Origin of the sequence: Nonomuraea sp. NPDC049421, assembly GCF_040677005.1 — a bacterium.
Classification (GTDB): domain Bacteria; phylum Actinomycetota; class Actinomycetes; order Streptosporangiales; family Streptosporangiaceae; genus Nonomuraea; species Nonomuraea salmonea.
Genome location: NZ_JBFAQA010000011.1, coordinates 57,672 through 172,068 on the forward strand (window position 1 = coordinate 57,672; position 114,397 = coordinate 172,068).

General features: G+C 69.9%; 98 protein-coding genes and 1 pseudogene (2 of these 99 only partly in view). 51 read left to right on the forward strand and 48 right to left on the reverse strand.

The window, feature by feature from the left end:
* Window positions 1-738, reverse strand: the 5' portion of a protein-coding gene (locus AB0K18_RS20095) for a hypothetical protein (protein ID WP_364916033.1). It extends 1,803 nt beyond the left edge of the window; the window shows 738 of its 2,541 coding nt (coding positions 1-738); the start codon lies at window positions 736-738; its stop codon lies off the left edge, out of view.
* A gap of 1,534 nt (window positions 739-2,272) precedes the next feature.
* On the opposite strand from AB0K18_RS20095, the gene AB0K18_RS20100 reads away from it, so the two are divergent.
* From AB0K18_RS20100 to AB0K18_RS20110, 3 genes are all read left to right on the forward strand, one after another.
* On the forward strand, window positions 2,273-2,770 hold the full coding sequence (locus AB0K18_RS20100; RefSeq protein ID WP_364916036.1) for a SigE family RNA polymerase sigma factor: 498 nt from the start codon (window positions 2,273-2,275) through the stop codon (window positions 2,768-2,770).
* Window positions 2,767-3,885 carry a hypothetical protein gene (locus tag AB0K18_RS20105; RefSeq protein WP_364916038.1) on the forward strand — a complete coding sequence of 373 codons (1,119 nt, stop codon included), beginning with the start codon at window positions 2,767-2,769 and terminating at the stop codon, window positions 3,883-3,885. The genes AB0K18_RS20100 and AB0K18_RS20105 overlap by 4 nt, the downstream gene beginning before the upstream one ends.
* A 166-nt stretch (window positions 3,886-4,051) precedes the next feature.
* On the forward strand, window positions 4,052-4,657 hold the full coding sequence (locus AB0K18_RS20110) for a DUF6461 domain-containing protein (RefSeq protein ID WP_364916040.1): 606 nt from the start codon (window positions 4,052-4,054) through the stop codon (window positions 4,655-4,657).
* Here the strand turns inward: AB0K18_RS20110 and AB0K18_RS20115 are convergent.
* Together AB0K18_RS20115 and AB0K18_RS20120 are read right to left on the reverse strand one after the other, a co-directional pair.
* Window positions 4,629-5,261, reverse strand: coding sequence for a hypothetical protein (locus AB0K18_RS20115; protein ID WP_364916043.1), 633 nt, complete (start codon window positions 5,259-5,261; stop codon window positions 4,629-4,631). The genes AB0K18_RS20110 and AB0K18_RS20115 overlap by 29 nt on opposite strands.
* 101 nt (window positions 5,262-5,362) lie before the next feature.
* Window positions 5,363-6,280, reverse strand: a complete 918-nt coding sequence (locus AB0K18_RS20120; protein ID WP_364916045.1) for a LysR family transcriptional regulator — start codon at window positions 6,278-6,280, stop codon at window positions 5,363-5,365.
* Window positions 6,281-6,427: 147 nt separating this feature from the next.
* On the opposite strand from AB0K18_RS20120, the gene AB0K18_RS20125 reads away from it, so the two are divergent.
* The gene (locus AB0K18_RS20125; protein ID WP_364916047.1) at window positions 6,428-7,171 is read left to right on the forward strand and encodes a glucose 1-dehydrogenase; all 744 of its coding nucleotides are present in this window, start codon (window positions 6,428-6,430) and stop codon (window positions 7,169-7,171) included.
* A 212-nt stretch (window positions 7,172-7,383) separates the two neighbouring features.
* Here the strand turns inward: AB0K18_RS20125 and AB0K18_RS20130 are convergent, their stop codons facing one another.
* Both AB0K18_RS20130 and AB0K18_RS20135 read right to left on the reverse strand, forming a co-directional pair.
* Window positions 7,384-8,193, reverse strand: coding sequence for a class I SAM-dependent methyltransferase (locus AB0K18_RS20130; protein ID WP_364916049.1), 810 nt, complete (start codon window positions 8,191-8,193; stop codon window positions 7,384-7,386).
* Window positions 8,194-8,244: 51 nt separating this feature from the next.
* Entirely contained in the window at window positions 8,245-9,354 is a 1,110-nt protein-coding gene (locus AB0K18_RS20135) for a hypothetical protein (RefSeq protein ID WP_364916050.1), read from the reverse strand.
* A 212-nt stretch (window positions 9,355-9,566) separates the two neighbouring features.
* Here AB0K18_RS20135 and AB0K18_RS20140 point away from each other — a divergent pair, with 212 nt between their 5' ends.
* On the forward strand, window positions 9,567-10,547 hold the full coding sequence (locus AB0K18_RS20140; RefSeq protein WP_364916052.1) for a GlxA family transcriptional regulator: 981 nt from the start codon (window positions 9,567-9,569) through the stop codon (window positions 10,545-10,547).
* Here the strand turns inward: AB0K18_RS20140 and AB0K18_RS20145 are convergent.
* Complete coding sequence (locus AB0K18_RS20145) at window positions 10,540-11,097, reverse strand: hypothetical protein (RefSeq protein ID WP_364916054.1); 558 nt, start codon at window positions 11,095-11,097, stop codon at window positions 10,540-10,542. The genes AB0K18_RS20140 and AB0K18_RS20145 overlap by 8 nt on opposite strands.
* A 213-nt stretch (window positions 11,098-11,310) precedes the next feature.
* Here AB0K18_RS20145 and AB0K18_RS20150 point away from each other — a divergent pair, with 213 nt between their 5' ends.
* The 5 genes from AB0K18_RS20150 to AB0K18_RS20170 are packed head-to-tail and all read left to right on the forward strand — an operon-like array spanning window position 11,311 to window position 21,016.
* Window positions 11,311-14,742 (forward strand): WGR and DUF4132 domain-containing protein, encoded by a 3,432-nt coding sequence (locus AB0K18_RS20150; protein ID WP_364916057.1) that lies wholly within the window; start codon window positions 11,311-11,313, stop codon window positions 14,740-14,742.
* Complete coding sequence (locus tag AB0K18_RS20155; protein ID WP_364916060.1) at window positions 14,739-15,809, forward strand: AAA family ATPase; 1,071 nt, start codon at window positions 14,739-14,741, stop codon at window positions 15,807-15,809. The genes AB0K18_RS20150 and AB0K18_RS20155 overlap by 4 nt, the downstream gene beginning before the upstream one ends.
* 4 nt (window positions 15,810-15,813) lie before the next feature.
* Entirely contained in the window at window positions 15,814-18,009 is a 2,196-nt protein-coding gene (locus AB0K18_RS20160; RefSeq protein WP_364916062.1) for a DUF5682 family protein, read from the forward strand.
* On the forward strand, window positions 18,006-19,115 hold the full coding sequence (locus tag AB0K18_RS20165; protein WP_364916065.1) for a VWA domain-containing protein: 1,110 nt from the start codon (window positions 18,006-18,008) through the stop codon (window positions 19,113-19,115). Before AB0K18_RS20160 ends, AB0K18_RS20165 begins: the two co-directional genes overlap by 4 nt.
* A complete protein-coding gene (locus AB0K18_RS20170) occupies window positions 19,112-21,016 on the forward strand; it encodes an SWIM zinc finger family protein (protein ID WP_364916068.1) in 1,905 nt (634 codons plus the stop codon). The genes AB0K18_RS20165 and AB0K18_RS20170 overlap by 4 nt, the downstream gene beginning before the upstream one ends.
* Here the strand turns inward: AB0K18_RS20170 and AB0K18_RS20175 are convergent.
* Complete coding sequence (locus AB0K18_RS20175) at window positions 20,956-21,423, reverse strand: Rrf2 family transcriptional regulator (protein ID WP_364916070.1); 468 nt, start codon at window positions 21,421-21,423, stop codon at window positions 20,956-20,958. The genes AB0K18_RS20170 and AB0K18_RS20175 overlap by 61 nt on opposite strands.
* A 130-nt stretch (window positions 21,424-21,553) precedes the next feature.
* Between AB0K18_RS20175 and AB0K18_RS20180 the strand changes: the two genes are divergently transcribed.
* The 3 genes from AB0K18_RS20180 (at window position 21,554) to AB0K18_RS20190 (ending at window position 23,897) form a co-directional block, all read left to right on the forward strand.
* Complete coding sequence (locus AB0K18_RS20180; protein ID WP_364916073.1) at window positions 21,554-22,303, forward strand: SDR family oxidoreductase; 750 nt, start codon at window positions 21,554-21,556, stop codon at window positions 22,301-22,303.
* Window positions 22,304-22,338: 35 nt separating this feature from the next.
* On the forward strand, window positions 22,339-22,860 hold the full coding sequence (locus tag AB0K18_RS20185; RefSeq protein WP_364916076.1) for an NUDIX domain-containing protein: 522 nt from the start codon (window positions 22,339-22,341) through the stop codon (window positions 22,858-22,860).
* A gap of 98 nt (window positions 22,861-22,958) precedes the next feature.
* On the forward strand, window positions 22,959-23,897 hold the full coding sequence (locus AB0K18_RS20190) for a fructosamine kinase family protein (RefSeq protein ID WP_364916078.1): 939 nt from the start codon (window positions 22,959-22,961) through the stop codon (window positions 23,895-23,897).
* 19 nt (window positions 23,898-23,916) lie between these two features.
* On the opposite strand, the gene AB0K18_RS20195 is transcribed toward AB0K18_RS20190, so the two are convergent.
* Window positions 23,917-24,195 (reverse strand): hypothetical protein, encoded by a 279-nt coding sequence (locus AB0K18_RS20195; RefSeq protein WP_364916080.1) that lies wholly within the window; start codon window positions 24,193-24,195, stop codon window positions 23,917-23,919.
* Window positions 24,196-24,290: 95 nt separating this feature from the next.
* On the opposite strand from AB0K18_RS20195, the gene AB0K18_RS20200 reads away from it, so the two are divergent.
* Complete coding sequence (locus tag AB0K18_RS20200; protein WP_364916083.1) at window positions 24,291-24,746, forward strand: hypothetical protein; 456 nt, start codon at window positions 24,291-24,293, stop codon at window positions 24,744-24,746.
* Here the strand turns inward: AB0K18_RS20200 and AB0K18_RS20205 are convergent.
* Window positions 24,709-26,766 carry a DUF6571 family protein gene (locus AB0K18_RS20205; protein WP_364916086.1) on the reverse strand — a complete coding sequence of 686 codons (2,058 nt, stop codon included), beginning with the start codon at window positions 26,764-26,766 and terminating at the stop codon, window positions 24,709-24,711. The genes AB0K18_RS20200 and AB0K18_RS20205 overlap by 38 nt on opposite strands.
* A gap of 497 nt (window positions 26,767-27,263) precedes the next feature.
* Window positions 27,264-27,686, reverse strand: a pseudogene (locus AB0K18_RS20210) (HNH endonuclease); the annotation flags it as partial.
* A gap of 639 nt (window positions 27,687-28,325) precedes the next feature.
* On the opposite strand from AB0K18_RS20210, the gene AB0K18_RS20215 reads away from it, so the two are divergent.
* The 4 genes from AB0K18_RS20215 to AB0K18_RS20230 all read left to right on the forward strand — a co-directional run bounded on the left by AB0K18_RS20215 (window position 28,326) and on the right by AB0K18_RS20230 (window position 31,999).
* Window positions 28,326-28,919, forward strand: a complete 594-nt coding sequence (locus AB0K18_RS20215) for an ankyrin repeat domain-containing protein (RefSeq protein WP_364916088.1) — start codon at window positions 28,326-28,328, stop codon at window positions 28,917-28,919.
* Between the two features lie 113 nt (window positions 28,920-29,032).
* Window positions 29,033-29,425 carry a hypothetical protein gene (locus tag AB0K18_RS20220; RefSeq protein WP_364916091.1) on the forward strand — a complete coding sequence of 131 codons (393 nt, stop codon included), beginning with the start codon at window positions 29,033-29,035 and terminating at the stop codon, window positions 29,423-29,425.
* An 87-nt stretch (window positions 29,426-29,512) separates the two neighbouring features.
* Complete coding sequence (locus AB0K18_RS20225) at window positions 29,513-31,582, forward strand: DUF4132 domain-containing protein (protein ID WP_364916093.1); 2,070 nt, start codon at window positions 29,513-29,515, stop codon at window positions 31,580-31,582.
* 9 nt (window positions 31,583-31,591) lie between these two features.
* Complete coding sequence (locus tag AB0K18_RS20230) at window positions 31,592-31,999, forward strand: S26 family signal peptidase (protein WP_364916095.1); 408 nt, start codon at window positions 31,592-31,594, stop codon at window positions 31,997-31,999.
* Here AB0K18_RS20230 and AB0K18_RS20235 read toward each other — a convergent pair.
* From AB0K18_RS20235 to AB0K18_RS20260, 6 genes are all read right to left on the reverse strand, one after another.
* Window positions 31,966-32,316, reverse strand: a complete 351-nt coding sequence (locus AB0K18_RS20235; RefSeq protein WP_364916097.1) for a hypothetical protein — start codon at window positions 32,314-32,316, stop codon at window positions 31,966-31,968. The genes AB0K18_RS20230 and AB0K18_RS20235 overlap by 34 nt on opposite strands.
* A gap of 148 nt (window positions 32,317-32,464) precedes the next feature.
* Window positions 32,465-33,238 carry an AfsR/SARP family transcriptional regulator gene (locus AB0K18_RS20240; RefSeq protein WP_364916100.1) on the reverse strand — a complete coding sequence of 258 codons (774 nt, stop codon included), beginning with the start codon at window positions 33,236-33,238 and terminating at the stop codon, window positions 32,465-32,467.
* 107 nt (window positions 33,239-33,345) lie between these two features.
* A complete protein-coding gene (locus AB0K18_RS20245; RefSeq protein WP_364916103.1) occupies window positions 33,346-34,017 on the reverse strand; it encodes a response regulator transcription factor in 672 nt (223 codons plus the stop codon).
* On the reverse strand, window positions 33,996-34,652 hold the full coding sequence (locus AB0K18_RS20250) for a hypothetical protein (protein ID WP_364916105.1): 657 nt from the start codon (window positions 34,650-34,652) through the stop codon (window positions 33,996-33,998). Before AB0K18_RS20250 ends, AB0K18_RS20245 begins: the two co-directional genes overlap by 22 nt.
* Window positions 34,642-35,346 (reverse strand): ATP-binding protein, encoded by a 705-nt coding sequence (locus AB0K18_RS20255; RefSeq protein WP_364916107.1) that lies wholly within the window; start codon window positions 35,344-35,346, stop codon window positions 34,642-34,644. Before AB0K18_RS20255 ends, AB0K18_RS20250 begins: the two co-directional genes overlap by 11 nt.
* 82 nt (window positions 35,347-35,428) lie before the next feature.
* Window positions 35,429-36,478, reverse strand: coding sequence for an aldo/keto reductase (locus AB0K18_RS20260; RefSeq protein WP_364916109.1), 1,050 nt, complete (start codon window positions 36,476-36,478; stop codon window positions 35,429-35,431).
* A 48-nt stretch (window positions 36,479-36,526) separates the two neighbouring features.
* Here AB0K18_RS20260 and AB0K18_RS20265 point away from each other — a divergent pair, with 48 nt between their 5' ends.
* A complete protein-coding gene (locus AB0K18_RS20265; protein WP_364916110.1) occupies window positions 36,527-36,922 on the forward strand; it encodes a MerR family transcriptional regulator in 396 nt (131 codons plus the stop codon).
* 100 nt (window positions 36,923-37,022) lie between these two features.
* On the opposite strand, the gene AB0K18_RS20270 is transcribed toward AB0K18_RS20265, so the two are convergent.
* Both AB0K18_RS20270 and AB0K18_RS20275 read right to left on the reverse strand, forming a co-directional pair.
* Entirely contained in the window at window positions 37,023-41,099 is a 4,077-nt protein-coding gene (locus tag AB0K18_RS20270) for a hypothetical protein (RefSeq protein ID WP_364916112.1), read from the reverse strand.
* A 66-nt stretch (window positions 41,100-41,165) separates the two neighbouring features.
* Complete coding sequence (locus AB0K18_RS20275) at window positions 41,166-43,475, reverse strand: S1 family peptidase (RefSeq protein WP_364916114.1); 2,310 nt, start codon at window positions 43,473-43,475, stop codon at window positions 41,166-41,168.
* A gap of 198 nt (window positions 43,476-43,673) precedes the next feature.
* Between AB0K18_RS20275 and AB0K18_RS20280 the strand changes: the two genes are divergently transcribed.
* Window positions 43,674-44,441: an oxidoreductase gene (locus AB0K18_RS20280; protein ID WP_364916116.1), complete on the forward strand. Its 768-nt coding sequence runs from the start codon at window positions 43,674-43,676 to the stop codon at window positions 44,439-44,441.
* A 15-nt stretch (window positions 44,442-44,456) separates the two neighbouring features.
* A complete protein-coding gene (locus AB0K18_RS20285; RefSeq protein WP_364916119.1) occupies window positions 44,457-45,188 on the forward strand; it encodes an SDR family oxidoreductase in 732 nt (243 codons plus the stop codon).
* Between the two features lie 36 nt (window positions 45,189-45,224).
* On the opposite strand, the gene AB0K18_RS20290 is transcribed toward AB0K18_RS20285, so the two are convergent.
* Window positions 45,225-46,118, reverse strand: coding sequence for a LysR family transcriptional regulator (locus AB0K18_RS20290; RefSeq protein ID WP_364916122.1), 894 nt, complete (start codon window positions 46,116-46,118; stop codon window positions 45,225-45,227).
* Between the two features lie 69 nt (window positions 46,119-46,187).
* Window positions 46,188-48,764 carry an FxSxx-COOH system tetratricopeptide repeat protein gene (fxsT, locus tag AB0K18_RS20295; RefSeq protein ID WP_364916126.1) on the reverse strand — a complete coding sequence of 859 codons (2,577 nt, stop codon included), beginning with the start codon at window positions 48,762-48,764 and terminating at the stop codon, window positions 46,188-46,190.
* Window positions 48,765-48,866: 102 nt separating this feature from the next.
* Here fxsT and fxsA point away from each other — a divergent pair, with 102 nt between their 5' ends.
* The 7 genes from fxsA (at window position 48,867) to AB0K18_RS20330 (ending at window position 55,822) form a co-directional block, all read left to right on the forward strand.
* Window positions 48,867-49,028, forward strand: coding sequence for an FxSxx-COOH cyclophane-containing RiPP peptide (fxsA, locus tag AB0K18_RS20300; protein WP_364916129.1), 162 nt, complete (start codon window positions 48,867-48,869; stop codon window positions 49,026-49,028).
* A gap of 65 nt (window positions 49,029-49,093) precedes the next feature.
* Window positions 49,094-49,981, forward strand: coding sequence for an SIR2 family protein (locus tag AB0K18_RS20305; protein WP_364916132.1), 888 nt, complete (start codon window positions 49,094-49,096; stop codon window positions 49,979-49,981).
* A gap of 10 nt (window positions 49,982-49,991) precedes the next feature.
* A complete protein-coding gene (locus AB0K18_RS20310) occupies window positions 49,992-51,623 on the forward strand; it encodes a tetratricopeptide repeat protein (RefSeq protein ID WP_364916135.1) in 1,632 nt (543 codons plus the stop codon).
* A 6-nt stretch (window positions 51,624-51,629) separates the two neighbouring features.
* Window positions 51,630-52,868 carry an FxsB family cyclophane-forming radical SAM/SPASM peptide maturase gene (locus tag AB0K18_RS20315; protein ID WP_364916138.1) on the forward strand — a complete coding sequence of 413 codons (1,239 nt, stop codon included), beginning with the start codon at window positions 51,630-51,632 and terminating at the stop codon, window positions 52,866-52,868.
* Window positions 52,865-54,148, forward strand: coding sequence for an HEXXH motif domain-containing protein (locus tag AB0K18_RS20320; protein WP_364916141.1), 1,284 nt, complete (start codon window positions 52,865-52,867; stop codon window positions 54,146-54,148). The genes AB0K18_RS20315 and AB0K18_RS20320 overlap by 4 nt, the downstream gene beginning before the upstream one ends.
* Before the next feature lie 64 nt (window positions 54,149-54,212).
* A complete protein-coding gene (locus AB0K18_RS20325) occupies window positions 54,213-55,013 on the forward strand; it encodes a hypothetical protein (RefSeq protein ID WP_364916144.1) in 801 nt (266 codons plus the stop codon).
* A gap of 119 nt (window positions 55,014-55,132) precedes the next feature.
* Window positions 55,133-55,822 carry a hypothetical protein gene (locus AB0K18_RS20330; protein WP_364916146.1) on the forward strand — a complete coding sequence of 230 codons (690 nt, stop codon included), beginning with the start codon at window positions 55,133-55,135 and terminating at the stop codon, window positions 55,820-55,822.
* 113 nt (window positions 55,823-55,935) lie between these two features.
* On the opposite strand, the gene AB0K18_RS20335 is transcribed toward AB0K18_RS20330, so the two are convergent.
* Window positions 55,936-57,357, reverse strand: coding sequence for a fatty acid--CoA ligase family protein (locus tag AB0K18_RS20335; RefSeq protein ID WP_364916149.1), 1,422 nt, complete (start codon window positions 57,355-57,357; stop codon window positions 55,936-55,938).
* Window positions 57,347-58,897 carry an NAD(P)-binding domain-containing protein gene (locus tag AB0K18_RS20340; RefSeq protein WP_364916151.1) on the reverse strand — a complete coding sequence of 517 codons (1,551 nt, stop codon included), beginning with the start codon at window positions 58,895-58,897 and terminating at the stop codon, window positions 57,347-57,349. Before AB0K18_RS20340 ends, AB0K18_RS20335 begins: the two co-directional genes overlap by 11 nt.
* Window positions 58,898-58,959: 62 nt before the next feature.
* On the opposite strand from AB0K18_RS20340, the gene AB0K18_RS20345 reads away from it, so the two are divergent.
* Together AB0K18_RS20345 and AB0K18_RS20350 are read left to right on the forward strand one after the other, a co-directional pair.
* Window positions 58,960-60,447 carry an aromatic amino acid ammonia-lyase gene (locus AB0K18_RS20345; protein ID WP_364916154.1) on the forward strand — a complete coding sequence of 496 codons (1,488 nt, stop codon included), beginning with the start codon at window positions 58,960-58,962 and terminating at the stop codon, window positions 60,445-60,447.
* 4 nt (window positions 60,448-60,451) lie between these two features.
* Window positions 60,452-60,835 carry an RNA-binding S4 domain-containing protein gene (locus AB0K18_RS20350; RefSeq protein WP_345390874.1) on the forward strand — a complete coding sequence of 128 codons (384 nt, stop codon included), beginning with the start codon at window positions 60,452-60,454 and terminating at the stop codon, window positions 60,833-60,835.
* Between the two features lie 38 nt (window positions 60,836-60,873).
* Here the strand turns inward: AB0K18_RS20350 and AB0K18_RS20355 are convergent, their stop codons facing one another.
* From AB0K18_RS20355 to AB0K18_RS20375, 5 genes are read right to left on the reverse strand one after another with little or no spacing between them, the layout of a single operon-like run.
* Window positions 60,874-61,944, reverse strand: coding sequence for a VWA domain-containing protein (locus tag AB0K18_RS20355; RefSeq protein ID WP_364916158.1), 1,071 nt, complete (start codon window positions 61,942-61,944; stop codon window positions 60,874-60,876).
* A gap of 36 nt (window positions 61,945-61,980) precedes the next feature.
* Window positions 61,981-62,931, reverse strand: a complete 951-nt coding sequence (locus AB0K18_RS20360; RefSeq protein WP_364916161.1) for a VWA domain-containing protein — start codon at window positions 62,929-62,931, stop codon at window positions 61,981-61,983.
* A gap of 31 nt (window positions 62,932-62,962) precedes the next feature.
* Entirely contained in the window at window positions 62,963-63,919 is a 957-nt protein-coding gene (locus AB0K18_RS20365) for a DUF58 domain-containing protein (RefSeq protein WP_364916164.1), read from the reverse strand.
* Window positions 63,920-63,925: 6 nt separating this feature from the next.
* Window positions 63,926-64,930, reverse strand: coding sequence for a MoxR family ATPase (locus AB0K18_RS20370; protein WP_364916167.1), 1,005 nt, complete (start codon window positions 64,928-64,930; stop codon window positions 63,926-63,928).
* Window positions 64,927-65,760 (reverse strand): trypsin-like peptidase domain-containing protein, encoded by an 834-nt coding sequence (locus AB0K18_RS20375; RefSeq protein WP_364916169.1) that lies wholly within the window; start codon window positions 65,758-65,760, stop codon window positions 64,927-64,929. Before AB0K18_RS20375 ends, AB0K18_RS20370 begins: the two co-directional genes overlap by 4 nt.
* Window positions 65,761-65,897: 137 nt before the next feature.
* Between AB0K18_RS20375 and AB0K18_RS20380 the strand changes: the two genes are divergently transcribed.
* A complete protein-coding gene (locus AB0K18_RS20380; protein WP_364916171.1) occupies window positions 65,898-66,788 on the forward strand; it encodes a YegS/Rv2252/BmrU family lipid kinase in 891 nt (296 codons plus the stop codon).
* A gap of 17 nt (window positions 66,789-66,805) precedes the next feature.
* On the forward strand, window positions 66,806-67,801 hold the full coding sequence (locus tag AB0K18_RS20385; protein WP_364916173.1) for a MerR family transcriptional regulator: 996 nt from the start codon (window positions 66,806-66,808) through the stop codon (window positions 67,799-67,801).
* Here AB0K18_RS20385 and AB0K18_RS20390 read toward each other — a convergent pair.
* Complete coding sequence (locus tag AB0K18_RS20390; protein WP_364916176.1) at window positions 67,798-69,132, reverse strand: ATP-binding protein; 1,335 nt, start codon at window positions 69,130-69,132, stop codon at window positions 67,798-67,800. The genes AB0K18_RS20385 and AB0K18_RS20390 overlap by 4 nt on opposite strands.
* 80 nt (window positions 69,133-69,212) lie before the next feature.
* On the opposite strand from AB0K18_RS20390, the gene AB0K18_RS20395 reads away from it, so the two are divergent.
* The 3 genes from AB0K18_RS20395 (at window position 69,213) to AB0K18_RS20405 (ending at window position 73,280) form a co-directional block, all read left to right on the forward strand.
* On the forward strand, window positions 69,213-69,647 hold the full coding sequence (locus AB0K18_RS20395) for a DNA-binding protein (protein ID WP_364916179.1): 435 nt from the start codon (window positions 69,213-69,215) through the stop codon (window positions 69,645-69,647).
* 69 nt (window positions 69,648-69,716) lie between these two features.
* Window positions 69,717-72,143 carry a protein kinase gene (locus AB0K18_RS20400; RefSeq protein WP_364916182.1) on the forward strand — a complete coding sequence of 809 codons (2,427 nt, stop codon included), beginning with the start codon at window positions 69,717-69,719 and terminating at the stop codon, window positions 72,141-72,143.
* Between the two features lie 75 nt (window positions 72,144-72,218).
* On the forward strand, window positions 72,219-73,280 hold the full coding sequence (locus tag AB0K18_RS20405) for a glycoside hydrolase family 19 protein (protein ID WP_364916184.1): 1,062 nt from the start codon (window positions 72,219-72,221) through the stop codon (window positions 73,278-73,280).
* Between the two features lie 43 nt (window positions 73,281-73,323).
* Here the strand turns inward: AB0K18_RS20405 and AB0K18_RS20410 are convergent, their stop codons facing one another.
* The 3 genes from AB0K18_RS20410 to AB0K18_RS20420 all read right to left on the reverse strand — a co-directional run bounded on the left by AB0K18_RS20410 (window position 73,324) and on the right by AB0K18_RS20420 (window position 76,188).
* Entirely contained in the window at window positions 73,324-75,168 is a 1,845-nt protein-coding gene (locus tag AB0K18_RS20410; RefSeq protein WP_364916187.1) for a protein kinase, read from the reverse strand.
* A gap of 64 nt (window positions 75,169-75,232) precedes the next feature.
* Complete coding sequence (locus AB0K18_RS20415; protein WP_364916190.1) at window positions 75,233-75,712, reverse strand: phospholipase; 480 nt, start codon at window positions 75,710-75,712, stop codon at window positions 75,233-75,235.
* 95 nt (window positions 75,713-75,807) lie between these two features.
* The gene (locus AB0K18_RS20420) at window positions 75,808-76,188 is read right to left on the reverse strand and encodes a hypothetical protein (RefSeq protein WP_364916192.1); all 381 of its coding nucleotides are present in this window, start codon (window positions 76,186-76,188) and stop codon (window positions 75,808-75,810) included.
* 186 nt (window positions 76,189-76,374) lie between these two features.
* Here AB0K18_RS20420 and AB0K18_RS20425 point away from each other — a divergent pair, with 186 nt between their 5' ends.
* Window positions 76,375-76,803: an anthrone oxygenase family protein gene (locus AB0K18_RS20425; RefSeq protein WP_364916195.1), complete on the forward strand. Its 429-nt coding sequence runs from the start codon at window positions 76,375-76,377 to the stop codon at window positions 76,801-76,803.
* A gap of 68 nt (window positions 76,804-76,871) precedes the next feature.
* Window positions 76,872-77,342, forward strand: a complete 471-nt coding sequence (locus AB0K18_RS20430) for a PPOX class F420-dependent oxidoreductase (protein ID WP_364916198.1) — start codon at window positions 76,872-76,874, stop codon at window positions 77,340-77,342.
* A 16-nt stretch (window positions 77,343-77,358) separates the two neighbouring features.
* Here the strand turns inward: AB0K18_RS20430 and AB0K18_RS20435 are convergent, their stop codons facing one another.
* Window positions 77,359-78,480 carry a serine hydrolase domain-containing protein gene (locus AB0K18_RS20435; protein WP_364916200.1) on the reverse strand — a complete coding sequence of 374 codons (1,122 nt, stop codon included), beginning with the start codon at window positions 78,478-78,480 and terminating at the stop codon, window positions 77,359-77,361.
* Window positions 78,481-78,722: 242 nt separating this feature from the next.
* The gene (locus tag AB0K18_RS20440; RefSeq protein WP_364916204.1) at window positions 78,723-79,445 is read right to left on the reverse strand and encodes a Clp protease N-terminal domain-containing protein; all 723 of its coding nucleotides are present in this window, start codon (window positions 79,443-79,445) and stop codon (window positions 78,723-78,725) included.
* Between the two features lie 63 nt (window positions 79,446-79,508).
* On the opposite strand from AB0K18_RS20440, the gene AB0K18_RS20445 reads away from it, so the two are divergent.
* The gene (locus tag AB0K18_RS20445; RefSeq protein ID WP_364916207.1) at window positions 79,509-80,966 is read left to right on the forward strand and encodes a serine hydrolase domain-containing protein; all 1,458 of its coding nucleotides are present in this window, start codon (window positions 79,509-79,511) and stop codon (window positions 80,964-80,966) included.
* A 121-nt stretch (window positions 80,967-81,087) separates the two neighbouring features.
* Here the strand turns inward: AB0K18_RS20445 and AB0K18_RS20450 are convergent, their stop codons facing one another.
* The 4 genes from AB0K18_RS20450 to AB0K18_RS20465 form a co-directional block, all read right to left on the reverse strand.
* Window positions 81,088-82,929, reverse strand: a complete 1,842-nt coding sequence (locus AB0K18_RS20450) for an ABC transporter ATP-binding protein (RefSeq protein ID WP_364916211.1) — start codon at window positions 82,927-82,929, stop codon at window positions 81,088-81,090.
* Entirely contained in the window at window positions 82,929-84,830 is a 1,902-nt protein-coding gene (locus tag AB0K18_RS20455; protein ID WP_364916214.1) for an ABC transporter ATP-binding protein, read from the reverse strand. Before AB0K18_RS20455 ends, AB0K18_RS20450 begins: the two co-directional genes overlap by 1 nt.
* Window positions 84,831-84,955: 125 nt before the next feature.
* A complete protein-coding gene (locus tag AB0K18_RS20460) occupies window positions 84,956-85,813 on the reverse strand; it encodes a fumarylacetoacetate hydrolase family protein (RefSeq protein WP_364916217.1) in 858 nt (285 codons plus the stop codon).
* Window positions 85,810-86,655, reverse strand: a complete 846-nt coding sequence (locus AB0K18_RS20465) for a dioxygenase (RefSeq protein WP_364916219.1) — start codon at window positions 86,653-86,655, stop codon at window positions 85,810-85,812. The genes AB0K18_RS20460 and AB0K18_RS20465 overlap by 4 nt, the downstream gene beginning before the upstream one ends.
* 110 nt (window positions 86,656-86,765) lie before the next feature.
* Here AB0K18_RS20465 and AB0K18_RS20470 point away from each other — a divergent pair, with 110 nt between their 5' ends.
* Window positions 86,766-87,398, forward strand: a complete 633-nt coding sequence (locus tag AB0K18_RS20470; protein ID WP_364916221.1) for an FCD domain-containing protein — start codon at window positions 86,766-86,768, stop codon at window positions 87,396-87,398.
* Window positions 87,399-87,536: 138 nt separating this feature from the next.
* Here AB0K18_RS20470 and AB0K18_RS20475 read toward each other — a convergent pair whose 3' ends face one another.
* Window positions 87,537-88,265 carry a hypothetical protein gene (locus AB0K18_RS20475; protein WP_364916223.1) on the reverse strand — a complete coding sequence of 243 codons (729 nt, stop codon included), beginning with the start codon at window positions 88,263-88,265 and terminating at the stop codon, window positions 87,537-87,539.
* A gap of 119 nt (window positions 88,266-88,384) precedes the next feature.
* On the opposite strand from AB0K18_RS20475, the gene AB0K18_RS20480 reads away from it, so the two are divergent.
* The 4 genes from AB0K18_RS20480 to AB0K18_RS20495 all read left to right on the forward strand — a co-directional run bounded on the left by AB0K18_RS20480 (window position 88,385) and on the right by AB0K18_RS20495 (window position 93,790).
* Entirely contained in the window at window positions 88,385-89,794 is a 1,410-nt protein-coding gene (locus AB0K18_RS20480; protein ID WP_364916225.1) for a transcriptional regulator, read from the forward strand.
* The gene (locus AB0K18_RS20485) at window positions 89,794-91,626 is read left to right on the forward strand and encodes a DEAD/DEAH box helicase (RefSeq protein ID WP_364916228.1); all 1,833 of its coding nucleotides are present in this window, start codon (window positions 89,794-89,796) and stop codon (window positions 91,624-91,626) included. Before AB0K18_RS20480 ends, AB0K18_RS20485 begins: the two co-directional genes overlap by 1 nt.
* Window positions 91,610-92,458: a DUF3883 domain-containing protein gene (locus AB0K18_RS20490; RefSeq protein WP_364916231.1), complete on the forward strand. Its 849-nt coding sequence runs from the start codon at window positions 91,610-91,612 to the stop codon at window positions 92,456-92,458. Before AB0K18_RS20485 ends, AB0K18_RS20490 begins: the two co-directional genes overlap by 17 nt.
* A gap of 777 nt (window positions 92,459-93,235) precedes the next feature.
* A complete protein-coding gene (locus AB0K18_RS20495) occupies window positions 93,236-93,790 on the forward strand; it encodes a hypothetical protein (protein ID WP_364916235.1) in 555 nt (184 codons plus the stop codon).
* A 528-nt stretch (window positions 93,791-94,318) separates the two neighbouring features.
* Here the strand turns inward: AB0K18_RS20495 and AB0K18_RS20500 are convergent.
* On the reverse strand, window positions 94,319-94,891 hold the full coding sequence (locus AB0K18_RS20500; protein WP_364916238.1) for a very short patch repair endonuclease: 573 nt from the start codon (window positions 94,889-94,891) through the stop codon (window positions 94,319-94,321).
* A gap of 22 nt (window positions 94,892-94,913) precedes the next feature.
* Between AB0K18_RS20500 and dcm the strand changes: the two genes are divergently transcribed.
* On the forward strand, window positions 94,914-96,188 hold the full coding sequence (gene dcm / locus AB0K18_RS20505; protein ID WP_364916239.1) for a DNA (cytosine-5-)-methyltransferase: 1,275 nt from the start codon (window positions 94,914-94,916) through the stop codon (window positions 96,186-96,188).
* A gap of 149 nt (window positions 96,189-96,337) precedes the next feature.
* Here dcm and AB0K18_RS20510 read toward each other — a convergent pair whose 3' ends face one another.
* Complete coding sequence (locus AB0K18_RS20510) at window positions 96,338-96,589, reverse strand: GntR family transcriptional regulator (protein ID WP_364916241.1); 252 nt, start codon at window positions 96,587-96,589, stop codon at window positions 96,338-96,340.
* A gap of 518 nt (window positions 96,590-97,107) precedes the next feature.
* Between AB0K18_RS20510 and AB0K18_RS20515 the strand changes: the two genes are divergently transcribed.
* The 3 genes from AB0K18_RS20515 (at window position 97,108) to AB0K18_RS20525 (ending at window position 98,649) form a co-directional block, all read left to right on the forward strand.
* Window positions 97,108-97,254, forward strand: a complete 147-nt coding sequence (locus AB0K18_RS20515) for a hypothetical protein (RefSeq protein WP_364916244.1) — start codon at window positions 97,108-97,110, stop codon at window positions 97,252-97,254.
* Between the two features lie 229 nt (window positions 97,255-97,483).
* Window positions 97,484-98,350, forward strand: a complete 867-nt coding sequence (locus tag AB0K18_RS20520; RefSeq protein WP_364916247.1) for a hypothetical protein — start codon at window positions 97,484-97,486, stop codon at window positions 98,348-98,350.
* On the forward strand, window positions 98,347-98,649 hold the full coding sequence (locus AB0K18_RS20525) for a hypothetical protein (protein ID WP_364916250.1): 303 nt from the start codon (window positions 98,347-98,349) through the stop codon (window positions 98,647-98,649). The genes AB0K18_RS20520 and AB0K18_RS20525 overlap by 4 nt, the downstream gene beginning before the upstream one ends.
* Before the next feature lie 4 nt (window positions 98,650-98,653).
* Here AB0K18_RS20525 and AB0K18_RS20530 read toward each other — a convergent pair whose 3' ends face one another.
* Window positions 98,654-99,406 carry a DUF429 domain-containing protein gene (locus tag AB0K18_RS20530; protein ID WP_364916253.1) on the reverse strand — a complete coding sequence of 251 codons (753 nt, stop codon included), beginning with the start codon at window positions 99,404-99,406 and terminating at the stop codon, window positions 98,654-98,656.
* 15 nt (window positions 99,407-99,421) lie between these two features.
* Between AB0K18_RS20530 and AB0K18_RS20535 the strand changes: the two genes are divergently transcribed.
* A complete protein-coding gene (locus tag AB0K18_RS20535) occupies window positions 99,422-100,033 on the forward strand; it encodes a disulfide bond formation protein DsbA (RefSeq protein ID WP_364916256.1) in 612 nt (203 codons plus the stop codon).
* Between the two features lie 198 nt (window positions 100,034-100,231).
* The gene (locus AB0K18_RS20540) at window positions 100,232-100,765 is read left to right on the forward strand and encodes a hypothetical protein (RefSeq protein ID WP_364916259.1); all 534 of its coding nucleotides are present in this window, start codon (window positions 100,232-100,234) and stop codon (window positions 100,763-100,765) included.
* A gap of 114 nt (window positions 100,766-100,879) precedes the next feature.
* Here the strand turns inward: AB0K18_RS20540 and AB0K18_RS20545 are convergent, their stop codons facing one another.
* Genes AB0K18_RS20545 through AB0K18_RS20560 form a run of 4 tightly spaced genes read right to left on the reverse strand, consistent with a single transcriptional unit; the run spans window position 100,880 to window position 105,103 of the window.
* Window positions 100,880-101,338 carry a nuclear transport factor 2 family protein gene (locus tag AB0K18_RS20545; RefSeq protein ID WP_364916261.1) on the reverse strand — a complete coding sequence of 153 codons (459 nt, stop codon included), beginning with the start codon at window positions 101,336-101,338 and terminating at the stop codon, window positions 100,880-100,882.
* Between the two features lie 56 nt (window positions 101,339-101,394).
* Window positions 101,395-103,641: a xanthine dehydrogenase family protein molybdopterin-binding subunit gene (locus AB0K18_RS20550; protein WP_364916263.1), complete on the reverse strand. Its 2,247-nt coding sequence runs from the start codon at window positions 103,639-103,641 to the stop codon at window positions 101,395-101,397.
* Window positions 103,638-104,627, reverse strand: coding sequence for a xanthine dehydrogenase family protein subunit M (locus tag AB0K18_RS20555; RefSeq protein ID WP_364916266.1), 990 nt, complete (start codon window positions 104,625-104,627; stop codon window positions 103,638-103,640). Before AB0K18_RS20555 ends, AB0K18_RS20550 begins: the two co-directional genes overlap by 4 nt.
* The gene (locus AB0K18_RS20560) at window positions 104,624-105,103 is read right to left on the reverse strand and encodes a 2Fe-2S iron-sulfur cluster-binding protein (protein WP_364916583.1); all 480 of its coding nucleotides are present in this window, start codon (window positions 105,101-105,103) and stop codon (window positions 104,624-104,626) included. The genes AB0K18_RS20555 and AB0K18_RS20560 overlap by 4 nt, the downstream gene beginning before the upstream one ends.
* A 120-nt stretch (window positions 105,104-105,223) precedes the next feature.
* Between AB0K18_RS20560 and AB0K18_RS20565 the strand changes: the two genes are divergently transcribed.
* Complete coding sequence (locus AB0K18_RS20565) at window positions 105,224-105,934, forward strand: TetR family transcriptional regulator (protein WP_364916268.1); 711 nt, start codon at window positions 105,224-105,226, stop codon at window positions 105,932-105,934.
* Between the two features lie 93 nt (window positions 105,935-106,027).
* Window positions 106,028-107,641: a cellulase family glycosylhydrolase gene (locus AB0K18_RS20570; RefSeq protein WP_364916271.1), complete on the forward strand. Its 1,614-nt coding sequence runs from the start codon at window positions 106,028-106,030 to the stop codon at window positions 107,639-107,641.
* Between the two features lie 59 nt (window positions 107,642-107,700).
* Here the strand turns inward: AB0K18_RS20570 and AB0K18_RS20575 are convergent, their stop codons facing one another.
* The 3 genes from AB0K18_RS20575 to AB0K18_RS20585 all read right to left on the reverse strand — a co-directional run.
* A complete protein-coding gene (locus AB0K18_RS20575) occupies window positions 107,701-109,788 on the reverse strand; it encodes a sensor histidine kinase (RefSeq protein ID WP_364916273.1) in 2,088 nt (695 codons plus the stop codon).
* Window positions 109,789-109,916: 128 nt separating this feature from the next.
* Complete coding sequence (locus AB0K18_RS20580) at window positions 109,917-113,903, reverse strand: Ig-like domain-containing protein (RefSeq protein ID WP_364916276.1); 3,987 nt, start codon at window positions 113,901-113,903, stop codon at window positions 109,917-109,919.
* Window positions 113,896-114,397, reverse strand: partial view of a beta-L-arabinofuranosidase domain-containing protein gene (locus AB0K18_RS20585; RefSeq protein WP_364916279.1) — the 3' end only. Its footprint extends 1,346 nt past the window's final position; only the last 502 of its 1,848 coding nucleotides appear in the window; its start codon lies beyond the right edge, outside the window; it ends in the stop codon at window positions 113,896-113,898. Before AB0K18_RS20585 ends, AB0K18_RS20580 begins: the two co-directional genes overlap by 8 nt.

Here is a 114,397-nt window from a genome sequence, read left to right on the forward strand (position 1 = left end):
GAACACCGTCTGCATCCACAGGCCGCCGTCCTCGACACCGTCGCGGTAGATGAGATCGCGTAGCGGAGTCCACCCATGCTGTTTTTCCCGGTAAGCCTTCACCTTTTGGTGGGCGTCACGCAGAGTTTGCTGGAGACCTTCAGCGGTGCTGTAGGTGTGCAGCAGTGTAACGAGCGAGCTGCCATGGGAGGCTGCCATACCAGTGGCCATCGAGACCGGCCGTTGGAGGGTGGGGACCTTTGGTAGGTTCCGACCGATCCCGATACGGTAATTGAGGACTTGTTGGAGAAGCACCGCGACCGGGACCATCAAATCCAAGTAGTACAGGGTGTAACCACTCATCGACTTGCGGCCGGCGCGGTGATGCCAGCGACCGTTACTGCGTCGGATCGGCAGGGTCTTTTCGACCTCGTCCCAGTTCAGGACATAGCGCAGCCACTCCAAGAACATTGGATGCAGGCTCATGCCGCCATCTTCGATGATCCGCTGGACACGCCGACGTCGGCGCCTGAGGGCGTCGGCGTCGGCCACCGACCAGGTGTGCGCCCTTTGGATGTGCGGGTCACCACGTTCTTCGTGGTCCTCAGTGGGTTCGAGGCCTGTACTTTCGTGCTGCTCGCCGGTGGCATCGGCCGACGGTGCCAGGTTCACGAGAGCAGGAGGCACGTCGACAATGGCAGACGGGAGCTTCTCCCCGAGATCCGAGGTATGAGCGTCGACAGGGTGTGCAGTAGCCACGGTATGGCTCCTTTCGGAGGATCGGACGGCGCGGCCGTTGGGTACGTCCGTATCCGACTCCCGCGGGGTGTCGTGGTCTCAGTACGCGTCCCGGGTGAGGCGCTTGGCCGTTGCGCAGTCCTGCCACGCTGGCCGCCCTCCGCCTGTCTCGACTCGGTCACATGCCTTCCACCGGTTGATGGAGCCCACATGCTGGTGCCGAACTGGCGCCAGAACGGGTGTGCGACCCGTCCGCTGAAGCATTACCACGCTACGACAGGACACCGACAATTTGTGGTGATGTTAACAGTCAGGTGCCAACCTAGCCTTTCGGCCACTCTAGAATTGCTATGCCTGACTCACCATTAGGTCCGTAAATGATGCCGAGCATGACTATCACCTATTTTTCGGAACTTCCTGAGCATTTGTATCAAACACTCCAAATGCGACCGAACGGCTCTCAAGTGGTTAGAGATGCATTTTTGGGACAGCCGGCGAGCACCCTGCCTGGGCGGGAGCGCCCCGGCCAGGAAGACGAACCGCCAAGGCCCACCCCCGGCCGCCCAGCAGAGATCTCTTCGCCGTCCCCAGATATGGCCGACATGCGCGACCGCGACTACGTCGGCAGCGACGTGGTGGATCCGGATCTGCGACACCAGACGTTCGTCCTACCGATCAAGGAAGCGCTCGGGCCAGGTCGCAATGATGCGACCGATCAGGCTCGGCTCGGTGACGACGATGTTGGACCAGGCTGGCGAGGCTGCCGACCAGTAGCACGGTCCATGCCAGCCAACCCTCGCGGGAGCCGTCCCGGACACTGGTTCTGAGCCAAGATGCCTTGTTTACATTGGGCGAGGGCGGCCGAACATGGCGGCAGTCTTCAACGGGTGCGGGGACATGTGCGGGATGATCTCTCGGGTGGTGCGGGCTGCGAGACGCATCTGCCCAGGCCACGGTACGGAATTCAGCCATACAGCCACCACTCTCCTAAAGCGGGTGCCGCACGTTCGAACTCTGCCGGGGCCACTCACCTAGATCGCCGCATTTGGCCCCTGACCTGCGGTTTCACAACCACAGGGCTTTTGCTTGCCGGGCCTCGGTAGGCAGCCAGCGGTCGCTGCATGCGGCCGTACGACCATGTTCATGGAACTTCTATCAGGCAATACCCCAGGTCAGGCCCTAATTCCGGGTTATCCGCGCAGCCGACAACCCGTCACCGAACGCTTCGGTGCGCGGGCGGCGCAGTCGTCGAACGTGCCGAATACGTGCGTACAGCCGGGAGCGTCCCTCGGGCATCGCCATTGAAGGCGGCGGCAGCCTGCGCTGTGTCCTGGCCGTGGACCGTCCCCGATCGGGCGGCCACCATCCCGGCTCCTTGTCTGCTGGAGGGTCGGGGCTCAGCTGGCCGGGTGATGTTGCCGACAGGGCGGGCGCCCACACCACTCCTGTGGGTGACGTCTGAAGGAGGCGGGCAACCGTTGGTGGGCTTCATCGGGTCATAACGGGGGCCGGGACGACGGGAAGGGCGCGGTTGATGCGAGATAAGTCGGATTTCGTGGCGTATGTCGAGGCGCGATCGCCACGACTGTTACGAACCGCGTACCTGCTCTGCCGTGATTGGGCGCAGGCGGAGGACCTGCTCCAGACCGCGCTGGTACGCGTGTGGCGGGCCTGGGGCCGCGTGGGTGAGCATCCGGACGCCTACGTTGCCCGGGTCCTGGTCAACACGCACCTGTCCTGGCGGCGTCGGTTCTGGCGGCGCGAGTTGCCCACGGAGGCGCCGCCCGAGACGGTCCTGGCGGACGACAAGACCAGCGTGACCGACGAGCGGGCGGTGCTCTGGGCGGCGCTGGGACGCCTGCCGCCGCGCCAGCGGGCGGTGCTGGTGCTGCGCTTCTTCGAGGACCTGCCGGAATCCGCCGTGGCCGAGATCCTTGGCTGCTCCATCGGCACCGTCAAGAGCCAAAGCAGCAAGGCGCTGGGCAAGCTGCGCATCGACCCCGAGATCGCGCCGCCGGCGGTGGCGTCCCGTATGGAAGGAGAGCTGGGATGACGCCTGCCCTGCATCAGCTGCGTGATCTGTTCGACGACATGAGCGCCGACGCGCCGGACAACCACGGGCGCATCGCCCAGCTCGAGCGGCGTATCCGCAGCGACGCCCGCCGCCGGGCAGCCGACGCCGCCCTGGCGGGGGTGACCGTGCTCGTCGCCGCCGGGGTCTTCATCCCCGCGTTCTTGTCTCCCGGACGGGCCGTGCCGCCGCGCGAGACCGCGGTGGCCGTGCAACCGCGCGAGACCACGACGGACGTGCAACCGCGCGAGACCGCGGCGGCCGGCCGGCCGGCGGCCGAGTTGCCGCCGCGTTTCACCTCGGGCGATGGCTCCGCCTATCGCCGGCTCGCCTCGGCCATGCTCAAGGCGGAGTCGAAGGGGGAGACGAAGGTTTCGGTCACGGTTCCGGTCTCGGGCAGGCCGCTGGAGGTGGCCGCGCTGTGCCCGCAGGACGACCCGATCAAGGTGGCGAGACTGAGGGTCATCGTGAACGGCGAACCCACTGCCGGCTGGTTCCAGCAGTGCATGACCCGGCCGGGGTCGGGGGTGGCCCTGGACCCGGTGAGCGTGCCCAAGGGCGTGGAGCAGGTGACCATCACCTTCGACGTCACCGATCGGGACTGCGTTCGCAAGAAGGGCGGGACGTGCCCCACCCGTACGTTCTCGCGGCACGCCGACTGGCCCTTGGCGGTCTATGAGTACACGCCGCCGGCCCGGCCCGTCGAGCCGGATGCGGTCGAGGCGTTCCCCTCCCGGCTGGGGACCTTGAAGCTGGCCGGTCGGGCCTCAGGGGTGTGGCCGCGCGAGGCGTCCTTCGAGCTGACGGTCACGAGCCCGGGCGGCTACTTCCGGATCGAGCAATTGTGTACGGGCGATCTGGCGGATCGGCTTTCCCTCTCGTACCGGATCGGCGACGAAGCCTCAAGAGGGGAATGGGTCTGTAGTCGTCACCGGGACCTGGACGAGACGAATGGGACGTTGTGGAGCGAGAAGATCGCCGAAGGTAAGAAGATCACTATCTCGGGGAAGGTGCGGGTGCGGGGTGGGCATCCCAAGCGCCAGGTGGGCTGGTCGGTGGGGGTGTACTCGAGCAAGATAGTCAAGCTCGCACGCTGAGTTTCCACAGCCAGCCATGAGCCGCCGTACGCGGCGGTCCCGGTCACCGGCTTGACCGCAGCGACAGCGAACGCGCGGCCCCAGTCCAGAGCCGGCATGGCCGGTGCGGTCCATGTCATCGAGTGGGCAGCGCCGGCAGCCACCCGCCCCAACAGATGGGATGTCGATGAATCTTTCCGAGGAAAGCTGGGACCTGCTGCGCGCCTACGGCATGGACGACAGTCTCGTCAGCGCGTGGTGCAAAGGGCTGAGCGTGGAGGAGGCGGCGACGCGGCTACGGGCCGACCTGGGTTCGGCGACGCCATGCACGTGGGAGCGTATCGAGGACGGCCTTGATCCGGCTTCGCCGTGGGAAGGGGTCGTGTGGATCGGCGCGCAGGCACCGGGCTGGGTGCTGATCATCGCCTTCGAGGGGGACCACCTGGCGCTTCCCGAGCCGCAGCGGGCACTGACCGCGAACGGCGGCGAGCTGATCTACCTCGGCTGGCCCTTGTATGAGATGGAAGGCCCGCAGGACCTTGAGTACGTGGTCGATGGCCGGCCGCAGACGAGCGTCTGCCTCGTCGCCCCCGACGTACGGGCGGGCCGCGAACCCGACGCTCTCAACGCCCACATGGAGGGACTCACGCTGGGAGCCGGCAACGACTCCGACACCGTCTCGGACGCCGCGTTCGCGCTCATCGGCAGAGTGACCGGCCGGCCGTTGAGCGCGGACTGGCTGCGGGCCGAGCACACGCGATACGTCATCCCCATGAGCGCGTGGAACGGGTGAGCTGGGTCAGTACTCGATCATGATCTGGTCGTGGCCGTGGGCGGCGACGTCGCGGTAGTAACGCGCGAGCCACCGTAGGTTGTTCATGGCGCGCGCGAATGTTTCGTCCTCGTCGTCGTCCGAACGCGTCTTGTACGCCAGGCGCCATCTCCACGCGAGAGAATTCGCGGCGGATGGCCGCTTCATCCAGTGCCTCGATCGTGTCGGCGGCCTCGATGAGGAACGCTCGGGCGGAGCAGCGCCACGGCATGCCCTGTCCGGAGACCGCGTGGTCGGCGAAGTGCCGGTCGCCGTGGGTGATCCGATACGACAATGAGCGCTCCCTCTCCTCGTAGTCGTCCAGCTGGCGGTAGGTCGCCGGGTCGAGCGCGTACTCGGCTTGCTCATCATCACGTGCACCCGAGCACCAGGGGCCCTCGAGCGTGTCGAGGGCGCTTGGACGGTCCGCCGGCATCGCCTGGTTGATCTCGGACAACGGCTCACCGACGTCGTCGGAGCCGGAGCCGGAGCCGGAGCCGGAGCCGGAGCCGGAGCCGGAGCCGGAGCCGGAGTGGAAGGGCGGCTGCCACGAAGCGGTCTCCCCCACCGCCGCATCGCGACGCATCGCCCGGACCGGCTCCGAGTCCAGCAGAACAGGAACGGCTCCGCAGGTCTATGCCCATCGTCGTACAGCACCTTGCCTTCTTCGACCTCGATACCGAGTGCTCAGGCGTCGCGCACGAGAAGGTTCTGAGCGCACTGCACGAAGTGGGACACCAGCGGGTTGCGGTCGCCGTTCCGGGTGACGACGACCACCTGGCAGGGCTCGATGCCCTCGACGGGGACGGTGGTGAGGTCGTCGCGCAGGGCGGGGCGCGGGTCGTCGGCGGGTACGAGGGCGATGGCTCTGCCGTCGGCGACGGTTTCGAGCTTGTCCTCGAACGTGTCCACGATCATGGGGCCGAGCGGGGCCTGGTCGCCGTTCGGACGGGGGTCGAGCCGCCAGAACCCGGTCCACAGCGCGGCCATGCCGGCGCAGGCCACGAGGGGCTCGTCGGCGAAGTCCGCGGCGGTGACCGACTCCTTGCCGGCCAGCGGGTGGGAGGCGGGCAGGAGGAGCGCACGGGGTTCGTCGTACAGGACGGTCACGCGCAGGCCGTCGGTCGGGATGGGCAGCGGCGTCCGGGCGACGAGCGCGTCGACCCGGCGCTCGGGCAGGGCGGTGGTCTCGTCCCAGTCCAGGTGGCGGGTGCGGACGTGGGCGCCGGGGTGGCGGCGGCGCAGGTCTCGTACGGCGGGCGAGATGACGAGGTCCTCGACGTAGCCGATCGTGATCGTACGCGGCGGGGCGGCGGAGCGGGCGGTGAGCGCCGCCTGCTGGGCCGCGTGCACGAGCGCCTGCGCCTTCGGAAGGAAGGCCGCGCCCGCCACGGTGAGGCGGCTGCCCTGAGGAGTGCGCTCCAGCAGCCGTACGCCGAGCACGTCCTCCAGCCGCTGGATCTGCCGGCTCAGCGACGGCTGGGCCAGGTGCAGTGCCTCGGCCGCGCGGGCGAAGTTGAGGTGCTCGGCCACGACCGTGAAGTAGCGCACCAGCCGCAGGTCGAGATCGATGGCGGGTTGCGATTCCACTCCTGTTTCGGACACGTCATCACCGTATCCGTTATGCGGATCCTGCATGACGAGGTGCGGAACAGGTCTTGGACGCCCAGGTGGGAGCGGCGGTTGACTGAGGAACGTCCCGCTCGTGGACGAGAACCGGTAATCCGAATACCTATGAAAGGGATATCCGATATGAACAAGTACGAGGGCAAGAATGTTGTGATCACCGGCGGTGGGAGCGGGTTCGGCCTGGCCACCGCGCGGCTGCTGGTGGCCGAGGGCGCGCGCGTCCTGATCACCGGGCGTACCCAGGCCACCTTGGACGCCGCCGCTGAGGAGCTCGGCGACCGCGCGATCGCCGTCCGCAGCGACGCCGCCTCCCTTTCCGACATCGACGCGCTGGCCGAACGGGTGAAGGCCGAGTTCGGCACGGTCGACGCCGTGTTCGCCAACGCCGGCGTCAACGGTTTCGCCCCCTTTGAGGCGACCGGCGAAGAGCTGTTCGACGAGTTGATGGCCATCAACGCCAAGGGGCCGTACTTCACGGTGCAGAAGCTCGCCCCGCTGATGGCCGAGGGCGGCGGCGTCGTGCTCACCACCTCGGTCGCCAACGTGCTCGGCCTGCCCATGCTCAGCGCGTACGCGGCCACCAAGGCCGCACTGCGCTCCATGACCCGCAGCCTGGCCCGCGAACTCCTGCCCAACGGCATCCGCGTCAACGCGGTCAGCCCCGGCCCCATCGACAGCGGCATCCTGGAGAAGTCGATGCCCAAGGAGGCCGCCGACCAGACCAAGGCGCAGATGGCCGCCGACACCCCCATGCTCCGGATGGGCACCCCGTCCGAAGTCGCCAAGGCGGTCGCGTTCCTCGCCTTCGAGGCCACCTTCACCACCGGCGCCGAACTCCCCGTGGACGGCGGCGGCTCCCAGCTCTGAGCACGGCCCGGCCGGGGCCGGTGTGGCTTCGGCCGGTCCGGCTAGCGCTCGCAGCCGAAGGGGCCGCGCAGCCGGATGGTGTCTGTCCAGAGGCGTTCGGCGACGGCCCTGTCGGGTGCGGCGGATGAGGGGTTGACCGGGGTGAGCCGGTTGTCGTAGGTGCCGGCGGTGATCGAGGTGTCCGAGGCGAGCCGTACGACGGCTCCTGACCGTCAGCGACCGCCGGAGGATGCCGGACCGTACTGCCAGACGAATTCCAGCCACGGCGGCGCCACCCCCGTGAAGTGCGCCCAGCTGCCCGGTTCCGCGCCCGGGTGGTCCCCTCGGACCTCGGACAGAAATGTCAGCATGAAGCCCTCCCTGATCAGGCTGTTGACGATCCTGCTCAGCGTCTGCCTGTACTCCAAGGGCTGGCGGATGTGCCGGCCGGCCGACGTACGGTCGTAGACCCACTCCTGGTCGGGATAGCTGGTCGCGGCTCCGTCCGTGTACGGGTGCTGCAGGGTGTAGCCCTCCCCGTTCCACGAATGGTGGGTGAGCCCGGAGAAGAACGGGTTGGCGCACATCAGGTAGTAGTGACCGCCATCGCCGACGACCCTCGCGACCTCGCGGAAGACGATCCGGGCGTCGGGGACGAAGGTCAGCGAGTACGGATGCCAGACCAGATCGAACGAGGAGCCGTCGAGGCCCGACAAATCCCGCATGTCCCCCTGGACCGTACGGATGCCGACGCCGTAGTGCTCGGCGGCCAGGCGGTCCCGCTCCAACTGCCCGGACGAGATGTCGAAAACCGTCACATCAGCTCCGAGCAGCGCGAAGGCCGCGGACTGCTGCCCGCCTCCTCCCGCCAGACAGAGCACCGTCCGGCCGGTCAGGTCGCCGGGGATGCCCAGCCGCTCCAGGCCCAGATATGTCCGAGCCTTCTCCACGTCCAGGTCGAGCATAGGACGGGTGAACAACGCCTCCGCCTCGGCAAGCGCTTCCCAGCGTTCCTCGTTGTAGCGGTACACCTCGTCCTGCATGGCGGCCACCCTAGCCACCGTCCGACGGCCGGGGCGAACGATATTCGGGCCTCAGGAGGCCTTCCAGGTGACGGGTTCGGCGCCCTCGGCGGTGGAGGAGAAGGTGACGGTGACGGGCTTGTCGCCCTTGTCGACGAGGTACACGCCGCACTGCTGCACGCTCTTGCCCGGCTGCACCATGCCGTACGGCTGGGAGGACGGGCAGCCCTTGGGGCCGTTGCTGCCGATTGCGATGAGGGTGAGCTTGCGCAGGGTCTGTCCGCTTTCGGTACGCAGGAAGACCGCCTCGTCCATGCCCGGGTACAGCTTGGACTTACCGTTGTTACGGTACGCGAGCGTGACGAAGTACACCGTGGCGGCCTTCTGCCTGGCGTTCAGCTTGTAGTCGGAGAGCGCGCCGGCGCCGGCCTTGCGCACGCTCTTCAGCGCGACGGTCAGCGGCACGTCCTTGTCGTCGGTGTCCTTCCACGTCACCTTGGCCGGCTTGCCCGCGGCCAGCACGCCGCCGCCGACGTCGCCGCCCTCCACCTTCCACGTCCTGGTGACGGACTCGTCGCTGTAGGAGACGGTGGCGGGCTTGGCGTCCTCGGGCAGCAGCACGACCCGGCACTCGGTCGCCTCCTGGCCGGCTGTCAACGTCTTCGGGGCCGTCGTGCCGATGCACGTCTCCAGCGGGCCGGTGCCGGGCGAGGCCAGCGGGTTGCCGCTGAAGAACGAGACGGCCTTGCCGGCGGTGCCGTCGGCGAGCGCCACCCGGAAGTTCCTGACGGCCATGGAGGGCTCGACCGCATCGGTACCGGCGTTGGTGATCGAGACGGTGAGGTAGTGCGGCACCATGCCGCGCATGTCGTCGTCGAGCCGCACGCCGTCGAGGTCGTTCACCGAGCCGCGCGTGAGCTGGGCCGGGTTGAGCGTCAGCTTGTGCACTTTGTCGTCGCGGTCGGTGTAGTTCACTTGCCGCGGTGCGGTGTCGAGCGTCAGCGGCGTACCAGGGGACGCGGGCTTCTCCGCCGCCTCCGTCTTCTCCGCCGCCTCCGTCTTCTCCGCCGTCTTCGCCTTCTCAACGCTCTCGCCGGCGCCGGCGCCTCCACAACCGGCCAGGAGCAGCGCGAGAACGCCCGCCCCGGCGATGGTGCTGATCCGTCGGCTGACGCGCTGCACTACGAACCCCCGTCGTTGCTGACTCTCCTTGTGAAGGACCACCTTAGAGGTGACACGCACCATTCCTCCCGTCGGTGCGGATATCACCTGTGGGGCATGCTGGGCGTTCGCCGGTGCCGGGCCGACCACGGCCGTGACTACGCTGGAGCGGTGTCCCCCGACGCAGCGCTGCTCCGTTCGCCGGGACTGCCTCGATGCCCCGGGAGATGGTGATGAGCGCGACCGGTGATGTCGTCTTCGCTGTGTCCGACGGTGTTCTGCTGCTCGATGTGGCCGGGCCTGTGCAGGTGTTCGACAGCGCGGGTGGGTATCGGGTGCGGCTGGCCTCCGTGGATGGGCGAGCCGTTCGCACCGATGTGGGTGTCTCGCTGGGCGTCGATCTCGCGCTGTCCGAGGTGGGCGGTGACGTGGACACCTTGGTGGTGCCGGGATATCCGCGGGATGAGTTCGCCGGGGTGGTGCCGGGGTTGGTGGACGGGGTGCGGCGGGTGGCGGCCGGCGCGCGGCGGGTGGTTTCGGTGTGTACGGGGGCGTTCGTCCTGGCCCAGGCGGGGTTGCTCGATGGGCGGCGGGCCACGACGCACTGGCAGGCCTGTGCGGCGTTGGCGGAGTTGTATCCCGGGGTGCGAGTGGAGCCTGATGCCATCTACGTGCGGGACGGTCCGGTCGTCACCTCAGCGGGGGTGACCGCCGGGATCGACGTCGCTCTCGCGCTCGTCGGGGAGGATCGGGGTGAGGATCGGGCTCGTGCGGTGGCGAAGTACCTGGTCGTGTTCCTGCAGCGTCCTGGTGGACAGTCGCAGTTCCGCGCCCGCGACGCCGTGGGCGGTCCGCGCTCTGCGACGCTGCGCCGGGCGCTGGACCTCGTGGCCGCCGACCCGTCCGGCGATCATCGCCTCGCCACGATGGCCGGCGCGCTCGCCGTCAGCGAGCGCCACCTGAGCCGCCTGTTCCGGCGGGAGCTGGCGATGACATGCGGTCAGTTCGTCGAACGCCTCCGGGTCGAAGCGGCGCAGGCTCTCCTGGAGTCCGGCGAAGAAGCGGTGCCGGCCGTCGCCCGTGCCTGCGGTTTCGGCTCGGCCGAGACGATGCGGCGGGCGTTCCTGCGGGTGCTCGGCGTCTCGCCGTCGGCCTACCGGCATCGCTTCCGGCTCGCCGACCAGAGGACCGCGCCATGGCGACCGGTCAGTTGACGTACGTGAGGATGATGAGGCCGAGGCCCAGCGGCACATCGAGGAAGATGCAGGCTTCGGCCAGCGACGGCGCCACGACCAGCTTGCGGCGGAGGTGGATCACGTCCCAGATCGCGTGGCTCGCGAGTGCGAGGCCGGCCACGATCACGCCTGCCTGAGGTGCGATGAACACCGCGATCACGGCGGCACCGCCGAATCCGGCCACCGCGAGGGCCTGGGCGAGGAGCGCGGGTCGCGACACGCGCAGGGCGAGGCCGACGACCACCAGGACGACGGCCGCGCCGCCGAGGCCGGCCCACCAAGGTGTTCCGATCAGCTCGCTGACGACGACGACCAGGCTGCCACCGAGGACGGCCGGCCACACGGTCCAGGGTCTGCCCAGCGCCGCCGCGGCGAGGTAGCACACGGCGGCGACGGCCAGGGTGATGGCCAGGGACTCCTCGTTGCTGCCGGTCACCAGGGAGAGGACGGCGACGGCCAGTCCCAGTGCGGTGGGCCAGCGATGCAGGACGAAGCGCCGGCGGCCGGCCGTCGGCGAAGGGGCACTCATGACGGGGAGAGTACGAGAGCGCGATGCGACCGTGAACAGAATGACCGGAGACGTGGAATTGATGGCCGTAAGCGTGGCATACGACTATTGGTGGTGCCGCATATGTGGGTGAACGACTCCCCTGACTGACCGGTCGCAGAGCTTTGTCGGTCGGTCGCGCCATACTCGCCGCTGTCGATCACGATGAGGCAGGGCGGTGGGAGCGGTATGGGCGTGGAGCGCAGGCTGACGTTCGTGGGTGGGGGTTCGGCCAAGTTCTGGGAGGTGCGGCAGGACGGGGCGGAGCTGCACATCCGGTACGGGCGGCTCGGCGCCACCGGGCAGACGCAGGTCAAGTCGTTCGACGGGGACGCCGCCGCCACAGCGGCCGTGGAGAAGCTGGTGGCGGAGAAGGTGCGTAAGGGCTACACGGAGGACGAAACGCCGCAGGCGGGCGGCGGTGGCGTCGCGGATGAGGATCGGCTGACGTGGCCGGTCGCCTGGTTACGCGCTGTTCACCCCCGTCGCGGCGGAACGAAGGTCGCCGTGCGGGGGCCGGATGCGAGCGCACTTCAGAGGCTGGCCGCCGCGCTGGGCGAGCACCGGAAGGCGCTCGCCGGCATGGTGGCGACGTGCCAGGACCCCGAGGTCGCGGCCGCGGGCGCGGCGTACCTGGCGGGAGATCCGGGCGGCACGCCGCTCGGTGCGGCGGTGGTCGCGACGGCGATGGCCGCGACCATCTCGTGGCGCGAGCGCGACGAGCTGTCCCTGTTCGCCGATGCCTGGCTGGCCGGACGCGGCCTGGCGTTCGCGGCGGTGGCCGTGACGGAGCTGGCCTCACTGGAGTACGCCTACCACGGGGGCGCCATGCGGATCCGGCAGGTGCCCAGCGGCGCGGCCCCCGACAGGTGGTACGGCGGACACTCCACGGGGCGGATCGACGCCCGGGTCCGCGCCGTCCTGGCCACCGTGCCCGACACCGAGTACGCCGAGGTCGTCGCGGCGCTGGCGGTGAGCAGGGAGAGCGGGCTGCACCACCGCGTGGCCGCCTCCTACCTGGCGCCCACCGAGACCGGCTGGGTCACGGCCGACTGCACCGAGGTGCGCCAGAACCTCCCGGTCCTCGCCCCACGCCTGCTCCCCGCCATCAGCACGCCGGAGCAGGCCGAGCTGATCAAAGGCCTCGTGCCGCCTTACTCCGTGGGGGACGACCTCGCCGTACCCGTCACGCTCATCGACGGCATGGGCGAGGCGGCCGTGCCGCTGCTGGCCTTCTGGACGGACGGCTTCCCCGGCACGGATGTCAGGAAGCGGCTGCTGGACGTGCTGGCGGAGTTGCCGTACGACACGGCGATGCGGGCGCTCCTCGGCCATGTCGAGCAGACGTACGTGCAGCCGGCCTTCCTGCGCGCCGCCGCCCGCTTCCCGCGCCGCGCGATGCGGCTGCTGCCCGAGTACGACGGCAAGATCGTGGACCTGCTGCTGCGCACCCACGTGGCGACCCACCCCGACCTGGCGGACGAGCGCCTCAAGAAGCTCGTGGACACCACCGCCGCCCCGCGGGAGGCCCTGCCCGACGTGCTGGTCAGCCCGCCGTGGACCCGGGAGCGCAAGGCCCACAGGACGGTCGTGGTCGACGGCCTCACGTGCACCGACGCACCGGCCCTCGTGTGGGCGCCGGGCGAGCGGGACAACTGGCGGGCCAGAACGAGCAACACCTCATGGGACCGGCTCCGGAACTGGAAGGACATAGCACGCGATATCGCCAAGGACGCGGACGGCTACTGGGCCGACGAGATCGCCCTGTTCGTCGCGGGGCCGGAAGAGATGGCCGCCCCGCTGATCGAGCAGTGGCGCCCCGGCGACCTGTGGGGCGCGGGCGACTGGATGCCGACGGTGGTGGCCAGGTTCGGGACGGCGGCGCTGCCCATGGTGCTCGACAGCGCCCGCCGCGCGCCCAGCTCGCTCGCCGCGTCGCTGCTGCCGTTCGCCGCGCCTGAGGTCGCCGAGCTGATGGCCGGTTGGCTGAGCCGGCTGAAGTCCGTACGCATGACCGCCCTGGCCTGGCTGCACCGCCACCCGGCGGCGGCCGCCAGAGCGTTGATCCCGCCGGCCCTCGGCAAGCCGGGCTCGGCCCGGCAGCGGGCCGAGCAGGCGCTGGTGGCGTTGGTCGCGACCGGCCACCGGGACGCCGTGGCCGAGGCCGCCACAGGCTATGGACCGGCCGCCGAAGCCGCGATCGCCGGCCTGCTCGTGACCGACCCGCTCGACGTGCTGCCGGCCACGATGCCGGCGCTGCCCGAGTGGACGGAGGTCGCGATCATGACCCCGATCCACCTGCGTAACGGCGCGGGCGCGCTGCCCGCCGAGGCGGTCCGCCACCTGATGACGATGCTGGCGATCTCCAAGCTCGGCGAGCCGTACGCCGGGCTCGCCGTGGTCAAGGAGAGCTGCGAGGGCCGCAGCCTCGCCGAGTTCGCCTGGGGGCTGTTCCAGCGCTGGCAGGGGGCCGGATATCCGTCCACGGAGAAGTGGGTGATGGACGCGCAGGCGCTGCTCGGCGACGACGAGACCGTACGCCGGCTGACCCCGCTGATCAGGGCCTGGCCCGGCGAGAACGGGCACGCGCGCGCGGTCACCGGCCTCGACCTGCTGGCCTCCATCGGCTCCGAGGTCGCGCTGATGCATTTGCACGGGCTCGCGGAGAAGGGCAAGTTCGCCGGGCTCAAGAACCGGGCCAAGCTGAAGATGGAGGAGGTCGCCGCCGAGCTCGGCCTGACGCCGCAGGAGCTGGCCGACCGGCTGGTGCCCGACTTCGGGCTGTCCGACGACGGCAGCCTGACCCTCGACTACGGGCGCAGGCGGTTCGTGGTGGGCTTCGACGAGCAGCTCAAACCGTACGTCACGGACGCCGCGGGCAAGCGGCTGAAGAACCTCCCCAAGCCGGGCGTCAACGACGACCAGGAGCTCGCGCCGGCCGCCTACCGCCGCTTCGCGGGGCTGAAGAAGGACGTGCGCTCGGTGGCCGGTGACGCCATCCACCGCCTGGAGCAGGCCATGGTGGACCGGCGTCGCTGGAGCGCCGCCGACTTCGCCAGGCTGCTCGTCGGCCACCCGCTGTTGTGGCACATCGTCCGGCGGCTCGTCTGGGGCCTGTACGACCTGTCTGGCCGGCTCACCGGCACCCTGCGGGTGGCCGAGGACCGCAGCTTCGCCGACGTGCACGACGACGCGCTGCCGCTCCCTCAGGACGCCCTCGTCGGCGTGGCGCACCCGATGGAGCTGGGCGACGACCTGGCCGCGTGGGCGGAGGTGTTCGCCGACTACGAGATCCTGCAGCCGTTCCCGCAGCTCGGCAGGGACACGTACGAGCCGGGCCCGGAGCTGATCGCCGAGATCGAGGCCGCGAAGGTCCCCACCGGCTCGGTGATCGGCCTGGAGCGGCGCGGCTGGCGGCGCGGCACGCCCCAGGACGCCGGTTGGCAGTATTGGATCGAGCGGGACGTACCGGGCGGCAGGATCCTCACGGTCGGCTTCGAGCCCGGCATCGTGATCGGCCACCCCGACTTCGCGGAAGAGCAGACCCTGATGATGCCGGGCTTCGAGGACCTCGACCCGATCACCGCCTCCGAGGTCCTGCGCGACCTGAAGGACATCACCCGATGAACGCCCAGCGCCCTCCCGCCGAGCTCCGCCACGCCGACGAGCTGGCCAGGCTGCGGGAGCACGACACCGACGACCGTCCCCCGGGCTGGGCGCTCAGCCTGCGGGCCGCCCGCCGGTTCGTCCTCGGGGACGAGACGCTGGGCGTCAGCCGCAAGTTCGTGGGCGATCCTTCGCTGATCGACCGGTCCCTGGTGGCGCTCGCGACCGACCGCGGGCTGATGCTGGTGGGCGAGCCCGGCACGGCGAAGTCGCTGCTGTCGGAGCTGCTCGCCGCGGCCGTGAGCGGCACCTCGACGCTCACCGTCCAGGGCGGCGCGGCCACCACCGAGGACCAGATCAAATACTCCTGGAACTACGCGCTGCTGGTCGCCGAGGGCCCCTCCACCCGGTCGCTGGTGCCCGCGCCGCTGCTGCGCGGCATGGCCGAGGGCAAGGTGGTGCGGTTCGAGGAGATCACCCGCTGCCCGCTGGAGGTGCAGGACTGCCTGCTGTCGCCGCTGTCCGACCGGGTGCTCGCCGTGCCGGAGCTGAGCGGCCCCGAGTCGATGGTGTACGCGCAGGAGGGGTTCACCGTCATCGCGACCGCCAACACCCGCGACCGGGGCGTCAACGAGATGAGCGCCGCTCTCAAGCGCCGCTTCACCTTCGAGACCGTCTTCCCGATCGCCGACTTCGCGACCGAGCTGGCGCTGGTGGAGGCGGAGGCGACGGCGCTGCTCAAGCGCTCGGGCGTCACCGCGCCGCCGCGCCGCGACGTACTGGAGGTGCTGGTCACCGCCTTCCGCGAGCTGCGCCAGGGGCAGACGGCGCGCGGCGACACCACCGACCGGCTGTCGGGGGTGATGAGCACGGCGGAGGCCGTCTCGGTCGCCCATGCGGTCGGGCTGCGCGGCTGGTTCCTGCGCGGCGAGCCGGGCACCGCCGCCGACCTGGTCTCCTGCCTCGCCGGTACGGCCGCCAAGGACAGCCCGGACGACCTGGCCAAGCTCCGCAGATACCTGGAGCGCAGGCGGCACGGCGACCAGTGGCAGGCCCTGTACGAGGCCCGCCACCTCCTGCCGGGCTGACGCGATGGGGGTCGTCTTCCTGGGCGTGCGGCACCACAGTCCCGCCTGCGCCCGGCTGGCCGCCGAGACCGTTCATGCCGTACGTCCCGCGTACGTGCTGGTCGAAGGCCCGGCCGAGATGAACGACCGGATGGACGAGCTGCTGCTCGGCCACGACCTGCCGATCGCCGTCCACACCGGCTACCGCGACCACGAGCGGCGCCACAGTTCGTGGACCCCGCTGTGCGACTACTCCCCCGAGTGGGCCGCGCTGACGGCGGGCCGGGAAACCGGCGCCGAGCTGCGTTTCATCGACCTGCCCGCCTGGCATCCCGCGCTGGCGGACCTCGCCAACCGGTACGCCGACGCCCGCTATGACGAGGCGGCGGAGAAGCTCTGCCGGGCGTTCGACGTGGACGACGTGGACGCCTTGTGGGACCACCTCTTCGAGGTCGCACCGGCCGACGGGCTGGCCGAACGGCTGGCCACGTACTTCGACCTCGTCCGCGGCGACGCCGAGGCCGGTCCTGACGACGCCGCCCGCGAGGCGTACATGGCGCGATGGGTCCGCGCGGCCGCGTGGGAGGCGGGCGAGCGGCCGGTGGTCGTGGTCACGGGCGGGTTTCATCGTCCCGCGCTGATCCGGCTGGCCGCGCGGGGCGAGCGGAGCTGGCCTGAGGTGCCACGGCCGCCCGAGGGTGCGGTGGCCGGCAGCCATCTCGTGCCGTACGCGTTCCGCCGGCTGGACGCCTTCGACGGCTACCAGGCTGGCATGCCGTCGCCCGGCTACTACCAGGACCTGTGGGAGCACGGCGTCGACGGCGCCGCCCGCCGGCTCGTCGAGGCGGTGACGGCCAGGCTGCGCTCAAGACGGCAGCCGGTGTCCACGGCCGACCTGATCGCCGCGCGTGCCACCGCCGACGCCCTCGCGCTGCTGCGCGGCCATCCGCATCCGGCCCGGGTGGACGTCCTCGACGGGCTGGCCGGCGCGCTGGTCGGCGAGGCGCTCGACGTCCCGCTGCCCTGGGCGTCCCGTGGACGTCTCCAGGCCGGTCATCATCCGGTCGTCGTGGAGATGATCGCGGCGCTCAGCGGCGACCGGACGGGCCGCCTGCATCCTTCGATGCCGCTGCCGCCGCTGGTCCACGCGGTGCTCGCCGAGCTGGGCGGCCCCGGCGACGAACGCCTCCACCTCGGCGATCCCGCCGACCGCGAGCGCAGCCGGTTCCTCCACAGGCTGCGCGTTCTGGGCATTCCCGGCGTGGTCCGCGGTACGTCGGGGCTCCGCGTCGAGCAGTGGAAGCTGACCGACACCGACGACCGCATGCCCGCGTTGATCGAGGCGGGCTCCTACGGCGTGGACCCGCAGGAGGCGGCGGCGTCCGTCCTCGCCGAGCGGGTCAGGGACGCCGACCTGGGCCGGCTGACCGACGTGCTGTTCGACGCCGCGCTGTGCGGCATCGGCGAGCTGGCCGGGCGGGTGCTGAACGACCTTGAGCGGGCGATCGGCGCGGCGGCCGACCTGGGTGCGCTGGGCCGTACCCTCGCCGTCGCCCTGGGGATGTGGCGGCACGACGACCTGTTCGCGATCACCTCGGGCACCGTCGTGCGGGCCGCCGCCCTGCGGGTGTTGTGGCTGGCCGAGGGGGTGCGCGGCGGGTCCGTACCGGCTGATCCACGGCGCATCGGCGCCATGGCCGCCGTACGCGACGCGCTCAGGCACGCCGGCCCTCAGCTCGGCCTGGACGTGGACGCGGCGCTGGGCGTCGCCGACCGCGTCGCCGCCTGCCAGGACGCGCCGCCCGACCTGCGCGGCGCCTCACTCGGGCTGGCCTGGTCACTGCGTGGCACCGCCGCTGATCCCGTACGTGCGGTACGCGGCGCGTTCGTCCCCCAGTCGGCCGGCGACTGGCTGGCCGGGCTGTTCGCGCTCGCCCGGGAGGAGGTCCTGCACACCGGCGGCATGCTGGAGCTGCTGGACGAGCTGGTCGGGGCGATGACCGACGAGGACTTCCTGGTGGCCCTGCCCGCGCTGCGCCAGGCGTTCGGCTACTTCCCGCCCCGCGAACGCCACCTCATCGCCACCCGCCTGGTCGAGCTGCACGCGGGCGCGTCCGCACGGGACCTGCTGCGGCTGGACGCTCCGCCGGAGCTGGTCGCCGCGGGCATGGCACTGGACGAACGCGTCGACGCGGCGCTGCGCGGGGAGGGGCTCCTATGACGCTCGAACGGTGGCGGCTGCTGCTCGGCGAAGCCGGCGGCGCCTGCCTCGGCGGCGGCCGGCTGGACGACGAGGCCGCCGGCCGCGACGCCGCCCTGGAATGGCTGTACGGCCGCGACGATGACCTGCGCGAACGCGGCGTCCGGCAGGCGGGGACCGGCCCCCCGAACCTGACCACCTTCGACTGGCTCGACGACATCACCCGCCTGTTCCCCAAGGAGACCGTCGAACGCCTGCAACGCGACGCCGTCGAACGCTACGACATCCACGACCTCGTCACCGACCCCGACGTGCTCGCCCGCATCGAGCCCAACCCCGCCCTGCTCAAGGCCGTCCTGCACACCAAACACCTGATGAACCCGCAGGTGCTCCGGCTGGCCAGGCGGCTCGTGGAGCAGGTCGTACGGGAGCTCATGGACAAGCTCGCCACCGAGGTGCGCACCGCCTTCTCCGGCGCCAAGCTGCGGCGGCCAGGCCGGCTGCGGGTGGCGCGCAACTTCGACATGACGCGGACGCTGCGCGCCAACCTCGGCCACTACCAGCCCGGCACCCGTAAGCTCGTGATCGAGAACCCGCTGTTCTTCACCCGCACCCGCCGCCACCTCGAACAGTGGCAGGTGATCCTGCTCGTGGACCAGTCCGGCTCGATGACCGACTCCGTGATCCACTCGGCGGTCACCGCCGCCTGCCTGTGGGGATTGCCCGGCGTACGCACCCATCTGGTCGCCTTCAGCACCGATGTGGTCGATCTGACCTCCGACGTGGACGATCCCGTTGAGCTGCTGATGAAAGTCCAGCTCGGGGGCGGCACGGACATCGCGCGGGCGGCGGCGTACGGCGCCCGGCTCGTGGACCGGCCGCGGCGGGCCATCGTCGTGGTGATCTCCGACTTCTACGAGGGCGGCGACGCCCACCAGCTCGTACGCATCGTTCGTGGCCTGGTCGAACAGGGCAGCAAGGTCCTCGGTCTGGCCGCGCTCGACTCGCAGGCCAATCCCGACTATGACCGGGAGCTCGCGCAGCGCCTGGCCGATGCCGGGGCGTCCGTGGGCGCGATGACTCCGGGTGAGCTGGCGGCCTTCGTCGCGGAGCACGTGGGCCGATGAGGACGGATCTGCTCGGGCTCACCACCGACGCCCTCGCCGCGCTCACCAACCGGGGGCTGGTCAAGCGGGCGGGCAAGGAGGCCGCGCCTGACCTGCGTACCGATGACGTCGGGACCGTGCACGGGGACTTCGCGGGCGGGCCCACCGCCAGCCTGCCGTCCGGTGGGCTCGATCTTGCCCGGTGCACGTGTGGTGCTCATGGGGTGTGCCGGCATGTCGTGGCGGTGGTGCTGGCGTACCAGCGCCGGCACGCCGATCGTCCTCCTGAGGCTGCCGCCTGGTCGCCTGGGCAGGTGACCGACGACGAGCTGACCCTGCGGATCGGCACCCGCCTGATGACCGCCGCCCGCCGTACCTTCACGGCCGGCTACACCGCCCGCGTCCGCCGCACCCCTGCCCCGCAGGTCGAGCTCCCCACCGCGACCGTACGCTTCCTCATCCCCGGCGACCTCGGCTTCGTCCACACCGACACCGTCGCGGGCAGCCACGACGACCTCATCGCCCTCGCCGTGTGGGCGTTCCGGGTGGCCGACGAGCTGCATCCAGGGGTGCACGAGGCACGGGTGGACGTCGGCGGCTCGCCAGGAGCCGGCACCGGGTCCGGGCTGGAACGAGCCCTGGAGCTGGCCGGCACGGTCCTGCGCGAAGGCGCGGCACACCTCGGGGAAGGGCTCGACGCGACCATCGCCGACGTACAGCACGATCTGGACGCCGCCGGATCCCGCTGGCCCCTGCTGGCCGTCGGCGACCTCGCAGAACAGCTGACCGCGTACCGCGACCGCAGCGCCCACTACCGTCCCGAGCTGCTCGCGAGCCACCTCGCCGAGCTCCACGCCAGGCACCGGGCCGTCACCCGCCCCGACGCCACCCTCCGCAGCAGCGTGCTCGGCACCGCCGAGGCCGCCGAGACCCCGCTGCGCCGGGCCCGCCTGGAGAGCCTGGGCTGCCGGATCCGCGGCTTCGCCGGGCGCCGCATCGCCGAGGTCTACCTGGCCCACAGCGCCGGCGCGATGGTCCTCGTACTGCGCCGCGAATGGGACGGCGACGACGACGGCCCCGCGCTGGCGGGCCGCCGCGTCGCCGGCACCACCCTCGCCGCCCTGGCCACCGGCAACCTCGTCACGGAGTCGGCCGTCCGCAGCGCCAGCCGTACCGTGCGGCTGTCCACCGGACGCATCTCCAGGACGACGGTGAGCGCCTCGCGCGGCGCCTGGGCCGACCTCTCACCGTCCCTCCTGGTCATCGACCTGGCCGCCCTCGGCCGCGAACTCGACGCCCTCACCCTCCGCCCGATCCGCCCGCGGGTGGAGGCCGAGCTGGTCCGCGTCATCGCCGTATCCCAGGTGCTTTCCCTGGCCTACGTCCCGGGCGACCAGCGCCTCGACGCTTTGATCACCGATCAGGCGGGCCACACCGCCACCATCACCGCCACCCACACCACCGCCGCTCCTGGCCGCCTCGACGCGCTGGCCGCCGTCCTGAAAGGCGGGTTACGGTACGTCAGCGGTGTCGTGGGCCGTAGCGCGGGCGGCATCGTCATCGACCCCGTCGGCCTGTCCACCGGCGAGCGGGTCGTCGTACCCGACCTGCGGCCCGCCGGAGCCAGCGCCCCCTTCGCGATCGCCGACCCCGACCAGTCCGGCCCGCTCACCGCCGTACTGACCGACGCCCGAGCCCTGCTCGCCGAAGCCGCCCACCACGGTCTCGCCCACCTCCCACCGGCCTACGACGACCGCCTCGCCACCGCCGCCCGCCGGCTGACCACGCTCGGCCTCCACCGCATCGCCGGGGCGGTCACGGCGTTCGCGACCGAGACGGTCGAACAGACCTGGATCGACGCCTACCTGCGCCTGGAGGTGGCCCTGGACCTGACGTCTTCAGGTGCTGCGAGGACGTCCTGAAGGACGTCCTGCAGGGTGACGCGGGCCAGCTCGCCCCGGAGGGTCTCCTCGATGCCGTCGTAGATGCGCCGCATCGCCGGCTGGATGCCGTGGCCCACGACGCAACCCTGGTCCGGAGTGGCGCGGTGGAGGGCGAAGAGGGGGCCGGTTTCCACCGCTTCGTACACGTCGAGCAGCGTCATCGACTCCAGGTCGCGCGCCAGCGTCCAGCCCGCGCCCAGCCCGCGCCGCGACTCCACGAGCCCCGCCCTGCGCAGGTCGCCGAGCAGTCGCCGGATCACCACGGGGTTGGTGTTCGCGCTGGACGCGATCTGTTCTGAGGTGGCGACCTCATGGCCCTGGCGCTGGTAGAGGCCGATCCAGGCCAGCGCGTGGGCGGCGATGGTCAACCTGCTGTTGGCGCTCATGGTGTCGTCCCTCCGGTCGCAACTCCCGATGTTACGACATGCTCGTCGTAACAGCTATGGTTGCAACATGTTCGTCGTAACTATTAGCGTTACGACAGTTCGAGATGGTCAACCAGTTGGGACGAGAACCATGAACAAGCCACTGACCGGCAAGGTCGCCCTGGTCACCGGAGGATCCCGCGGGCTGGGAGCCGCGACCGTACGGCTCCTCGCCGACCAGGGCGCCGACGTCGCCTTCACCTACGTCAGCTCCGACGAGCGAGCCCAGGCCGTCGTCGACGAGGTACGGGCCAAGGGGGCGAAAGTAGCCGCGTACAAGTCCGACCAGTCGGACACGAGCCAGGCACCCGCCCTGATCGACAACGTGATCTCCCACTTCGGCGCCCTGGACATCCTCGTCAACAACGCCGCGATCTCCATCAACGCCACGGTCGACGACCCGAACGCCGACACCGCCGCCCTGGACCGCATGCACGCCACCAACTACCTCGGCGTCATCGCCATCATCCGGGCCGCCTCCCAGGTGCTGCGCGAAGGCGGCCGCATCATCACGATCAGCTCCGGCTTGGGCACCCGAGCCGGCGTCCCTGGCGTGGCCGACTACGCGGCGACCAAGGCCGGCGTCGAGCGCTACACCATGGGCGCCGCCCGCGACCTCGGCCCCAGGAACATCACCGCCAACGTCGTCGAAGCCGGCATGATGACGGACGGCATGGAACACCCGGACCCGGAGATCATCAAGGCCCTGCTCAGCTCCCTGTCGTTGCAGCGCCTGGGCCACCCGGACGAAATGGCCGCCGCGATCGCCTTCCTGGCCGGTCCGGCGGCGTCGTACGTCACGGGCGCCAAACTGGACGCCCACGGCGGCTACAACGCCTGATCCTCTTTGTCAGTGGCCGGCCGTAGCCTGGCGCGATGATCCGCGATCCGTGGGAGCAGGGCTTGCTGGAGGCCGCCGCCTTCGATGCCGAGTCCGCGACGCTGGAGTTCGATCAGGCCCGTTCCTGGCTGCGCTCGGCGCCGGACAGACCGATGGAGCCGCTGGGCGCCGAGGTGTGGGTGCTGGATCCCGCCCTGGAGCAGATCCTGCTGGTCCAGCACCCGTGGCGCGGCCTGGTGCCGCCCGGCGGCAAGGTCGAACCGGGCGAGAGCCCGCGCCAGGGCGCGGCGCGCGAGCTGGCCGAGGAGTGCGGGCTGCACCCGCAACTGCTGGACCGGCCCGCCGCGGTGGCCGTCCGCTCGTTCCACCCGGACCTGCCGCCGGCGCTGTCGTTCTCCTACGCCGCGATCGCCGACCCGGCCGAGCCGCTGACCCCAGAACCCGGGCAACCGGCGCTGTGGCATCGGCTGGACACGGACTGGGCCGGCTTCTTCCCCCAGGACCCCGACCGCGTCCGGCAGTATGTGAAGGCCTTGAGGAGCGGCGCGGCGGGTTGAGCGGGGCTCGAAGCTGTCGTCGCACCTTGGCCGCCGGCGCCCTCCAAGGGATCACGACTTTCTAGTAGTTGCCGCTACAAACCAGGCAAGATGACCTCATGTCCACTGCGCCGGGGTCCTTCTTGCTCGAACGCCTGCACGCGGCCGGCCTGACCGACGTCACCACGGTCGAGCCGGCCACCGGGGGTCTCGCCGCGACCGCAGGCCTCGCCCGCCGCGGCGACGACACGTCGGTGTTCGTCAAGGCGTTCACCGAGCCGCCCGCGGACGACGTCTTCACCACAGAAGCCGAGGGCCTCATCGTGCTCCGCGAGGCAGGCGGCATCACCACCCCCGACATCATCCTCGCCGACCGCGGCCTGCTCGTACTGTCCACGCTGCGGCCCCGCCCGACGACCGAGGTCTTCTGGGAGCAGTTCGCGCACGCACTCGCCCACCTGCACACCACCACCCGCCACCCGCGCTTCGGCTGGCACCAGGACAACTGGCTGGGCCGTCGCCGGCAGATCAACACCTGGACCGACGACGGCTACGACTTCTTCGCCCAGCACCGCCTGCTGCGCTGGCTCACCGAACCCCGCGTCCAGGAGGCCCTCGACCCCGCGGACCGAGCAGCCCTCGAACACCTCTGCGACCGCCTCCCCGACCTGTTGCCCCCCGGCCCCGCCTGCCTGACCCACGGCGACCTGTGGGCTCAAAACGTCATGTCCACCCTTGACGGCCAACCCGCCCTGATAGACCCGGCAGTGTCGTACACCTGGGCCGAAGTGGACCTCGCCCACCTCTGGACGACAGCCCCACCCCCCGAAGCAAAGGCATTCTTCGACCTGTACGCCGACCTGACGAACCTCGACCCCGACTGGCGCAACCGCATGCCCATCTTCCAGCTACGCCAGCACCTGGCCGTCATCGCCCAATTCACCCCAGATTGGGGCGCCGCCGACATAGTCCGCACCACCCTCACCCCCTTCCGCCACCGCCCCAAAGCCCAGCCGGACAGTCACCACACGACACCGGCGCCCGAGCCGACCACGTAGCCACCCAGCAACGTGGCCGCTACGCATTCCGGGCCTGATCTGGTGTCACCTCGGTTGGTGTGCGGCGCATTTCCTCTTCGAGGGTCTCGAGAACCGCCTGGGCCACCGCTCGTACCCGAGTGCGATGCCCGGTCAGCTCCCTGGCGAAGCCTTGAGCAGTGCGACCGACCCAGATGGCCCGGCCCGTGAACTGCTCACAGGGAGGGTCGAGCGCCGTCTCCAGCCGGTCCACGTGCGCCCTGGCCTGGGCGATGAGCTGCTGCAACTCCGCGTGGCGCGGGTTGGGTACCGGAGCCATCGGCTTCCTAAGAGAATTGGTTGAATGGGTTGCAATGACCTAGCGACCATTATGAGACTTGTCCGGGGTACCGGCCTGCCTTCGGAGGCAAATCGATGATAATTCCGGCATGGCGCGTGGTTTTGGTGTCCTGGATTGCGTTTCTCGTGCTGGCCGGATGCGGTGGGTCGAACGATCCCAAAGTGCCAACGGCCGCCGAAGCTGGTGCGACACTCAAGGAGCACGTCAATCGAACCCTCGAGGGTGCTCAGGCCAAGGCCATCGAGGTCACCGATCCGGGCGGCAGGGACGTCCCGTGCGGTGCGGGCAAGGTCAAACGCACCTACGCTGCCACAGCAAGAAATGACATCGGATCAGGGGACCCGAACTCGATGCTCCTGGTCATGGTCGGCGCTCTCGATGCCGTCGCCGAATATGAATTGAATGCGCCCGGACAACCCACCGTGCAGGATCTCGTCAACAAGGATTCCAAGACACACATCGTGCTGTCGTCACCGGCCCAGCATGTCATGGTCATCCGCGGCGAGACGGATTGTCTTCCGCCCGGCTGAGCTCATCGAATCGCTTCCACTCGTCCTCCGCCGCGTCCTTGGCTCCGCGGAACATCACATCCAACTGCTTCGTCGCCTCGCCGATGCGGCTCTTGTCCGTCAGGCCGGATCCGTTGGCGATCAGCCAGTTGTTGAGGTTGCGAAGGGCTTCCTTGCTCTGGGCGATTTTCTCGAAGGGCAGCAGCTTTCCGTTCTCGTCGACGATCGGCGGCGTGTTGAACCGTTCGTCCGCCGCCGGCACCTGAGGTTTGAACCCGCCGGCCGTCAGCACATCGACCAGCCACCTGCCTCTCGCCAGAGCCGCCAGCCTGGTCTTGTCATCGAGGGCGTCCAGTCGCGTCTTGTCGACCTCGGTCAGGTCGCTCAGCATGGATCCCGCAATGGTGGTTGCCGCGATCCAGAGTGGCTGTCCCTGCAACGCCACGGGCACTCCCGCCACGTTGATGAAGAAGCCAAGCTTGGCGAGTCGCTGTTCGCGGAACTCCTTGTCCTGTTCATCGAGCAGGCCCTGCACGGCCCGTTCAGCGGCGAACTGCATGCCCGCCGTATAGCCGAGCGCCTTCATCGCCCGTTCCAGGTGCTCAACGCTCCGTCCGCCGTCCGCTTTCGCCGCCGCAGCCATGAGCCGATCGGTCAGCTTGCCCATGCCCTCCTCGAACGGCGCGATGATGGCCGGCGAATTGGCGAACAGCTTGACGAACGCGTACGTGTCCTCGGGTGACAACCGGAAAGCGGGGTTCAGCCCCGGCACGACCGTCTTCACCGGGCCGAAGGCACTGCCCTGCGTACGATTCGCGTCGCCAAGGTTCGCACCCTCGGTGATCTCCGTTGCGTACGCGCCGGCGATCTCCGCCAGGTGCTTCCTGGTCGCGTCGTCGAGGTCCAAGGCCCTGATGCCCTGTTGTCGCTCGGCCGCGCTGGAGTTGGCGAGGTCAGGCAGCGCCCTCATGAGGTCGAAGGCGAATCTCGCCGATCTGGACGAGTGCGCCCCATCCTTCTCGTCATAAGCTCCCGCAGCGGCCGCGAGCATCCGCCCAAAGGCATCCGCCGCCTCAGGACCAGACGACACCTCTCGACGGGTCCTCCACGCCAGGTCGCGCAGCAGCGCCGACAACGGCACACCTTCCTTGCGCACCGCGGCCATGGCCAGCCGCGCGGCGGCGGGATTGTTGCCCAGCGCGGCCAGATAGCCCTCCATCTCCTTGCCCTGGAGCCGACTGTCCGGCGTCAAGGCGTGCGCCTTCACCACTTTGGCCAGCCACTCGGGCGGAAAGTCCCCCGCCCGCAGCAGCCATCCCAACGAGCGGTCGCCGGGCAGGCCGGGCCCGCGCGCGAGCTCGTTCTTGAGCTTGGCGAATCCCGGCACGTCCGTACCGGTGAAAACAGCCGACCGCTCATTGTGTCCGCGTGAGACGACGTCCCCACCCCGCACCGCGGTACCGAAAGCACGGCTCACCACATCGATCGCCTTCTCCGGGTCACGCATGCCCTGCCGCAGTTTGCCGGCGATGGCGAGGGTGCCGTCGACACCCAGGCCGGCGAAGAAGGCCGCAGCGAAATCAGGGTCGTCCCGATGGGCATCCAACTCAGCGATGAGAGCGGCGAGTTCTTCATCGTGGGGCCGATTCATCAGCGGTCCGGCACCCGATCTCGCGTCCCTGAACCGCTCGGCCAGCTCCGCCCCCTTCTTCCTGGCCTCGCTCTGGGACATGAGCCGGCTCTCGTCGAACGGCAGCAGACCGGTCCGCCACGGGGTGATGGCGTTCGCCGCCCTGGCGGTCTGAGCGCGGCGGCGCAGCTCGGGCAGTTTGATATCCAGCCACATCAAGGTGGCGGCGAGCGGCTGCAGATCCGCCGTAGGCAGTCCCGCCTGCTCCAGAATGCGACGCAGCGCCCCGGCCTCCTCGCCGACCCGATCTCCACTGCTCTTGAACGTGGTGATGAACCTCTCCATGAGCTCGGGATCGAGCCCGCTGTAGTCAGGAGAGAGTGGACCGGTACCCGGCGACGTGATGCTCATGATCGCCTCCCGCCTGTTGGCAGCGCCCTCAGCGTAGGAGCAAAACCAGCCACACCAGCATCGATCGACCCTTTCGGCATATTTGCCGACTGATGGTCGTGCATTCGAGAGCGGCTTCGCAGGATATGACTCAGGCGCTCGGTCCCCATCGCTGTACCAGTCGTAATGATCAGATGATGCTCAAGGTGAGTAGTCGAGATCTGCCCCGCTGGCCGGGAAGGGAGGAGTAGTCGGACCATCGGCACGCCTAATCATCCCGCACTTCGTTGGCTGCCTCGCGGCCCATCATCGTGCCCAAGCCGGTGTCAGGGCCCCATGCTCGTCTGCCCGCGATCTCCTGGTCCTCGTAGATCCGAAAGGCGTCTGCGTTCGTACAGCACCCATACCGGATCGAGACCAGTAGCCGGGATCGTTGGGGAGAACCAGCACAGCACCGCTCCACCCCTCGAAGCGCCCGTCCCCCACCTCACCGAGGTCTGGCCTGGACAACAGCAGATTCAGGAGCCGATGCTGTCGGTCGGCGGTCCCATAAGACACAAGCTACGGCTCATGTTCGCGGGCAGGCGTACGAACACCTGATCGCCGTGCCAGCCGATGTGCTCCTGTCCCACGACGTCCAGTCCTGGCTGGGGCCGCCTGGCGGGCCGGCCGGCCAGAGCCACCACCATGTCCCGCGACGACGGCGAGCGACCCACGAACCTGGCCGACACGGCGATGGTCCGCTGCGCCGTCAGCCCGAGCACGCCCTTGTCGAACAACATGTGGTGAATCGCGCACAGGCACAGCCCGTTCGCCACGTCGTCGGGCCCGTCGAAGGCCCACCACCGCACGTGCGCCGCGTCCAGCCCCACCACCGCGCCGTCCAGCCAGCCGTCGTAGGAGCAGAACGCGCAGCAGTACTCGTACGCCATCAGGTCACGTCCCGTCGGGTGGTGTAGAACCGGCCCTCATCGGCGCGTCGCCTTCAACGAGGAGGGCCATCGCGTGAGTCTCTGTGTGAAACCGCCAAGTGACACGCAGAGGAGAAACAACGCGATGGCCCTGGACCGGTCTGCCCTGTTAGAAGTCCTTTCGGGACCGAAGAACTCCGAAGCGAGCGAACGCGTCCGGCAACGCCGCACAGGCTGCCACATTGCGTCACTCGTGGTGATCGAACTCGGTCGGAGAGTCATAGAAGGGTAAGTGCGTCGAACCGATCCGATTCGCAGTCCCCCTCCGATGGCCCGTGTGTCATGGCGCTTCAAGCGGTGCAGCGCTCTGGCTGGGTGCGGCATGATCTTCTCACTCGAGTCAGTGCGAGCCGAGGAGCGTCGTGGGCGGATTCGGGTTCGGGTTCGGTGGGTGGGTCGGTGTCGGTGGGGACGGGTGGGCTGATCTGGCTCTGGTGCGTGGTCGGCTTGACGCGGGAGCGGATGCGAATTCGGGGGTGTACGCCTTTGGCGGGTACGAGGGGCGGCCCTTGCACTTCGCGGCTGAGTGGGGCTGCCCGGAGACCGTGGCGGAGCTGGTCGGGCGGGTGGGCTCCTGGGCGGCTTGCGCTCGCCGGTGCTGAGCCGGACATGTTTCCGTTGCCGGCGGGGCAGGCGGGTTTGTCGCCGGCCGAGAGTGCGGCGGTGGTGGAGGCGCGGCGGCTGATCTCCGTGCTCGGGGAATGTCGGCAGGAGGGTGCGGCTTTTGCGTTTGTCGCCGACGTCACCGCGGTCGAGGCTGCTCGGCGGTTGCGAGCCCGGCCGGTCGATGAGGACGCCGTCGCGGCGATTCTGGAGGATCCCTGGGCCGACTTCGATGGGAGCTTGCGGGTCGTCGGGCTCAGCGACGTTCCTGGGGGATGCGTGGTGATCCAGCCTTGGGGGCATGTTCCGGCCGACCCGGAGGTAGCCGGGCCTCTATCCGCGGGGACCGTCTGTTACGGCGTTGCGGCCAACCCCAAGAGCGGTGATCAGGGCATCGTGGCCCGCGACGGTACGGTCGAAGATGCCGACACCAATCCCGGCGGGAGTGATGCCGGCGGGCATCTGACGTCCGAGGAGATTCTCGCCGAGTACCTCTACCAGGGGCATGCCGTGGCCTACTGTTGCGCCGCGGCCGGGCTTCGGCCGTCCGATGCGCGAGCCGTCGTCGGCCCGCCCGATATGTGGGTTCGGCTGCCGTAGAACCGTACGCCGCCCAGGTGGCGGTCGGTCACCGGCTGAGCCCGCCGGTTCTGTCGTTCGGCGCTGCTATAGATGGCGCCACCACCTGATCTCCGACGACAGAAGGATGGCCGATGGCATCGGTGACGTTTCGTGATGAGTCCGCGAGTGGGCGGGCTCTGGAGGAGTTCTCCCTGCCGGGCCTGCCTGACCGGGTCTCGGCCAGGGAGCTCGTACGGCTGCGTGTCCGCGAGGAGGTGGCACGCCACAACGCCGCCCCCAAGCGGCTTTTCAGGGGGCTGGTGAAGCCGGCCGATGCCGAGGCCGAGCTGAACGGCTACCGGTTACGCGCCGCGCGGAAGCTCGACTGGGAGAAGCAGGCCGACGCCGCCGAGGCCGCGTTCGCCCGCAACGGGTTCCTGCTGCTGGTCGGCGACCGGCAGATCCTGGACCTCGACGTGCAGATCGACCTCGACGCCGACCCTGTCGTGTCGTTCGTCAAACTCGTGCCGCTGGTGGGTGGCTGACGTGGACGTGATGTCTCCGCTCGTGCCGCTGGTGGAGGGCTGACGTGGACGTGATGTCTCCGCTCGTGTCGCTGGTGGGGGGCTGACGTGGAGGTGCTGTCTCCGCTCGCGCGGCGGCTCTGCGATCTGATCGACGGCCGCGCCGACGATCCCACCCGCTGGCCTGAGGTGCCTCGGTTGAGCGTCGGCCTCGTGGGGATGGGTAGCGGATCACCCATCGCCACCGGGCCGGCGCCTTATGCGCTCGACGAGCGGACCAAGGAGAAGCTGGTCGAGCCGGCTCGGGAGCTGGTCGGGTTCATGCTCTCGAAGACGTACGGCTGGCCGGACATTCTGGTGGCGGCCGGGCTGGCGGGCATGGACGCCGACGTGCGGGCCGCGCTCGCCGAGCGGCACGGGCCGATCGCGGTCGCCGAGATCGACCTGGTGCTCGGCTGGGAGGTGGAGCTGCGGGCGCTGTTCGCCGAGACCTCCATGCACGACGGCCAGCCGGTGCCCGTCCCGATCGAGTGGATCGGCGGGTTGCCGGGATATGTGGGTTTCGCCCGTACGGCGCTGGAGATGGCGCGCGACCGTGCCGTGGCGATCCACGCGGGTGAGATCCCCTACCGGGCGGAGAAGGCGTTCGACGACAGTGAGCGGCGCACGCTCGGCAGGGCCGTGCGGCTGGCGCTCCTGCGCGACGAGAGCTGGCTGCCCGAGCTGCTTGACGAGCTGGTCCGGGGCATCGCGGTGGCGCCCACCCAGGCCAAGACGCTGCCGTCGCAGAAGCTGCTGTTCGAGATCGCCCGCGCGGCGGAGGAACATCCGACGCCCGAGGTGATCTCCGCGCTGCGCACCGCCCGCCGCATCACCCGGCACGGCGGGGTGCCGATGCAGCTCGACCGCAAGTTCAAGCGCATGGAGCCGGCGCTGGCCGACCGGCTGGAGGTGGCGTTCAGGATCCCCTACGGGCGGGTGCGGCAGGAGTTCGGCGAGCACACGGCGGTGATCTCGACGGACGGCGGGGTCGAGCTGTCGTGGTGGCACGGGTCCAAGAAGCTGCGGTCGGTCCCGGCGGCGGTCAGGCGTGAGCATCCCGACGAGGTCAAGCGGCTGCGCGAGCTGGCCAAGCTCACCCAGCAGCAGCAGGCGACGCTCGCCAGGGCGCTGGAGGCCGGCTACGCGGGCGTGACGGCGCCGCCGTACCGGCAGCTCGAAGGGCATCCGGTCGCCGAGCGGCTGATCTGGGAGTTCGAGGTCGCGCCTGACGTGTGGCGGGCCGAGCTGGGGATGCACGTCCCCGACGTGCGGGTGCGGCTGTGGCATCCGGCCAGGGCGTCGGTGGCGGAGGTGCGCGGCTGGCGGGAGGTGGTCCAGGACAAGGAGCTGCGCCAGCCGTTCAAGCAGGCCTTCCGCGAGATCTACCTGCTGACGCCCGCCGAGGAGGCGTCCGGCGTTTTCTCCGGCCGGTTCGAGGGGCAGGTGGTGCACTATCGGCGGCTGCGGGCGCTGTTCAAGGATCGGGGCTGGACGTCCAAGTTCCAGGGGCACTGGGAGGAGGACTGCGACGCGCACCGGGTCATGGCGGGCGGTGAGTGGCGGGCGACGCTGGAGCACTATCTGGCCGACGACGTCCACGCCGACATCGGCCGGGCGAGCTTCCAGCGCAGGAGCGGCGGCGTTTGGCGTGACGTGCCGCTGAGGGAGGTGCCGCCGCTGGTGTTCAGCGAGGGCATGCGGGACATCGACCTGTTCGTGGGCGTCGCCTCGATCACCCTCGATCCGCAGTGGACCGGTCAGGGGCCCGACCGGCTGCGCGACCACTGGGAGACCGGGCCGTTCGCGCCGCTGACGCCCTCGGCGGAGGTACGCAAGGACGCGCTGGCCCGCCTCATCGGGCGCACGGCCATCGCCGACCGGTGCACGCTCACCGACCGCTATCTGGTGGTACGCGGTGATCTGCGGACGTACAAGATCCACCTCGGGTCGGCGAACATCCTCATGGAGCCCAACGACGCCTACCTCTGCATCGTCTCCGCGCGCGGTTTCCAGCCGGGACTGTTCCTGCCGTTCGAGGAGGACGGGCGGCTGGCGCTCATCCTCAGCAAGGCGTTCCTGCTGGCGAACGACACCGCGATCACCGACCCCTCCATCACCCGCCAGCTGTCGGGCTAGGGTGAGGGCGTGTGGTACGTGCTCGGCGCCGTCGCGGTGCTCGCCGTCCTTGCGGTCGTCGCGCGACGGGCTCTCGTCGTCGTGCGGGTGAGCGGCGTGAGCATGGCGCCGACGTTCCGTCCTGGTGACCAGGTGCTGGTACGCAGGACCGCGGCGGTGCGGCGGGGCCAGGTGGTGGTGTTCGAGTCGACGCGGCCCCCGGGGTGGGGCACAAGGCCTCCTGCCCCGCCGTGGGCGATCAAGCGGGTGACCGCGGTGCCGGGCGACCCGGTGCCCGGTGACGTGGCGGAGGCGGCCAAGGCGCGGCCCGGCGATCGCGTGCCGGAAGGGGCGCTCGTGGTCGTCGGCGACGGCACGTCCAGCGCGGACTCGCGGGTCTACGGCTACCTGCCGGCGAGATCGGGGTCAGCCGGCTGATCCGGCGCCGGCTCCTGGAGACGCACGCGCAGCAGCGGCGCATCTCGGCGGCGTGGGAGGCGGTGCACCTGCTGAGCGCGGGGCGGCGCGGGCGGAGCCGTACGGTGACGGTCGAGCAGATCGACGGCGCCGACCGGGTCGCCGAGCGCAGCCGCTCCCTGGCGCTCGACGCCCAGGAGGTGCTGGCCATGCATCTGTGCGTCGACCTGCGGGGGCTCGGCGAGACCACCCGCCGCCGCACGATCGTCTCCAGGAAGAGCGTGCTGGACCAGGCAGTCCTGGACCGCTGCCTCGCCCTGCACCGCTCGGGCGGCCACCACCGGCTGGTGGACGACGACGGTCAGCAGCTGGTGATCGTCGACCGCGCGGTGGTCTTCGTGCCCAGCGAGCCTGGCGGTGACAACGCTTTGCGGGCCTGGCGAGGGACGTGGGGCGGAGGATGGAGTGGCCCGCGGATCAGGCGGCCTAGCCCCCGACCAGCTGGCCGGGCCTCGGGGGGTCGAGGGCGGGGTCGCGGTGGAGGACGCTTTGGAGGAGGCGGCGCAGCTCCGGGCCTGGTTCGATGCCGAGTTCGTCGGCCAGGGTGCGGCGGGTCTCGCGGTAGACCTCGATCGCCTCCGAGGGCCGCGAGGCCCGGTACAGCGCCAGCATGAGCTGGGCGCGCGGGCGTTCGCGCAGCGGGTGGGCCTCGATGTGGGCCATCAGCGCGGGCACGACCTCGTGGTGCTCGCCCGCCGCCAGCCGTACGTCGACGTGCTCCTCCAGGACGGTCAGGCGTTCCGCCTCGAGGCGGGCGGACTCGGCCTGCGCCCAGGGATCGGTCATGCCGGACAGGGCGTCACCTCGCCACAAGGCGAGCGCCTCGCGGTACAGCCGGTCGGCGGCGGCGAGGTCGCCGTCGCGGCGGGCGGCGCGGGCCTCGGCGGTCAGGAGCGTGAAGCGGTGGGCGTCGACGGACTCGCGCGGCAGGTCGAGCCGGTAACCGCCGGGCACGGTCACGATGACCTGCGGGGGCAGCGCGTCCCGCAGTTTGGACACGACGATGTGGAGTTGCTTGCCCGCGGTCGCCGCGGCGCCGTCCGCCCAGACCTGTCCCCGCAGCCGTTCGGCCGGGACGGCCTGTCCCGCGTTCAGCGCCAGCTTCGTCAGGACGGCGACCCGTCGCTTGCCGATCAGCGTGGCGGGTTCGCCGTCGGCCGTGACCTCGCACGGCCCCAGAATGTTGATCTCCAGCCCCATAGAGTCCCCCCTGTGGATGTCGGGGATACCCGCTCCCCCATGCAGCGGGTATCCACACGATCACCACCATAGGGACGCATCGGGCGGGGCACTGTCCGGCGAACGCCCTACACCTTGTCGTTCAGCTCGGCGAGAGTGATGAGCCCGTCGTCGAGCGCCCGGCTGACCAGGTCACTCTTCGTACGGGCGGCGCGCCCCACGTTCGCGTACTTGACGCGGACCCGCGTGATGTAGGTGTCGACGGTCTTGACGCCGATGTTGAGCTTGGCCGCGACCAGCTCCTTCGAGGACGAGACGAACCACGCCCGCAGCACCTCCGCCTCCCGCTGCGACAGCCGCGGCCGCTCGGCGGAGGTGTCGGCGATGAACGCCCCGGACAGGGACGGCGTCGTGTACGCCTCGCCGCGCGCGGCCGCCTGGATGGCCGGCACCAGGTGTTCGGGCCCCTCCCGCTTGGTCAGGTACGCCAGCGCGCCCAGATCGACGCACTTGATGGCGATGCTGTCCTCGATGTGCTGGGAGTACACGACCACCCGCCGGCCGCTGTCCACCAGCCGGCGCAGCTCCCCGAAGTCGGGCATGCCGGGCACCAGCTCGAGATCGAAGATCACGACGTCGGCGCCGGCGCCCGGCCCCGTCCAGACCTCGGCGAGCCGGTCGCCCGCGTCGATGAGCCGGATCGGCGGTACGGCGGCGGCGCACCAGACGCCCACCCCCACGGCGATGGCCGCGTGGTCGTCCACGATGACGGCGGTGATCACGCGGTCGTCAGCTGCCATGTGGCCTCCATCCAGATCAGGTCACCGTGCTGCACGGCTTCGACGAGGACGTCGTCCGAGGCGGGCCGCGGCGCGGCCAATTCGTCTCCGTCGGCGACGACGCTGACCGAGACCTGGTCGTCGCCGCCGACCACGGTGACCCGGGCCCGCGACGAGGCCGTGGCGAGCACGGTCAGGACGGCCTCGGTGAGGTCGCGGCGTACGGCCACGGGCGGCACCGGCCACATGCCCCGCGCGTCCAGCTCGACCGCGACCCCCTTGCGGTCCGCCACGTCGGCGCAGTGCCGCAGCTCGTGCCAGAGGGGGTCGGCGACGGAGTCGGCCTCGGCGAACAGCCGGCGCATGCGGGCCGCCTCGATCGCGCAGCGCCGCCGCACGCCGGGGTCCTCGGGGTCGAGCGAGCCGCCGGCCAGCCCTTCGAGCAGCGGCACCGTGCTCGCCGACAGCTCGTCGTAGCGGGCCAGCCTGAGCCGGTGCGCCTGCGCGGTGGCCTCCTCGGCGACGCGGACCCGTTCGGTCTCCGCGTGCGCGTCCGCCGCGACCTGGCCGAGCCGACGGACGATCGCCGAGGCGGCGAGCAGCGTCGCGAGCCGCAGGCCGTGGCGTAACGCGCCCTCGATCAGGTCAGCCATCATCGGAGCGCCACTCCAGACGTACCAGGGTGCCCTCGCCGGGCGCCGAGGTGATCGCAGCCGTGCCGCCGATGCGGGCCAGCCGGCCGCGTACGGACTCGCGCAGGCCGTACCTGGTGGCCGGGACCGCGCCGGGGTCGAAGCCCGCCCCCTGGTCGGCGATGTCGAGACGCAGCTCGCGGGCGTCGCCGGTGAGGCGGATCGTGGCCCGGGTGACGCCCGCGTGCCGGCGGACGTTGGTGAGCGCCTCCCCGGCCGCGTCGGCGAGGGCGCGCGCGGCCTCGTACGGGAGTGGCAGCTCGCCCGGCCCGTCGAACTCCACGGTCAGGGGCACGGCGTCGAGGCCGGCGCGGAGCATCGTCACGAGGTCGGCGCGCGAGCGGGCCGCGCCTTCGCCGTGGGAGCCGCGCAGCCTTTCCAGGTCCCTGCGGGCCTGGGCGGGCAGCCAGGGGGCGTCGGAGCGTACCTGGCCGACGCCGACCATCAGCAGGGTCGTCGCCGCCGTGTCGTGCAGGGAGGCGGCGAACTCGCGCTCCTCGGCGCGGACGGCCGTGGCCACCAGCGACTCGCCGCGTACCCGTGCCGCCTCGGCCACGGCGAGGTCGGCGCGGCGTACCAGGGTCCAGGCCAGGCGGGAGAGCGCGGCGGCCGCGTACCGGCGCCCGAAGCGACGCAGCAGCCCCGCCGCCTGCGTCACCCGCGCCACCTCGCTCCCGCCGATCCGGTATGCAACGAAAGCCTAACCACCGCAGGCACGGAAGCGGCGATCTTGAAGGAGATCAGCCGGCCGCGCGGTCCCCGGCCGGGCGGCGGCGCAGGGCGGGGTCGGTCAGCGGGGCGGGGCTCCAGAGGCCGACCGGGTGGTAGACGTTCGTGCCGGGCGGCACCAGCTCGTCGATCCGGTCGAGCACGGCGTCGTCGAGCACCAGCGAGGCGCCCTTCAGCAGGCCCTCCAGCTGCTCCATCGTGCGCGGCCCGAGGATGACCGAGGTGACCGCCGGGTGCGCGGCGGCGAAGGCGATCGCCAGCTCGGGCAGCGTACGGCCGAGCTCGTCCGCCAGCTTCACCAGCTCTTCGACGACCTCCAGCTTGGCCGCGTTGACCGGGATGGACGGGTCGAACCGCTGCGGCGCCTGCGCGGCGCGGCCCCGCGACAGGTCGATCTCCTGCCCCTTGCGGTAGCGGCCGGTCAGGAAACCCCAGCCCAGCGGGCTGTAGGTGAGCACGCCCATGCCGAGCCGCTGCGCCGTCGGCAGCACGTCCCCCTCGATGCCGCGGGCCAGGATGTTGTACGGCGGCTGCTCGGTGCGGAACCGGTACAGCCCGCGCTGCCTGGCCACGTGGTACGCCTCGACCGTCTCGTGCGCGGGGAAGGCCGAACTGCCGAAGGCGCGGATCTTGCCCTGGCGTACGAGGTCGGTCAGCGCGGCCAGGGTCTCCTCGATGTCCGTCCTGTGGTCGGGACGGTGGATCTGGTACAGGTCGATCCAGTCCGTGCCGAGCCGCCGCAGGCTCGCCTCCACCTCGCGGACGATCCACCGCCGCGAGTTGCCGCCCCTGTTGGGCCCCTCCCCCATCGGGAAGTGCACCTTCGTCGCCAGCACCACGTCGTCCCGCCGGCCGCGCAGCGCCTTGCCCACGATCTCCTCGGACTCGCCCGCCGAGTACATGTCGGCGGTGTCGACGAAGTTGATGCCGTGGTCGAGCGCTTTGTGGATGATGCGGATGCTGTCGTCGTGGTCGGGGTTGCCGGCCGCGCCGAACATCATCGTGCCGAGGCAGTAGGCACTGACCTCCATGCCGGTGCCGCCGAGGATGCGATATCTCATACTTCGCGACCGTAGATCTTAGAGCCGACTCTAAGTCAAACTGACGGGATGTCAGGTCTGAGCATCGGCCAGGTCGCCGAGCGCACCGGTCTCAGCACCCACACGTTGCGCTTCTACGAGCGCGAGGGACTGCTGGCCCAGCCGGTACGGCGGGGCAGCGCCGGGCACCGCGTCTACAGCGAGGACGACGTCGACTGGCTGGGCGTCTGCATCCGGCTGCGGGCCTCCGGCATGCCCCTGACCGACATCCGGCGCTACACCGAGCTGGTCAGGGCGGGCCAGGGCAACGAGGCGGAGCGGCTGGAGGTGCTCCGCCGGCATCGGGAACGGGTGCTCGCGCGGATGCACGAACTGGACGAATGCCTCACGCTGATCACTCACAAGGTCGGCGTGTACGAGAGCCGCCTCGGGTTGCGGGACGACGTCGTGGAGTGCGTTCAGTAGATGCGGTACTTCTTGCCGCAGCGAACGTGATCGGCGCCACACGTGAAGGCCCCGCCGGGCGGTGCGCCGGCGGGGCCGTGAGCAGAGGCCGAGATGAGGCTCAGTCCAGCCAGCGGCCGGTGCCGTGCACCGTGACCTCCAGGAGTTCTGCCGGGTTGTCCGGGTCCGGGTAGTAGATGACCATGGTGGTGCCCGCCGGGAGCAGCAGTTTGACGGCCTGGATGCAGCCGGCCACCTCCTGCCGCCGCGCGTCCGGTCCCGTGCCCTCGATCGGGACCGCGTCGCACACCCCGCCGGGGTTGTTCATCACCAGCCGCAGCGTGTTGTCCTGCAGCGCCACCTCCTTGGTGGCGACCCGGTACGCGAGCTGCGTCTCCAGATGCAGGGCGGGCGGCGGGACCGGCACGCCGAACTCCCGCCGGTACAGCAGGTCGAGCCGCTGTTCCAGGGCTCGCAGGTCGTCGTGGAGCCCGCTCTCGACGGTGTAGTTCGCCCACGCGCTGAGATCGTCGGCCGGGGGCAGGGTCGCGATCGGCAGGCCGTTCGCGTCGAGCACGCGTCCCGACGAGTCGACGATGTAGCCCTGGTTGTTGAGCTGCTTGATCGTCCGGCTCACGTCCTTGAGCTGTCCGGCGGTCTCCGCGTACGGGCAGTCACCGCCGTCCCTGACGCACCCGACGGGCAGGATGCGCAGCAGCGACATCGCGAGGTCGGTCTCGTGGATCGCCGAGATGACCGCGCGGTCGAGGATGTTCTCCTGCAGGTACATGGTGCCCAGGATCGAGTTGTACTCGGCGAAGCGCAGGTCCGGGTCGACCATCGACTCGACGAAGGTGCCCTTCCACTGTCTCGAGTACTCGTTCCAGTCGGGGTCCTCGGTCAGGTCCATGGCTCCGGCGATGCAGTCCCTGAACTTCTTCGTCGCGCCGCCGAGGCTGCTCTTGGGCGCCTTCTTGCACTTGCCCACGATGCTCCACTGGGACATGGCGTTGAGCAGGTCCAGCGCGGTCAGGCCCATGTACTCCTCAGCGAGCCGGTGGGTCTCGCTCTCCCGGTCGGAGATCCCGCGCTTCGCCCACGAGAACAGCGGGCTCATGACGACCGACAGGCACGCGTCGAGCGCCTTGCCGACGAACTGCTTCCTGCAGGCGTCGGCGCGCTCACCGGCGTAGCCGGCCGGGTCGTTGAGCGGACCCTTGGGGTCGTCGAGCAGGTCCTCCACGTACTGGTTGCAGTCGTTGTACGTGGGCAGGCCGTTCTCCGGCCCCCACTTGCAGTGCCCGTACCACTCGGCCTTGATCGTGTCGAGCTTCTCCTTGGCCTCGTCCCGGTAGTGCTCGAACACCTCGGCGGCGATGCGGGCCGCCTCCGACGCGCTGTTGCCCGCCCGGATCTGCGCGTCGTACGCGGTGTCGTACGCGGCGAACGCCCTGGTCGCGTCCTGCGCCGCCGAGACGGCCGAGGCGCGCGCCCAGCGGGCGGAGAGCGAGGCCCGCCCGGCCGACGCCTGCGCCTGCTTGGTCGCGGCGGCGGCGGTGCGGACGGCCTGCGCGGCGCGTTCCGCCGACTGGGCGGCGTCCTGCGCGGCGGCCACCGCGTTGGTCGCGTGTTCGCGCGCCCGGCCGGCCGCCTGGGTCGCGGCGGTCGAGTAGCCGATGGCCTCTTCCGCCGCCCCGCGCGCCTGCGCGGCTGCGGCCTGCGCGGTGCGCGCGAAGTCCACCGCCTGCTCCGCGATCTTCGAGGTCTCGATCATCAGGGAGGTGGCCACGAAGTTGTGGGTCGCGGTCGCGTGGTCGCGCTGCGCCGCGCGGTGCCGCTCCACCTCCAGGAACTCGACCTGCATCGCGGTGGTGCCGGCCAGCGCCACCCTGGCGCCGTTGCGCACCTCGGTGCCGTTGGCGTCGTCGCCTGCGATGGCGGCGACCTTGGCGCGGACGTCGATCGCGTGCGCGGTGTTGTACGTCACGTCAAGGAACCTGCGCAGCGCATCCGGGTCCTCGGAGCGCAGGGCGGTGTTCGCCGCCTCCGCGGTGTCCGTGTCGCCGGCCTCGACGGCTTCCCCGCGGATCCGGCCGACCCGCACCCGGTCCTCGGCGGCGCGCTCGGGATAGTCCGGGTCCTCCAGGAACGCGACGACGTCACGCCACCCGCCGCCGAGTGCCCGCTCGGCGGCGGCCCTCATGGCGGGGCTGCGCGTGACCGAGAGCCCGGTCAGCGTCGTACGGTCGTCCTGCTCCTCGGCGTCGGCGAGCCCGCTCCTGACGAACTCGACGACGCGGGCGTCGTCGTCCTCACCGAGCGCGGCCATGGCGGCGGAACTGGTCCACGAGCCCGACACCGTCACGAAATAGCGGGCCACCTGCCGCGCCTTGCCGGCCGCCACCGCGAGGTCGGCGCCCTCCGAGGAGCCCTCCGCCGTAGCTTCCGCGATCAGCGCGTCGATCTCCGGCGTGTGATAGCGCTTCATCGGTACGTCGAAGCCGCGGGCGTCCTGCAGCCTGGCCTTGGACGCCTGTTCGGTAACGTGCCGGGCGAAGGACAGCTCCAGCTCGTACTCGCTCCTGATGCGTTCCTCGTCCGCCTCGCGCGCCGCCTTGTAGACGTCCTGGGCCGTCTCGGCGGCGTCCAGCGCGTCCTCGGCCGCCTTGAAGGCGTTGTTCGCGTGCTCGGTCGCCAGCTCGGCGGCGTTGACGGCGGAGCCCGCGTGGCTCGCCGCGCTCGCGGCGGCGCGCGCCGACTGCTCCGCGTACGACACCGCGCGGGTCGCCGCGTCCCGCGCCTTGCCGGCCGCGTCCTGGGCGACGTTCGCGTGGCGTACGGTCTCGGCGGTGGCGGCCTTCGCCCGTTCCGCGTCGGCCCTGGCCCGGGACGCCGCCGCGAGCGCGGCCTTCGCCTCGGCGCTGGACACCCCCGCGTACTGGGCGGCGGCCTCGGCCGCGTGGCCGGCCGCCTCGGTGTTGGCCCGCGCCGAGTTCGCGGCGGCGACCGCGGCGTGCGCCTGCTGGGTGACGGCGACGATCTGGTCGATGGGCGACATCCAGGCCGTGAGCGCCGGGCCGACCTGCTGCATCGCCCGGTTGTACGCCTCCGCGTCGGCCGCGGCCTTCGCGTCCAGCTCCGCCCTGGCGGCGGCCGCCCACGCCTCGTCGGACTTGGTGTGCGCCCGCGCCGCCGCGGTCGCCGCGCGTCCCGCAGCACCGGCCGCCATGCGGGCCGCGTCCGCCGCCGACCGCGCGGCCTGGACGGCGACGCGCGAGGCCGCGGCGGCACGGTCGGCGGCGTCGGCCGCCCGCCGCGCCTGCTTCCTCGCCTCCGCCGACTCCCGTCCGGCCAGCGAGGCGAGCCGCTCGGCGTCCTCCGCCTCGGCCTTGGCGGCCGCGGACTCGGCCTTGGCGCGCTCTGCCTGCGCCACGGCGGAGACCGCCTCGAACGCGGCCCGCCTGGTCGCCTCCGTGGCGCTGGTCCGCAGGTCGTTCAGCGTCTGGTTCTCGTCGTCCCTGGCCTGGGCCACGCCCCAGTCGATCTGGACGAACCGTTCCTGCATCTCCAGGCTGCCGTCCTGCAGCGCCCGGTTCGCCGCCGCCTGCACCTCGGGTCCGCCCTCGCCCATGGCGCGGTTGACGACGGCCCGCAGATCGATCCGGTACGGCAGCCGCCACCCCGTCTCGATGAACTCCCCCATCGCGCCGCGCGAACCGTTGCGCAGCACCGCGTTCGCGGCGGCCTTGACCTCAGGACCGCCCACCGCCTTCATCTTGTTCACGCTGGCCCGCAGGTCGATCTCGCGGGCCAGTTCCCATCCGCCGTCGAGGAACGCCGCCACCGCGCCCGGCTGCTCCGAGCGCAGGGCGGCGTTGGCGGCGGCGGCCACCTCGGGGCCGCCGAGCGCCTTGATGCGGCCGACCTGCTCGCGATCGTCGAAGGCGGCGAGCCTGGGCAGCTCGGCGAGGAAGGCGCAGACGGCCGCCCTGTCGCCGAGCAGCGCCTGCTCCGCCTTCGGGCGGACGTTCAGCCCGCCCGTCACCCAGGCCTCCAGCACCACCTGCCGCTCGCAGACCGGCTCCTGCGGCGGGTCAGCCGATGCGGCGCTCGCCTGCCCCATCGGGGCGACCGACGTGAGCACCAGGCCGGTGACCAGGGCCGTCCTTCCTAAGAATCTCCTGCACAACGCATTCATCGCCGTCTACTTCCGTCCCTTGAGGAAAAGGGCCGGCCGGACGCCCTGGTCCGGCCGGCCGGGTGCTCAGCGAACGACCCGCAGTTCGAGGAGGGTCTCGCGGCAGTTGTCCGGGAAGTCCGGGTGGCTCTCGTCGCAGAGGGGGTCCGTACGCCCGAACTGCTCGCTCTCGTCCGCCTCGACGCGCTTGGTGCGCTCCGTGCCGGTCGCCAGGTGCCGGACGGTCGCGTCCACGTCGTGGCCGGCTCCCGGTGCGCGGCTGTCGCCCTGGACCTCCTGGACGTTCGGGATGCGCAGCTTCACGTACCCCCTCGGCGAGAGGATCTTGAAGCAGACCGCCATCACGCCGAGATACGGTTCGCCGACCTGGCCCTCCCCGTTGATCAGGCCGGGGAAGACCTTGAGCGTGCCGACCCCGCCCTCCGACGGGGTGCTGCACGAGACCCAGATGATCCCGCCGTTGCCGGACAGCAGCTCGAAGTTCTTCGCCTCGGCCGCGGCCGTGCCCCAGTCGGCCTGGCCTGACGTGCCGGCGTAGTCGTGACGGAAGGTCGCCGGGTAGGCGAAACGCTCCAGGATGGAGTCGGGGCGGTGCACGGGGTACGCGATGATGTTGCGCGGTATCAGGTTGCCGTTGCTGCGGCCGACGATCCAGGCGATCCTGCTGGCCGGCCGGTAGAGGAAGAGCCGGTTCAGCGTGCCCCAGCTGGCGTCGTCGAAGGCGATGATCCGGTCCGCGGGGCTCTCCAGCGCGTACCCGCCGATGCCCTCCGAGCTGTGGAAGACGGCTCTGAACGAGCTGCCCGCATCGTGCGCGAGTATCCAGGCCGTACGCGAGCCAGGACGGTAGAGCAGCAGGTGGTCCAGCTTGCCCGAGCCGTCGTAGTCGTAGGCGATGATCCGGTCGGCCGAGCTCTTGAGGTCGTAGCCGCCGATGCCGGTCGAGCTGTGGAACACGGCCCTGAACGAGGCCCCCGAGCCGCGCTCCAGGATCCACGCGATCTCCACACCCGGGCGATGGAGCACGAGATGGTCGAGCTTGCCCGAATGGTCGTAGTCGAAGGCGATGATCCGGTCGCGGTCGTCCCTCAGGTCGTAGCCGCCGATCCCCGTGGTGGAGGTGAACACCGGCGTGAACGTGCCGCCCGCGCCCCGCTTGACGATCGTGACCAGTTGCGCCCCCGGCCGGTACAGCAGCAGGTGGTCCTGCTTGCCCGTCCCCTCGTAGTCGAAGGCCACCACCTGGTCGCGGGCGTCCTTCAGGGTGAACCCGCCGATGCCGTCGTGGGTCGAGGTGAAGACCGGCGTGAACGTGGTGCCGCCGCCGTGCTTGAGTATGTGGATCGTGCCGACGCCCGGCCGGTACACCACGAGATGGTCCAGCTTGCCCGTCCCCTCGTAGTCGAAGGGGACGATCCGGTCGGCCGCGTTCTTCAGGTCATAGCCGCCGATGCCCGTCGTGGAGGTGAAGACCGGTGACCAGGCGCCCTCCGCGTTCTGCTTGACGATCCTGGCCAGCTGCCCGCCCGGCCGGTAGAACAACAGGTGGTCCTGCTTGCCCGAGTGGTCGTAGTCGAAGGCCACCGCCTGGTCCCTGGCGTCATTGAAGTCGTAGCCGGCGAACCCCTCCGCCCCGTGCTCGAACGCCCGCATCGTCTCAGTGGGCTCCCTCGCGGTCGTCCGCACCCAGTTGGCCAGGCCGTCCGTCCGTTGTGCCTCGCCGCCGCGTCCCCCGTCGGCTGCCGCGCCCAGGCAGCCGCCCTGCCCGGCGCCGATGGCGAGGCCGACGAGCTCTGTGCCGCTCCCGCCCGTCCTGATCATCGGCGCGCCCGCGTCGCCCTGGCAGGCGCTCACGTCGGCGCCGTCCGCCCCGCTCCAGCCGAACGACTCCGCTCCCACGGCTCCGACCGCGACGGGCGCGGTGTGCATCCGGTCGGGCGCCCACTCTCCCGCGGTCCGCCCGTAGCCGGCGAGCCGCAGCACGTCCCCCGCGACGGGGGCGGCGCCGATCGCGACGGGCGGTACGTCGACCACCCGCAACGCCAGCCTGACCAGCACGAGGTCGAGGCCGTCGTGAGGATGGATCCAGGTCGCGGGCAGCACCCGCGCGCCCGTACCGGTGAGGCCCGTGCCGCCGAGCGTCACCGTCGTCGGCAGGGGCGGCGCGCCGGTTTTGACGGACCCGCTCTCGGTCATGAAGCACGTGGCCGCGGTGAGCACCCAGTGCGGGCTGATCAGGGCGCCGCTGCAGGAGTGCAGCTCGCCGACCTCGACCTTCGCGACGAAGCCCCACGCGCCGCCGGAGGGCTGTTCGCCGCCCCGGACCGCGTGGGCCGGCGTCGCGACGGCGCAGAGTGCGAGCGCGAGGGCGGTCATGGGTAATAGCCGGATTAATCGCTGGAGGTTCACGTCATGATTCTGGAAGTCGCCCCCCGGCCGAACCAGGGCACCGACCGGACATAGACCGGACATTTCCCGCTATAGGAACCGCCTATAGGGCCCAATGACATTCCCTCTTTGCTTCTCGTTCTTTTCCGGACGTAGCGTTCATTCAGTTGATACGGAAAGGACGACATGACGGAACTTGCGGGAAAGCGGGCCGTGGTGACCGGGGGAACGCGCGGCATCGGGGCGGCCGTCGTACGGCAGCTCCTGGACGCCGGCGCCCAGGTGCTCACCACCGCGCGGTCCGCCGCGAGCGCGGCGCCAGAGGGGGCCGGTTTCGTCCAGGCCGACGTGCGGACCAGCGCGGGGGCCGAGAGCGTCGCGGCCGCCGCGCGTGACGTGCTGGGCGGCGTGGACATCGTGGTGCACAACGCGGGCGGGGCGCAGCCGTACGAGGGGAGCGCCGGCATCCCCGACGAGGTGTGGCAGGACGCGCTCGACCTGAACTACCTGGCCTCCGTACGCCTGAACGCGCTGCTCGTGCCCGGCATGCGCGAGCAGCAGTGGGGCGCGATCGTGCACGTCTCGTCGGCCGCAACCCTCGCCCCGGAGGCGCCGTCGTTCCTGCACTACGCGGCGGCCAAGGCGGCATTGGAGACCTACAGCAGGGGGCTGGCGCTGGAGCTGGCCCCGCACGGCATCAGGGTCAACACCGTCTCGCCCGGCCGGGTCGCCACGCCCGGCGGCGAGCAGACCCGGGCGCAGTGGGCGGAGGTGGCCGCGCGCATGGCCGGCGCCCCGGCCCAGAACGACACCGCCCACGCCGCCACACCGGTGGGGCGCGACGGCCTGCCCGACGACATCGCGAACGCGGTGCTGTTCCTCATTTCCGAACGGGCGGGCTATTTGATCGGCCGCAATCTCATCGTCGACGGCGGCGAATTCCCGATGGGCTGAAAGGTGAACAAGGACATGGAATTGCAGGGCAAAATCGCGCTCGTCACCGGCGGCACGTCGGGCATCGGCCTCGCCACCGCCCGGCGGCTGGCCCGCGAGGGCGCCGAGGTCGTCATCAGCGGCCGCGACGGCCGGCGCGGCAAGGACGCAGAACGCGCGGCGCAGGAGGACGGCAGCGTCCGTTACGTCCAGGCCGACATGGCGGACCCCGGCTCGGTCGCCGAGCTGGCCAGGCAGAGCGGGCCGGTGGACATCCTCGTCAACAACGCCGGCATCTTCCCCACCGCCGCCACCCTCGACCAGACGCCGGAGGGGTACGAGGAGATCTTCGCCGTCAACGTGCGCGGCCCCTTCTTCCTGGTCGCCGCGCTCGTGCCGCACATGCTCGCGAAGGGCGAGGGCAGCATCGTCAACGTCAGCACGCTCGCGGCGCACCGGGGGTACGCGGGCGCGTCGGTCTACGGCGCGTCCAAGGCGGCGCTGGAGGCGCTGACCCGGGCGTGGGCCAAGGAGTTCGGGGACGGAGGCGTGCGGGTCAACGCCGTCTCCCCCGGCCCCGTTCGTACCGAAGGGGTGGTGGCCGCGTACGGCGAGGAGGGCAACGAGCCGGTGGCCCGCGGCCTCGGCATCCCGCGGACGGCCAGGCCGGAGGAGCTGGCCGAGGCCATCTACTTCCTCGCCTCACCGCGTGCCGGCTTCGTCAACGGCACCACGTTCTTCGTGGACCTGGGCGGCGGCGTCTTCTAGACGTTCCTAGACGTTCCTAATCCCTTCTAGACCCTTCTAGACCAGAGAGCTCGTACGCGACCAGCTCTCCTGCTGCAGCAGCTCCAGCAGGGCCGTCTCCGCCGGGCCCGCGCCGAGCCTGAGCCCGGCGATGACCGGCTGCGACACGACCGGGGACACCGGCCGCGCGAGCTGCTCATACCCATGCGGAACGGCGGAGGCCGGGACGAGCGTCACGCCAAGCCCGTGGGCGGCCCAGCGCACGGCCGTCGCCGTCTGCGTGACACGCGCGACCGTGGACGGCGCCATCTTGTTGTCCCGCAGCACGTCGCGCAGCACGGCGTCGAGCGCGCTCTCCCGGTCGAACCGGATCCACGGCTCCCCCTCCAGCTCGCGCAGCTCGACCCGGTCCGCGGCGAGCAGGCGGTGCCCGGCGCCCAGCACCACCACGAACTCCTCGTCCCCGAGGTGGTAGGCGTCGGCGCCGCCCTCGTCGCACGTCGAGGCCACCAGTACGAGGTCGAGCACGCCGCGGCGGCCCAGCCGTTCGAGCTCCGCCGGGTTCGGCTCCTCGAAGACCGTGACCTCCAGGCGGGGAAAACGGCGGCGCAGCTTGGCCAGCGCGCTCGGCAGCTGCCGCGCGCCGAGCCCCATCTGCGCCGCGACCAGCAGCTCGCCGGCCAGCTGCTCGTCCGCCCCGGCCCTGGCCATCGCCCGCGCCCGCCGCGCCGCGGTCACCGCCACCTGCGCCTCCCGCAGGAACGCCCGCCCCGCCACGGTGGGCACCAGGCCGGTCGGCATGCGGGTGAAGAGGGCGACGCCCAGCTCGCGTTCGAGGGTGCGGATCTGCTGGGAGACGGACGGCTGCGCCACCCGCAACACCTCGGCCGCCGCCGTCACCGATCCCTCTTCCGCGACGGCCAGGGCGTACTCGTACTGACGCAGACTCATGATCCCCTCCCACCGCCCGTAATCATGTAAGCGGTGGGTACAACACGGGGGCCGGCGCCTTTAGTCCGATCAGAGGACGGGCGGGTCGAAGTCGAAGTCGAGCCGCCTGTTCTGCTCCGCCACGATCACATCGGGGTGGCCGCGCCCGAGGACCCGCCTGTAGCGCTGCAGGGTGTCGGCTTTGAGCTCGTCCGCCTCCTGCTGCGCGCCGAGCTGCAGGAGGTCGACGACCAGGTTCGCGGCCCCCGCCAGGGTGAGCGGGTGATCCAGGCCGAACCGGGTGCGCAGCTTGCCGAGCGTGCTCTCGCCCAGCCGGATGGCCTGCTCGTGCTCGTTCATCGCGGCGAGATCACTGGCGAGGTTGATCGCGCAGGTGAGGGTGAAGTGGTGATCGCGTGCCAGCCTCCTGTCGAGGCCCTCGCGGGCCGCCCGATCGAGGTCGACCGCTTCTTCCGTGCGTCCGTTGATCCGCAGCAGCAGCGCGAGGTTGGTGTCGCAGCCGTACTTGAACGGGTGGTCGTCGCCGTACATCTTCTTGAAGCGCGGCGTCAGGTCCTCCAGCAGCTCCAGCGCCTCAGCGACCTCGCCGAAGGCCCGTTGCGCGTTGGCCAGGCAGAGCCCGGCGGCCAGGGCGTCGGGGTGGTCCGTGCCGGTGTTGCGCACCTGCGTGTCGAAGGTGCGGCGGGCGAGATCCAGCGACTCCTCGACCTTGCCGTCACGCCGCTTGGCGATGGACAGGTCTTTGGCGACGCGGAGGGTCCACGGGTGCTCGGGGCCGAGTTGCTCGACGCCGAACTCGTACGCGTCCTCGCCGAGGTCGCAGGCCTCACGATATTGGCCCTGCAAACGGGTGATGCGGGCCAGGCCGTTCCAGGACGACAGGACGTTCAGGCTGCTGACGCCCGCGCTCGCGCGCTGCCGCTCGAAGGTCGTGGTCTGCAGCTCGCTGGCCTTGTCGTACTCGCCGAGCAGCAGGTAGTCGAGGGCGAGGTTGTTCATCGCCCGCAACGTGCGCCGGTGCTCAGGCCCGAAGACGGTCTCGTGACGGCTCAACGAGTCGAGGTCGTGTTGCAGCGCCGGCTCGAAGTCGCCGCGGAACCGCAGGTCGGCGCCATGGCTGTTACGCAGCAGCAGCGTCTCTTCGTGATCTTCGCCGAGCACGTCGCGCATGCGGTTCATCAGGTGCTGGTTGAGCTCGAACGACCCCGCGATGTCCCCCAGCTCTCTGATGATGATGGCCTGGTGGCGTTGGGCGGCCAGGACGCTGTAGTCGTCGAGGCCGCTGTCGGCCTGCCATTGCGTGATGAACAGCTCGACCAGCGTCTGCGCCGACTTGAAGTCGCCGGAGGAGTAGAGATAGCGGACGATGCTGAGCGCGAACCGCCGGGTCCGCGAATCGCTGGAGTGATGGACGCCGGCCGGTGAGACGTGTCCGAGCAGGGCGGCGTAGCGGGGCCACGCCGCGTTGTCGTCCGGCTCGAACGACGCCACCGCGGCGGCCAGGAGGAGGTGCGCCTCGCCCCGCATGGCGGCGTGCTCCGTCTTCGGGAGGTCGTCACGCAGCAGCGCCTGGATCAGCCGGTGCACCTGGATCGTGCGGTTGCCCGAGTCGATCTTGACGAGCGCGTAGCGGCCCAGCTCGCGGATGACGCGGCTGGTCAGGATGGGGTCGGCGAGGATCTCGGCCAGCTTCGAGCCCTCGGCGTAGTCGGCGGGCAGCCGCTGGAAGAGGTCGCGCGGAATCGGCTCAGGCCCCAGGAACGCGCAGCACCGCAGCACCTCGACCGCCTTCGGCATGCGTGCGGTGAGCTGCTGCACCGACAGCGTCCAGGCCGCCGACATCGACAGCGGATAGTCGGTCGGCTTGTTGGTGCCGAGCAGCCGGGTCGTCTCCTCCTCCAGCAGCCGCAGGTATTCCTCGACGGAGATGCCGGTCTCCACCTGCAGGGCGCCCGCCTGCTCCAGAGCGAGCGGCAGGTCGCCCAGCGCCTCGGCCAGCTGGTCCGCCTCGGTCTCCGTGATGCCCTGGCCGACCCGCTTGACGAGGAACTCGACGCTCTCCTCGCGCGGGAAGACGTTGACGGGCACCGTGGGCACCACGCCCTGCCAGCTGTGGTTGCGCGAGGTGATCAGCACGTGGCCGGGCCCCCGGGGCGCGATCGTGTTGATCTCCTCGACCTCGTCGGCGTTGTCGAAGATCAGCAACCACTTCTCGTACGGATCGCCGCGCCGCAACGCGTCGAGCGCCGCCTCCGCCGCCTCCTCGACCTTCGCCGAGGCGCTGATCGGCAGCCGCAACTCGCGCGCGAGCCCCGCCAGCGACGACTTCACCAACATCGGCTGATCAGCGGGGATATACCAAACAAGGTCGTATTCGCTGCGATAGCGATAGGCGTATTCGATGGCCAGAACCGTCTTTCCGACGCCGCCCAGGCCATGGAGGGCATGCGGGACGACGGCGGCGACGTTGGACATCAAGCTTTCGTGCAGATTTCGCAACAATTGGGCGCGGCCGGTGAAGTTGTTGTTGCGCTGAGGAACTCGTCCCCAGATGGCAGGCACGCGCGCAGAATCCGGCGAATGGTGCGAAACCGACACAGTACCGCCTCCGCTAGACCGGGCCTTTGAATGAAGCTTAGACGTCACACCGACCTCGGTGAACCCCACGGGCGGGCCGCTCTCGCCACCTCCGCACAAGCGTGGGAGGATGAGGCCGACCCAGCACGACTCATGCACCAGGGAAAGCCCATGACCAGCAGTGACGCAGAATACGGCGGTGGCCTCATCGACGTGAGCGACTGGAGCTTGACCGACCTTGACAGCCTGCCTCCCACCCCCTTGACGCACGCCCTGCGGCGGCTGGTCGAAGCCGACTCAGGTCCCGTGGCAGGATTTCAATCAGCTCTTTGACTTTCACTGGACACGTTCTAGCCTGAACCAAAACAATTAGGTGACGGAAGACTTGGGCAGACGAGGTGACGGTCGGGGCGGGTGTGTTGAGGGAGCCGGACTGGGATCGGCTGATCAAGCAACTGAGCCGGGGAGACTGCACACCGCTGCTCGGCGCCGGGGCGAGTTTCGGACGATTACCGACAGGCGGCCAGCTCGCCCAATATTTTGCCGACCGCTACCAATATCCGTTCGCCGATTCGCATGACCTGGCCCGGGTCATGCAATACGCGGCATGGGTGAGCGGCGACACGGTGGAGCTGAAGCACGAGGTCTGCACCTATCTTCAGCAGTACGCGCCGGCCGACGTCTGCGACGCCGACCCCCATGCGATGCTGGCGAAATTCCCCATCAAAACATTTCTCACCACCAACTACGACGACTTCATGCTGCGCGCCCTGCACCAGGAGACCGGTGGGCGCAAGAAGCCGGTCAGCCAGGTCTGCTCGTGGTGGGACGTCGGGGTGGAGAAGCCGTACATCGAGCAGCCGACCGAGGCAGAGCCGCTGATCTACCACCTGCACGGCCGCTGGAACGATCCCCGGTCACTCGTCCTCACCGAGGACGACTACCTCACCTACCTGGGAAACCTCGTGGAGGTGAACGCGTCCGCCGGTTCGCCGCTGCCCAGCACGGTGCTGCACACCATGACCGTCAGCCCGCTGCTCTTCGTCGGCTACAGCCTGCGCGACTGGAATTTCCGGGTGCTGTTCTACGGGCTGCTCAAGACGATGCCGCAGAACATGCGACGGCGACACGTCAGCGTGCAGCTCATGCCGGATCTGAACACCTCCGTCGCGGATGCCGCGGGCCGGGCGCGGGAATATCTCCAGCGCTATCTCGACGGCTGGAACATCACGATTTTCATCGGCAGTACCGAGGAGTTCTTCGAGGAACTGCGGAGCAGGATGTGAGGACGGTCGCATGCCAGTGACGGACCCGCAGGTGCAACCGTACGTCGGGCTGCGTCCCTATCGGCGTGACGAGAGCGCGCTGTTCCACGGCCGCGGCCGGGAGGCGCAGGAGGTCGCGACGCTCTGGCAGGCCGCCGGCCTCACCGTGCTCTACGGCGCCTCGGGCGTGGGCAAGACGTCCCTGCTGCACGCCGGGGTGCTGCCGCTGCTGGATCCCGAACACGCCGACGTCCTGCCCGTGGCGCGCATCGCCCCCCGGATGAGCAGGCCCGCGGCCCGGGGCGGGAACCCGTACGTCCGCGCCCTGCTGTCGTGCTGGACGGACCGCCAGGACCTCGGGGACGTGACGATCGCGCGGTTCCTGGACGACCGGCCCGAGCAGATGGACCGCTACGGTGACCCCGTACCGATCCTCGCCGCCATCGACCAGGCGGAGGAGATCTTCCACGGCTCGCCGATCCTGGAGAAGGAGCGCAGGGTCTTCCTCGACCAGCTCGCGGAGGCCGTCAAGAAGCACCCCGGCCTGCACGTCCTGCTGGCACTGCGCGAGGAGTACCTCTTCCTCGTCCTGCCGCACGAGCGCCGCATCGGGCAGGGCTCGCGCAGCCGCTTCCACCTCGAGGCGCTCAGCCCAGAACAGGCCCTGGAGGTCGTGCACGGGCCGCTGCCGCGGACCGGCAGGACGATGACGCCGGAGGCCGCCGAGCTGCTCATCGACGACCTGCGTGAAGTGCACTTCGAGAACGAGGCCGGTGAGACCACGACCATCAAGGTCGACACGGTGGAGCCCATCCAGCTCCAGGTGGTGTGCTCCGCCCTGTGGGAGTCGCTGCCCCCGGAGGTCGTCGAGATCACGGAGGAGCACGCCCTCCTGTACGCCCAGGTGGAGGAGTTCCTGTCGGCCTTCTACCGGCGCACCATGGCCGAGGTGGCCGCCGAGCACGGCCTGCCGGCGAGCAAGCTGCGCCTGTGGATGCGCAAGACGTTCATCACCGAGCACGGCACCAGGAACGCCGTCTACGAGGGACTCATCGAGACCGAGGGCATGCCGAACGCGATACCGCGCACCCTTGAGGACCGCCACCTCCTGCGCGCCGAGCAACGGCTCGGCATCCGCTGGTACGAGCTGACCCACGACCGGCTCATCGCCCCCGTCACCAGGTACGAGGCGCCGGAGTCTTACCTGAAGGAGGCCCGCCAGGCGGTGGAGGAGCGCGACTGGGACCACGCCCACCACCTCGCCGAGCTGGCCGAACGCGCCGCCGACGTGGACGAGGCGTGGGTACGCGCGGAGGCGGCGGAGGTCTTCGCCTCGGTGGCGCACGCCCGCGGCGACCTCGGCAGCGCCCGCCGGTACTGCGTGGAGGCGGCCGGCATCTTCTCCGAGTACCAGCGGTTCGACGGCGTGGCCCGCGCGCTGACCAAGGAAGGGCTGCTCTGGCTCGACCAGAACGACTCGGTCCAGGCCATCCAGCGCATCAAGACCGCGCTGGACTACGCGCCCAACGACGTGTCCGTCCAGATCGCGCTGGCCAAGGCGCTCCAGCGGTCGAGCACGCCCAAGGCCGCCGAAACGATCATCAACGGGCTTCCGTCAGATCTTGCCCAGCAAGCGTGGATAACGCTTCACGAACCGGACTGATTCATTATGCTCAACGGCCATGACGCACGTTCTGCGGGCCGGCAGACATTGCCCGAATGGCCGCTGACACTCGACCTGGCTGCGCTGGCGGAAAAGGGTTGGCAGCCGACCCCGTTCCGGCAATTCATCCTGAAGATCCACAGCAGATGTGATCTCGCCTGCAGCTACTGCTACATGTACGAGATGGCCGACCAGAGCTGGCGGTCACGACCGATGCGCATGGCCCCCGAGGTGGTCGACGCGGTGGCGGCGCGGATCGCCGAGCACGTACGCGCCCATGATCTCCCGTCGGTCGAGGTGATCCTGCACGGCGGCGAGCCCCTGCTCGTGCGTCCTGAGGAGATCGACAAGCTGGTCGAAACGGTACGCGGCGCGGTCGGCGCCGACGTCGTCCTCACCGTGCAGACCAACGGGACCCGGCTGGACCGGACGTACCTGGAGCTCTTCGAGCGGCACCAGATCGGGGTCGGGGTCAGCCTCGACGGCAGCGAGCAGGACCACGACCGCAACCGCCGCACCGCCGACGGCCGCGGCAGCCACCACAAGGTCGCGGCCGGCCTGCGACTGCTCGCCGAGCCGCCGTTCCAGCACCTGTTCCGCGGCCTGCTCTGCACGATCGACCTGCGCAACGACCCCCTTGAGACGTACCAGGCGCTGCTGGCGTTCGGCCCGCCGGTCATCGACCTGCTGCTTCCGCACGGCACCTGGTCAGACCCCCCTCCCGGGCTCGACAGCGGCGACCCCGCCACGCCCTACGCCGACTGGCTGATCGCGATCTTCGATCAGTGGTATTCCGCGCCGGCTCAACCAGCCAGGGTGCGTTTGTTCGACGAGATCATCTACCTCCTTCTCGGGGGCGGGTCGGCCAGCGAACAGATCGGCCTGTCCCCCGCCGCCATGGTGGTCATCGAGACGGACGGCGAGATCGAGCAGTCGGACTTCCTGAAATCCGCCTACCCGGGCGCGCCCAGCACCGGATTTCATGTCCTTCGCGATTCCTTCGATGACGTTCTGCGGCTGCCGTCCATCGCGGCCCGCCAAATCGGCTGGTCCGCGCTGTCGGACACGTGCAAAGCCTGCCCGGTCGGCCGGGTGTGCGGCGGCGGCCAGTACGCTCATCGCTATCGGCCCGGCAGCGGCTTTCTCAACCCGTCGGTCTACTGCGCCGACCTGCTGCGGCTCATCACCCACGTCAAAGACACGATCCTGCGCGACTACAACGCGCTGCAGAAGGACCACAGATGAACCTCGCAGAGCACCGCATTCCTGCTGCGGCCTTCGACGAACTGGCTGCGGGAGCCGGTGGAACGGCCACGGTCGAGCAGCTCAAGGCCGCCCAGCGCAGCAAGCACCTTCTCCTGCTGCGTGGAGTGCTCGAAACGACGCGCAACGCCGGCCACGGCAGCTGGCCCGAGGTACGCCGGGCCTACGACCTGCTCGCCGGCATCCAGGCGTCACATCCAGAAGCGGTCAACGCCGTGGTGCACCACCCCGCCGTGGCCGCGTGGGCGCGCCACACCATCAAGACCCTCGACGCTCCCGAGCAGATGTCCGCGCTGGCGGCGGCCGCGGCCATCCGCGCCGGCGTCGCGTGCGACCTCGACGTCACCCCGATCGACGGCGTGATCAACCTGCCCTCGCTCGGGCAGTTCGTCGTGGGCCGGAGCGTCGCCACCGCGACCCTGCACTGCTCGGCCGACGGCGTGGAGGTGTCCGCCGAGGGCCTGTTCCTCCAGCTCGGCGACGACGAGCCGAACTGGCGGCCACTGCGCGGCCTGTCCGCTCAGGCCGACGACGAGCGGCTCGACGTCCTCATCGACGACCTCCACCCGCACCGCATGCCCGGGTCCGGCGCCCTGCGCGCCCCTCTCACCGAGCAGGAGGCGCGGCTGTGGCAGGACCTCCTCGACGAGGGCTGGGGCCTGCTCGTACGCAACCATCTGCCGGTGGCCAAGCAGGTGTCGGCGGCGATCACCGTCTTCACCCCGCTCGCCCCGCCGCAGGAGGGCATGGGGATGGCCAGCGCCACCTCGCGCGAGACGTTCGGCTGCATCGCCATGTCGACCCCGCCCGACGCCCACGCGCTGGCCGTCACGCTGACCCACGAGACCCAGCACGCCAAGCTGTCGGCCCTGCTCGACGTCGTGCCTCTGACCAAGCCCGACAACGGCCGCCGCTACTACGCGCCGTGGCGCCCCGACCCCCGTCCCGCCTCCGGTCTCCTCCAGGGCACGTACGCCTACGTCGGCGTCACCGACTTCTGGGAACGCCAGCGGCACCTGGAGAGCGGCGAGTCGGCGATCCGGGCGAACGCGGAGTTCGCCAGGTGGCGCTCCGGAGCGCGCCAGGTCGCCGGCACCCTCCTCGACAGCGGCGCGCTGACCAGGGAAGGCGAGGTCTTCGTCAGCCGGATGGCGCGCCGGCTCGACGAGTGGGCGCGCGAACCCGTACCGGCCGCGGCCGCCGCCCTGGCCGAGGGAGCGGCGGACCGGCATCGCTCGCTGTGGCGCGAGCGCAATCAATGACGTAATTGGAGAATGACACCACCCACCCGCAATCTGTGCGGTTTAGTATCAAGTGGGAGGTGTCATGCTCCGATCTGCCCGGCGCGTCCTCAAGGATTTACGCGAGCGCAGGAATATCGACGCCTACGTCATCTCCCTGCTCTCCATCGTCTTCGCCGCCCTGACGTTGGTCGGGGACAAGGTAAGTGACCAGTTCAAGTGGGCGGTGTTGCTGGCCGGGGTCGGGGTTCTGGTGCACCAGATCACGTTGCCTCGGGGTGAGGGCCGGCTTTCGGACAGAGCACTTGAAGACCGGACCGGTTTCGAGCAGACCCCTTTGAAGGATCGGCTGCGGAACAGCCGGGAAATCTGGATGTTCGCTCCTTCGGGGGTCAACTTCCTGTCCGACGAGAACTGCCGGGCGATCGGCGGCACCGTGCTGAGGCGGCACAACGGAGTCGTCAAGATGGTGGTCCTCGACCCTGAGGAGACCGCGGCGGTGGACATCGCCACCCAGCAGCTCGACAACGGGGTGGAATATCCGCTGCAGCCGCTCGTCGACGGCATCCGCACCACGCAAAGGGTGATGGCCGCGATGGCGTCGTGGCAGTCGCCGGGGAGCCGGCGGTTCAAGGTGTTCGGTTATAACCCCGGGTTCAGTTTGGTGGCGTTCAATCCGCTGCATCGGGACGGGGTCATCATCGTGGAGATTCATGGGGTGAGTAATACGTCGACGTCCGGGCGAATGCATTTGGAGCTGACGCGGAAGAATGCGCCGCAGTGGTATTTGTACTGGTTGGAGCAGTTCGATGTGATCTGGCGTACTGCGAAGCCGCTGCCTTTGCCGCCTGCGGAGAGCGCGCTGGAGTCCGGCGACCGGCACTGAAGCCACAAATCCCGATATTTCCTACTACGGGGGGAATACCACCCTCACCGCCGAGAATTTTCGAAGATCTTTGGTCTTTTGCTGGGTCGCACTTTTGCCGACCCATCAAACTGAAGGCCGTGACGAACGATCTCACCGACGCGCGGGACCGCCTGATCTCGCCCCGCGAGCTTCACCAGGTAGCGGCCCTGCTGAACATGCCGCGTCTCCATGAGAACGCCACCCGTGACGACGACGGCGCTCCCTACAAGAACCACCAGGCGGCCCTGTACGCCGGCATCGCCGAGTGGGCGCGGCTGTCGGCCCGGGCGGCCGAACAACTCGGCGCGTCGGAGCAGCCTGAGACGACCGACGAGTTCGCTTATCTCATCGAATACACCGACAGGCACTCCAAAGGCTGGTATCCGGCACCCAGCGAGCAATCCCATGGGATGACCCTGGCCGACCGGGCCGAGACGGTCGCGCAGACCGTACTGACGCGCTACATCGCCCACCTGGCCGACCACCGCGACGACTACGAGCTCTGGCTGGTCGACTCGCTCTCCCTGCGGGCCAGTGTGTGGCACGTGAACACCGCCGAGGCCTACCCCCGCGGCCTGGGCCCCGACCGCCCCTCCTCGCCGTACGCGTTCTCGGACGCGGCCATCCCCCCGCACGCCGTGGAGATCCGCACCCCGACCCAGATCCACCGGGTCATGGACCACCGCATCCCGCCATGGCCCGACACCCTCCTCTGGGAAGCGGAACCAGAGCCCCAGGTCGGCCTCAGCCAGTCCTACCCGGCCTCCATCGAACACCGCCGCAACTGACCGGCACGAGCCGCACAAGCCCGCCGCACGCCACCGCGATGGCCGGCGGGCGGCGGCCATCGCCAGGTTCTGGTGCGGCTGTGTGGAGCGGGACGGTGCGCCCAAGCAAGGACCTAGCTCGGTGGTTTCAGGGAGCGTTTGTCTGGTTTGCCGCTTGGGGCGGTGGGGACCTCGTCGATCAACGTGATCGTGGCGGGGACGCAGGCGGGGCCCAGTCGGTCCTGGACCAGGTCACGTAGTGCCCCGAAGTCGGGGGTGCGGCCGGGGGCGGGGACGATGAAGGCGTGGGGGGCCTCGCCCTTCTCCTCGTCGGGGGCGGCTACCACGTAGGCCTCCGCCACGTCGGGTGCGGTGGCCAGGGTGCGTTCGATGGGGCCTATGTAGTGCAGCTCGGCGTTGACGATCACCACGTCCCGCGTACGGCCCACCAGGTGCAGGCGGCCGTCGGCGTCGAAGTGGCCGAGGTCGCGGGTGCGGACCCAGCCGTCCACGAACACCTCCGCCGTCTCCTCCGGGTCGCCCCAGTAGCCGATGGCCTGGGTGGGGGTGCGGACGTACAGTTCGCCGGTCTCGCCGGAGCGGTTCCTGATCTCGATGTCGATGGCGTCGGGCGGGACGCCCAAGGAAGGAGGCGGGTCGTACGGCGTGGCCAGGGAGATCGAGCCGGTCTCGGTCTGGCCGTAGCCGTGGAAGACGACCGGGCCCAGCACCTCCTGGGCCTCCCGCAGCCGGGCCGCCGGGATCGGGGAGCCCGAGACCACGAGCGCGCGCAAAGTGCTCAGGTCGGACGGCGTGTCGCGCTGGGCGGCCACCAGCTTGTAGAGGCGGGGGACGGTGATGACGCTGGCGGTGGCCCGGTGCTTGACGATCGCGTCGGGGAGTGACGAGGGATCGGCGGCGACCATGGTGCCGCCCGCGGCCAGGGTGAGGATGCCGTACTCGTACATGACCAGGCTGCTCAGCGTGCCGAAGACGAGGTAGCGCCGCAGGCGGGAGGCCAGCTCCCTGATCGCCGGCGGCCAGGCGGGCGGACGGGCGAACCAGGCGGCGTTCATGGCGGCGTACGTCTGCGCGCACGCCTTCGGCCGGCCGGTGCTGCCGCTGGTGTGGATGAGCCTGGCGACGTCGTCGGGGCGGCCGGACAGCACCAGCGAGCCGTCGTCGGGCGCGTCAAGCAGCTCACCGAGCGCCAGGTCTCCCCCGCCGGAAGGCCGGTCGGTGACGACGGCGGTGATGTCCTGGCTCAGTACGTGGTGGAGGCGGTCGGCGGGCAGTCCGGGCCGTACGCCGACGACGCGGGCGCCCACCACGTACCCCGCGATGATCGCCGCGAACGCCTCAGGCGTGACGCCGAGCCGCATCGCCACCCCGTCGCCGGGCCCGAGGCCCGCGGTGCGCAGGCCCGCCGCGCACCGGCGAATCAGGCCGAGCATCCGCGCGCCGGAGACCGCCCGGTCCTCGTGTTCGAACACGGGCCGGTCACCGGCGGCGGCCAGCACGTCCAGAATGGGCCTGGGGTACGGGTCAGCCGGCATCGGCCAGGCACTCCTTGGCGAAGGCGGTCAGCGGCTGCCGGTGCACGACCGGCAGGTCCCACTCGTTCTCCAGGTTCTCGGCCAGGTGGTGGACGGCCGTCAGCGCGCCGTCGCGGTAGTAGCGCACGACCGGGTGCAGGTAGCTGGCGTCCTGGGCGTGCTCGTAGTCGTTCTCGGCGACGCGCGGGATCGAGATGTCGAACGGGTCCACGGTGTCGTGGTCGGGGCCGTATTCGAGGGTGACGACGAAGCGGTGCCTGGCCGGGCCGAGGCCGCCGTCGGCGACGTACGCCACCGGCACCTCCTCCTGGTACAGCGCGGAGCCGTTGACGGTGACGACGTCCCCGATCACGGCGAACTGCTGCCACAGCGCCGACGACCGGTTGACCCGCTCGATGATGGCGTCACTGATCGCGTCCGGGCTGGGCTCCAGCTCCTGAGCGGGCCAGGCGCCGCCGTGGTAGCGGCTGGTGAGGATGCGGTGCAGGGCGCGCACGCCGTACCGGAAGCCGTGGATGAAGCCGCTGGTCGCCTTCTTGAAGTCACGCTGCTGGGTGAGCGTGCCGGCGAAGTACAGATCGGGGACGTTGACGGACTCGTACGCGGAGGTCTGCTCGGGGAAGCGGTCGTCGATGACCAGCGCGGGCCGGCAGGAGTCGTCGAACACCGAGGCGTCGAACCGGAACCCGGTGCACGCGATCACCCGGTCGTAGTGCAGCTCGCGCAGCGCCTCCACGGTACGCGCGTAGCGGAAGACGACGCGGTAGCGGCCGTCGTCGAGGCGTTCGATGCTCTCCACGGTGCCGTCGAGCACGGAGTTCTGGGACTTGAGCTGGTAGCTGTCGAGGAAGTTGTTGTTGACCGCGCGCAGGTGGCCGACGTAGTGGGACTGCCAGGCCATCCTGACCGAGTGCGGCCCGGCGACGTGGATGACGGCGGCCTTGGCCATGAGCGCGTCGGCGGTCTCGAAACCGGAGTTGCCCTTGCCGATGACGAGCACCCGCTGGTCGGTGAAGGACGCGGGGTCGGTGTCGAACGTGTCGTACCGTTCCGCGGTCTCGATGCCGGGGATGGGCGGCAGGTTGAGCTGGGAGACGCCGGTGGCCATGATGAGGCGGCGGCCCTGCCAGGTGTTTCCTTCGGCGTCGGTGACGGTGAAGCCGTCGTCGCCGCGCCCGATGCGGACGACGTCGACGCCGTAACGCACCCGCACGCCCGTCTTCGCCGCGAAGTCGGCGAGGTAGCGGAGGAGGTCGTCGGCCGGCGGGAAGTACTCCTCGCTGTAGCGGGTGAACAGCAGGTCGGGATCGTCGCCGAGCAGCGAGTTCCAGTCCATCCGCAGCCGCTGCTCGGGGTCGGCGTACCCGGTGTGCACCTTGTTGATGGAGATGAGCCGGCGGTGTCGCGGGAACCGGGTGAAGAACGTGCCGGGCCCGGGCCCGCGTTCGAGGACGACATAGTCATGACCGTGGCGTTCCAGCTGTGCGGCGAGCTGTAGCCCGGCCGGTCCGGCTCCGATGATCACGTAGTCATGCGCCATGATCTGGAAGCTAAGGACGAATTCTCAGAGGTTTCTGAGAATTACCGCCCTATCGTCCGGTCATGCGCGACATCGAACTCACCGCCCCGCTCTGTCCCGCCGACCTCCGCCGCGCCGCAGGTCCCGTGTCCGTCGTGGTGGACGCGAGCGTACGGGGCCGGGTCGAGCGCGGCCGTGGCCACCTGCGCGAGGTGCTGAAGGAGGAGGACCGCCCGGTTTACGGGGCGACGACCGGGTTCGGGGCGCTGGTCGGGTTCGCCGGCCGGGCGGACCAGGCCGACCAGTGCGACAACACGCTCGCCCACCTCGGCGCGGGCCAGGGCCCCGACCTGCCGCTCGACGTGGCCAGGGCGGCGCTGCTGGTCCGCGTGTGGTCGCTGGCCCAGGGCCTGTCCGGGGTGTCGGCGCACGTGGTGGACGGGCTGGCGGCGATGTTCGGGACCACGTTCGTCCCGGCGGTCCCGCGCTACGGCTCGGTCGGCGCGAGCGGCGACCTGATCCCGCTGGCCTACGCCACGCAGGCGCTGCGCGGCCGGGGGCACGCGTACGTGGAGGGCCGGCGCATGCCCGCCGCCGCCGCGCTGCGCGAGACCGGGCTGAGCCCGCTGGCGCTGGACGGCAGGGACGCGCTCGCCCTGGTCAACGGCACCTCGCTGACCACCGCCGCGACCGCGCTCGCCCTGGAGAGCGTGCGGGCCGCGCACCGGGCCGTCCAGACGCTGACGTGCCTGCTGGCCGACCTGCTCGGCTGTGATCCGCAGTTCCTCGATCCGCGGCTTCTGGACGCGTACGGGCATCGCGGCGCGGCGGACGTCGCCGGCGGCATGCGCAAGACCCTGGCCGGCGTGCGCCCTTCGGGGACGCGGGCGCTGCAGGAGCCGTACAGCATTCGCTGCTCGCCGCAGCTGCTCGGCGCGGCGGAGGACGCGCTGCGGTACGTGGACGGCGTCGTCGCGGCCGACCTGTCGAGCGTCAGCGACAACCCGCTGTTCTTCCCCGACGACGATCTCGTGGTGCACGGCGGCAACTTCTTCGGCCAGCCGGCCGCGTTCGCCTCCGACGTGCTGGCCATGGTCGTCGCGCAGCTCGGCAACCTCGCCGAACGGCAGCTCGACCTGCTCGTCGATCCGGCGCGCAACGGCGGGCTGCCGCCGATGCTGGCCGCGGGGCCCGGACGGCAGCACGGCATGCAGGGCGTGCAGCTCGCGACGACGGCGTTCGTCGCGGAGCTGCGGCGCGCGGCGGTGCCGGCCGGCATGCAGAGCCTGCCGACGAACCTGCACAACCAGGACGTGGTGCCTTTCGGGACGCAGGCGGCGTTGCGGGCGTACGACATGGCGGGGCTGCTGCGGCTGCTGTGCGGCTCGCTGGCCGTGGGGCTGCGGCAGGCGGCGCACGTCGGCGCGCGCCGGCCGACCGCCCCGGCCTGCGCGGAGCTGCTCGACGCGCTGGCCGAGGCGATCCCGCCGATCGACCCCGACCGGCCGCTGGACGCCGACGTCCGCGCGGCCGCCGACCTGCTCACCGGGGCGGCCCTGTCGGTAAAGTGACGGAATGGCAGGTGAGCAGCAGCCGAGCGCGCGGGTCGACAGCTGGATCTGGGCGGTGCGGCTGACCAAGACCAGGTCGGTCGCGGCCGACGCCTGCCGGGGCGGTCACGTGCGGGTCAACGACGTACGCGTCAAGCCGGCCCACGCGATCCGTCCCGGCGACGAGGTGCGGCTGCGGCACGACGGCCGCGAGCGGATCGTCGTCGTCTCCAAGATCATCAGTAAGCGGGTGGGTGCGGCGGTGGCCGCCGAGTGCTACGTCGACAAGAGCCCTCCGCCGCCGCCGCGCGAGGAGGCCGTGACGGTCGCCGTACGCGCGCGGGGCGCGGGCCGTCCCACCAAGCGCGAGCGCCGCAGCATCGAGAAGCTGCTGGGACGGCGGGACTAGCGGGCCGCTCTGGGACGCTTCCGCCACAGACGGCGGGACTAGCGGGCCGACCCGGCGCTTCCCCTGGGGCGGTTCCACCACAGCGAGAGCGCCAGGGCGGCGCCGATGAGCAGCGCGCCGCCCGCGGCGAAGCCGGCGGCCGTGTCCACCTTCTCGCGGACGACGGTGAACGCGCCGGGCAGCGAGTCGAGGGCGGTCTCCAGCTCGTCGGCGTTCTCGGCGCGGTGGTACGAGCCCCCGGTGGTCTCGGCGATCTGCTTGAGCGCGGGCTCGTCGATCATGCGGACGTTGCGTCCCCGGTCGAAGCCGCCCCTGCCCCAGCCGCCCCAGGAGCCGAAGCCACGGCCGTCGAACTGCGAGTTCTCGCACACCATGGGCGACGGCGTGGTGGTGCCGAAGCCGATCGGGAAGACCCGGACGTGCCGCAGGGCCGCCTCCTGGGCGGCGGTCTGCGGGTCGACGCCCTGGGTGTTGGCGCCGTCGGTGAGCACGACGATCGCGGCGGCGGCGTAACCCGCGTCACCTGCGTCGCCGGCGGGCGGGGTCGCGCCGGTGGGGGCCACGGACGGGTCCACCTCGGCGATCGCGTCGATCGAGGTCAGCATGGCCTGGCCGATGGCGGTGCCGCGGGCGGTGGTGAGGTCGTCCATCGCCTTGATCAGCGCGTCGGTGTCGTCGGTGGGCGGCACGAGCAGGCCCGCGGTGCCGGCGAACGTCACCAGCCCGATGCGCGGCCCGCCGCGCTGCGACTCGATGAACTCGGCGGCGGCCTTCTGGGCGGCGGTCATGCGGTTGGGTTCCACGTCCGTCGAGCACATGGACATGGAGGTGTCGAGGGCCAGCAGGATCGTCGCCGACCGCTGCGCCACCGGCACCTCCGCCTGCGGCCTCGCGGCCCCGACCGCGAGCAGGGCCAGGCCCGCGACGAACAGGGCCGGCGGGATCTTCCTGATCCACCGCGTACGCCCCGGCACGGCGGTGCGGACCAGCGCGATCGACGTCACGCGTACGGCGGCCCGCCTCCGGCGGCGCAGCGCCCACCAGCGCACGGCGAAGATGAGCGGGATGACCAGCGCGAACAGCAGGGCCCACGGCCACGAGAACGTCACTCAGACCACCTGCCAGGACGTCCGGTTCATGAGCATTCAGATCACCCGTCCAGAGCGGAGCACGGTGAGCGCCGCTCCCGCGGTGAGCAGCGCGAGGGCGAGCCAGATCAGCCCGCCGGCGAGGGGCAGCGGCTCGTCGGAGACCGTGAGCCGAAGGTCGATGGTGTCGGCGATGCCGTCGAGCCGGGCGGCGTCGGAGGCGGGGTGGTAGTCGCCGCCGGTCGTCTGCGCGATCTTGGTCAGCGTCTCCTCGTCCAGCGAGGTCTGCAGGTTGTAGCCGTCCACCTTGACCGTCGCGCCCGCCGTGGTGCCGACGCCGACCGTGTGCACCTGGACGCCGGCCGTCTGCGCCACCTCGGCGGCCTTGTCGAGGCCCTGGCCCTGGTTCTGGCCGTCGGAGAACAGCACGATCGTCGCCGACGGCCAGTAACCGATGTCCGGTACGTTCCCGTCCTTGTCGATCGTCACCTGCTTGCCGCTGATCGCCGTCAGCGAGACCGCGATGGCCGCGCCCAGCGAGGTGCCGCCGGCGACCTTCAGCCGGTCGATGGCCTTGAGCGCCTTGGCGTGGTCGGCGTCGGGGCGCGCCGTCGTGAGCGCGCCCCGTTCGAACGCGACGACGCCGATGTCCACGCTGTCCGGCTGGGCCGCCACGAACGCGCGGGCCGCCCGTTGCGCCGCCGCCAGCCTGGTGGGGGCCACGTCGTCGGCGCCCATGCTGTTGGAGACGTCGATGGCCAGCATGACCGTCCCCGCCGTGCGCGGCACCGGCACCATGGCCGTCGGCCCCGCGGTGGCGATCGCGAGCACCGCGACGCCGGCGATCGTCAGCCCGGCGCCGAACGACGTACGCCTGCCCCCGGCCACGGCGACCCCGGCGGCGGCGAGCGCCGCTTTGCGGCGGCGCCCCGACACGACGACCGCCCAGCCGAGCGCCACCGTCACCAGCAACCCGACGACCAGCAGCAACGGCGAGGACAGCGTCATGACACCTCCTCCACCGGTGCCGCGGGGCCGGTCACGAGCGCCGGTCCCTGGTTTTGGCGACGACCTCGACGAGGGTCTCGGCCAGGTCGCGTTCGGTCTCCACGCGGTGCACGGGGACGCCCGCGCGGCGCATGCCCGCGGTGAGGCCGGCGTCGCGGGTCGCCACGGCCTCGCGGAAGCGGACGCGGAGCAGCGGGTCGGCGGAGTCCACGACGAGTTGCTCGCCGGTCTCGGCGTCCTCGACCACGATCAGGCCGGCCTCAGGGAGCACGTCGTCGGCGGTGTCCACAATGCGCAGGGCGACCACCTCGTGGCGGCGGGCCAGGCGCTGGAGTGAGCGTTCCCAGTCGCCTTCGCCGATGAAGTCGGACAGGACGAGGATGAGGGCGCGGCGCCGGGCCAGCCGTCCGGCCGCGTCCAGCATCTCGGCCAGGTCGGTGGTCGCGCCGCCGCGCCGCCCGTCGTCACGACCCGAGCGCCGGCCCCACCTCCAGCCCGAGCCCCGCTCCGAAGTGCGGCCGGAGGCGCGTTCTGCGGTGCGGTCCAGTTCGGCGGCGATGCGGAGGGCGTGCCTGCGGGACGTGCCCGGTGGTACGACGCGCAGCATCCCCGTGTCGTACAACAGCGCCCCCACCCGGTTCCCGCCCCGCCCGAACAGCCGGGCGAGGACCAGCGCCAGCTCGGCGAGCACGTCGTGCTTGGCCCGCCCTGGCCGGCCCGCCGCCATCGAGGCCGACCGGTCGAGCACGAGCCACACGGTCAGCTCGCGGTCCTCGGTGAACACCCGCAGGTGCGGCTCGTCCAGCCGCGCGGTCACGTTCCAGTCGATGTGGCGGGCGTCGTCGCCCTCCATGTACGCCCGCAGCCCCGTGAAGTCGATCCCGGAGCCCCGGTACGTGGTGCGGTGTGCCCCCTGGAGCCGGCCGTCGAGCCTGCGGACGACCTTCCACTCCAGGCGGAGCAGGAGTTTCTCTGGGGCGGTTGCCATGGCGGGTCAGCGGTTCTGCAGGACGACGTCGGGCGCGCGGACGGCTCCGAGCACTCTGGTGACGATCGTGTCGGGGTCGATGTCGTCGGCGAGCGCCTCGTACGACAGGACGAGGCGGTGCCGCAGCACGTCGAGGGCGAGTTCGGCCAGGTCGTGCGGCAGGACGTAGTCCCGTCCGCGCAGGAACGCCAGCGCCCTGGCCCCGGTGACGAGCGCGATGGAGGCCCGGGGGCTGGCGCCGTGGGTGACGTACCGCTCCAGCTCGCCCAGCCCGGCCGTCGCCGGGGAGCGGGTGGCGGTGACCAAGCGGACCGCGTAGTCGACGATCGCCGGGTCGACGTACACCTGGCGGGCGCGTTCCCGCATGGCCATGAGGTCGCCGGTGGTCAGCATCGGCTGCGGCGGCTCGGGCGGGCGCAGCGCCCGCGCGACGATCGCCTGCTCCTCGGCCTGGGCCGGGTAGTCGACGATCACCTTCATCATGAACCGGTCGACCTGCGCCTCGGGCAGCGGGTACGTGCCCTCCGACTCGATCGGGTTCTCCGTCGCCATGACCAGGAACGGCTCAGGCACCCGGAACGTCTCGCGCCCGATCGTCACCTGGTGCTCCTGCATCACCTCCAGCAGGGCGCTCTGCACCTTGGCCGGGGCGCGGTTGATCTCGTCGGCCAGCAGCAGGTTCGCGAACACGGGGCCGAGCTCGGTCTTGAACTCGCCGGAATGCTGGTGGTAGACGCGGGTGCCGACGAGGTCGGCGGGCACCAGGTCGGGGGTGAACTGCACGCGCTGGAAGCTGCCGTCGATGGCGGCGGCGAGCGAGCGTACGGCGAGGGTCTTGGCCAGGCCAGGCACGCCCTCGACCAGCAGGTGGCCGTCGGCGATCAGCGCCACGGCCATGCGTTCGAGCAGCACGTCCTGTCCGACGATCGTACGTTTGACCTCGAACAGCACCTGTTCGAGCGGGTGGGTCCGGCCCGGCTCCATCGGGGTCATGGGGTCCCTTCGCGTCATATCTGCAGTCCTTGGCCTGGCGGGCCGTCGCCGTCGTCGCCGCCGAGTGCCGCGCCGATCGGCACCGCGAACGCGATCCCGGCGAACGCCTCGTCGCCTCCCGGGTCGGCGATCGAGACGACGATGCCGATCACCAGGCCGCGCGCGTCTAGGAGGGGGCCGCCGGAGCTGCCCGGGTTGACGGAGGCGTCGAACTGGATGAGCCCGTTCAGGTCGCCGTCGTCGGAGGTGCGGTCGGCGGTCCTGTTCAGGCCGGAGACGACGCCGCTGGAGACGCTGTACGTCAGGCCGAGCGGGTTGCCGACCGCGATCACGGGCGCGCCGACGGTCACGCCCCCGCCGAGCGTGGCGGGGACGAGGATCTCGGGCAGCTTCGCGGGCTTGAGCGTGGCGACGTCGCGCTTCGGGTTCTCCGACGTGACGGCCGCCTTGGCCTTGGTGCCGTCCGCGAAGCGGAGTGTGACCTCTTTCGCGCCCTTGATGACGTGGTGCGCGGTCAGGATCGTGCCATCGTCGGCCGCGATCACTCCCGTACCGAATGACTTGCCCGCCTGGACGACCACCACCGACGGGCCGACGCGTTCGAAGACGTCGGACACGGTCAGGGTGGCGCTGGGTGAGGGTGTCGGGCTGGGGCTCGGCGCGGCCTGCTCGGCGCCGCTCGTGACGCTGCCCAGCGCGTACGCCAGGACCGCGACGACCAGCAGCGCCGCACCTGCGGCGACGATCCACCGGACGCGTTTCCCGGCCCCGGCCCCCTGGGCTGCCTCATCCGCCTGCGCCCCGTTGACGTCGGTGGCCGCACGGTCTGCCTGCGGCACACGCTCCATCGCCCCATAGTCATAAATCTCAGGCGAAAGTGCTACAAACTTCGCCTGAGAACTTCATGAGAACCACCTCCGGGTTTGGTGGCTTCCGTAGGGGTAGGCGTCGGCCCCGTAGAGGACGCGCGGCGAGGGAGGGCTCCATGCGCCGGTTGCTGGCGATCGTGAACGCGGCGGCGGGCGGCGCCGGCGACGACGTGGTCGCGGACATCATGACCGTGCTGCACGAGCACGCCGACACCGCGGAGGTCCGCCTCGACGACCCCGGCGCGCTGGCCAAGGCCCTGGACGAGCACCCCGACCGGGACCCGGTCGTGCTCGGCGGCGACGGCACGCTGCACACTCTGGTCGCCACCCTGTCAGAGCGGGACGAGCTGGCCACCAGGACCGTCGGCCTGATCCCGCTGGGCACCGGCAACGACCTGGCACGCGGGCTCGGCGTACCGCTCGACCCGGTGGAGGCCGCACGGGCGGCGGCGTCGGGCCGTCCCCGGCCGCTCGACCTGCTGCGCGACGACGAAGGCGGCATCGTGGTCAACGCCGTGCACATCGGCGTGGGCGTCGAGGCGGCCCGCACCGCCACGCCGCTCAAGCCGGTGCTGCGCCGCTTCGCGTACGCGGTGGGGAGCCTGGTGGCGGGCGCGCGTACCAAGGGGATGCCGCTCAAGGTGGAGGTGGACGGCCGGGTGGTCGCGGACGGCCGGCGCCGGGTCCTCATGGTCGGCGTCGGCAACGGCACCTCGATCGGCGGCGGCACGCCCCTCACACCCGACGCCCGCCCCTCCGACGGGCTCGCGGACGTGGTCGTCTCGTTCGCCACCGGCCCGCTGCAACGGCTCATGTACGGGGTGCTGCTCAAGCTCGGCCGGCACACCGACCGCCCGGAGGTGGTCACCGTACGCGGGACGCGCGTCCACGTGTCGGGCCCCGACCTGCACGTCAACGCCGACGGCGAGCTGACCGGCCCGCACGCCGCCCGTACCTGGACCGTCGAGCCCCACGCCTGGCGGATGGTTGCGCCTCAAGCAGCTTGAGGTCCCATAGTGGCGGCATGGACGAGCTCTACTCGATCGGGGACGCCGCCCGCCGCACCGGCCTGAGCGTCAGCGCGATCCGCTTCTACGCCGACGCCTGCATCGTCGCCCCCACCCGCCTGACCGAGTCCGGCACCCGCCTGTACGACCTGCGCGCCATCGCCCGCCTCGACCTCGTCCGCACCCTGCGCGACCTGGACACCGGCCTGGACGACATCCGCCGCCTCCTGGCCGGCGAGACCACCCTGCACGACCTGTTCGTCCTGCACCTGGAGCTGGTCGAACGCCAGGAACGCACGTTGCGCGCCCGCCGCGCGGTGCTCCGCACACTGGTCGGCCAGGGCGGCACCATCGAGCAGGCGGCCCTCATGCAGCGGCTCATCTCCATGTCCGACGAGGAGCGCGAACGCCTGATCGACGACTTCTGGACGGAGGTCAGCGCGGGCCTGGACGCCTCTCCCATCTTCGTCGACAGCCTCCGCGCCATCCGCCCCCACTTGCCCGACGACCCCACCGCCACCCAGTTGGAAGCCTGGATCGAACTGGGCGACCTGGTAGGAGACCCGGACTTCCGCCAAGCAGTCCGCGCGTACCTACAGGACGCCTACCACACCCCATCAGGCCGCCAGATGACCACCACCCCCGTACAGGAGTTCATCCACATCACGGGCACCGAGATCATGGCGGACCTGCTGGCCGCCCACCGCGAGGGCCTCCCACCGGACGCCCCCAGAGTGAGAGCCGCCGCCACCCGCCTCGCAGCGGCCACCGCCGGCCTGACCGGCAAACAACCGGACACCACCTTCAAGGCCGACCTGGCCGCGAAGTTCCGCCTGATCGAAGAGATCGAACGCGAGCCCATGGACGAGGACCCGGCCTTCGACTCCACCCACGGCAGATACCTGTCACTGGTCGCCACCATCAACGCCACCCCACCCGACCCCCCGCTCCCCTTCACCTGGCTCGCCGCCGCCCTCCTCGCCACCACGGATCGCTCCTCGCCGGGTCATTAGTGACCGCCGATCATGAGACGTGCGACGTCGACGAACTCCTCGTGGCTGACGATCGGCGTCGCGCCGTAACGGCCGGAGAGGTACTGCTTCCCGATGACCTCCTCCCGATGTGGCGACAGGTCCGACAGGGGGTAGAGGCGGCTCCGGCCGTCCGCGAGCTTCTCGGTGAACCAGATCTGGTCCCGCCCCAGAGCGCCCTGGCGCGCCGTATCGCCCATGAGCGACGGGGCATGAGAGCTGAAGATGAGCTGGGCATCGCGGGGATTGGCCCCGGGGTCCTGAAAGAGACCGATGATCCGCTCGGCGAGGATGGGATGCAGGCTCGACCCCAGGTCGTCGACCAGCAACACCGCCCCCAGCTCGAGAGCCTCGAAGACCGGCCCCACCATGCCCAGCCAGACGAGAGTGCCCAGAGATTCCTCCGACACGTCGAAGTCGGCGTCGCCCCGCACCCCGCGGTGCGTGAGCGTCAAACCCAGCTCGTCGAGGTCGATCTGCGGGAAACCGCCGCCGCCGTCCCTGTAGCCGCCCCAGATGAGCATGGCGCGGTTGACCCGTCCGAGCACTTCGGGGTCGAGCGGCCGGGTCCTGACGTCCGCGATGCCGAGATCCCCGGCGCGAAGCAGCGCCAGAACCTGTTCGCGGGTCAGCTCCTCGCGAAGCAGTTGCGCGGTATACGTCCACCGGGCCTGCCTGCTCGACGCATCCACAAGCTTCAGGTTCCGTCCGAACCAGTTGTGCAGCGGCAGCAGATCCGGGTGCCCGCCGGCGGCCGCGGCCGACAGGAACAGGGCGTCCGGCCTGACGACGCGCTCGATCGCCTGCCCGATCTCCCGCTTGCCCGCGGGGATGTCCACCTGCTTGCCGTGCTTGCGCTCGAAGAGCAGCGCCGCGCGGCCGTGCGGATATCGGTACGCCCATTCATGGAGCACGCGCCGGCCGTCCAGGATGACGCCGTACTCGTGACGCACGCCGTTGAGCACGAGATCGACCTCGTAGCGGGTCGGCTGCTCGGCCGCCTCGGGGTCGAGCCGGAAGCCGTGACGCCGAATGCCTTCGGAGCGGAACGAGAACAGCACGAGGTTCCGCAGATCATGGAGCGCCTTGAGCAGGTTGGTCTTACCTGACGCATTGGCACCGAACACACCCGCCGCAGGAAGGACCCGCAGCGGCCGACCGTCTTTCCGGTGCCATGGGACGTCCCTCGCTACGCCCTCCTCGGCCTGCGCCGTCGCCTCCAGCGAGAAGTCAACCTCGTCGTGGAACGAGTAGATGTTCTCCGCCCGGAACGCCAGAAGCATCGAGGGCCGCCCCGCTTCGCCGTCCACCATGAGAGCGATCCTCGCACATTGAACAACCTGTTTAAAACAGCATGTTGACAATCGGTCGTTGGCTGCGCCACCGTGGTTCCATGCAGAACTCCCACCAACCCGACCCCTTCACCGCGCCGCACCCCGAGCAGGCGCGGGCCGAGCGGGTCCACGCGTCCCTCTTCCGGATCGCCGAGCGGCATGCCGCCACCGACGAGCAGCGGCTCCGGCAGGTTCATCTGTCGATGCTCGGGCCTCATGAGGCCGTCAGGCTGGTGACGTTCCTGCTCAGTGGGGCCGCCTCTTTCGACGACGGGGAGCCGTCCGTGGATCAGGCGGACATCACCGCCGCGTTGAGTCTTGTTCCGATGGTGCGGAGTGAGATGGACGCGCTGGAGGCCGGGCTGCTGGAGATGGCGCGGGGGCGGGGGATGACCTGGCAGGAGATCGCGTTCGGGCTGGGGCTCGGCACCGCCCAGGCCGCCCGGCAGCGATACGAGCGCCTCGCGGATCGGACGGCGACCGAAGAGGAGTAGTGCCGGCACCGACGAAGAGCCCGCGCGAGCACCTGCGGCGTCGCGGTCGGGCCGCTAGGATCGCGCTCGATGCCCGGGGCGCGGAGATCGGAGCCGAAGCTGAAGCTGCCGCTGAAGACGTCCTACAGGTACGTCCACGAGCCGCTCACGACCCGCGAGGAAGCCGTGCCGCTGCTCGGCAACGGGCAGCTCATCGAGGAGTTGGTGCAACGGCTGCGCCACTCGCGGGGCGGGACGTTCCTCATCACCGGGTTCAGGGGAGTCGGCAAGAGCACCGTCATCGCCAGGGCGCTGGAGAGCATCGGATCGGCGGGCGACGAGGTGGTGGTGCCGATCACCATCAACGTGGCCCGCCCGATGACCCCCGACCAGCTGCTCTTCGCGATCGTCCGCAGGCTGTACGAGACGTTGCAGGACCGGCGGGTGCTCAAGCGGCTCGATGACAGGACGCGGCGGGCGCTGATGCTGGCGCACATCCGTACGTCTCTGGGGCTGAAGCAGACGCGGTCCGATGCCTCCGAGAAGAGCGCCGCGCTGAACATCGGCATGGGGCCGGTCGCGGCCAAGCTCACCGGGCCGGCGGGATGGCTGGCGCCGAGCACGGGGCTGACGGCGAAGCGGACCCGGTCGCTGGCCATGGAGGCGTCGTACCTGACCTACTCCGACAGCGACGCCGAGCACGACATCGGGCGCATCATCGACCTGCTCTCCCGTCCGGAGAGAAGGAAATGGTGGCGGCGACGCGGGCCGCGCGTGCATCTCATCGTCGTGCTGGACGAGGTCGACAAGCTGACGTCGGAGCCGTCCGGGCTGGAGGAGGTCGAGAAGCTGCTCGGCCACCTCAAGAACACGCTGACGATGCGCGGCGCGCACTTCCTGCTGGCGGCCGGGCCCGATCTGCACGACCACGCCGTCACGGACGCGAGCAGGGGCAACAGCGTCTACGAGAGCATCTTCGCCTGGCAACGGTACGTACCGTGCAGCTGGGACGCGCCCGACCTGCTGGTACGAGGCGTACTGGCCGACGAGGCGCCGCCCTCGGAGGTCGGGGAGGTGATCCGGTACCTGCGGTTCAAGGCGCGCGGCATCCCGCGGCGGCTGCTGCAGGAGTTCGGCGAGTTCGTCCACTGGGACGACGATCGCCCGTTCCTCGTGGTCGGCGAGCACGACAGAAAGCGCATCGCCTTCTACGCCGAGGTCGAGGAACTGCTGGACGCCTACTTCGGGCAGGGCAGATCGGACCGGCTCTTCCAGGTGGAGATCGACGACGACCGGTGGCGGATGGCCGGCTACTTCGTCATGGACTGGATCCTGCGCAGGCAGGGTGACGCATTCACCGCCGCGGACATCGCCGGGCCGAAGGAGAAGCCCGAACTGGATCCGCTGCTGCGGCCGGCCGAGCCCGATGTGGAGCGGCTGCTGCGCCACCTGACCGCACAGGGCTTCCTGACCGTGGTGCATGATCCGAGGCTGCCGGACGTGACGGTCATCGTGGACGAGGAACCGGACGGCGGTCCGGTGGCGTACAAGCTGGCGAGTTCCGTACGGGAGCGGCTGCTCGACATCGCGTGGGCGAACGCGAACGAGCGGGCGGCGCTGGACGTCTCACTGCGACTGTCCATGGCCCGGGGCCGCGACACGACCACCGGCCCCGGCTCCGTACTTGCTCGTGGACTGGAATCCGTGCTGCGCGTCATCGCCGACCGTTACGAGCTGGTCGAGGTGATCGCTTACGGCGGCATGAGCACGGTGTACCGGGCGCGCGACGTCGTGGCGAGACGCGAGGTGGCGGTGAAGATCCCTCGGCCGGAGGACGGCACGGACATGCTGCTCCGTTTCCGGCGGGAGGTGGACATCGTCACGAAGCTTCGGCATCCGCGGATCGTACGAACGCTGGAGGCGACCGCCGACGAGGACGGCACCCCGCTGATCGTCATGGAGCTGGTGCCGGGGATGACGCTGAAGGAGATGGTGGTCGAGTCCGGGCCGTTGAGCCCCACGGCCGTGGTGCGGCTCGGGGAGCAGGTCACCGAGGCGCTGGAGTATCTGGAGGTTCAAGGGGTCAGCCGCATCGACCTGAAGCCGGACAACATCATGATGACGCCGGAACGCGGCGCCATCCTGATCGACTTCGGCATCGCGAAACGGACGGACCTGCTGGAGGTCACCCTCGCCGATTCGAGCGTGGGCACTCCGGCCTATATGGCACCCGAGAGCTTCGAACACGGCAAAGCCGACATCAGGACCGACCTGTACGCGCTCGGCGTCGTCCTCTACTTCGCCCTGACCGGGGACACGCCCTACGGGAACGCGGCGAGCGTCAACCAGATCGTGAACGCCATCCTGCGGGGACATGTGGACGCGGCGCCCCTCGCGCACGTGCCGGACCTGCGCGACGTCATCATGATGGCCCTGGCATCAGACCCCGATGACCGGTTCCAGCATCCGGCGGACATGCGGGCCGCGCTCCGGACGCTCCAGCTTCAGGAGCTCTGACTTTGGGCCTTGCGTGGGGGCAGGTTCTCCGTTAATCCTTAGGAAACTTTCCTAAGAGATTGAGGGAGTGGTCACGTGCGTAGACTCCTGGCCCACCTGGCGGCGTTATGCCTGGCCGCGGGCGTGCTCGCCGTGCTCGTGCCGAGTGCGGCGAACGCCGCCGCCTGCGCCGGCGCCTGGAGCTCCTCCGCGGTCTACACCGGCGGGGCGACGGCGTCGTACAACGGGCGCAACTGGAGGGCCCAGTGGTGGACCCAGGGCGAGACGCCTGGCAGCGCCGCCGTCTGGGCCGATCAGGGCACCTGCACAGGCGGCAGCGGCGGCGGGACGTCCTGCAGCTACCCGAACTGGGTGGCGGGACAGTGGTACGCCGTGGGCAGCATCGTCCGCTACACCGACGGCAACCACTACATCGCCGTCCACGAGAACCCCGGCTACGACCCGGTGATCAGCCACTGGTACTGGGATCCGTACACCTGCAACGGCGGCGGCCCCACCGACCCGCCGCCTGACCCGTCCGGGTTCGTGGTGAGCCAGGCGCAGTTCGAGCAGATGTTCCCGGGCCGGAACTCCTTCTACACCTACAGCGGCCTCGTCACGGCCCTGAGCGCGTACCCCGCCTTCGCCAAGACCGGCAGCGACACCGTCCGTAAGCAGGAGGCGGCGGCCTTCCTCGCGAACGTCGGCCACGAGACCGGCGGCCTCGTCCACATCGTGGAGCAGAACACCGCGAACTACTCCCACTACTGCGACCCCGGCCAGTCGTTCGGCTGCCCGGCCGGCCAGTCCGCCTACTACGGCCGCGGCCCCATGCAGCTGAGCTGGAACTACAACTACAAGGCCGCCGGCGACGCGCTCGGCCTGCCGCTGCTCACCAACCCGTGGCTGGTGCAGCAGGACGCGTCCGTCGCCTGGAAGACGGCCATCTGGTACTGGATGACCCAGAACGGCCCCGGCACCATGACCGCGCACAACGCGATCGTCAACGGCCGCGGGTTCGGCGAGACCATCCGCAGCATCAACGGCCGCGTGGAGTGCAACGGCGGCAACCCGGCGCAGGTCCAGAGCCGGATCAACGCCTACCAGCGCTTCACCCAGATCCTCGGCGTCTCGCCGGGCGGCAACCTTTCCTGCTGAGCCTTCTCCTCTGACGGCCCGCCTGCTATCAAGGCGGGCCGTTTCAAGGTTTGGCGATCTCGCCGGACTCCTGCCACTTGGCGTACTTGGTGGTGAAGACCGATTCGTACGTGCCGTTCGAGCCCATCGGCACCTTCCACGCCAGCTCGAACCTCGCGGGCCGGTTCTGGGAGCCGAGGGTCAGCTCGTACGTGATGAAGGACTTGTCGTCGTCCGGCACCTGGCCGCCCAGCCAGGAGGCGAGCAGGGTCCGCAGCCGGCCGGCGACCGTGGTGGTGGGCAGGCCACCCGCGTAGGTGCGGCCCTTGACCTGGAAGGTCGTGCTGTTCTGGACGACGTCCCTGATGACGGACGGTCCCGCGGTACCCGCGACCAGCAGGGCGAACCACGGCTTGTCGGCCGTCTTCTGCTCCAGGGCCAGGGCCCGGGCGCCCGGCCGGTCCACGTACAGCTCGTCGTCCGCGATGACGTAGTCCGCCTCTCCTGAGCCGTCGGCGGGATTGACGTGCATGGTGAAGGCGTCGGAGTCGGAGGCGTCGTCGTGGTGCAGGCGGCCGGAGGCCACGGCGGTGGCGGCGCTCTGGGTGAAGCCGCCCTCGTACGAGAAGGTCGCGGCGGGGGTCGCGCTGAGCGCGAGGTCCAGGGCGGCGGCCAGGTCGGCCTGGGTACGGGGCGCGGCTGCCGACGTGGGGGTGGCCGGTTCGGTCGCCGGGGTGGCATCGCGCTTGGTCGTGCTGGTCGGCCGGCCGGTGGTGGTCGGTCCTTGGGCGGTGTCCGGTCCTTGGGCGGTGGTCGCGCCAGGGAGGGTGTTCAGCAGGATCACGCCCGTGAGCACGGCGGCCGTCGCGACGGCCGCGATCGGCACGACCTTGACGCGGCGCCGGGGCGGCACGGTCGCCGGCTGCCCCGAGGGCCCAGCGGCGCCGGGCCGGGCGGTCGCGCCGGGTGGCCAGGACGTCGCGCCGCCCATCGCGGGCGGCCGATCGGCATCCGGCCAGGGAGTCGCGCTGCCCGTGCGGGACGGCCAGGTGCGCTTGACGCGGTCGGTGATGTCGGCGACCGCGTCCACCGGGGCGACCGGCTGCCCGCGCCACGCGGTGGCGACCGCCGCGAGCACCTCGCCCATCGCCGGCCGCTGCTCGGGCGCCTTCGACAGGGCCCGATCGGCCAAGGATCTGAGCGCGGGCGGTAAGGCGGCGGTGTCCACCGCGTTCCGCAGCACGCGCAGCGCGAGCACCTCGGCCCGCTCGCTCCCGTACGGCTGCCGCCCCGTCGCCGCGTACACGACGACCAGCGCCCAGCCGTACACGTCGGCGGCAGGGCCGGTCGGGCCGCCCGCGTACTCCTCGGGGCTCACCCACCCGGGCGAGCCCACCACGTGGCCGGTCGCCGTCAGGGCGGTGCCGTCGAGGGCGCGGGCGATGCCGAAGTCCACCAGCCGGGGCCCGTCCGGCGACAGCATCACGTTCGACGGCTTCAGGTCACGATGCACGACCCCGGCCGCGTGCACGGCGGTCAGCGCCTCGGCGAGCCCGGCGGCCAGGCCGTACAGCTCGTCGCCGCGTAGCGGGCCGTGCTCGGCGACGTGCTGGGTCAGGGTCCGGCCCGCGATGTACTCGGTGGCCAGCCAGGGCTGCGCCGCGCCGGCGCCGTCGGCCAGGATGCGTACGCAGTAGGCGCCCCGCACCCGGCGCAGCATCGCGACCTCGCGCCGGAACCGCGCCCTGAACTCCTGGTCGGCGGCGTGCGAGTCGTGGATGAGCTTCACGGCCGCGCGCTGCCCGGCCGCGTCCACGCCGGCGTACACGACCCCCATCCCGCCGGCGCCGAGCCGCCCCACGATCCGGTACGGTCCCACCTGCTCCGGGTCGCGCGTCGGGCCTGGCACCGCATCCCCCTCCGCCCGCGACGACGATGATCGCGAGCAGACTACCGCCCGGAGTCCCCCGGTATCAGGCGAACTCGTCGAGCCTGTCCCCCGGCACCAGCGCGCCGAGCCGCCGCACCGCCTGGTAGTACGACCAGGCGAGCCGCTCGCACACCCTCCTGCGCGCCCCTTCGTGACCGGCGCACACCTGGCGCAGGTCGTGCAGGAAGGCGTCGTCCACGTGCGCCTTGTTCTCCGTGAACCGGCTGACCGCCTTGTAGTTGCGGTAGCCGAAGTCGTGCCGCGTGCAGGGCATCCTGAAGTCGAAGCCGAGCGGCTTGTCGGGGCTGGCCGAGCACTGGTCGGTGGTCCAGTCGAAGGCGTACGCCGCCCAGGAGCCCTGGTCGGACCAGGCGCCCCGCCAGGCGGCTGAGCTGGCGTCGGTGGGCTGGGTGAACGCGGCGAGCGTGGCCAGCTTCTGCTCCAGCGTCACCGCGTGCGCCGGAGCCGGATGCGTGAGAACGGCGGTGGTCAGGGCGAGGGCGGCGAAGGATCGTCCGAGCATGAGAGCCTGCCTGTCGGGCCGGAACCTGTCCAGGCAAGCCTCGCCCGATCACCGGTCACGACGCGGGGAGACACGCTTGGGGCCGCCCCCAAGTTTTAGTAGATGCGGTACTTCTTGCCGCAGTTGTCGAACTTCCCGGCCCAGCAGGTGAACGTGTAGACCTTCTTGATCCCGTGCCCGCTCCACGTGCCGACGACCTTGCCGTCCCACGCCTTGTTGAACTTCGTCCAGTGACCGTTCTGGTAGACCTCGAACCAGACCCAGCCCTTCTTCCCGCCCCGCTTGTCCACCCCGTACCACTTCGTGTAGACCTTGCCGTGCGACTTCCACGTCTTACCGAACGTGTACGCCTTGTGGTCACTGGAGAACACCTTCCCCCAGCTGGTCCCGGTCGAGGCCTGGGCGGGCGCGGTCATCGCCAGACCGGTGACAGCCATCGAACCGGCAAGAGCAGCGATCGCCAGAGTCTTACGCATTTCGGGTTCCTCCCCGTCGTCGGTGTGATCCGTTGACAGGGACATTACGGAGACCCAAGCAGATCAACTGTGGACGAATGCACACAGCGAACGTGACGCCCGTCACAGCGACCTTGAGACGCTCTCTTATGCGAATGAGTGGGACGACCATGGCCCGTCTCACCTGCTGCGGGCCACCATGAAGGCATGATGCTTCTGGCTCTCATCACCCTCCTGCTGCACGGCGCCCTCACGGGCCTGTTCTACGCCTTCTCCATGTCCGTCATGCCGGGCCTGAACGCCATCGACCCCGCCCAGGCCGAGGCGGCGATGCGCAGTATCAACCGGAAGATCCTCAACCCGTGGCTGTACATCGCCTTCATGGGCTCGCCGCTGACCGCGCTGGCGGCCGGGATCGTCGGCGGCTCGCCGTGGTTCTACGCCGCGGCGGCGGTCAACGCGGTCGGGTCGTTCCTCGTCACGATGGCGATCAACGTTCCGATGAACAACGCCCTGGACGCCGGCACCATGTCCTACCAGGAGTACGCGCCGCGCTGGACCCGCTGGAACACGATCAGGACCGTGGCCTGCGCGGCGGGCCTCGTCCTGGCCGGCGTCGGACTGACCACCCTGTGAAGAGCGTCGCCGGGCGGGTGGCAGGATCGGGCTTGTTGCACTGACTGCGTCATGAGAGGCATCTGCAGATGGCACCGAGCATCGCCACCGCCCGCCGCGTCGAGCTCCCCGAACTGCTCGACTTCCTCCGCCCCCGCCACCACGGCCTGCTCTCCACCACCCGCGCCGACGGCCGCCCGCAACTCTCGCCGGTCTCGTGCGGTGTGGACGAGTCAGGCCGGATCGTGGTGTCCACCTATCCCGACCGCGCCAAGGCCATGAACGCCCGCCGCGACCCCCGCGTGTCGATGTGCGTGCTGTCCGACGACTGGAACGGCCCTTACGTGCAGGTCGACGGGCAGGCCGAGGTGCTCGACATGCCGGCGGCGCTGGAGCCGCTGGTCGAGTACTACCGGTGCATCGCCGGCGAGCACTCCGACTGGGACGAATACCGCGAGGCCATGCGCCGCCAGGACAAGTCGCTGATCCGCATCACCATCGACCGCTGGGGCCCCATCGCGACGGGCGGCTTCCCCGCCCGCCTCGTGGACAACGGCTGATCGGCTCAGGGCCGACTCAGGACTTCGCGCACAGGGCCGTGTCCAGGGCGGCCTCGACGTGCTGCTGGGCGGGCGCGGTCGTCGGCAGATGGGTGACCGCGACGGCGGCTGCACGGCCGTCCTCGGTGGCCGCGTTCGTCGTGTAGAAACCGGGGATCGCCCCGCCGTGACCCCAAGCCGTGTCCCCGCAGGACAGCTTGACGGCGCTGATGCCGAGCCCGTACCGGCCGCCGGGGCCCAGCTCCGGCGCCCTGACCGTGGTGCGCATCTGCTTGAGCTGCGCGGGCTTGAGCAGCTTGCCGTCGAGCAGTGCGGTGAAGAAGCGGTTGAGGTCGCTCGGTGTCGAGATCATCTGGCCGGCGGTCCAGGCTCCGGACGGCTCATATGTGGACACGTCGGTCATCGGCTTGGCCGGGTCGTCGCGGTGGTAGCCGGTGGGGTGCGGGTCGCGGATACTCTGGTCGCCGACGTTCGGGAAGTACGTGTGCTCCAGGCCCAGCTTCTTGACGGTCCGCTTCTCGATCTCCTCGGCGGCCGGGCGGCCGGTGACCTTCTCGATGATCAGGCCGGCGACGAGGAAGTTCGTGTTCGTGTACGACCACTTCTTGCCGGGCGCGAACTGGGCCTTCTTCTTCAGCGCCATGTCGAGCAGGTCGCGGGGCTGGAAGTAGGTGTGCTGGTACGGCAGCGCGCCCTTCGCCAGGAAGTCGGTGTACTCGGGCAGGCCGCTGGTGTGCTGGAGCAGTTGCCGTACGGTGATGCGGCGGCCGTCGACGCCCTTGCCGCGCAGCAGGCCAGGCAGGTACTTCTCGACCGGGCCGTCCAGCTTGACCTTCCCCTCCCCGACCAGCTGCAGGATCGTCACCGCCGTGAAGGTCTTGGTGTTGCTGCCGATGCGGACGTACCCGTCGGCGGGCGGCTCGCCCTTGCCTGCCGTGTAGTCGGTCATCTCGCCGTCCTTGTCCTGGACGGTGGCGATGGCGGCGGGGAACTTGTCCTTGGTGATCAGGTCGTCGAGAACGTCCTGGAAAGACGCCTTGGGGGCGGCGGCGTGGGCGGCGGTCACGGCGGGGCCGGCCAGGACGGCGAGGGCGAGAGCGGAGGCGCCGGTCCAGCGGAGGGTGCGTCGAGTGATCATGCTGTAAACGCTACTGAGCGCTGTCAGGCCGTCGCGATCCCGTATACGGGCCGGCGCAAGGTAGCGCTAGCTGTACCACCGACCCCCGCCACCCACGTGAACCGACGTGACGCACGTGAACGCATGTGAACGCATGTGAACCCACGTCACCTTCCCGCCCTCGCGACACCACCTCTGGGTCGTCTCCGCGTTCGAATCCCTCGCCACGCTCGTGCTGGTTTCTGCGCCTCAACCCGCCTTCGCTACCCCTCCCGGGCGCGCAGGATCGCCTCCAGCGCCGCCCGTACGGCGGCACGCGTCGGTTCGAGCATGACCCCGCGCTCGCGCAGCAGGCCGACCGACTTCTCGCGCAGCAGGCCGAGCAGCATGTGCTCGGTGCCGACGTAGTTGTGCCGCAGCTCGGCCGTCTCGACCAGCGCGGCCTGGAGGGCGCGGCGGGCGTCGGCGCCGATGGGGAGCGTCGCGGGAGACCCTGAACCTTCGGTGACCTGCTGTTCCAGGTCGGCCCTGAGTGCGGCGGGGTCCGCGCCCTGGGCGGCGATCGCCCGTACGGCCAGCGTCTGCGGATCGTCGAGGATGCCGAGCAGCAGGTGATCGGCCGCCACGGCGGTGGCCCCTCGCCGGCGGGCGTGGGCCTCTGCCCGTTCCAGGGTCTGCTTGGCGCGGCCGGTGTAGCGGTCGAACGCGCCCGACTGCGCGAGGTCGGCCACGGTCAGGCTGGACCAGCGGCGCCCGTACCGCTGCTGCGCTGCCTGGCGGCTGATGCCGAGGTGGTCGCCGATGTCGGACCACGAGCAGCCCTCGGCCCTGGCCAGCTCGACGAGGTAGCCGAGCAGCCGGTCGCCGACCCCCTCCAGCTCGGACAGCACGCCTTCGGCGACGGTGAGGCGGCTCAAGGGGTCGGCGGCCTCACTGCGCTCTTCGACGATCGACAGCAGGGCGGTGAGGTCGGGTAGCTCGGGCACTATCCCATTATGCTGTCAACGTAATCCTTGACACTTCTGGAGCGTCAAGGCCATCGTTGACGCATGGACATCAAGAAGCTGGCGGAGGCGCTGGACGTCCTCACGCCGGAGATCCTCGGCCACTGCGGCGCCCCCGGCCTCTCGCTCGCCGTCGGCGTGGGCACCGAGGTGGCGCTGACCAGGGCGTACGGGCTGGCGGACGTCGCCACCGCCCGCCCCATGACCCCCGACACGGTCGGCCCCACGGGCTCCGACTGCAAGGCGTACACCGCCGTCGCCGCCCTCCAGCTCGTCGAACGCGGCGTGATCGGCCTGGACGACCCGCTGGACGAGCACGTAAGCAACCCGCTCGGGGAACGTTCCATCACCCTGCGCGACCTGCTGACCCACCGCAGCGGCCTGGGCACGAACATGGGCAACTGGGACCACGTCCCGCCCCCTTCGCTGGGCGAGCACCTGCGGCGCGTCCTGACCGAGGCCCGGTCCGACGCGTACGGGGGCACGCTGCTCCCCTTCTGGGCCGCTCCCGTCGGCGAGCGCTACACGTACAGCAACATCGGCATCGCCCTGGTCGGCCACCTGGTCGAGCTGCTCAACCCCGACGGCGTGACGTTCTCGGAGTGGGTGGCGCGACACGTGTTCGCCCCGCTGGGGATGGCCTCAACCGTGTTCCCGCCCGCTCAACACCCCGACCACGTGCCCGCAGACGTGCTGGCCCGCCGCTCCACCGGCTACGCCACCCTGCCCGGCCTGCGCCTCACCCTGCCGCCCCGCTACCCCGGCGACTGGCCGGCCGGCTCGGCGCTGACCACGCCGTCCGACCACACCCGCTTCATCCTGGCCCTCCTGAACGGCGGCGGCCTGGACTCAGCTCGGCTGCTGGCGCCGGAGACCACTCAGCAGATGCTCACCGCCCAGGCGTCCGGCGGCACTTTGATGGGCCCGAGCGCTGAGTCCTCGGTGGGCTTCGTGTTCAACGTGTTCGACGGCGGTGAGCACCCGTACATCGGCCACGGCGGCGAGTACCTGTGGGGCTGGAACCACTTCACCAGAGGCTGGACGAAGGACCGCGTGGTGCTGGTCATCTCCACCAACCAGTACGACCTCGGCGATCTCGGCCTCTCCGACCGCCCCAGCCACGCCGCCGCCCGCCTGGTCGCGGAGGTCGTCACGGCCTGGGTCCACGGCACCGACCCCCGCCCCCGCCGCTCCCCGATCTCAGGCCGCAGCTACCTGGCGGGCCTCCTGGTAGGCGACCGCCTCACCACCCGCCTCGGCATAGCCACCCCACCCGCCCCGGAGCCGATCACAAAAATGGCCGCAGAAGCCGAGGTCACAGGTGGTTGGGACCCCGAGGCGTTCGCGGAAGGCGTCCGCCAGGTCCGCCTGACGGCGAACCCCCTCATGGACAACGCCCTGACCATCCGCCGGGAACTCCCGGACCACGAGGCAGAACTCCTCAAGAGACAACTCGGCGTCCCCAACCTGGGCGCCCAAGCCCGCAAGCAGACGGCCTCATAACCCACCCACCGCCACGGACCCCCGGCCACCAACCAACCCGAAGCACCCACCACCGACTCCAGCCGATCAGGCCGAGCCGGTCAGTTGGGCCGGTCAGGCCGAGCCGATCAGGCCGAGCCGATCAGGCCGAGCCGGTCAGCTGGGTCTCGCTGACCGGGACGAAGCCCGTCCCCGCGCGGTAGTTCGGGGACTGGTGACGGAAGTAGGTGTTGTAGACCTGGCAGTAACGGCCCCCGCGCGCCAGCAGCGAGGCGTGGTCGCCTTCCTCCACGATGCGCCCGTGGTCGAGCACGATGATGCGATCGACGTGCTCGATGGTGGACAGCCGGTGGGCGATGACGATGGAGGTGCGGCCGGCGAGCACCACGTCGAGCCCTTCCTGGATCTGCGCCTCGGTCAGCGGATCGACGCTGGCCGTGGCCTCGTCGAGGACGACGATGGCCGGGTCCTGGATGAGCAGCCGGGCCAGGGCGACGAGCTGCCGCTGCCCCATCGACAGCGCCCGCCCGTGCTCGCCGACGTCGGTGCGCAGCCCGTCGGGCAGCGCCTCGATCCAGTCGCCGTCGCCCACGGCCGAGGCGGCGGCCAGCACCTCCTCGTCGGTGGCGTCGGGCCGCGGGTAGCGGATGTTGTCGGCGACGGTGCCGCTGAACAGGAACGGAGCCTGCGGCACCGCACCGATCTGCCGCCGGTAGGAGCCGAGGTCGAGCGTACGGATGTCGTGTCCGTCGATCAGCAGCTTCCCGTCCTGGAACTCGTAGAACCGGGTGATCAGCTTGCTGAGCGTGGACTTGCCGGCCCCGGTGTGCCCGACGAGGGCCACGCTCTCGCCCGCCTCGATGGTCAGGTCGAAGTCACGCAGTACGGGGTGCGCGGGGTCGTACCCGAACGTCACGCCCTGGAACTCGATGCGCCCGGCCAGCCGCCCGACTGCCTTCGCGTCGGTCTGCACGACCCGGGGCGGCGCGTCGATCAGCGCGAACACCCGTTCCGACGCCGACAGCCCTTGCTGGAACTGCGACCAGAACGCCGCGATGGACGTGAGCGGCATCCAGAAGAGCGCGACCCCCTGAAGGAACAGATACCAGTCACCGGCGGTCAACCCGCCACGAAGCACCGCCGAGCCGCCGAGCTGGACGAGCGCGACGGTCGCCAGCCCCGCCACCAGGAAGAGCACCGGAAAGATCCCGGAGAAGACGAACCCCTGCCGCAACGTCACCTGGTAGCTCTGCCGGTTGATCGGCCGGAACTCGTCGTAGACCTGCTGCTCCTGGCGGAAGTTCTTCGCGACGGCGATGCCGCCCATGGTCTCCTGCAGGTTGGCGTTGACCCGGCTGAGCGAGCGCTGCGCCTGGCGGGTGCTGGCCCGCGCGAGCCGCCTGAACAGCAGCGCCAGCCCCACCACCACGGGCACGACCAGCAACGTCAGCAGCGCCAGCTCGACACTGCGCAGGAACAGCAGCGCCGTCACGATGCCGACCATCAGCACCTGGCTGATCAGGTCCATCGTCAACGTGGAGACGGTGGCGAAGTCGTCGGTGTCGGAGGTGACCCGGCTGACGATGCGCCCCGACGGGGTCTCGTCGTAGAAGGACATGTCACGCTCGAGCACCGCGTCGAAGGCGTCTTCGCGCAGGTTGAGCACGACGTCGCCGGTGACGCGCGAGCTGAACGACTGGCGTACGAAGTTGAACACCCACCCGAGCGCCCCCGCCGCCAGCAGCCCCAGCACGAACATCCACCCGACCCGCCCGATCGAGCCGTCGGCGATGGCGTCCACGACGTGGCTGGTCAGCAGCGGCACGAACGCCTGGCTGGTGGACGACAGCACGATCATCACCGCGACCAGCACCATCGACCCGAGCTTGGGCCGGAAGTAGGCCAGGATGCGGCGCAACAGGTCACGATCGTTGTAGGTGCGGTCGTAGTCCTCGGCGTCGAGGCCGTCCATGATGAAGCCCATCAGCGCACACCCCCCTGCTCCTGCGCGAGCGCCTGCGCCCCGCCACCGGACACCCCGTCACCAGCCGCTCCGCCGGCGGACCCGCCGGCGGACCCGCCATCTCCGGACGCGCCGTCATCGGGCCCGGCGTAGTCGGCCTCGTCGTAATGGGCGAAGATGCGGCGATAAAGGCGGCTACGCGCGATGAGCTCGTCGTGGGTCCCGCAGTCGACCAGCTCACCCCGCCGCAACAGCACGACCTTGTCGGCCCAGCGGATCTGCGAGAGCCGATGGGTGATCAGCAACGTCGTACGCCCTTCGAGCACCCGCCCGATCGCCTGCTGGATCTTGTCCTCGGTGGCGGAGTCGATGGCGCTGGTGGAGTCGTCGAGGATGAGGATCGCCGGGTCGGTGAGCAGCGCCCGCGCGATGGCCAGCCGCTGCCGCTGCCCACCCGACAGGGTGACCCCACGCTCCCCGATCACCGTGTCGTAGCCGTCCTCCAGCTCGGCCACGAACTCGGCGGCCTGCGCGTCCTCAGCCGCCCTGATCACGGCCTCCCGATCGGCCCGCTGCCCCATGCTGAACGCGATGTTCTCGGCCACGGACCGCGAGAACAGCACGATGTCCTGCTCGATCGTGGAGATCTGGGACCGCAGCGAGTCGAGGTCCCATGCGCGTACGTCCACGCCGTCGACCAGGATGCGCCCGGACGTGACGTCGTAGATGCGCGGCACCAGCTTGGTCAGCGTGCTCTTGCCCGACCCGGTCTCCCCCACGATCGCCACCGTCTCGCCGGGCTTGACGGTGAAGCTGACCCCGCGCAGCGCCGGCTCCCCGTCGTCGTAGCCGAACGTGACGTCCTCGAAGACGATCTCGCCGGAGATGCGGCCGGCGTGCCCGTCGGCGGGCTGGTGCAGCTCGGTCTCGGCGGTGATGATGCCGAGGATGCGCCGGGAGGACGCGATGCCGATCTGCACCAGCGAAAAGGTGAAGATCGACATCTGGGTGGGAAAGCTCAGCATGACCATCAGCCCCATGAACGCCACCAGGTCGCCCACGGTGATCGCACCCATGCCCTGCAGATAGAGGCCGTGCCACAGAGCCCCGGCGAGCGCGCAGGCGAACAGCAACGTCGGCAGATAGCGAGCCTGGACGAGCCCGTTGCGTACGAAAAGATCCCGGTAGCGGCGCGCGTTGGCACGGAACCGCACGCGTTCCTGCCCCTCCTGCGCCATCACCTTGATCACCTCGATGCCGCGGACCGCCTGGTTGAGCCCGGCGTTGACCTCGCCGAACTGCTCCCGCATCTGCGTCGCGACCGGGTTGAGCTGGCGCATGTAGTGCCAGAGCGCGAACACGAAGATCACCCCGAACACCCCGGGCACCAGCAGCAACCGAGGGTCGATGGCGGCGATGAAGAACAACGGCACCAGCCCCTGCAACCCGGAGTCGACGATCAGATCGACCCCGGGCGAGATCATGAAGGACAGCTGCCTGATGTCGTTGGCGGCGCGGGCCATCAGGTCGCCGACCCGCTGCCGGTTGTGGAAGGTCTGGCTCTTGCCGAGCAGGCTGGCGTAGAGCTCGTCGCGCGCGTCGCGTTCGAGCCGCTTGGCCAGCATTTCGCTGGACATGCGGGCCACCAGGTCGAACAGCCCGCGCGCGACCACGATGGCGAGCAGCGTCACCACGATCAGCCCCAGCGTGCGGGCCGCGCCGCCACCGCCGCCCAGCACGGCGTCGAACGCGGCGCCGGTGAGCTGCGGGACGGCGGAGTTGAGCACGATCATCACGAGCGAGCCGCCGAGGAACCCGGCGAGCTGCACCGGATGCCGGCGCAGGTGGGACCAGAGCCAGCGCACCGGGCCGCGCCGGTCGAAGCGCGGACCGGTCACGACGAACTCGGAGCTGGTGGTCACGGACATGGTCTCCCCGGCCGGTGTGGTGAGCGTACGCGGACCTGATGTGTATCACCGGGGTCCGACAGTTTCCCACCGGTTAAACGGCCGCCGCGCGCCCGGCCTCGCACGCCGGGCGCGCGCGGTCAGGGAAGGGTGGCCGTGACGGGAGTACGAAGTACGCCGAGCCGGTCGATCTCGACCTCCACCACGTCACCGGGCTGCAGCAACCAGGGCGGCGTGCGCACGTAGCCGACGCCGTCGGGGGTGCCGGTGGCGATGACGTCGCCGGGGTTGAGCGTGAGCGTACGGCTGATCAGCGACAGCACCTCGCCGACGCCGAAGATCATGTCGCGGGTGTTGCCGTCCTGGACAACAGTCCCATTCACCCTGGTACGCACCCGCAGCCCGTCCCGCAGATCCCCCACCTCGTCGGTGGTCACGAGCGGTCCCAAAGGGCCGCTGCGGTCGGCGTTCTTGCCCAAAGTCCACTGACTGGTGAGCTTCTGGGCGCGGCGCGCGGTCAGGTCGTTGAAGGTGGAGTAGCCGAGCACGGCCCTCAGCGCGGTCGTGGGGTCGGCGTCGCGCACCGGCTCGGCGACGTACGCCGCCACCTCCCCCTCCCAGTCCAGCCCCGCCTCACCGGCCGGCACCGCGACCGGCACCCCGCCCACGCTCAGCGACGCCGTCCACCGCCCGAACAACGTCGGATGCTCAGGCACCTCGAAGGAGCCCTCGGCCGCGTGCGCCCGGTAGTTCAATCCCACGCAGATCACCCGCGCGGACGGCGGCACCGGCGGCACGAACGTCACGGCGTCCGTGGAGAGCGTCACGTTGCCGTCGGCCAGCCGCAGCCCCTCCCTGATGCCCGCCACCTTGGCGACCAGGCTACGCGCGTCGGCCCAGAACTCGTTCACCTCGGCGAGCAGCGTCACCGTGTCGCCGTCGAGCCGCGCGACCCGTACGACGTCGTCCCCGCGCACGCGGACCCCGACGAGCCTCACTGCCCCTCCTTCCAGTCCAGCGGGACCAGCTTGATGTCGAACGTGATCTCCTCGCACCCGTCCGTACGCCGCACCGGCTCGCGCACCAGCGCGTCCTTCACCGCGTACGCCGCGTCGGAGCCCAGATAGGGGTCGCCGGCGAGGAAGACATGCGTGGTCAGCGGCCGGTATCCGGCGGCCGTGACCCGGTAATGGAAGTGCGCGGGCCGCATGGGATGCCGCCCGATCGCTCCGAGCAGCCGCCCCGCGGTGCCGTCCGTGGGCACGGGGTAGCTGCTCGGCCGGATCGTACGGAACCAGTAGCGCCCATCCGCGTCGGTGGTGAACAGGCCACGCAGGTTGCCGAGGTCCTGGCTGTCGTCCTGGGTGTCGTACAGGCCGGTGTCGTTGGCCTGCCACACGTCCACCGAGGCGCCCGGCAGCGGCGTGCCGTCGCAGTCGAGCACCCGCCCCTGCACCACGGTCGGCGTCCCGCGCTCCCGCTCGGGCCCTTCACTGATCCAGGCGCCCGGCTCCCGCACGGGGGCGGGCGAGTGGAACGGCCCCTCCACCGAGGACGGCGTCATGCCCTCGGGACCCTCGTTGTTCACGTCGTCCACGGCGCTGGTCAAACCGAGCATGTCGGACAGCAGGATGAACTCGTTCCGATGCGGCGTACACATCTGCCCGGTCTCTATGAGGAAGTCGAGCCCCGCGATCCACTCGCGCTCGGTGGGCCGCACCTCCTCGACGAAGGCGTGCAGGTGCTTGACGAGCGCGGAGACCACCTCGTTGACCCGGGGATCGGGCCCGTCGATCTGGCTCAGGACCTGGCGCAGCAGCGGGGTCACATCGTCCTCCAAAGGCTTGACCCGGAGCGTAGCGCCGCCGCGCTCAATTGACCAGAATGGTTCGGGTGTTTTCCGGTTCACCTCCGACCCGCGCAGAATCCCTCGCCGCCGACATCGAGTCCATGATCGATACCCGCGGCCTGGGCCCCGGCGACCTGATCGGCACCATGGACGACTTCCGCGACCTGTCGGGCTACGGCCGCGCCACGATCAGCGAGGCGGCCCGGCTGCTCAGCGACCGCGGCACGGTGGAGATCCGCCCGGGCCGCAACGGCGGCCTGTTCGTCGCCGCCCCCAACCCAATAGTCCGCCTCCGCCACACTCTGCTCTCGGTCCGCACGATGCCGACAACGGTGGCCGACGCCATAGCCGTACGCGACTCCTTGGAACCGTTGATCGCCCTGGACGCCGCCCGCCACCGCACCAAAGGCGACATCACCGCCCTACGCAAACTCCTCACAGCATTGAGGCGCGCAACGTCCGACCGAGACCGCTTCCTCCGCGCAAACCTGGCATTGCACGAACGCATAGCCGACATAACCCCAAACCACCTGGCCAAGGCGGTCTACCTGACAATGACCCGCTGCATCTCAGACCTCTCCACCCACGCCACCCCAGACTCCACCACCGACCCGACCACCTACCTAGAGCACCGGGTAGAGGTCCACACGGAACTGGTGGAGGCGATCGCAGCCGGCGACGTAAGCCGCACTGCAACCGCCGTGGAGCGCCACCAAGCGCCCCGCGAAGCATGACTCATTGTGGGCTACACCTGGTCGGACACTCCGGGACAGGTCAGCTCGGTGGCGGTACGACACAGCAAGCTGCAGGATGATCCGCCTCAGAGGACATCTCTACACCGATTTGTCCGTTATGCAAATTTCTGGGGCCAATCAACCCGATCGCTGAACGTAGCCGTCCAACTGCTGCTGCCCTTCCTCTAGAGCAGCAAGAACTTCTCGCTTCGCTTCCTCAGGCAATCGCCGATAAGAAGCCCACGCTCGCTCTAAAGGAGTTGAGCCGCGACGTCCCCGCTGCATCCATCGGCTGAGTCGCCGCAGCTCGTGCGATTCGAGGGCCTTGATATTCGCGAGGACTTCGTCAGCACGAACCGGGTCTCCGCCTCGCCCCGCACGACAGCGTTTACATTGAGTAGCGAGGAGTATCTCCTCGCTACCATCTGGCAGGACCACTTCTACGCGCACGACGGAGAGCACTGCCGTCTGATTCGAGTCCTCAAGGTAGGGCTCACCACCAGAGATCCCGCAGACGGTGCACAAGTAGTCGTCACGTTGCAGGACAGCCTGCTTCTCCTTGGCTGATATCGCCTTGTTGGGCGCTGCCGCTCGGCGGGCGGCAGGATCCCATACCGGCACGCCAGCCTTGACGAAGCGCTGATCCTCGGCGGTGAGCGTGGCATCCTCGGTGTTGGTGAGGATGACCCAGCCGTAGTCGCGAAGATCGCGTACGCGCCGGTCTACCTGCGAAACGCCCGGGAATGCCTGGCGGACCTGCTCCTTAGTGAAGGTGTTGCCCTCACCAACCACTTGCACAAGCCACAGCGCGGACTTCACCATAGTCCCAGCCTTGTACTGCGGATCGTTCCAGGCGGGAAGCGTCATGCGTCTAGCTCCGTCTTCTCCGGGCGGGGATGCGGCCTCTGAATCAATTCGGGGTCTCGTAAACGCTCTCTATCATGATGCCTGGAGTGCTTGCTATTAGAGTCCTTGGAGGCAACGGCATGGCTGTGAAGTTCGGTGTTCCCCCTGAGGGCGAGAGGATCCGCTCCTTGGTGGAGGAGCGTCTCAAGCAAGCCATGTCTGAGAACGGGGGCAAGATTACGGTCGACTGGCGCGGCGAGCAGAAACACCTGTACGTGATCTCGATGCCCGTCGACATGCTGTACTTCAACCCTGATACCCACCGCATCCGTGCCCAGAGGACCCTGGATCCGCAGCGGAACCAAGTCCTGGAGCAGACGCCGTGGAGCGAGTCCGCGCAGGCGTATCTCCATGATCTCCTTCGCCAGAAGGCTTCCGACCCCAAGCAGACGGATCCTGACTATACGGCGCTCATGGAAGAGCTTGATGACTTCGGGCAACGGGAGCCGGGGATCATCAGCCCTGACGGCATCATCGTCGACGGGAACACCCGCTGTGCGGCCCTGCGAGACCTAGGCACCAAGGACATCCGCGTCGGCGTGCTTCCCGCCGACACTTCCCGCCGTGACATCAACAATGTCGAACTCGCCCTCCAGCTACGACGGGACAAGCGCCGGGACTACTCCTACATCAACCGCCTCATCGCCATCGAGGAGGAGCTGGCCAGCGGGCGGCGCGAAGAGGACGTGGCCCGCGACTTCAACATCAAGGTGAAGACCCTCCGTCAGGACCGCTGGGTCTACCAGATGATCAACGAGGCCATCGAACGCAGCAAAACCAGCGACGGCGCACAGCTGCGACTCGTCGACTTCGAAGAGCACCAGGAGAAGCTTCGAGAGCTCCAGCGAGACTTCGCGAAGAAGGCCGAGACTGATCCTGAGGCTGCTGAACAGCTCAAAGAGTCCAGGCTCGCGATGGTCGTGCTCAACTATCCCAAGACCTCGCTACGGCTCGCAGAGGCAGACTTCCACAGCAGATACCTGAATGAACGTCTGCCTGATGAGCTCCGCCCCCAGGTTCAGGCACCTGGAACGGTCAACATCCCCGGACTTCCTGGCGTCTCGCTGCCCGACGCTGCAGTGTCCGTCAAAGCAGCTCAAGCCCTTACCGACCAGCTACTTCAGGCGAAAGCAGCCAGCGTGGCTGGCGACAAGGTAAAGGCGGAGGAGCAAGCAGAAGCAGGCCGGCTCATTACATCCGCCCGCAAGACGTTCGACGTAGCGGTGAAGCTAGCAGGCCAGAACGCTCAGCTGGAGAAGCGCAAGATCGCTGTTCAGGAGCGTCTCACCGATGCAGCGGATTACGTCCGGCAATGTGCGACGGAGTTCGCTGAAGCCAAGGCGAAGCGCGTTCTGGACGAGGACGCTTTCGACGACGCTCTGCTAGAGCTGCGAGAGAGCCTTGCGAGACTTGCCAGACAAGCGAGCCGGACCTTCAGCTCGCCCGGCGACGGGGTTGAGTGGCTGCTGGCCGCGACGCGGGAAGACTGATGCCGAGCACCGCCTCAAAGGCCAGCCTGGAAATCGGTTTCGGCGATGGAGTTGCTAGGGCGCGTCTACGCGCCAGCAGCGAACACGAGGAGGACCTCAAACGCCTAGCGCTCAAGTTCCGCAGTGGTGTCCTGCGCATGTCTGGCGAGCTTGAGGTTGATGTCGAAGACCTTCTCGTTAACCTGCTCGCGCTAGCATCCTGGCCTGAACCTGCCACTGTCGTCTGGGACCCACAACTCGCAGCCTTGGCAACCGGCTCCGCCGCGGACGCGCAAGCCATGGGCGAGAGGCTAGACGGAGCCAAGCCTTCAACCGAAGTGACTCCAGCCGATGTTCCGCAGTTGCTGGGCACATCGTGGACAGGCGATCTCACCGAGTTCCAGCTCCGGGACATCGCGCGGCTGCTCTCACTGAGACACGGCGCAAACTTCTCTGTACCTGGGGCCGGCAAGACCCGCGTGGGCTTGGGCGTCTTTCAGGCTCTGCGCCGCGACGGGGTCGAACGCCTCCTCGTTGTCGGGCCCAAATCCTGCTACGAGTCGTGGCTCTTCGAGAACCAGCAGTGCCTCGCTGATCCGTTGCGTATGCAGGTCTACGGCAAAGACAACGACCCCTCCGCCGATGCGCTGATCGTCAACTACGAACGGCTACGGTTCGACGGCGTCGCGAACGATCTCGGTTACTGGCTGTCCGCCCGTCCGTCCATGCTCCTGCTCGACGAAGCACACAGAATGAAGCTGGGGGCCGACGGTACGTATGGCGCCGCGTGCTTGGCCCTGGGACCAAGAGCCAAGCACCGGCTCATCCTTACGGGCACGCCCGCGCCCAACGGCCCGAAGGATTTGGAGAACCTCTTCGCCTTTGTATGGCCTGGGCACGGGCGGCAGAAGGTCATCCAGGCAGTCGGAGACGGAGATCTTGCGAAGGCCAGCCAGGTGCTGCGCCCGCTGTTCACCAGGACGACCAAGAGAGAGCTGGGCCTTCCCCCGGTGACGACCGCCCTGCGTGTCGTCCCCATGCCGCCTCTGCACAAGGAGATCTACAACGCCTTGCGCGGACGCTTCTCGGCCAGAGCCGCCGGCGCAGAGGCTGACTTCCTTACGCTGGGAAGAATCGTCGTCTACATGCTCATGGCCGCGACCAGTCCCGCCTTGCTGTCCGTGGGGACCACACGATATGAGCCGCTCGCGTACCGAGTGCCGCCGCTGTCGGTGCCTGACACGTCACCGCTTTCAGCCCTCATGCGTGACCTGCCAAGCTACGAGATGTCCCCCAAGTATCAGGAAACCCTAGCGATTGTCGCGGCCAACGCCGAGCGAGGTCGAAAGACCCTGGTGTGGTCCACCTTCATACGAAGCCTCAACACGCTCAATCGCATCCTCGGCGAATTCCAGCCGGCCATGGTGCATGGCGGCACCGAGGACCGCGACGCGGAGCTGTCTCGCTTCAGGAACGACCCCAAATGCATGGTGTTGCTCTCCAACCCCGCCACTCTCGGGGAGGGCATCAGCCTGCACCACGAGTGCCATGACGCGGTCTACGTCGACCGGGACTTCGCGGCCGGTCGGTTCCTCCAGAGCCTGGACCGCATCCACCGCTTGGGGTTGCCCCCGGACACCGAGACCAGAGTCACCGTACTGGCGTCCGAGGGCACCATTGACGAACTCGTCGAACAACGCTTGGCCGACAAACTGCTGTTCATGGGCAGCATCCTCGATGATCCAGCCGTCCGTGAACTTGCGGACCTGTACGAGGAACCTGCCATCGGAGGCGGACTCGACAAGCTCGACTTGCAGGTCCTGATGGGTCACCTTCGTGCCCCTGCCGCCTGAACCCGTCCTGCGTGCTGCTGTCCGGTGGCTGGAGAGATTGCCGGCCATCGGACAGCGGCGTTGCCGTGTCCTCTTCACTACTCACCCCGATTTCAGCGACCTGACGCCCACGCAGTACGACGCAGCGTACGGATGGCTCAGTGAGGCGGGCCTGCTTGAAGACGCACAGACGCCAGGCAGCATCGCTGAGCGGGTCTTCGAAGCGACGCTGAAAAGCCTTCCCTGGTTTCAGGACGCGGATGTCCTCGTACAGAGCCCAGGCGAACTACCGGACGACGCTCTGCGAGCCTCAGAGGTCATCGGACTGAGCACTTCTGAGGCGTTCAGACAGCTTCACGCTCTGTGGGGCAAGGTTGATCTCGCTCAGCGAGCCAGGATCGGTGCAGCAGGCGAACGCGCTCTAGTCGAACTACTCAGAAAATCGACCAACGCGCATGTTGAGCACGTGTCCCAGCATTCCGATGCCTACGGATACGATATCGATGTCAGAACTGACGACAATACTTGCCTGCACCTCGAGATTAAAGCATCACTACGTCGGCATCGCCTCGTCCTATTCCTATCCCGCCATGAATATGAGACGATGCTAAATGATCAAGCATGGCAGCTTGTAGCAGTCCGTCTGACTGCGGACTTCAAAGCCGAAGCGGTGTGCTCAATTCCCACCTCATGGATCAAGGGGAACGCACCCCATGACCATGGATTGAGCGGACGATGGGATTCCTGTCGGCTCACCATTCCGTCTGACCAAGTTCAGAGCGGCATCCCTCGCTTGCTCCCACTGCTCAATGGCCATGCTTCGCCCATGCTCGACGGCAGCACCGATTGGTGAGAGCGGTAGCAACAAGCACGAGACCCCGGCAGCTGCAGAGCCTCGCCAGACGCTTATAGTATGTTACAGATCAAATATGCAATAGCAAAGCGCCAAGAGCACCGTGCAAGGTGCACGTAATTGCACCGTCTTGCACGCCATGGGCGCCGGTCAGGCGATCGCCTCTTAGGCAGCACCTCCGATAGGCCCCGAACGATGCCCTGGTGTGTCGCCACGCTCCGGCGACTGAGAATCCCTACTCATCGGCTTCTATCTCAGCGCACGCAGAGAAATCCCTGACCAGTGACCTGAGGCTGCCCTCCCGGAGCTACCGAGCCGACTTGCTTGAGGGACCCGCTTCCTGGCCGACAGCAAACATGCGCCGGTCCCGGACGAAGTGCAAGAAAATGCAACCCGACAACGCGCGGAACTCGACTCCGGGCGTCATTGGCCTATGGCATGATTTTCCCGAAGTGTCGGCCGTTCATCCCTAAGGGGCCTGCCATGCCCATTGGCACCACCGCGGATTCGCTTCCTGAGACAGCTCGGCTGATCCGCGACGCGATCGCCGATCGCGGACATCGCCCGTGCAGTATCGCTAAGCAATCCGCTTCCACAGCCCGGGACTTTGTTGACATCGACCCGAGCTTGAAGACCTGCTCGATCCACGAATCGCAAATAAGTCGATGGCAGAGCGGCGCAACTATAAGGCCAGGGCGGGCAGGGTTGATTGTCTTGATGCTGACTCTCCTTCGCCTAGACGATCCTCGATATTCGAGCTGGTCCGACGAAAAGCGCATGGAGGTTTACAACGAGGCGACCGCCTTCGTCAGGAAGGCTTTAAGCGCAGCGCCGAGAAGCCAGCCTGGGAAGAAAGAAAACGATTCAAGTGACTTTACAGGGGCGCGCCGGGAACACACGATTGAGCTGCTCGGCGAGGAGTATGGCACGCGATTGCTCCGGGAGGCGAGCGAGACGAAGACTAGCGACGCGCCGGCCAAGCTTGCACTTCTGCATCATCTCCACGGCAACGTGGATGACGTCCGTTTCTGGGCCGCCGTGGCTGCAGTTGCAAATCGTGAATACACTCCACCAGCGTCCATCCAAGAGTCTTTGGAAGAGGCGCGTAGATACGCCCTCGGATATCAGCGTGCGCGAGACTTTGCGGCGGCCCGCGTCTACCTATCCCTAGCAGCAGACAAGGAGGATGCACTATCCGCGTTCCAGCTCGGGATCATGGCCGAATCTGAGGCAGATGTAACGGAAGCGATAGCGTGGTATAAGAAAGCCGCCACTTTCGGCCACCCAGACGGCGACGAGCGTGCGTACCGCCTCTGGCGGACACTGCACTGACGGTCACCGAGTCGTTAACGATCGCCTGTAAATCCCGACCAGCTTTCACGGAGGCTACTCCGACATACCGTTGCAGGCGCCCGGCGAGCGCGGCCATTACGGCATGGAGCAGCAAACTCTACCCACATGCGCACAGCATGACCTGCTTCATCCCACCCATAAAGCAATTGTGAAGCGTTAATTTGGCGAGGGACCATGAGAGACGTTTACGAGGGTTCAGCTCCTCGCGACGGCAGGCGGCGATGAGCACCCCTCCTATTTTGGACCTGCTCACTACAACAGCAGCAAGCATAGGTGGAGCGGCAGCACTGATCTTGGTTGCTATCCTGTACACAATTAGGCACCCTGAAAAGATCGGCGAGTGGCTCCCAAAGCTAGTCACCGCTTGGTACAGAGGCCGCGCCGAGGCCGAAAGGGCGAGGCGCGCGTACAGGAAGGTGCGAAACTCAGGCACAGGGAAAAATCGGCTGCCTTAATAAGCACAGTCGCGCCCTGTCGCGTCCAGCGCCTGGGTCGACAGTGACTCGTTCACGGCGTGGATGAACTACTATCGCACGAGCATTCGAAACTTCGATCAACCGCGGCGACAACCGCCTCAACTGCGGAGGATAGCGGCTCGTGCTCCCACAGACGCAGGACAGTCCAGCCTGCGGCGTCGAGCGCTGCGTTGACTCTGTGGTCACGCTCGATGTTCCGGCGCAGCTTCGGCGTCCAATACCACTCGTTGGTGGTCGGCTCGCGGCCGTGCTCCGGACAGACGTGCCAGAAGCAGCCGTCCACGAAGACTGCTACCTTGCGGGCCGTGAAGACGATGTCGGGACGCACTTTGACTTCGCCGAGATCGAGACGGAAGTCCTTGCGGTAGCGGTAGCCGAGCCGGTGCAGGGCACTGCGCAACGCCACCTCGGGCTTGGTGTTGGCCCTCCTGTTGGCACGCATGTTGCGCGAGCGTCCCTCGTTGAGCGGGGCGGGGTAGACGCCTCGCTCGTGGGCCTGTCTTCTGGCCTCGTCCCTCTTGGTCTCAGACACTTCCGCACCGATAATCACGTCGTTCCGGGCCTTCTCCGCGAAGATACATGTGGTGACGTACCCGCGTGCCACCAAGCAAGTGAAAGGGGCCTTCGTGGCTGAACCGCTTCGTGTCATCGAGATCTGCGCCGGCGCGGGTGGGCAGGCGCTCGGGCTCGAGAAGGCTGGGTTCGAGCACGAACTGGCCGTGGAGCTGGACGAGAACGCCGTGAACACCCTGCGGCACAACCGGCCACATTGGAAGGTGGTCAAGGGTGATGTCGCGGACCCGGCTGTCTGGGATCCGGAGGACTACGCCCCTGGACCTGGACGAGCGCCTATCGATCTCCTGGCTGGCGGAGTTCCCTGTCCTCCGTTCACGATTGCCGGCAAGCAGCTGGGCGCAACCGATGAGCGGGACCTCTTCGCTTGGGCGGTCGAGCAAGTCAAGGTTGTTCAGCCACGGGCGCTGCTCCTGGAGAACGTCCGAGGGCTCAGCATGCCCCGCTTCGCCGGCTACCGCCAGCATGTCCTCGACAAGCTCGCTGATTTCGGCTACGCGGCTGAGTGGAATCTCCTCCATGCGTCTGACTTCGGCGTACCCCAGCTTCGACCCAGGTTCGTGCTCGTAGCAATGAAGCCTGAGGACTTCGTGCACTTCCACTGGCCAGCCCCGATGGGCGAGGCGCCTACCGTTGGCGAGGCTCTGCTGCCTTTGATCTCGGCCAACGGGTGGCGCGGAGCAGAAGAGTGGGCCAAGAAGGCGAACGACATCGCGCCCACCATCGTGGGTGGCTCCAAGAAGCATGGGGGTGCCGATCTTGGGCCAACCCGCGCCAAACGGGCCTGGGCAGAACTTGGCGTAGACGCCCTCGGGGTAGCGAATGACGTTCCCGGGCCGGACGATGTCTTCGCGGTCGGCCCCAAGTTGACCTGTGAGATGGTCGCCCGCATCCAGGGGTGGGATGGGGAAGAGTTCAAGTGGACGTTCACTGGCAAGAAGACATCTAGCTACCGCCAGATCGGGAACGCCTTCCCGCCGCCTGTGGCGAAGGCCCTAGGCGTTGCGATCGTTGCGGCCCTCAACCGTACGGCTGCTCGTCGTGAGACCGACCCTGTCATTGAGCATGACCCCATCTATCGCGCTCTTCGTGATACGGGTGACTTCATGACAGCAGCTCAGATTGCCCGCAAGACGAAGGAGCAGCTCTCCGACCCAGAGATCGACCGTCGCATCAGCCTTCTGAGCCGCGACTTCGAGATCCTCAAGGAGACACGTCAGAGCGGGCTTGCGTACAAGCTTGGCGCCTTCCGTGCCTTCACGGGTCAAGCTGATCACAAGCGGCATGATTACTTCCGCGATCGCGAGACCCTTTCAAGGATTAGCTAGCGGTCATTGCTCGGCCGGTCAGTCAAGTTGATCTCCTACTGTCTCGCCATGGCCGACCTACGCCCGGCCGCCAACCGCCGGCCGGGCACTGTTGCCTGACCTTGCCCCGGCTCGTGACGCTGGGCGCTACAACCGTGCCCGCGTTTGCATCAGTCGGCCCAGGCGCTGGGTTCTGACACGAAGCTGCCCATGCCGCGGACGGTAAAGATCAGGCCGCGTTCTCTGAGGATCACCGTCGCCTTGCGTGCGGTCTCACGTGCTACGCCGAACTCCTGCACAAGCCGCACTTCGTAAATGGGGTGCTTGGGCGGGTACTCTCCGGCCCGTATGCGCTTCTCCAGCTCTGCTGCTATCTGCGCTGACTTGGGGCTTGTGGGATCGAATTGCCACTCTTCCGCCATGCCTAGCACTGTAGGGACCCCCTCACGTCCCCCTACAGGAGCATCTGTCTATGGACAAGGGCATCTATAGGGAAGCTTCGTAGCCTGGTTTCGGCTCACCAGTCAGGTTCGTTCAGAGCCCTGTCCTTGGCTGCATAGGGCGTAACCCCACGCCCTGTTGCCTGCCAGAAACTTGTCGATCGTCCTCAGAAGCGGAGGTCCAGGCCCATGGGTCACACGGTCACAGATGTACGGTTCACGCCCCTTCTCGCCGCCGAGGTGAGGGAGGTGTTGGAGCGGCACGGGTATCGACTGCCGCAGGAGAGCGATCAGGTTCAGGGGATCGTTATGGCGAGGGTAGGGGCCGCGCTGCGGAATCTGGTCGAGGTCTTCGAGGGGCGGGTCTTTTGAGCGTTCCCGACTATCACGGGGCTCATGTCGGGCCGCTGCTTCCCGAGCCGGTAGAGCTCTCCTGGTACGAGCCGGTGTCTCGGGCGGCCGTTATCCGGGTTGTCGCGCACACCTGTGGGTGTCAGGCCATGGCGTACGAGCTGTGCACCGCTGGGGGGCAGGGGTTCGTGCGGCGGGCTGATCAGGAGCAAGGCACCGTGCATGAGACGGCCTGGACGTTGGTGGCTGTTGCGCGGCGGACCTTCGAGATGATCCTAAGCGGTCAGGGCGTGTGAGCCGGTGGTGGGCGGTGGTGTCGGACAGCCGGCCCCACCGCCTCCCACCGGCCACCCGAACCCACTGCTCCACCGACCACCCACAAGCCCAGCTGCTCCACGCAGCATTAGCGCCCGCCGCTCCCCCGCCGCGGCTCCACAGGCCGTCCCGGCATGCCTAAACGGTTGGGTTTCGAACCTGGTCCTGTGCCGCTTTCGTACGCGCTCCTGAGGTCGAGGAGTGGGTGGCATGAAGTGGAAGCTGGGGTCGGTTGTCGCGGCGCTTGTGGCGTTGGTTGCTGGGTCGGCGTTCGCGGTGCACAACTTGTCTGCCGACGAGCCTGTGGCGGCTCTGCCGCTGATCTACAGCTCCTATCCCGAAGGGGTGCACGGTCAAGGCTCCGTTGAGGGGGTGCGGAGGGATCGGGCGCCGAAGGTGATCGCTGCCCAGGCGGGTGGGCGGGTGACGCTTACTGGGCTGCTCGGGAGTCGGCGGCTTGAGGAGACCGTGTCGGTGGCGCGGTTTCGGATCGAGTGCTGGGTCCAGAGTCATGTGTCGTTCACGGCCTATCAGCGGGTGACGCTTCCGGCATATCTGGATCCGACTGTTCCGCCGGAGACGGTGCCGGTGACCGGGACGATGGATGTTCCTCCCTGTCAGCGGGTCGCCAACGGGGTGCATGGTCGGTACAGCGGGAAGATCTGCATCGTCGTGGGGGCGCGGGAAGGGGACGATCTCGGGGCTTCCTGCCGAGAGTTCCTGGTGGTCAAGGGGGCTCTGCTGGGGCCTGTACTGCCGGGGCTCGAGGCGGCGGGGGTTGTGCCCTTGTGGCGGGCAATCACCGAGGCGGAGCTCAAGTCGGTCGAGGAGAGGGGCGCTTACACGGTCATCCAGGGGCTGGAGGGGAAGTACTTCTTCCCGACGCGGGAGCAGGCGGAGAACTTCGCGAAGCTGGCCCAGGAGCGGGGGTGGGGGACGTACGTCGTCACGCAGGCCGAGATCGACGCGCGGCATCTCGCCAAGGCTGAGGCGGTCGCGGCTGCCGGGGAGGGGCCCGCATACTTCTTGCGTAATGGGCTGGTGAGGCTGGTCAGGCTGGTGAGGATCTTCAAATGACGGTGCGGGCGCGGGTGGGGGTGCGGGTTCCGGGGCTCAGGCAGCCGATGCCGTTGCCGGCGCGGTCGCTCATGGCGCGGATCGGGACGGATGAGAGCGGGCGACCGCTGCTGCTGGGGGTTGAGGTGGATGTCGCCGAGGCTGTCTCCTTGGCGCCTGGGGACGGCGAGGTCGTGGGTGAGGCGGAGTTTTGGTACGAGGACGCGGCGCGGTATGTCGTGCCGGGTGCTGAATTTCGGCTCTGGTATGGCGGGGATGTGGGGAGTATTTGGGTTTTGGAGGTGCTCGCCGGCCGGTGATGTCTCAGGGGGCGAGGTCGGCGAGTGGGGTGGTGGGGAGGGTTATCCAGCCTTCTGTGGCTGCGGTGGCCGACTCCTCAGGCCCAGGGGTGGTGGTCTTGCCCAGGGCGGCGGCGCGGGCGGTCAAGGCGCAGATGACGGCGTCCAGGGCGTCGTCGGACTTTCGGCAGAGCGGCTCGAACGAGGCCAGGTCGAGCCAGGGGGCCGACGACTTCAGCCGGTCTACGAGGGTGTTCAACGACGACAGGTTGCGGGAACGTTTGTAGCCCTGGTGTGGAAGGCCCCACAGTTTCAGGGAGGCGGCCGGGTAGACCTCCGCCACTGCGCCGGTGCCGCGACGGTCTACAGGGTGGCCATAACTGGCCAAACCGGCGAGGAGGGCGGCGCAGCGCATCGTGGTGTGGCCGATGCGGTCGGCCGATGGGCTCAGGGGGCGGAGGCCGGTTCGAGTCTGTACGACGTGGTCGGTCAGGCGGTGGGTGAGGGCGCGGCGCCAGGTCAGGCCGGGTACGCCGGGCGGCACCGTGACGTTTCCCTCGCGGTGGGCGGTGATGAAGTCGATGAACGGGGCAGGCCAGCCCAGGGGGCAGTCGATGCCGGTCTTGTCCGCCGTGATCATGGCTTCGAGGCAGGTCGCGTCGTCCGCGCCCAGGTCGAGGCGGGTGAGGTGGGCTCGGCCCGGGGACCAGTCCAGCCGGGCCAGGGCGGTACGCGGGGGTTCGGCGGCCAGGTCCACGCCGACGGTCAGCACACTCATGAAGGTAACCCGAGGATGGTGGTCATGATGATGGCGGTGGACATGTGGTTCGATCCGTCATGCCCGTACACCTGGTTGACCTCGCGCTGGCTCGTCGAGGTGAGCCGGGTGCGGGAGGTCGAGGTGCGGTGGCATGTGATGAGCCTGTCGGTGCTCAACGAGGGGCGGGAGGACGATCCCGAAGGCGACCCCGAGGGGTACCTGTGGGTGCCGGCGCGCATCTGCGCGGCCGTCCGCAAGACGCATGGGCAGGAGGCGCTCGGCCGGTTCTACACAGCCCTGTGGACGACGGGCGGAGGTGACTGGCTCGTTGATCTGCGTACGGCGCTGGAAACGGCGGACCTGCCCCATGACCTGGTCGAGGCGGGGATGGGGCACGACTACGACGACGAGTTGCGGGCCTCGACGGCCGAGGCTCTCCAACACGTCGGGGGCAATCAGGTCGGTACGCCGATCGTGGCCGTGACCGGCCGGACCGCGTTCTTCGGGCCCGTCATCTCCCAGGTGCCGACGGGTGAGGACGCGGGGCGGCTCTGGGACGGGGTGCTGCTGGTCGCGGGCACTCCCGGTTTCCACGAGCTCAAAGGCGGCCCGCCTCTCCAGCCAAAGCCCTACGAAGCTCACTAGCCAAAGCACTGCGGAACTCTCCAGCCCAAGCCCTACGCGACTCGCCGACCACAGCCTGACGAGGCTCGCGGGGCCAGAGCCTACGAGACTCACAGAGCCAGTGCCTTACGGAAAGTAATGGGTTCGGCCGATCCTGTGATTTCGGGCCGGTGCCGGGGCTATGTTGTGGTCACCCCAGCCGACAAGGACAAGAGTTTCATGAACGAGCTGCATGTGATCACCACCGAATGGGTCGACGCCCCCAAGTTCATCGGCTACCGCGACTACATGGCCGGCACCTACAACGCCTACCACTGCTCCTGCGCCGTCCCGCTCCCCGACCGGGAGGCGGCGACGCTGCACGCCGCCGAGCAGGGCCGCTGCGTGACCTGCCTGGGCTCGGGCATGATCTCGGTCGCTCCCTTCCACAGCGACGGCTGCCACCACTGCGATGGCTCGGGGAAGAACCAGCAGGGCGCGGTGGTGGTGCAGGCCCAGGTGACGGAGGACTTCGTCAAGGAGGTGGCGGGCCTGCTGCCGACGGAGTTCAGGGTGCAGGACGTGGTGGAGGTGCTGCGGCAGCACATGCCGCCGCACTGCGGCTCGATGGAGACGGTGTTCTCGGTGGCGGCGGGCCTCATCCGGTATCTGAAGGTGCAGGGGCTGGTCGTGCTGGGCACGGCGCCGGACTTCGTGCCGGGTGAGGGCGTCGAGCAGCGGTACGGCGACCCGATGTGGATCCGCACACCCTGATCGCCGGGACCCCCGACAAAACCCGACCCAAGCGACCCAGCCCAAGCAACCTGGCCCAAGCGACCCAACCGAAGCCCCGCGGCCCGAGCGCCCAAGCGCCCCAGCGCCCCAGCGCTAGAAGATCGGCAGCACGTCCACGCCGCGCTCGTCCTCGCCCCTGACCCCGAAGATGCGCCGCTCCGCCTCCGAGATGGGCACGTCGTTGATGCTGGCCTCCCGGCGCCGCATCAGCCCCGACTCGTCGAACTCCCACTGCTCGTTCCCGTAGCTACGCCACCACTGCCCGGAAGAATCCCGCGACTCGTACTGGAACCGCACCGCGATCCGGTTCCCGAGCACCCCCCACAGCTCCTTGCGCAGCGCGTAGTCCAGCTCCCTGTCCCACTTGCGGCGCAGGAAGGCGACGACCTCGGCCCGCCCGGTCAGGAACTCGTCGCGGTTACGCCAGACGGTGTCCTCGGTGTAGGCCAGTGCCACCTTCTCCGGGTCGCGGGTGTTCCAGGCGTCCTCGGCGGCCTGCACCTTGATGCGGGCGGTTTCCTCGGTGAACGGCGGGAAGGGCGGGCGTGACATGGGAGCCTCCTCAGATCGCTGAGATCAGCTTAGGCACGCCCGCCGGGGAAACCGGCTCACATCAGCTTGTCCAAGGTGATCGGCAGGTCGCCGACGCGCGTGCCGGTGGCATGCCGTACGGCGTTGCCGACGGCCGCGGCGACCCCGGTGATGCCCACCTCCCCCACCCCGACGATGCCGAGCGGCATGGTGGGGTCAGGGTCGCCGAGGTGGTGCACCTCCAGGCGCGGGACGTCGGCGTGCACCGGCACGTGGTACTCCGACAGGCTGGGGTTGACGATCCGCCCGTTGCGCGGGTCGACCAGGGTCTGCTCGGTCAGCGCGAGGCCGAGGCCCATGACGATGCCGCCGCGCATCTGGCTCTCGGCGGTCCTGGTGTTGACCACGGTGCCGATGTCGAAGACGCTGAGCCAGCGCGCGACGCGTACTTCCATGGTGTCGGGGTCGACGCGTACCTCGCAGAAGTGCGCGCCGGTGGCGGCCTTGACCCAGCGGCGGCGCTCGCGCAGCATCCCCACGACGAAGCCGAGCATGCCCTGCTTGATGGCGCCCTCGACGTGGTCGCGGCCGGCGGCGGCGAGGATGTCCGCGTACGTCTGCCCGCCCCCGGCGTGGTGCAGCCCGCCGTCGCGGGCCTGGAGGTCGGCGAGCCGGTGGCCGCGCAGCGGCGAGCCGGGGGCGCGGCGGGCCAGGGCGAGCACGGCCTGCTTCACCTTGGCGCAGGCGGCGACCACGGACGCGGCCACGCTCGCGGTCTGCCCGGAGCCGGCGGCCATGGGGGCGGCCGGGAGGTCGGAGTCGCCGTACTCGACGCGTACGGACTCCAGCGGCACCCCCAGTTCGTCGGCCGCGATCTGGGCCTGCGCGGTCGCCGCGCCCATGCCCATCTCCTGCATCCCGCAGCGCACGACCACGGTGCCGTCGGCGGCCAGCCGCACGGTGACGCTCGCGGGCCAGAGCATCGCGGGGTGGTAGGCGGTGGCCACGCCCATGCCGACCAGCAGCCGGCCGTCGCGCATGCCCTCGGTGCGCCGGTGCCAGCCGAACAGCTCGGCGCCCTTCGTGTACAGCTCACGCAGCCGCCGGTGGGAGAACTCCTGCCCGCCCACCGGGTCCCGCTCGGGCTCGTTGGCCAGGCGCAGCTCGATCGGGTCCATGCCGAGCCGCCAGGCCAGCTCGTCCATCGCCGACTCGATCGCGAACGTGCCGATGGCCTCGCCTGGCGCCCGCATGAACGTGGTGGCCAGCAGGTCGAGCTGGACCGAGGATTCGCGCAGCAGGATGTTCGGGGCCGCGTAGAGGTGGCGGGAGGCCGCGGTGATCGGCTCGGCGTTGCCGCCGATCCTGCTGGTGTGCGACACGCTGGTGTGGATGAGCGCGGTCAGCCGTCCGTGGGCGTCGGCGCCCAGCGCGACCCGCTGCGTGCTGGGTGTGCGCCCGCCGACGGTCCGGTAGACGGCCTCGCGGGTGAGCGCGAGGCGTACGGGACGGCCGGTCGCGCGCGCGGCCAGCACGGCGAGCAGCGTGCCCGCCCACACCGAGCCCTTGCCGCCGAAGCCGCCGCCCACGTACGGCGACAGCACCCGCACGTTCCCCTCCGGCACCCCGAACCGCTTGGCCAGGTGCCTGCGCAGGAAGGCGATGCTCTGGGTGCTCTCGTGCACGGTCAGCTCGTCGCCGTTCCAGACGGCGGTGGTGGCGTGCGGCTCGATCGCGTTGTGGTTCAGGGCGGGCGTGCTGAACGTCAGGTCCACCGAGATCGGCGCGGCGGCCAGCGCCGCCTCCGCGTCGCCCTTCTCGGCGCCGTGCTGCATGATCGGGTTGCCTTTGACGGGTACGGCGTTCGGCGCCTCGGCGGCGAAGTCCACCGCCGCGGGCAGCTCCTCGTACGCCGGCCGCACCAGCCGGGCCGCGTGCCTGGCGGTCTCCTGCGTCTCGGCCACCACGACGGCCACCGGCTGGCCGTTCCAGTGCACCTGGTCGGTGGCGAGGTAGTTGACCGAGGTGCCGGAGACCATCGAGCTGAGGTCGAGCGGGCCGCCCTTGGCGGGCTTCATGGCGGGGGCGTTCTCGTGGGTGAGCACCTCGATCACGCCGGGCACCGCGCGGGCGGCGGCGGTGTCGATGGCGGTGATGCGGCCGCGCGCGATCGTGGAGTGCACGATCGCGGCGTGCGCCAGCCCGGGGTAGGAGTGCTCGGCGGCGAAGCGGGCCTCGCCGTGGGTCTTGGCGGCGCCGTCGATGCGGTCCACGGCCCGGCCGACGTAGGGGGTGCGGGTCTCGGGAGGGGCGAACGTCGTCATCGGGCGGTCCCTTCGGTGCTCAGCTCGCGCAGCGTGGCCACGATCGTGGCGCGGGCCAGGCCGGACTTGAACGCGTTGGCCGGGCGTACGGTGGCCGCCGCCAGCTCGGCGTCGGCGGCGCGGCCGAACGCGTCCTCGTCGGCGGGGCCTCCGGCCAGGAGGCGTTCGGCCTCCCTGGCCCGCCAGGGCTTGGTGCCGACGCCGCCGAGCGCCAGCCGGGCCTCGGCGATCACGCCGTCGCGGACGTCCAGCGCCGCCGCGACCGAGACCAGGGCGAAGGCGTACGAGGCGCGGTCGCGGACCTTGCGGTAGCGGGACGGGGCGGCGAGCGCGGGGATCTCGACCGCGGTGATCAGCTCGCCGGGAGCCAGGTCGGTCTCGACGTCGGGGGTGTCGCCGGGCAGGCGGTGGAACTCGGTCAGGGGGACGCGGCGGGTGCCGTCGAGGCCGCGTACCTCGATGACGGCGTCCAGCGCGGCGAGCGCCACGGCCATGTCGGACGGGTGCGTGGCGATGCAGTGCTCGCTCACCCCGAGGATGGCCGAGCCGCGGTTGAACCCCTCCAGCGCGTCGCAGCCGGCGCCGCGCTCACGCTTGTTGCAGGCGGCTTCGGTGTCGTAGAAGTACGGGCAGCGGGTGCGCTGCAGCAGGTTGCCGCCCACGGTGGCCATGTTGCGCAGCTGCGCGGACGCCCCGGCGAGCAGCGCCTGTGACAGCACCGGGTAGCGGGCGCGGACCCGCCGGTCGGCGGCCAGCACGCTGTTGCGGACGAGCGCGCCGACGCGCAGGCCGCCGTCGGGAAGCTCCTCGATGGTGTCGAGCGGCAGGCCCGTGACGTCCACGACGGTGTCGGGCCGCTCGATGCCCTCGCGCATGAGGTCGACCAGGTTGGTGCCGCCGCCGATGAAGCGGGCTCTCGGCTCGGTCGAGGCGGCCAGCACGGCGGCTTCGACGTCGGCGGGCTTGACGTACGCGAACGGCCTCATCGTCCGGTCTCCCCCGCGACGTCCATGATCGCGTCCACGATGCCGTTGTAGGCGCCGCAGCGGCACAGGTTGCCGCTCATCCGCTCCCTGACCTCGGGCTCCGACAGCCGCTGCACGGCCGCCTCGCCCGTGACCGCGCTGGGCTGCCCGGCCGCGTGCTCGGCCAGCATGCCGATCGCCGAGCAGATCTGGCCCGGCGTGCAGTAGCCGCACTGGAGGCCGTCGTGGCGGACGAACGCCTCCTGGAGCGGGTGGTCCACGCCCTCGATGGTGGTGATGTCGTGACCGTCGTACTGGACGGCCAGGGCCAGGCAGGAGTTGATCCGCATGTTGCCGTCCAGCACCGTGCACGCGCCGCAGGCCCCCTGGTCGCAGCCCTTCTTGGGGCCGGTCAGGCCGATCCTGTCGCGCAGCGCGTCGAGCAGGCTCACCCACGGCTCGACGTCGAGGGCCACGACGTCGCCGTTCACCTTCATCCGTATCTCGGTCACTCGAGAGTCCTCCCATGGCGGATATGGGGGCGACGTTAACAGAACGTCGTTCACCTAACAAGAGACCGGCGTTCTGTTATCTATGGGCGTTATGCTGCTGACGACATGACAAGGGCGGCGTTTCGCCGGGCCAGGAGGCCCGAGCACAAGCAGCAGCGGCGCGAGGCGATCCTCGCCGCCGCGCGCGAGCTCGCCCGTACCTCGGGGGTGCGCAACGTCAGCCTGGGCGCGGTCGCCGACGCCGTCGGGCTGGCGAAGTCCAACATCGTGCGCTATTTCGGCACCCGCGAGGAGATCTACCTGGAGCTGCTCGCCGCGGAGTGGCACGCGTGGGCCGACGCCGTGGCCGCGGCCCTTCGCGACGAGCCTCCCGGGCAGGCGGAGGGCATGCGGCGGGTGGTGAGCGTGCTGACCGGCACGCTGGTCGAGCGGCCGCTGTTCTGCGACCTGATGAGCCACTCGTCCAACAGCCTGGAGCACAACGTCTCCGTCTCGGCGGCCCGTACGTACAAGCGGACGGCGATCGGGGTCACCGCCGAGCTGGGCGCGCAGGTGGCCCCGGTCGCCGGACTGACCGCGCGCGAGGGCGGCGAGCTGGTGGGCGCCGCGTGCGGGCTGGCCGGCATGCTCTACCCGGCCTCCAACCCGCCGCCCGCCATCCTCCAGGTCTACGCCGAGGACCCCGAGCTGGCCGCCGCCTGCCCCCGGCTGGAGCCCACGCTCACCCGCGCGCTCACGGCGATCGCGCTGGGCCTGCCGGCGTTGCGCGACGAGCCGCCCGAGGTGAAAGTTTCACCCCGATCCAGGCATTCCTGACCGCCCCGCCCCCTCTTCCTGTACATCGGCGTGATTTGCGCGGACCATGTGTGCCCGCCGACCTAACCGGTTAACAGAGAAGGGCACCCCTCCATGAGCACACGACTCGGGGCCGCCGTGGCGGCGCTCCTGTCGCTCCTCCTCACGATGCTGATCCTCCCCGCCGCCCCGGCGCACGCCGCCGTCGGGCTCCGGGTCAGCGGCACCAGGATCGTCGAGGCCAACGGGAACGCGTTCGTCATGCGTGGCGTCAGCCACGCCCATACCTGGTACACGAGCCAGACGGGCGCCTTCGCGCACATCAAGGCGCTGCGCGCCAACACCGTACGGGTGGTGCTGAGCGGCGGCCGGTGGCCGGCCAACGGCGCCTCCGACGTCGCCAATATCGTCTCGCTGTGTCGGCAGAACCGGTTAATATGCGTCCTCGAAAACCACGACACGACCGGCTACGGTGAGCAGAGCGGCGCGTACACGCTGGACCAGGCCGTCGACTACTGGAACAGCGTCAAGAGCGCGCTCACCGGCACCGAGGACTTCATCGTCGTCAACATCGGCAACGAGCCGATCGGCAACAACAACCCCTCGTCCTGGACCTCCGCCACCATCGACGCCATCACCCGCATGCGCAGCCTGGGCTTCCAGCACCTGCTGATGGTGGACGCGCCCAACTGGGGCCAGGACTGGCAGTCCGTCATGCGGGACAACGCGCAGCGGGTCGCCGACGCCGACCCGCAGGACAACACGGTCTTCTCCGTCCACATGTACGGCGTCTACGACACCGCCGCCGAGATCACCGCGTACCTGGACGCCTTCCGGACCGCCGGGCTGCCGCTGGTCATCGGCGAGTTCGGGCACAACCACAGCGACGGCAACCCCGACGAGGACACGATCATGGCGCAGGCCCAGGCGCGGGGCATCGGCTACATCGGCTGGTCGTGGAGCGGCAACGGCGGCGGGGTCGAATACCTCGACATGGTGAACAACTTCGACCCGGCCAGCCTGACCTCCTGGGGGGAGCGCATCTTCAACGGCGCCAACGGCATCGGGCAGACCTCGCGCGAGGCGACGTACTTCGGCGGCGGCGGCACCGACACCACCGCCCCCACGACGCCCGGCACCCCATCCGCCTCCGCCATCACCTCCAGTGGCGCGACCCTCACCTGGACCGCCTCCACCGACGCCGGCGGCTCCGGGCTGGCGGGTTATGACGTCTACCGGGAGCAGGGCAGCAACGACACCCTGCTCGGGCAGAGCGTCACCACCTCCATCACGCTCACCGGGCTGAGCCCCTCGACGCAGTACCAGGTGTACGTCCGCGCCCGCGACGGCGCGGGCAACCAGTCGGGCAGCTCACCGGCCGCCACCTTCACCACCACCTCGGGCGGTGGCAACGGCGGCGGCTGCACCGCGGCCGGCACCGTCCAGACCCAGTGGAGCGGCGGGTACGTCGTGCAGCCGGTCACCGTCACCAACGGCGGCACCTCCGGCATCACCGGCTGGACCGTCACCTTCGCCCTGCCCGCCGGCCACACCCTGGCCGGCTCGTGGAACGCCTCGGTCTCGGTGAGCGGCCAGACGGTCACGGCCAGGAACGCCGCCTACAACGGCACCCTGAGCGCGGGCGGCTCGACGAGCTTCGGCTTCCAGGTGACCCGCCCCAGCGGCAACACCGCGGCCGTCTCCAGCTACACCTGCACCACCTCCTGACCGGTGGAAAGAGGACCCGCCCTTCTCAAGGCTCAGGGAAGGGCGGGCCCCCGACCGGATCAGGAGACCGAGGGGGTTCTTCGGTCGGGTGAGGTGGCGAGCAGCGGGAGGGTGACTTCTACGCGGGTGCCGGTGCCGGCTGAGCCTGTCACGACACAGACGCCGCCCAGTTCGGCGGCGCGTTCGCGCATCGAGCCCAGGCCGACGCCGGTGCGGGGTGTGGCCGGGAGGCCCTTGCCGTTGTCGGTGATCAGGACGCGCAGGCGGCCTTCCTCGCGTTGGACGCGAATGCACGCCGTGGAAGCCTGGGCGTGGCGGCGGATGTTCGTCAGGGACTCCTGGACGATGCGGTAGACGGCCACCTCGACGGCGGCGGGCAGGTCGTCCAGGTCGCCTTCGACCTCCACCGTGACCTCAGGGGACGAACCGGCGGCGCCGTCCACCGCCTCGGTCTGGGGGCCGCCGGCGAGGCCGCGGAGGGCGCCGGCCAGGCCGAGGTCGTCGAGGGCGGGCGGGCGCAGGCCGTACACCAGCTCCTTGACGTCCTGCGTGACGGCGCCCATGCCGGTGGACAGCTCCCGCAGCAGTTCGCCCGCCGCCTCGGGAGAGGACGTGAGCGTGAGGCGGGCCATGTTCACGGTCATCGCCATGGCCGACAGGCTCTGGCCGAGCCCGTCGTGCAGGTCGCGGCGCAGCCGGCGGCGCTCCTCCTCGCGCGCGGTCAGGATGCGCTCGCGGGAGCGCTGCAGGTCGGCGGCCATGCGTACGGCGTGGGCGACGTCGGCGGCGTACGGCGTGAGCGTGCCCAGCACCCGGTCGTTGTGCGCGGCCGGGAAGCGGCGCGGCCCGGGCGGCCCGACGAGCAGCCGGCCGACCCGGATGCCGTGCCAGACCAGCGGCACCTCGCGCGGCGACGGCCCGACCCGGCCGCTCTCGACGTAGTGCGGCTCCCCGTCGGTCACCTCCACGGCGACGCCCTCGACCGCGAGCCCGTCGCGCAGCACGCTCACCACCGAGGTCAGCGCCTCGGCCGGGTCGCCGCGCCGGACGGCCTGGGTGAGCCGGGCGGCCAGCACGGCGGGGTCGCCGACGGAGCCGTACAGGAGCCGGTCGACGGCCCGCTGGAGCGCCCGCCGCAGCGGGTGGAAGAAGACGCCGGCGAACAGCGCGGCGGCCACCCCGGCGACCTGGTGGTAGCCGGAGACGAGCAGCCCGGACAGCGCGCCCGCGCCGAAGTAGACGGCGCTGACCACGGCCACCACCCCGGCCGCCACGAACGCCCGGCTGAGCACGGTGTCGATGCCGTAGAGCCGGTACCGCATGACGGAGAACGCCACCGCGAACGGAATGGCCGCCGCCCACGCGACCGCCGGCCAGATCAGCGCGGGCCAGATCGCGGCCCCGACCAGGAAGACGATGTACCCGGCGAAGGCGAACATGGGCCAGCCGATCTGCCGCCGCACCTCGGGCCCTGCGCGCCGCATGCGCACCGCCATCGACAGCCACGCCAGCGCCATCGCGGCGTAGATGCCGACCCAGCTCGCGACGTCCACCAGGTCCAGGTACGGCGCCAGCGCGGGCACCTGCGTCGGGTTGGGGATGACCTCGGGGTACGGATAGCTCTCGCGCGGCGGCGTCACCCTGACCAGGGCCCGCACGGTGGCGGTCCCGAGCGCGGCGGCACCCAGCCACAGCACCGGCCGCCAGCGCTTGGACGGCAGGCGGCCGTCGGGCGAGTAGAGCGGCAGCACCATGGTCAGCGTCAGGCCGCAGATCGCCCAGCCGAGCTGGCCGGGGACCCGTAACCAGCCGGCCATCAGCAGCTCGCCGTCGGCGGCGACCCGGAACATCAGCATCCTGGACAGGTCGCTGACCCCGGCGGCCGTCCCGCCGACGACCATGAGCCAGGCCATGTTGAGCTGGGGCCGGTGGTGGAGCAGGAACGCGCCGACGGCGGGAAAGGTGAAGATGACGGCGGTCTGCGGGCTCGCCATCCCGGGCGGCGTCCACTCCGGTGGCAGCCCGAGATAGACGAGGATGGCGAGCAGGCCGAGCAGCGGCGACGCCACCGCCAGGACGGCCGCGAACACCACTCCGCCGGTGAGCCGCCGCCCCTCCACGATCTCGCCGCCGGGACGTTCGGCCATTGTGCTCCGCCCGCCTCCCCGGGCCGCCGGTGTCCGGCCGGCCCGCACGCCTCGCGCCGGCCGACGGGGGTCCCGGCGGCCGCTGTCCTGGCCCCGGCCGAACGCGCGGGGCCAGGACAATATAGGCGTTAGCGGACGGTGACGGTGGCTTTCGCGGGGAGCGTCGTCCCGGCCACCTGACCGGTCACGGTGAACGTGCCCGGTTCGGCGTACCGGGCGGGATCGACGGCCTCCCAGGTGACGGCCACCGAGCTGTCCTTGGACCCGTCGTTGTACGTCGCCACGACCGTCCTGGGCAGCACCGGCGCCACCCCGGCCGAGGTGGTGACGGCCTCGTCGGCGACCGAGGTGATGGTGACCGCGCCGGTCGCGCGCACGTACACGGTGGCCTGGGCGGGCTCGCGCACGCCTTCGGCCAGCCCGGCGACGGTGAAGCTGGTGCCGCCGTCGGCGACCTGCTCGGGCGTCACCTGCTGCCAGGTGACGGCGGCCCTGCCGCGCGCCCCGTCGGCGTAGACGGTCTCCACGGTGGCGGGCAGCTCGGGCAGCGTCCCCGCGAGGGTGGGGACGTGGACGGGCCGCACCGCGTCCGGCGGCACCTCGTACACCTTGGCCTCCAGCAGCCCGACGGACGCGCCGCCGGATTCGAGCTGGACGCGCAGCCGCGAGGTGGTGACGGTGTCGAAGGCGACGGTGTTGTAGGCGTCGGCGGCGGTCGGGTAGGAGGCGGCGCCGGTGACGTCCTCGAAGGAGTCGCCGTCCCACTGCTGGATCTTCCACGAGGCGGGGACGCGCACGCCGCCGCCGTCGTCGAAGAAGTACACGTCGGCCTTGTTCACCCGGACGGGCTCCGGCCATTCGAGCTGCACCCACTGCGTGCCCTGCTGCGGCCAGGTGCCCCAGCGCGGGTTGGCGACGTCGTTGGAGCGCGGCGGGTCGATGCCGTCGTTGATCGCGGCGACGCTCTCCCACGGCGAGGTGTAGGAGGCGGTGGGCGTGGCCCTGGGCGCCGCGTTCGCCTGCTCGGCCTGGGCGGAGGCGGTGACGGTGACGGTCCTCGCGGTGCTCTTCGCGCCGTCGGAGGCGGTCAGGCGCAGCGTGTACGTCCCCGGCTCGGAGAACGCGACGACCGTGGTCGTGCCGGTCGGGTCGGTGAAGAACGCGTCGCCCGGCCCGTCCGCCTTGGCCCACAAGGTGGTGAGCGTGCCCTTCGGGAGCCCGTCGTCCTTGACCACGGCCTCGATCCTGACCTGGCCAGGACGGCCGAAGCCGGGGTCGGTCACGAGCGTCACCGAAGGCGGCTGGTTGGCGGCCCGGCCGGCCGGCTCGCCGCTGCGGTACGCCTGCACCTCCTTGATCCCGGCGCTGTGCCCGGGTCGCGGCGTGACCTGGACGCGCAGCTTGCGGGTGGTGACGGCGGGAAAGCGCACCTCGTTGAGGTTGGCCCGGGGGTAGGCGGGGTTCCTGACCTGCCTGGGCACGTCCTTCCATGCGTCGCCGTCCTGGTACTGCACGGTGTAGTGGGCGGGCTCCGTCCTGGTCCTGCGGTCGTTGACGAAGTACAGCCTGACCTGGTCGACCTGCTGCGCCTTGCCCAGGTCCACCTCCAGCGCGTCGGGCCCGGCCTGGCTCGCCCAGTACGGTTCGTTGATCGTGAACCCGTCCACGGCACCCGCCGGGTCGCCGTGCTCGGCGGTGGCGGTCTCGACCAGGTTGGACCTGGCCGAGCGCAGGTCCACGCCGGCCTTCTGGAACAGGTCCGCCACGCGGTCGCCGCGCAGCTCGACCTGCGTGGGCGCCTTCACGGCAGGCGCCTTCTCCGCGTGCAGCACGTCACCGCCCTCGACCTCGCCGGTCTTGGGGTCCCAGACGGCGTGCGCGAGGCCGGACAGCGTGACCTTGCGCTTGCCGTCGACGATGATCGAGTAACCCTCGGGCACGCCGGCGTAGTGGCGGGCGCCGTCGCCCGGCTTGTCCCAGACGATGGTGAGGTCGCTGCCCCGGTAGTCGATGCCGTTGACGGTGAAGTGGTCCCACCCGATGTCCACCGGCCACAGCTCGACCTTGCCGTCGGAGCGCGGGCGCAGGCCCATCACGTCCTCGATGACGGTCCAGTTGCTGCTGCCGAGGATCGTGTGGTGGATCCAGGAGCGGTAGTCGATGGTCTTGGTCCTGGGGTTCCAGTTGGCCCAGAACTCGTTGGCGTCAGGGTAGCGGGTGTCGCCGCCGACGTACTGCGACCAGGCGTTCCAGTAGAGGAGCTGCTTGTACTGCGCGGCGGTGATGTACGGGTTCGCGTACTCGCGCAGCGCCTTGCCGAACAGCGCGAAGTTCCGGGTGGAGTTGATCTGCGAGAAGTTGTTGGAGCCTGGCTTGCCCTGCGCCGCGGCCTCCGCCTTGTCCTTCTGGTTGGCGGTGTACGCCGGGAAGATCGGATATTCCGCCGGGTCGGCCCACAACCGCAGCGCCTCCCGATATTTCGGGTCATCGGTGGGGACGAGGCCCGTCGCGTACGGGATGTAGTTGTTGGACTCCTTCCACGGGATCAGGTTGCCGGTCTGCAGGTCGCGGTGCTTGAACAGCTTCTCGTCGTCGTCCCAGAGCAGCGTGAGGATCCCGTCGCGCACCTTGTCCGCGACGCCGCGCAGCTCGGCCGCCTTCGCCGCGTCCCCGGCCAGCTCGTACGCCTGCGCCGCCGCCATCGCGTTGGCGTAGACGTACGCGCCCTCAAGCCGCTCGTTGGCCCGGTCGTAGTAGTGGAACGACACCGCGTCGGCGTCGTTGCCGGTCATCGCCTCCCAGTCGTACTCGATGACGCCGTTGCCGTTGGAGTCGTACGCCGCCAGCTGCCCCGCGACGTCCTTCTCCGCGTACCTGGCGAGGTTGCGCAGGATCGCCGGCTGCCCGCCGTGCAGCTGGTAGCTCTCCAGCGCCGCCGCCGAGATGTACTGGGTGTAGCTGTTGGACCAGTTCTCGGGGTCGCCGGGGTTGTCGGTGTACTTGGAGTTGCGCGACACCTCGCCCGCCGACACCCACGGCCCGTAGGAGTAGATCGGGTCGCGCAGGTACTTCAGGTCCTGCACGAACATGGGCACGGTCAGCACGATCGCGTTGTTGTAGCCGAGCGCGCCCTCGACCGAGGTGGGGAACTGGAAGTCGTTGCCCGGGATGTCGGCGTCGAGGAAGTTGAAGCGCATCAGCCACCAGCGGTAGTAGACGAACTTCTTGATGTTCTCGTCCGGCACGTCGATGTAGGGCAGGTTCCCGGCCCACCAGGCGTTGTAGTCCTGCAACTGGCGGCGGAGCGCCTGCTCGGGTGAGCGGCCCTTGTAGGCGTCGTACTCCTTGCGCGACCCCGGCAGCTCGTCGGTGACGAAGCCCATCTGCACCTTGGTCCGCACGGTCTTACCCGGCTTGACGGTGACCGTGCCCTTGAGCGCGCCGTCGGCCGCCTTGAGCCCGTCGCCGCTGAGCCGGGGGAAGATCGTGGTGAGCCGGTTCTTGGCCCACACCGCGCCGGTCAGCTCGCGGTCGCCGTCGGCGGTCCTGGCGTACGGCGAGGTGACGGTGACGGGCACCTCGCGGGCCGCCGTGCCGGTGTTGGTGATCTCCAGGGTGGTGACGGCGACGTTCTCGTGGGTGATGAACTTCTTGACGCCGACGGCCAGGCCCTCGCCGGTGTAGCGGCCGGTCCAGTGGCTCGGCATCTGGAGACGGTCCGCGACGTTCTCGGTCAGGCCGGTGCCGAGGTCGATGACGTACGCGTCGCGGTTGTCGATGCTCTCCCAGTACGCGACGTACCCGCCGAAGCCGAGCTTGCGGGGGTCGTGCTCCTTCATGAACAGCGCCCGCCCGCGCGACATCAGCCACGTGCCCGCCGGGTCGTCACCCGGCCGGGCGAGCATGCGGTCGATCCAGTAGGAGTCGCCGCCCTTCTCCTTGGTGTAGATCCGCTCCATCATCCTGCGCGGGTGGTAGCCCACCGGCTCGGCGGGCACCGGATCGGCGCCGGTGAAGACCGGCATCCCGAGATCGTCCTGCGCCGCGTGGGAGGGCGCCACGCCGAGCCCGGCGGTGAGCGCTGACACGGCCAGGCACACCAGCGGTTTACGCACGTGCATCTCCTGAGGTCGGTAGCCAGACACGCATGGTGGCGGGACCCCGGTTGCCCCACCGGTGATAAGGGACGAGCCGCAGCCGCACGTCGCCGCCCCCGCCGGTCGCGGACGGAGCCCCGTACGGCCAGCCGCCGTTCGCCCCTGAGCCGAGCGCGGCCCCCACCTCCAGCTCCACCACGCCGTCGCCCTCGTGCTCCACGGGCGGCTCGGCGTGCGCGATCAGGTCGCCGAGCGGCGGCTCGTCGGCCACCGACTCCGCGCAGTAGACCAGCGGCCCCCGCTCGACCGCCGCGCTCCCCCGCAGCGCGTCGATGCGCCGGTCCGGGAACGTCCAGCGCGGCCGCATCGGCAGCTCGAGCCGCAGCTCGTCGCCGGCTCGCCAGGGCCCGTCGGCGGCGACGTAGCCGGGCTCGGCGGGCCGCACCCGCGGCTCCTCCCGCAGCGGCGCGTCGGGCGCCGACGCCGGCACCCTGGCCAGCGTCGCGTCCGCC

Coding starts and splice junctions, on each gene's coding strand:
- AB0K18_RS20105 (WP_364916038.1), top strand. CDS start 2,767: ATGACGCCTGCCCTGCATCAGCTGCGTGATCTGTTCGACGACATGAGC.
- AB0K18_RS20110 (WP_364916040.1), top strand. CDS start 4,052: ATGAATCTTTCCGAGGAAAGCTGGGACCTGCTGCGCGCCTACGGCATG.
- AB0K18_RS20115 (WP_364916043.1), bottom strand. CDS start 5,261: ATGCGTCGCGATGCGGCGGTGGGGGAGACCGCTTCGTGGCAGCCGCCC.
- AB0K18_RS20125 (WP_364916047.1), top strand. CDS start 6,428: ATGAACAAGTACGAGGGCAAGAATGTTGTGATCACCGGCGGTGGGAGC.
- AB0K18_RS20130 (WP_364916049.1), bottom strand. CDS start 8,193: ATGCAGGACGAGGTGTACCGCTACAACGAGGAACGCTGGGAAGCGCTT.
- AB0K18_RS20140 (WP_364916052.1), top strand. CDS start 9,567: ATGAGCGCGACCGGTGATGTCGTCTTCGCTGTGTCCGACGGTGTTCTG.
- AB0K18_RS20145 (WP_364916054.1), bottom strand. CDS start 11,097: ATGAGTGCCCCTTCGCCGACGGCCGGCCGCCGGCGCTTCGTCCTGCAT.
- AB0K18_RS20155 (WP_364916060.1), top strand. CDS start 14,739: ATGAACGCCCAGCGCCCTCCCGCCGAGCTCCGCCACGCCGACGAGCTG.
- AB0K18_RS20160 (WP_364916062.1), top strand. CDS start 15,814: ATGGGGGTCGTCTTCCTGGGCGTGCGGCACCACAGTCCCGCCTGCGCC.
- AB0K18_RS20165 (WP_364916065.1), top strand. CDS start 18,006: ATGACGCTCGAACGGTGGCGGCTGCTGCTCGGCGAAGCCGGCGGCGCC.
- AB0K18_RS20170 (WP_364916068.1), top strand. CDS start 19,112: ATGAGGACGGATCTGCTCGGGCTCACCACCGACGCCCTCGCCGCGCTC.
- AB0K18_RS20175 (WP_364916070.1), bottom strand. CDS start 21,423: ATGAGCGCCAACAGCAGGTTGACCATCGCCGCCCACGCGCTGGCCTGG.
- AB0K18_RS20180 (WP_364916073.1), top strand. CDS start 21,554: ATGAACAAGCCACTGACCGGCAAGGTCGCCCTGGTCACCGGAGGATCC.
- AB0K18_RS20185 (WP_364916076.1), top strand. CDS start 22,339: ATGATCCGCGATCCGTGGGAGCAGGGCTTGCTGGAGGCCGCCGCCTTC.
- AB0K18_RS20190 (WP_364916078.1), top strand. CDS start 22,959: ATGTCCACTGCGCCGGGGTCCTTCTTGCTCGAACGCCTGCACGCGGCC.
- AB0K18_RS20195 (WP_364916080.1), bottom strand. CDS start 24,195: ATGGCTCCGGTACCCAACCCGCGCCACGCGGAGTTGCAGCAGCTCATC.
- AB0K18_RS20200 (WP_364916083.1), top strand. CDS start 24,291: ATGATAATTCCGGCATGGCGCGTGGTTTTGGTGTCCTGGATTGCGTTT.
- AB0K18_RS20205 (WP_364916086.1), bottom strand. CDS start 26,766: ATGAGCATCACGTCGCCGGGTACCGGTCCACTCTCTCCTGACTACAGC.
- AB0K18_RS20215 (WP_364916088.1), top strand. CDS start 28,326: ATGTTTCCGTTGCCGGCGGGGCAGGCGGGTTTGTCGCCGGCCGAGAGT.
- AB0K18_RS20220 (WP_364916091.1), top strand. CDS start 29,033: ATGGCATCGGTGACGTTTCGTGATGAGTCCGCGAGTGGGCGGGCTCTG.
- AB0K18_RS20240 (WP_364916100.1), bottom strand. CDS start 33,238: ATGGGGCTGGAGATCAACATTCTGGGGCCGTGCGAGGTCACGGCCGAC.
- AB0K18_RS20245 (WP_364916103.1), bottom strand. CDS start 34,017: ATGGCAGCTGACGACCGCGTGATCACCGCCGTCATCGTGGACGACCAC.
- AB0K18_RS20250 (WP_364916105.1), bottom strand. CDS start 34,652: ATGATGGCTGACCTGATCGAGGGCGCGTTACGCCACGGCCTGCGGCTC.
- AB0K18_RS20260 (WP_364916109.1), bottom strand. CDS start 36,478: ATGAGATATCGCATCCTCGGCGGCACCGGCATGGAGGTCAGTGCCTAC.
- AB0K18_RS20265 (WP_364916110.1), top strand. CDS start 36,527: ATGTCAGGTCTGAGCATCGGCCAGGTCGCCGAGCGCACCGGTCTCAGC.
- AB0K18_RS20270 (WP_364916112.1), bottom strand. CDS start 41,099: ATGAATGCGTTGTGCAGGAGATTCTTAGGAAGGACGGCCCTGGTCACC.
- AB0K18_RS20275 (WP_364916114.1), bottom strand. CDS start 43,475: ATGACCGCCCTCGCGCTCGCACTCTGCGCCGTCGCGACGCCGGCCCAC.
- AB0K18_RS20280 (WP_364916116.1), top strand. CDS start 43,674: ATGACGGAACTTGCGGGAAAGCGGGCCGTGGTGACCGGGGGAACGCGC.
- AB0K18_RS20285 (WP_364916119.1), top strand. CDS start 44,457: ATGGAATTGCAGGGCAAAATCGCGCTCGTCACCGGCGGCACGTCGGGC.
- AB0K18_RS20290 (WP_364916122.1), bottom strand. CDS start 46,118: ATGAGTCTGCGTCAGTACGAGTACGCCCTGGCCGTCGCGGAAGAGGGA.
- fxsA (WP_364916129.1), top strand. CDS start 48,867: ATGACCAGCAGTGACGCAGAATACGGCGGTGGCCTCATCGACGTGAGC.
- AB0K18_RS20310 (WP_364916135.1), top strand. CDS start 49,992: ATGCCAGTGACGGACCCGCAGGTGCAACCGTACGTCGGGCTGCGTCCC.
- AB0K18_RS20315 (WP_364916138.1), top strand. CDS start 51,630: ATGCTCAACGGCCATGACGCACGTTCTGCGGGCCGGCAGACATTGCCC.
- AB0K18_RS20320 (WP_364916141.1), top strand. CDS start 52,865: ATGAACCTCGCAGAGCACCGCATTCCTGCTGCGGCCTTCGACGAACTG.
- AB0K18_RS20325 (WP_364916144.1), top strand. CDS start 54,213: ATGCTCCGATCTGCCCGGCGCGTCCTCAAGGATTTACGCGAGCGCAGG.
- AB0K18_RS20335 (WP_364916149.1), bottom strand. CDS start 57,357: ATGCCGGCTGACCCGTACCCCAGGCCCATTCTGGACGTGCTGGCCGCC.
- AB0K18_RS20340 (WP_364916151.1), bottom strand. CDS start 58,897: ATGGCGCATGACTACGTGATCATCGGAGCCGGACCGGCCGGGCTACAG.
- AB0K18_RS20345 (WP_364916154.1), top strand. CDS start 58,960: ATGCGCGACATCGAACTCACCGCCCCGCTCTGTCCCGCCGACCTCCGC.
- AB0K18_RS20350 (WP_345390874.1), top strand. CDS start 60,452: ATGGCAGGTGAGCAGCAGCCGAGCGCGCGGGTCGACAGCTGGATCTGG.
- AB0K18_RS20360 (WP_364916161.1), bottom strand. CDS start 62,931: ATGACGCTGTCCTCGCCGTTGCTGCTGGTCGTCGGGTTGCTGGTGACG.
- AB0K18_RS20365 (WP_364916164.1), bottom strand. CDS start 63,919: ATGGCAACCGCCCCAGAGAAACTCCTGCTCCGCCTGGAGTGGAAGGTC.
- AB0K18_RS20370 (WP_364916167.1), bottom strand. CDS start 64,930: ATGACGCGAAGGGACCCCATGACCCCGATGGAGCCGGGCCGGACCCAC.
- AB0K18_RS20375 (WP_364916169.1), bottom strand. CDS start 65,760: ATGGAGCGTGTGCCGCAGGCAGACCGTGCGGCCACCGACGTCAACGGG.
- AB0K18_RS20380 (WP_364916171.1), top strand. CDS start 65,898: ATGCGCCGGTTGCTGGCGATCGTGAACGCGGCGGCGGGCGGCGCCGGC.
- AB0K18_RS20385 (WP_364916173.1), top strand. CDS start 66,806: ATGGACGAGCTCTACTCGATCGGGGACGCCGCCCGCCGCACCGGCCTG.
- AB0K18_RS20390 (WP_364916176.1), bottom strand. CDS start 69,132: ATGGTGGACGGCGAAGCGGGGCGGCCCTCGATGCTTCTGGCGTTCCGG.
- AB0K18_RS20395 (WP_364916179.1), top strand. CDS start 69,213: ATGCAGAACTCCCACCAACCCGACCCCTTCACCGCGCCGCACCCCGAG.
- AB0K18_RS20400 (WP_364916182.1), top strand. CDS start 69,717: ATGCCCGGGGCGCGGAGATCGGAGCCGAAGCTGAAGCTGCCGCTGAAG.
- AB0K18_RS20415 (WP_364916190.1), bottom strand. CDS start 75,712: ATGCTCGGACGATCCTTCGCCGCCCTCGCCCTGACCACCGCCGTTCTC.
- AB0K18_RS20420 (WP_364916192.1), bottom strand. CDS start 76,188: ATGCGTAAGACTCTGGCGATCGCTGCTCTTGCCGGTTCGATGGCTGTC.
- AB0K18_RS20425 (WP_364916195.1), top strand. CDS start 76,375: ATGATGCTTCTGGCTCTCATCACCCTCCTGCTGCACGGCGCCCTCACG.
- AB0K18_RS20430 (WP_364916198.1), top strand. CDS start 76,872: ATGGCACCGAGCATCGCCACCGCCCGCCGCGTCGAGCTCCCCGAACTG.
- AB0K18_RS20435 (WP_364916200.1), bottom strand. CDS start 78,480: ATGATCACTCGACGCACCCTCCGCTGGACCGGCGCCTCCGCTCTCGCC.
- AB0K18_RS20445 (WP_364916207.1), top strand. CDS start 79,509: ATGGACATCAAGAAGCTGGCGGAGGCGCTGGACGTCCTCACGCCGGAG.
- AB0K18_RS20450 (WP_364916211.1), bottom strand. CDS start 82,929: ATGGGCTTCATCATGGACGGCCTCGACGCCGAGGACTACGACCGCACC.
- AB0K18_RS20470 (WP_364916221.1), top strand. CDS start 86,766: ATGATCGATACCCGCGGCCTGGGCCCCGGCGACCTGATCGGCACCATG.
- AB0K18_RS20475 (WP_364916223.1), bottom strand. CDS start 88,265: ATGACGCTTCCCGCCTGGAACGATCCGCAGTACAAGGCTGGGACTATG.
- AB0K18_RS20480 (WP_364916225.1), top strand. CDS start 88,385: ATGGCTGTGAAGTTCGGTGTTCCCCCTGAGGGCGAGAGGATCCGCTCC.
- AB0K18_RS20485 (WP_364916228.1), top strand. CDS start 89,794: ATGCCGAGCACCGCCTCAAAGGCCAGCCTGGAAATCGGTTTCGGCGAT.
- AB0K18_RS20495 (WP_364916235.1), top strand. CDS start 93,236: ATGGAGGTTTACAACGAGGCGACCGCCTTCGTCAGGAAGGCTTTAAGC.
- AB0K18_RS20510 (WP_364916241.1), bottom strand. CDS start 96,589: ATGGCGGAAGAGTGGCAATTCGATCCCACAAGCCCCAAGTCAGCGCAG.
- AB0K18_RS20515 (WP_364916244.1), top strand. CDS start 97,108: ATGGCGTACGAGCTGTGCACCGCTGGGGGGCAGGGGTTCGTGCGGCGG.
- AB0K18_RS20520 (WP_364916247.1), top strand. CDS start 97,484: ATGAAGTGGAAGCTGGGGTCGGTTGTCGCGGCGCTTGTGGCGTTGGTT.
- AB0K18_RS20525 (WP_364916250.1), top strand. CDS start 98,347: ATGACGGTGCGGGCGCGGGTGGGGGTGCGGGTTCCGGGGCTCAGGCAG.
- AB0K18_RS20530 (WP_364916253.1), bottom strand. CDS start 99,406: ATGAGTGTGCTGACCGTCGGCGTGGACCTGGCCGCCGAACCCCCGCGT.
- AB0K18_RS20535 (WP_364916256.1), top strand. CDS start 99,422: ATGGTGGTCATGATGATGGCGGTGGACATGTGGTTCGATCCGTCATGC.
- AB0K18_RS20540 (WP_364916259.1), top strand. CDS start 100,232: ATGAACGAGCTGCATGTGATCACCACCGAATGGGTCGACGCCCCCAAG.
- AB0K18_RS20545 (WP_364916261.1), bottom strand. CDS start 101,338: ATGTCACGCCCGCCCTTCCCGCCGTTCACCGAGGAAACCGCCCGCATC.
- AB0K18_RS20550 (WP_364916263.1), bottom strand. CDS start 103,641: ATGACGACGTTCGCCCCTCCCGAGACCCGCACCCCCTACGTCGGCCGG.
- AB0K18_RS20555 (WP_364916266.1), bottom strand. CDS start 104,627: ATGAGGCCGTTCGCGTACGTCAAGCCCGCCGACGTCGAAGCCGCCGTG.
- AB0K18_RS20560 (WP_364916583.1), bottom strand. CDS start 105,103: ATGAAGGTGAACGGCGACGTCGTGGCCCTCGACGTCGAGCCGTGGGTG.
- AB0K18_RS20565 (WP_364916268.1), top strand. CDS start 105,224: ATGACAAGGGCGGCGTTTCGCCGGGCCAGGAGGCCCGAGCACAAGCAG.
- AB0K18_RS20570 (WP_364916271.1), top strand. CDS start 106,028: ATGAGCACACGACTCGGGGCCGCCGTGGCGGCGCTCCTGTCGCTCCTC.
- AB0K18_RS20575 (WP_364916273.1), bottom strand. CDS start 109,788: ATGGCCGAACGTCCCGGCGGCGAGATCGTGGAGGGGCGGCGGCTCACC.